Consider the following 114762-nt stretch of genomic DNA (forward strand, 5'->3'; position numbering starts at 1 on the left):
CAGCGCCTCGCGCCCGGAGAGTTTCCAGAAAAGCAGCCCCTCCACGGGCAGCCTGACCGATATTCTGTTCACCATAACGTTGCATCCGTAATTAAGTTTATCTCAGCGATAATAACTGCATCACTGATATGTTTTATTTTGCGCGATGAAATTTAATGCTCTGGATAATTTCCTGGTATTGTTTTTGATGATATTCACTGAATTCACCTGGACAGGTGCCTACATAGCTGACCATCTTTTTCCCGGAAACCGCATCATCCAGTAAAATTAACGTCTGGCGCTGATAAATAACGCGGTTATCATTTTTGAATTGATAAAAAAGTTCGACGGCGGGATAACCGTCCACTTCCAGCATTTGTGAAGATTCAAGATGAAAATCTGTGAGGGTTATTTCCAACTCACGTGCTTTTTTTGCGGCGACGGTATGAACTTTATCATCGGGTTGAGCACTGGATCGAGACACGACAAACGTAAATTCACTGTCACCGTTGTTGCTGTGTGTTAATAAATTCATGGCTCTGTCTTTTTTAATATGTCGGGCAATACAACCGTAACGATCGAAACAGGACGACATCACATTATTTGTAATGCGAGAGAGATGTGGGGGAGATAATTCTCCCCGCGTTTTGCCGGGCACAATATTACCCGGCGAAATAGTGTTGGTTAAGGTTGTGGATTAATTAACCAGGTACCCGGTTTAGCAATAGTAATGGTCTGACTGCGGCTCTGACCATTCCCCTGCAGGAGCACTTCGTAACGACCGGGTTGCAGTTTCAGTGAGGCAAAACCATTGGTCGCCGGAGAAACCGACTGCGCTTCACCATTAAGGCTCAGTTTTTCGCCCTCTTTCATGCGCACAAAAAGTTGCGCGACAGGCGTCTGGCTGACCACCGGCTCGGCGCTTTGCGCTGCGGTCTGCGCTGGCGGCGTCTGCACAGCAGGTGCTTCCCGCGCAGGCTGCTGTACCGGCTGTGCGGGTTGTTCTTCCGGCGTCACGCTGGCGGTCTGCGCCGCGTCTTCCGGCGCTGAACTGCCGCCAAACAACATTGCCCCGGCGATTATCCCGACAATCACACCTGCCGCCACCAGGCCTGGCAATTTGTAGCGTTGCCAGCCCGGTGCCGCCGGTTTTTCGTCTGCCTCTTCAACCGGTACCAGCATGGTGCCCGGCTGTTTAACGCTCATCACATCGCCAAGCCCGGCAACCGGCATCTCAATCAGCGCAGCGAATTCATCCACAGTCTGCGGACGATCTTCCATCTTCAACGCCAGCGCGCGATCCACCGCCTGCAACAGCGAAGGGGTGTACCCCGGCAGGTTGCGCTGTACCAGCGGCATATAGGTGTCCTGAATGCTGCGCACCACGCTGACCGGCGGCGGCGAGCCGATAATCAGCGTATGCAGCACCGCACCAAGGGCGTAAATATCAGTCCACGGCCCCTGCTCGCTTTCGTTGTCGTCGGTGTATTGTTCGATCGGCGCATAGCCCGGACGCAGCATGGTTTCCGTTTCGTCCGAAACAGAACCAATACTGCGACGCGCGGAGCCGAAATCGAGCAGCACCGGCAAACCGTTATCCTGGATCTGAATGTTATCCAGCGAGATATCGCGATGCAGATACCCTTCGTCATGGATGGTTTTGATGGCACCCAGCAGCATCGGCAGCATGCGGCGGATCCAGGCTTCGTTAATCAGCGTTGGGTTTTTCTCGCGCAGGCGGGAAAGCGTGGTGCCGCTGTAGAACACCGTGCCCATATAAGCGGTATCGTTCTGCACCCAAAAACGCAGCACGTGCAGCAGGTTCGGGTGGTTAAAACGTGCCAGCAGACGTGCTTCCTGGATAAAACTGTTCAGCCCGGCGGTAAAAGCTTTGCTAAAACGCTCGCTGCGCAGCACCAGCGTCATGTCGTCGTTGCGTACAGCCAGTGAAGAGGGCATAAACTCTTTAATCGCGATGGTACGTTCAAGCTGATGATCCCAGGCGCGATAGACGATGCCAAAACCACCGCCGCCAATCACTTCTTTAATTTCGAACTCGTTGAAGCGATATCCTGGCGGCAGTGCATTCGGTACACTCCGGTTGTTATCGTGATCCGTCATAGTGGAAAACTCTCTTGATAATGGCTTTACGCCGCAAACTGACAGTGAAACTCACCCTGCTCGAGCGTGACACGTAAGCGCTTATATTGCTCGTCCCGCGCACTGGCGTCGAGTAATAGCTGGCTCATCATTGGCAGCAGAGTGTTCGTAAGGATGGCGTCCACCATACGGCCGCCTGATTCAACTTCGGTACAGCGTGCCACAATCTGCCCGACCACGCTGTCATCGATTTCCGAGACAATACCGTGGTTCTCCTCCAGACGGCGCTGAATACGCTTAAGCTGCAAACGCACAATCTGCGCCAGCATCTCGTCGCTGAGCGGGAAATAAGGCACCACCAGCAATCGCCCAAGCAACGCGGGCGGGAAAACCTGCAGCAGCGGCGGACGCAGTGCATCACGCAGCGCGTCCGGTTCCGGCATCAGTTCCGGATCGGCGCACATGCCGGTAATCAACTCGGTGCCAACATTCGAGGTCAGAATGATGATGGTATTGCGAAAATCGATATGGCGGCCTTCGCCATCTTCCATCCAGCCTTTATCAAACACCTGGAAGAAGATTTCATGCACGTCCGGATGCGCTTTTTCGATCTCATCCAGCAGTACCACGCTGTAAGGGCGACGGCGCACGGCTTCGGTTAACACGCCGCCTTCGCCATAACCGACGTAGCCCGGAGGTGCGCCTTTCAGCGTCGAGACGGTATGCGCTTCCTGGAACTCGCTCATATTGATGGTGATAACGTTCTGCTCGCCGCCATACAGCGATTCCGCCAGCGCCAGCGCAGTTTCGGTTTTGCCTACGCCGGAAGGACCGCAGAGCATAAACACGCCGACCGGTTTGTTCGGATCGTCGAGGCGGGCGCGCGAGGTGCGCACGCGTTTGGCGATCAACTCCAGACCGTGGCGCTGGCCGATCACGCGTTCATTCAGCGTATCCGCCAGTTTCAGCACCGCATCGATTTCATTTTTCACCATCCGTCCCAGCGGAATGCCGGTCCAGTCGGAGACCACCGCGGCTACCACGTTGGCATCAACCGAAGTGAACAGCAGCGGCGTGTCGCCCTGCAATGTTTTAAGCGCCTGTTGCTGCTGCGCCAGCGAATCACGTAAAGCGGCCAGCTCTTCTTCCGCTGCGGTATGCAACTGTGCGCGCAGCGCGATGATGGCATCAACCAGCGCCTGCTCCTGCTGCCAACGCTGCGTCAGCTCATTGCGCAGTTGTTCCTGCTGTTGACGCGCGGCGGTTAATTTCTCTACCCGCCCGCTGTCGCCAGCCGCCATTTTCGCTTCGCGGTTGGCAATCTCAATCTCCACCTCCAGCGCAGCAATGCGGTGCAGGCAATCCTCCAGCTGCGGCGGCGGCGCGCTCTGGCTGACGGCGACGCGGGCGCAGGCCGTATCGAGCAGCGCCACGGCTTTATCCGGCAACTGACGCGCCGGAATGTAGCGGTGAGAGAGCTTCACGGCGGCGACAACCGCTTCATCAAGCAGCAACACGCGATGGTGTTTCTCCAGCGCGGAAACCGTGCTGCGCAGCATTAATACCGCTTTCTCTTCATCCGGCTCGGCAACCTGCACGGTCTGGAAGCGACGGGTTAATGCCGGATCTTTCTCAATGTATTTCTTATATTCCGCCCAGGTGGTCGCGCCGATGGTGCGCAACTGTCCGCGCGCCAGCGCCGGTTTCAGCAGGTTGGCGGCATCGCCAGTGCCCTGCTGGCCGCCAGCGCCAATCAGGGTGTGAATTTCGTCGATAAACAGAATGATCGGTGTCGGGCTGGATTGCACTTCGTTGATCAGCGCTTGCAGCCGCGCTTCGAACTCGCCTTTCATGCCCGCGCCCGCCTGCAACATGCCGATATCCAGTAGCCACAGTTGCACGTTCGCCAGCGGTTCCGGCACATCGCCTGCAGCAATGCGCAGCGCTAACCCTTCCACTACCGCCGTTTTTCCGACCCCGGCTTCGCCGGTTAACAGTGGGTTGTTCTGGCGGCGACGCATCAAAATATCGACCATCTGGCGGATCTCTTCGTCGCGGCCCACCACCGGATCGATTTTGCCGTCGCGCGCTCTGGCCGTCAGATCCTGTCCGTATTGCGCCAGCGTGCCCTGCTGTTGCGGCGCGGCGGCGGTATCGCCAACGGCGGTTGCCGTCTGCTGCGTCTCTTTACTGTTGGCGAAAATCGCCTCGAAGTTGTCGAGCAGCGCATCGGCACTCACCCGCTCAAACTGTGACGAAATACCTTTCAGCACGGTCGCCAGGCTCCAGGTTTTCAGGATCCCCGCCAGCAGATGGCCGCCGCGAATACGCGTGACGCCAAATTTCAGCGAACCGTAAACCCACGCCCGCTCAACGGCGGTATCGATATGTTCCGAGAGATCGGAGACTGAACTTGCACCGCGCGGCAGTTTATCGAGCGCGGCGACGATATCCCGCGTCAGCGCCTCTTCATTCAGCGAAAAGTGGCGGATCACCTGTTGCAGGTCGCCCTCTGACTGTTGCATCAGTTGGTGCAGCCAGTGAACCAGCTCGACGTAGGGGTTGCCACGCAGTTTGCAAAACGCAGTGGCGCTTTCCAGCGAGGTAAATAACAGCGTATCGAGTTTGCCGAACAGGACGGCGCGGCTAATTTCCGACATTGTAAATTCCGTTAGTTGTCACGTCAGATGAATAAGACGAAAGGTTATCCTTCCGGGCTGAATACCAAATCTCCGCGCGGCTGCGGCTGCGGCTGAGCGCCAAGCCAGGCGCTGTAACCAAGACGACCCGTGCCGCCAAGCGTGGCGCCAGCGACATCTTCATGGCGCAGGATCACGCGCAGCGCCCACTCATATTCGATGCCAAGATACTGGCGCACCCAGTCGCGCATCTCGGTCACGGCTTTTTCGCCGGGCAAGAAACGCCGGTAACTATCGGCGGACAGCGGGCCAATTTCGATGCGAAACTTATGGCTCACATCGCGCACGGCTTTACCCAAAAAGGCCGACTGCCCAAGGCGTGGCGCATGGCGACCGCCCTGCAAACGCGCACGTTCACGTTCGCTTAGTGGCATCCACTGCGGCACGTTTTCGACAATGGACACCGGCACATTGAAATAGCAGCGCAGGATCTTCTCCAGCCCTTCTGGATCGCGTCCATTGCGCGTCAGATGCCCGGCCAGCGCAAAACGCGCATGCGGGCTGAGGCTGCCTTTTTCCAGTTGCCCCGGTAGGCCCATGCCGATTAGCGAGGCGATGTACTGTTCAAAGCGTTTGTTGTCGCCCCGGTCGAGCGATACCGTCGGCTGCGCATCGGCCCATGCGCGATAAAACATTAGCGACAGCCGGTGGTGAAACAGATCGGCAAAGGCGCTGAGGCTATCGTCCTGGTGGTGATCGATGCGTTCGCGGGCATATTCCGTCAGATGGATCGGCAGCGGACCGTTCGGGCCGAACAGCCCGAAGCTGAGAATGGAGATATCGTACAGCGGCGAACCGTCGCGCTTACGCACGTCGGCAAGGGTCGACGGCGCAAAGCCCAGCGACGGTTTTTGCCCGATGCGCACCGATTCAAAACGCGGCAGCGGCGCGCGCCCGAGCGGGTAACGTTCCCCGCCACGGGCGTCAATACGCCGCAGCAGGCTGAACAGATCGTAGCGCCACGGCGTGGCCATCACGTTCTGCCAGAATGTCTCCGGCAGCGAACTGGCGCGGACAATCTGCGGCGCGCTGGTCAGGGCTTCGCTCATATCAGCGCCCTCTTGCCCATGCGCGGCGGCCAGTAGCCGATTTCACCGCGCTGCTGGCTTTTCAGGGTGAACTCGGTAAAGCTGTTCATACCCACCAGCCGGGCGAAAACGCGCTCCAGCACGCTGCCGAACAGCCACGGGCTGAAGCCGGAAAACGCCTGCTCATCGACCGTCAGCGTAATGCCAATACCGCGAGCAAAGACGATCGGCCCCGGCTCCGGCACACGACGATGCACCGGCTCCAGCACGCAGTGGCGCACGCCGTCGATCTGGCGCGCTACCGGCGCTTCCGCCAGTCGCGTGTACAGGCCCAGAAGCTGGCGCAACGCGGCCGCGCCTTCACCATCATCACCGTCCATCAGGCTGAGATAGTTCATCTGCAACTGGCTGATCAACCGCCAGGTACTTAGCCCCTCCGCCAGCGCCGGGCGCGGCGGCGTCGGGCCTTTACGCAGGTGCAGGGATTTCACCGGCAGCGAATCCGGCATCACGAACTGCCCCATATCCTGCTGCAACATCAGCGGTAAGTCGCGGCTGGTACACAGCACTTCAGCGGTGATATAGCGTAAATCTTCGCGCCACGGCGCATGCTGCTCATCGACCAGCGAGGCAAACACTTCGGAACCGATATAACCGGTACGGGTACCGTAGCGCTGCGCATGTTCCGATAACGCACGCTGCTCGCGGCGCACGGAGAAGTAAGCGCCGTAGTTGCCTTCATCCTGGCTCCAGCTACTCCAGAACGGGCGAAACGTCTGCTCATCGCGCTGACCATCGACGCTGGCGTGGATTTTGCGCACCGCGTAGATTTCGTAATCGAGCGGGCGAATGTTATCCACCACCAGGTGGTATTCGTGCTGGTTTTCGCTCAACTTTTGCCTTTCGGCCACTTTCGGGAACAGGTTAATCACCGGCGTGCAGTGCAGCGCAAGGTGGTTTTTATCCACTACCCGCTCCAGTTGCCCATCGGCTTTATCCAGCAGAATGATGATATCGAACGAGGTGGCATCGCCGCTTTGCGCCACCATCGAGCGCAGCCCCTGAAGGCTGATAAACAGGAAACGCTGCGGGAAGGCGAAATACTCCTGCAACAGACGGTAACCATCGAAGTTGCGCAGATCGTCCGGCAGCAACGACTGGCTGGCAGCAAAGCCTTCCTGCTGCAATGCGTCATCGGCCAGCACCTGCAACGGCGCACCGGCGCTGTTGGACTGGCAAACAATGCCCACCTGGTGGCCCATCAGCAGTTCCAGCAGTTTCAGCGCCTGCATATCCGGGCCGCTGAGGAACAGTTCCAGGCGATCGAAATCGAGATGGCCGAGGTTGACCGGGCCATCGCAGCTCACACGAATACGCAGCGCGCTTTGCGCCCCGCGCTGGCTCAGGCCAACTTTCGCCAGCGGCAGATCGGCAGGTACGCCGCCCAGTTCCACCTGGCTGATTTTCAGCGGTAACAGCGTGACATCATGCGCGGTGGTATAGCTACAGGTAACGCCATTCTTCTTCATCACCTGGCTGTCCATCATGGTACCGCGCGGCACCACAAAGCCATTGCTCAGATCCCCTTTCGCGCTGTCCGGCGTCAGCTCCGCAATCGCCATCGACGGCGTCGGCGCGAGATAGTTGGGTGCCACCATCTCCAGCAGACGCTGGGAGAAGCGGGGAAATTCGGCGTCCATTTTCAGTTGTACGCGGGAGGTCAGGAAGGCAAAGCCCTCCATCAGGCGTTCGACATACGGATCGGCAACGTCCATGCCGCGCATACCGAGGCGTCCGGCCACTTTCGGATAGCGCCCGGCAAACTCCTGGCCCATTTCGCGCAGCCAGGCCAGTTCGCGGTTGTAGTACTCCAGTAATTTGCTGTCCATGATTACCCCGCGTCTTTCAGCTCGAAATGCCCGTTTTCCAGATCCACATCCGTGCGGAACAGAAACTCCAGCGGATACGGCACACACCACAAACGCCCTTTGATCTCAATCGACAACACGTTGTGCAGATCCAGCGACTGGGTATCGGAAATGCAGCGAACCTGTAAGCCCTGCGGCAAAATGCGCGGTTCAAAATGCAAAATCGCGTTGGTCAGCTTGCGCTGGATATCCTGCCATTCGATGTCCGACATCCGCTTGCCCGCCAACGGCGACACGCCAAAATTGATGACCGAGCGGCGCACTTCGTCAAAGCCGCTCAGATCCTGCTGCGCTTCGTTGTTGATGGTGTTGAACAACCACTGCAGATCACGCAGTACGTGGCGTCGCAGCGTGGCATGGGAGACCAGATTACTGTTCAGCGGCTCCTGAACTTTGTCCGGCGCGTCATCGGTAAGGCGATCGAGCAGCGACGGCTGCATTTTGTCGCGTGCGCCGACGGTCTCTTTGCCGCGTCGCGAGCGCCAGCCGCTGCGCAGCAGATCGCTCTCTTCATCGTGGGCGGAATTACTCATCTGCAACGGCCGTATCGAAACTCAGCGTGACCAGATCGAGCAGCGAGAACTCGGCGCTGTCGTTGAGCCAGACTTTTTGCCCGTGGCCCAGGAAGTGCGGCGCATCGCCCGGTAACGCCTGCCACTCGGTAACGCGAGCGAGTTTAAAGCGGTCTTCAGCTTCGCTATCCAGCGGATAACGCGCCGGGATCTGGCACACCTGTTCGCTGCCATCCTGCAAACGCACCAGCGTATGGCGCCACACCAAGTCGGTGACGCTGGCCGGCGGCTGAAACTGCATAGAGGCAATCGCGCTGAACGGCAGCCAGAAATAGCGGCCATTGACGATCGCTTCGCAGACCGGACCAAAGCGACAATCACCGTCCATCAGCCAGTCGAAAGTGTGCGTTTCGCCATCCTGAGTTGTCAGCTGGCCGGGGTTCGCCTCGGCGTTCTCCAGTGCGGCTTCACGGTGCGCGGCAGGTTCGGTGGATTCCGGGTCCAGCGCGCTGACCATCGCTGCCAGCCACGGCCACTGCCGATCTGGCGTTACCGGACGGGCGCGACCAGCCATCACGTCGGCACGCTGGCGTTCACCGTTGATCGCCTGCTCCAGCAGCGTCACCGTCGGTTGCGCCTGCGGTTTCAGCGCCTGCCAGCTTTTCAGCTGCGCCAGCGCGCGCGGCCAGTTACCGTCAAGGCAGAGAAGCTGGGCAAAAGCCGCACGCAGATCGGCATCGCCTGGCTGGGTACGGATGCGGCTTTCCAGCCGGGCAAGGCTCTCCTGCAGGGATTCGCCTGCCAGTTGTTGCAACAAGGTGTTCATCGCCGCTCCTTAGTTCAGGGTCTTGTAAGTCCCGACCGCCGGATCGCGCAGCTGCGGGTGCAACGAATCGATCAGCAGAATATTAAGGTGCGTACCCGGTTCAAACCACGGCGTCCAGGCTTTGCGCACTTCATCAAGGCGCGCCTGCAAACGAGTGGCATCGCTGGCGACATCGCGGGAGATTTCCACCGCCACTGTGCCGTTCGCCTGCCAGCCGTTGAGGCTGTTGACGTAGGGCAGGATCATCCAGCTCTGCGCCAGGCTGCCTTCGCTGACGACCATACGCTCGTTGTTAACGGTGGTGATCAGCAGACGATCGGCGTCAACGCTGTCGCTCAGGCCGCTCACCGGGAAACCGTGGACAAAGGTCATGGTGATCTTTTTCTCGCTGCCGTTGCTGATCTGCGTCACTTCGCTGCGCCCGTTCAGCCAACCGCCCTTCTCACATTTGCCATCCTCTTTCGCCGGAATAAACAGCGCTGGCGCGCTGGCATCGCCCTGCCAGAAGGTGCGCAGATGGCAGCCGTCCTGCAGGGTAAATTCCTGCCACGGCGTACGGTTAGCGGCCGGGGAGAGATCTTCAGCACGCTCGGTTGGCGGCGTCAGGGCGGCGGATGTGGACGTTGAAGCGGCCGCGGTTGCGCCCGTTGAGGTGACGACCGGCGCCCACTCTTTCGCTTTATCGGCCGTCCCTTCAGCCAGAGTCGCGCCCTGCGGGTCAGTCAATTTCCAGTGCACCTGCGTCAGCGTACCGCACTGGTTTTCCAGCAGCGCGCCAAGGCGCGGTAAGAAGTTGTTCAGAACGGCAGGTTTTTTATCGCCGCTGGCAACAATACGCAGCGGCAACGTTTTGCTGCACCAGCTTTTCGGCGTGTTATCCGCAATGTTATCGATCCAGACATCCAGTTTTTGCGAAGGCGACTGCACGATGCGGTAGTTTTCTGCCTGTACGCTGCCACACACCGCCAGCAGAGCCAAACCCGGTAGCCAAAGTTTCATAAAAGTCCTTGTAAGCTGTATCAATCACGAAGAGGGAAAAACTGGGCGGCTTCAGAGAGCGTATGCAGTAGCGTCGTCTCCTGAGGTGTGCCCATCCACACCGCTACGGCGCTATAGTTGTCCTGCTGGGTTTGCGCCCCGACACTGTTTTTCAGCAGGATTTGATTCATCAGCGTCAGCCACTCATCCGGCGTATTCACCATATGCAGCGACTGTTGCATCTGCTCTTCACTGACACCGTGCCAGAAGCCATCGGTACAGAGCAAAAAGGCATCGCCATCTTCGATCGGCACCACATCGCTGTAGCTTGGCTCGCGTTCATCTTCGCCAAGACCCAGCGCGAAGTAGAGCAAGTTGCCGTTGATGCCTTCGGTCTGATGCCCGGCATCTTTCATCTGCTGCACCAGGCTGTGATCGGTGGTGACATGATAGAGCCAGCCGCGACGAAAGAGATACAGGCGGCTGTCGCCCGCGTGTGCCCAGTAGGCAAGCTGATAATCCCGGTCGATAAACAGGCTTACCATGGTCGTGCCCATACGGTGATAATCCTGCACCGCTTTCTGCTCTTCGCGGATAGCGCGGTTAGCATCGTTGACGTACTGACGAATGTACTGGGCATTCAGGTGCTCATCGCCATCAAACCGGCTGATGATGGTATTACGCGCCAGTGCGGCCGCTACGTCGCCACCGGGTAACCCGGCGATGCCGTCACACACCACAAAGCAGGCGGCACGCTCGCCGATGTTCTCCCCGGTCTGATCCTGATTACTGGCACGTTCGCCCTGTCGGGATATGGAGGCCGTGCTGATATTCATTCTTCCGATCCGCTTTGTGAGTCTTTGTACTGGTTAACCTCCATGTCATAAGCGTGGAGGAACGCTTCGCCAAACAGGGTATGGAAGTCATCGTCAATTTCACCCGCCGTTTGCGCGTAAGTACGCACAAAATAGTCCCACAGAGCGGCTTTACGGTTCGAGAGTACACCGAGACGCGCGGTGGCACCGTCGCGTTTAGCGTCATCTTCCAGTTGTTCCGGGTTAAAGGACTGCAACATCGCGGCGATAATCGCGCGGATCCCGGAAATCATACCTAACTGGTGCGCCTGTAAGTCGATCAGCGCATCGCGCACCGATTTTTTCGGCGGCATAAAGCCAGGCATCCGCGTACCAAACATCTGCATCAGCACGGTTTTGCCCGACGGCAACAGCTTGAACGGGTTGTTGGCGTCATCCAGCACCATCGTCATATCGGCTTTAACGCCGCGTTTCAGAATCGAGCGCGAGGACAACAGTGCAACGGTGCCCTGGGAAAACATGCTCAGCATCTGGCCGAGCTGACGCATGTTCTCTTTATCAAACTGCGGCACTGGCTGCATATCACCAAGCCCCATACCTTCCAGTAACGCGTCCAGCAGCTCGCCTTTCAGCACATCGCTGCTGTCGCCATTGCCAGCGGCTGGCGCGCTGCGCACTTCGTTGTTGCTCTGAAGCGGATCGATACGCAGACGCCCTTTCGGCGTTTGCGCCGCGCTGCGCTGTACCGCTTGCGGCGTCGGCAGCGTGATACCCGCATAATCCTGCGGCTCCGACACCGGTTCCGGCTCTTCATCGACGAACAGCGGCGTGCCGCTGAGATCTTCCGCGCGCAGTTCGGTGATGATCGGCTGCGGCTGTTGCGGCGGCGTCACGCTGTGCGGATCGGTGATGATTGGCTCGGCGGGTTTCGCCGGAACAATCTCATCCGCATGCGCCAGCGGCACTGCGCCGCTTAACAGCCCAAGCGGATCGTCGCTGCGTGCCGCCGACGTGCTGCTGCCGCCAAACAGCGCCAGCGGATCCAGTTCATCCGCTTCCGGCGCAGGTTTTTGCGCAGCCCGATCAACCGGGGGCACCAGTGCGGATGGCGTGACGTCGTTAAAGATGCTGTCATTTTTAAAGAGCTGTTCATCGTTAAACAGCTGATCGGAAGCGAGCGTTTTCGGCGTCACCAGCGGCTCGTTGTTATTCAACAGCGAGAGCGGATCTTCCGGGTTACGTTCCGGCTCTTTCGGCGCGGCAAAAGGGTTCAGATTTTGCGCTTCCGGCGTTTTCGCCCGGTTGCTGGAGATGCTGTCGGAGATGGAGAACTCCTGCATCAGGCTGTCCCAGATTTCCGTTGGCACTGACGCCGGGGCGTTTTCCGCTACGCTTTTCGGTGTCGGCGCGGGCGCAGGTTTGGCCACTTGCGGCTGAACGTGCTTCGGATACATCTCCTCCGCCATACGGCTTACCGGCTGCGTATCCTGAATCAGCTCGGTAACTTCGATACGGTATTCATCAATGCCCAGAATATCGCCATCCTGCAATTCGACCTGACGGCCACGTTCCAGGGGAATATCATTCAGCACTACGCGGGTCACATTGCCGCGATTGGTAATGCGACACTCGCCATTACCAGCGATATGAACAATCGCCTGTAAGCGAGAGATGGAGCGGTCGTTATCCGGCAGCACCAGGTTGTTATCAGTGCCGCGGCCGATAGTGCCGCCAGGCGGATAAAAGTCGCAGCGGCTTTGCGGCGGCTGATGACCGGGTTTACTGGTAATAATCGTGAATCGCATAGCATATTCCTGCTGGAGTTATGTGCACTCAAACGGCGCCGTTTTCCATAAAGCGGCTGCGTTTGAATACCTGAATATGATTTCAGTGGCCCCGGAGCAGCCCACCGGAGCAAAACTTCGCTCGTTTATTCTTGTTTTTGCACCGTAAGCTCACCTTGCGCGGAGCGGGTCAACATAAAACGGGTTGCATAACGCGTTGCGTTATTGCCATCACTCACTTTAAACACCACATCGTAAATACCAGCCTGCCAGTTGATGTCAGGCCAGACGGTGCAATGGCTGGCAGAAATAACGCGTGTTGGTTGCCAGTTCGCGGGTGATGTCATCGTCTGCCATTCGCTGCCATTCAGTTTATTAATGGTGGGCGCTGTGGCAACAAGCGCCGTGGAGGACAAGGGTGTCATACTGAAGCACGGCTGGTTATCTTTTATTTCCACCCCCGCAGAAGCATATTGCGGCGGATGGCTCTGACAACCGCTCAGCGTGATTAACACCAGGCTCGTCAACCCTATTTTATTCATAACCAGGCTTTCCTGCCCCGGTAACGCTTAAGAATTAACTCAAGCACGATAATATATTTCTGTTTACCATCAGGCTCAATAATGTCTTTTTGCGGATACAGGCACAGAGCCGCTGCTCTGTGCCTGCCGTAATGCGCGTCAAAAAGAGAGCAGCATTACGCTTCTTTGTTTTCCTTGATGTTCCAGCCAGCGCTGGTTTCAGCACCTTTACCGCCGGAAGAAGACTGCTCCCAGTACTGCTGTTTCACTTTCGCAGCCTGGAATGCATAGGTCACACCCACGGTGTCGCCGTTATCCGCACCGGTGTACTGAACAGACGTCACCAGCACATCTTCCAGCGTGATACGTGCGTATTCAACCTGCTGACCACCGGCTTTGCAGACGGAAAGCTCAACCTTGGTCAGGTGCTTACCGCTGGCGCAGTGTTTCAGGATAGCCGTCGTGGATTTATCAATGAGTGCATTTACGTGAAGGTCGTTGAAATTGACTTTACCGGCACCGCCGCCACCGCCAACACTCATATTCCCTGGCTGTGAAGCACCCCAGGAAAAAGATGTGATATCAGTCCAGCCGGTGTGGTTAGAGTCTTTAGATTCACCCGTAACTCCATCGACCTTCAGAAACATATCAATAGCCATAATATTTACTCTTCGTTAATGATAAATATTGCTTTCGAAAAAGCGCTTATATGGCAAACGGGTAAGCATGGGGCCGAATAAAACCGTCCATATTTTACCTCTGCCTCGTTGCTGTACAGCCGGGAGCCGTACAGTTTTTCACTTTCCCGCGTATTGCAGGAAATTGAAAACTCGTCACTGTTGTTGTCCGCATAGCACTAGACAATGCTGACAGCGCTACCTAAAATCCCCCTTTTGTCTTCTATTAACCTGGATGGTCATAAAATGAAAAAGGGTATTGCGCTATTATTGATCTGCCTTTTCGCGGTCGTCGGCATCTACACTTTTATTGATATTATTGAGTCAGTGTTTAATGTCGCCCGCTATGAAACTTTCACACTTGCTGCCACAGGAACCCTCTTCGGCAAGGCGGTATTTTTACTCGTCGTGATTGTTGCCTTTACCTTTTCTATTAAGTTTTACCGGAAAAATTAAATCTTCGATTTTATTTTTTCCGCGACGGCGTAAATCGCTATGGATGCGGCAATAATAGCAACTATTTTAATTCCCAAAACCAGATTTCCTGACAATACGGATAACAGTCCGAATTACAGAGAAAAGAGTTGCTGGTCAGCGGTTCCAGCATATCGATATGCCCCCCACCGTACCCCTCAATTTTATTAAAGAATACTACACCCCGGCGTTTTAACAGTGCTCGCCCGCCCTGGACTTTATCGGTGTAGATTTCCGCTTTACCAAAAACATCAGCCCGATTTAATTGGTCGGCCAGCAATTTGGCACCCATTTCAAATTTCTTGCCTTTATACGGGCCATTTTTTATTGTAAAACGCCCCGCAAATTCGATGTTACATTTCAGCAGAGCCAAACTCATTCTTACGGCACAGGTATTCTTATATTGCTCGCCTTGCCGTATTAAATCGTTATAGTCATAGCCAATTTCCGAAAATAAAACATCGGGAGCAACATATCCTGCGCGGGTATCATTTGATGAGTAATGCTGCTTTTTTAATTGCTCGTATAACGGTCTCATTTTTGGCTCCCTTTTTTGCAAGGCAGAAATTCCTTCATCGACTCAACAATAAAGTTGGCGGCAGGTTGTTTACGCTGTTCAGTACTCAGCTTTGCCAGACGCGAGAAAACGTGCTCATGGGCAGAACCCGGCAGTATCTTCTTATACCCACACCACGCTTTCCCTTCCGTTGCATCCAACACCCCGAGAAAATACATATCCGCTTTGATACGTTCTCGCTCGTTATCTTTATTGCTCCAGGCATTAAAAAAACGTTCGGCAGTCAAATTCACATCGTGCCCGGTTAACAGAGACGGATCGCGTGGAAATACAGAGGTATCATCTTCCGGTAATGATTGGGCCCGAGGGTATTGATAAGTTTGTGTTTCTGCTAAAACCAGGGTTGAGAAAACCAGCAGACTGCTAACAGCTATTCGATATAGATTCATCGCATATCCTTCTGTTATGAAATCCTTCATGCCGCAGGCACATCCTGCCTGCGGCACCTTCTGCTTACGCCTCTTTGGTTTTCAGTGACGGCAGTTTTGACACCAGACGCAGCGACACGGTCAGACCTTCCAGTTGGTAGTGCGGACGCAGGAAGAATTTCGCGGCGTAGTAGCCAGGGTTGTCCTCGATCTCCTGTACCTGCACTTCGGCCGCGGCCAGCGGTTTACGCGCTTTGGTTTCCTGCGAGGAGTTGGCCGGGTCGCCGTCGACGTAGTTCATCACCCAGTCGTTCAGCCAGCGCTCCATTTCGTCGCGCTCGCGGAAGGAGCCGATTTTGTCGCGCACAATGCACTTCAGGTAGTGCGCAAAACGGCAGCAGGCGAAGAGATACGGCAGACGGGAAGCCAGACGCGCGTTGGCGGTGGCATCGGCATCGTGGTACTCGGTCGGTTTTTGCAGCGACTGCGCGCCGATAAAGGCGGCAAAGTCAGAGTTTTTACGGTGGATCAGCGGCATAAAGCCGTTTTTCGCCAGTTCCGCTTCACGGCGATCGCTGATGGCAATCTCGGTCGGGCACTTCATGTCCACGCCGCCATCGTCGCTCGGGAAGGTGTGGCACGGCAGATTTTCCACCGCCCCGCCGGATTCAACGCCGCGAATCGAGGTGCACCAGCCGTACTCTTTAAAGGAGCGGTTGATGTTGGTCGCCATCGCGTAAGCGGCGTTTGCCCAGGTGTAGTTGTTGTGGTTCGCGCCGTCGGTCTCTTCTTCAAAATCGAAGCTATCCACCGGGTTCGTGCGAATGCCGTACGGCAGACGGGAGAGGAAGCGCGGCATTACGAGGCCTAAGTAACGAGCATCTTCCGATTCACGCAGTGAACGCCAGGCGGCGTATTCGGTGTTCTGGAAGATTTTCGTCAGATCGCGCGGGTTCGCCAGCTCCTGCCAGGACTCCATCTGCATCACGCTTGGTGCGGTGCCGGTGATAAACGGACAGTGCGCCGCCGCGCCGATACGCGCCATCTCGCCGAGCAGCTCAACATCCTGCGGGCTGTGGTCGAAGTAGTAATCGCCCACCAGGCAGCCAAACGGTTCGCCGCCGAACTGACCGTACTCTTCTTCGTAGATTTTTTTGAAGATCGGGCTCTGATCCCAGCCGACGCCTTTAAAACGCTTCAGGTTACGGCCCAGTTCCTGCTTGGAGATGCTCATAAAGCGAATTTTCAGCATCTCATCCGTTTCGGTGTTATTCACCAGATGGCTGAGGCCGCGCCAGGCACTCTCCAGTTTCTGAAACTCTTCGTGGTGGATAATCTGGTTAATCTGCTGCGACAGCTTCTCATCGATACCGGCAATCAGGTTCTGAATGGTGCGGTAGGTGTCGTTGGAGAAGGTTACGGTATTTTCCAGCGCCTGCTGCGCCAGCGTTTTCACCGCGCTTTCTACCGCCGAACGCGCCTGGTCGGTTTTCGGGCGGAACTCTTTGTTCAGCAGTGAGCTAAATTCATCCTGGCTGAAGGCCTGGGCGCCCTGCTGTTCATGTTGTTGCGAAGGATTGCTCATGGTTTACTCCTCTTTACCTTGCGCGTTCTCGTCGCTGTTCGGCAACTGGCTAAGGGATTTCAACAGCGTCGGATCCTGCAACACTTTGGCGATCAGCTCTTCCGCGCCGTTTTTTCCGTCCATATAAGTCAGCAGGTTGGAAAGCTGCGTGCGGGCTTCCAGCAGTTTGTTCAGCGGCTCGACTTTGCGGGCGATGGCATCCGGCAGGAAATCATCCATGCTGTCGAAGGTAAGATCGACGTTCAACCGGCCTTCGCCCGTCAGCGTGTTATCCACGTTGAAGGCGACGCGCGGTTTCAGCGCTTTCATACGCTCATCGAAGTTGTCGACATCGATCTCGAGGAATTTACGCTCCTCAATAGACGGTAAGTTCTCCACCGGTTTCCCGACCAGATCCGCCATAACGCCCATCACAAACGGAAGCTGGATTTTGCGCTCAGCGCCATAAACTTCCACGTCGTACTCAATCTGTACGCGCGGCGCGCGGTTGCGGGCGATAAATTTTTGACCACTGTTACTTATTGGCATGATGTTCTCCATCGAATATGCGCGGTGAAGGTTTGACGACTGGCGACGCGCCTGTCGTCATAACACGGTACGCGTCACTCCTGACGCCCAAAGATGTTTTGCAACTGGCTTACGCCGTCGGGCGCCAGATCGCGAATAATTTCCATAAAATCGAGTTCGATTAACCGCTGTACGCGATCGATCATCAGCGGTGCCGGGTGGCTCGGTTCATGCTGAGTAAAGTATTGCTTCACTTTCTCCAGCATCAACTGTGCGTCGGCGCGCGTCGTTACCTGCGCCGTGCGCCAGTCGGTATGCGCTGCGAGCGGTGCGGCAACCGGCTGTGGCGCAGGGGCTTTTTGCTCCTCCCCTGCGGACGGCGCAGGCGGCTCATCGCCACGGGAAGCGCGGCTCGCTCCGGCAATCATGCTGACCGTTTTCAGTAACTGTTCCATTTCCGGCACCCCGCTTTCGCCCAGTTGTTCCAGCAGCCATGTACGGATGGTTTGCAGGCGCCCTTCAATCTGCCCGATAGCTTCAATACCGGGTTGGCCGCCGCGTACCAGTTCATCTATCAAACGCACCCGACCGCCCGGGTAACCCGCGCATTCGGTTTTACTGCCATCCAGCAGCGCCTGTGCATCGCGCACATTCAGCTCATCTCCATTGCTGCGTAACAGTATCGACTGGCGCAGCGTGGTGGTGAGCGCGGATTTGTCGCTCAGCGCAGCCAGCGCATTAATACGGTAGAAGGGATCGAATTCACCGCCATCGGTAAGCGACGGCCAGAGATGATCCCAGTACAGCGCCAGCGCCTGGCCCAGCAGCAGTAAACCGTCGGCGTAACCTTCCAGCCCGCGGCGACGCGTCCATGCATGGGTTAGCGCCAGCATGACGCGAATATCTTTCGTGCGTTCCAGCAGCGAGGTGGCCAGTTTTTCCACGCGGTTCCAGTCGGCGGGTTCGGCAGGAATGATCGTGTTGCCGAACTGCTGCTCGGCTTTACCGAGGCTGGCCTGCTCCATCGCCTGGAAGTCGGCGTCATACTCCAGATTCTCGCCGCACGGTTGCTCCGGCGTGACCGGAGCCAGTAAAGAGTCAATCGTCATCCGCAACCTGCTTATTCAAACATCGGTGGGTAAAGACCGTGGCGACCGGGTCTAGCGCCCCCCGCCGGGTCAAACAGCAGCGTAAAGAGCTGCCCGGTAAAATTGCCGCTATGTACGTGTGTATAAAGCGGATAGCCGTCGCTGCGGTTGGTCCACCAGAAACTGATCTGGCGCAGCGGGTCGAAACATTCGGCGGCCTGATTCCAGCCAATGGTCGATTCGCCATCGCCTTCGTAACCGATCACATCAAGAATTTCCGAGCGCGATTCCGGCGCAACCAACTGCACGGGCGGAATCGACAGCAGCGCCTGGTCGAGCTGTTCCGGCGAGTAGCCATTGCGGATAGCGTGCAGCAGCGTGCGGCCCAGTTGCTGATACCAGTCGCCCGCCTGCGCCAGATGGCGCGGTGTCCACTCCAGCGGGTTGATCGCCATCAGCGCGCAAATCGGGTACTGGCGCCCGACGCTGTCGCGCCCCGGCAGCAGACAGCCCATCTGCACTTGCTGCCCGCCAAGCATAGGCGGGACAACAAAATTCCATACCGGCGCATTGCCGAACTGGCGATCGCTGGCACGCTGTTCCTCTTTTTGCCAGTTCATCAACCCCACCTGGAACCAGTGGGACCACTGCCGTTGCAGCGCATCGGGAAAGCGGCGCTGTAAAAAATCACCGGCACTCGGCAGTTTTCCGTACCAGCTGATTGCTGAAGTCATCGTCATTGGCGTTCCTTTGCAGTTCAAGGACATGCGAAACGGGGAAGCTGGAACGGGTTGCGGATGCTGTTCGGCGCAAACTCCAGCGTCACCTGATGCCCGTCAATGGTGAATGTCGCCTGGCGGCTAAGGCTGCTACTGCCGGGGCTGACGCGGGCTTTATCGAAAAAGCGATTCAGTGCCCACGCGCCGTTGGTGACCAGCGTCGCGGTTGTGCCGCTGGCCAGACCGAGCTGCATCCGTACCTGGTTGGTTCCGCCCGATCCCGGCCAGTTAACGATTTGTACCGCCTGCGGCCCGTGGCTGTAACGCAGAATTTGCCCGTCCACATCCAGCGTCATGGTCAGGATGCTGTTATCCATACGCACCGTGCGCACGGTTGTGCGAAACGACGGCGTGGTGCTGCCATTGGCAAAGAAAGCATCGCGGATAGACTGCGCCTGCTGGAACGGCACCAGCAAACCTTCGCTGCCCGGCAGCGTTTTGCCGTCGATACCTGGCATAAAGCGCCAGGTGGACTGCGTGGTGTCGACTTTATTGGTCAGGTTATCGCGAAAGAAGGTATCCATCAGACCGGTGCCCGGCGCGAACATGCGCGCCAGATCGTCCGGCGTCACTTCGCTGCTGGCTGAGCGCACCAGCGGATAACGCCCGGCGATGGCCTGACGGCAGAAGCTGCCCACTTCAACGCTGATACGCTTGCGAACATTTTCCAGATCCCGGCGCTGAGTATCGCTGCTGGCTCCCACGGCCATGTTGCTGAACATGGTTTGCAGGCCGCCGGGCAGACGTCCGGCGCTGGCCTGTAAACGGCTGATCGCTTCCCCCCCCGGCGGGGGCATCCCGCTGTTGGCAGCATCCTGAACGGCGGTCAGATAGCGGTACAGCTCATCAACCTGCTTGAGAAAATCATCAAAGACGATGGTTTTCCCGCCTTTTTCCAGCGGCTGCGCCAGTTCGATAATCGGCGCAAAGTGTTCGGTAACGCGCTGTTCCGGCGTCTGGCTGGCCGCAGCATTGGTGGTTTCTGCTGCGCCATCGTGGTTGCTGAACAGGGTTTCCAGCATCTGCGTACCACGGTTAGTGCTGCCGGCGCTTTTCGCTTTTTCAGCGTCTTCCGGCTCATCCCGCGTCAGTTTCAGTTGCTGGCTCAGGTTGAGCACCAGCCGACGCAGCGGTGAGTTGTTGCCGGAGAGCAAGCGCGCCGTATTGATGCGCTGATTCAGATCGGCACTGTTATTAAGCTGAATGTCGCTTAAAAAGCTGTCCCACAGAGCGATAAAGTCGCGGGCGTAGAGCTGGCGCACCGCGTTATCCGTCTGCTGTTTGTCTTCCGGCTGCGTGGTCGCGCCCAGTACCCAGTTATCATCTTCATGCAGGGAAGTGGTGACTGGTGCGATCTTTGCGTTGAAGGTATTCCAGTAGCCGTCCGGCGTGTACAGCCCCGGTAGACCTTCACTCACTGGTTTGCCGCTTTTGCGCGAAAAGACCAGCTCGCTTTGCGGTCCGCCCAGTGAAGCCAGTGAAACCGGCTTCAGGCTGTCATCATGTTCCAGCAGACGTTTCAGACGACCATAAACGCGCGTGGAGAGCGGCTGCTGGTTAATCATTGCCTGCTCGCGGCTGATTAACGCTTCATCTTTGGCGTACGGCGACGACTGAATTTGCGGCTCCAGCAACTGCGTCAGATGCCATTCAAGCTGGCGGATCTGCGCTTTGGTGACGTTCTGCGGCAGATTGCGCTCCAGATTGAGCATCACCCACGAGTGCAGGAATTTGCCGTCGTAATGTTTCGGCTGATAGAGCATCTGGTAGGCTTTCAGCGCTTCGTAGCTGTATTCCACATCGCTGCCGTTATCGTTGCGAAGCCAGGTGGTAATGCGCATCGCCACTTCCGGTAACAGCATCTGTTGCAGCGCTTTCTGGTACAGCGTCTGCGAGGCGTCAGCCACATCGTTACCGCGATACAATCCCATACGGCGGGTGATCGGCGGATTGTTGATGTCGAAGGCGTCACTCTGCGGCAGCGCGGCAAGCCCGTTCAGCAGCGGCAGCATGGCAAACAGATCGCCCTGCTGGCGGTTACGCAGCGCTTTGATCTCCTGATCCAGCGCCGGCACTTTGGCCTGCACTTCATCAAGATAATCTTTGTTATTGCCGTAGCTGGTCAGCCACAAGGCGCTGATAACAATCAGAAGCGCCAGCAATGCCGCATAACCGGACCAGATCACCGCCCGGCTGCGTAGCTCCCACCAGCGGTTTTGCCCGGCAATACCCGCTTCCTGGAAGATGACGTTTTGCAGCACATGCTTGATAAAGAAGCTCTGTCCTTTCCCGCCCGGTACCGGCTCATCTTTACTCACCGAATCCCAGTTATCTCCGGCTTTACCCTGCGGTAGCGAGAGCGCCCGGCTGAGTTCGCCCATCACGCGGTCGAAAGGCAGGCCTTCCTGCGTACCGCTGGCGAAGTAGATACCGCGCGGCGAGAATTCGGTTTCGAAGTTAGAGCGGGCAAACAGCGTGTTCAGGTAGTCAGACAGCAGCGGGCGAAGTGCGGCGAACTCCTGCGGAAACAGGAAACATTCCGCGCGTGCCTGCGCATCGCTTTCCCGCAACAGCGTATCCGGCAGCGCCGCATCCAGCCGCTGCTGTAACAGGGCAAATTCCTGCAGAAAACTGCCCTGCAAGTCAAAATCCGCCAGTCTGGCTTTTTCCCACGGGAAGGTGAAACCCCAGATCTGGTCGCGCTGCGCTTTATCAAAACCGGCAAAATAGGCGCGAAAACCTTTCAGCAAGTCGGCTTTGGTTACCAGTACATAAACCGGGAAACGAATGCCCAACTGCTCATGCAACTCGGTCAGCCGCTGGCGCAAATTGAGCGCCTGTTCGCGGGAGGCTTCTGCGGATTGCGTCAGCAGATCGGCGATGCTGATCGTCACAATCACGCCGTTAATCGGCTGGCGACGGCGGTATTTTTGCAGCAGACCGAGGAATTTCGCCCATTCGCTGGCATCCTGAACCTGCTCGCTCTCCTGCGTGGTGTAACGACCGGCGGTATCCAGCAGCACCGCTTCGTTGGTGAACCACCAGTCGCAGTTACGCGTTCCGCCAATGCCGCGCAGCGCGGTTTTACCAAAGCGATCCGCCAGCGGAAATTGCAGGCCGGAGTTCACCAGCGCAGTGGTTTTCCCTGAACCCGGCGCACCAATGATCACATACCACGGTAACTGATACAGATACTGAGTGCTGAAGCGCTGCGTCCACTGTCCGCGCTGGCCCGGCTGGTTAAAGTGGGCTTTTTTCAGTACCTGTGCGGCCTCTTCAAAGCGCTCATTAAGCACCTGTTCTTCACTGTTCAGGCGTTTGCGCTCGACCGGATCTTTGGCCTCTTCGCTTTTCAGGTTGTCCATCAACTTGCGGTTGAGCCAGGCATTATAGAGGCGCGGCACAATGTGGCTGTGCACCCAAATCAGGTACATCACCGCAATGGTGATCATGCGGTTTTGCTCTGACTCAAGCGGGCGGGAGTCGACGACGGAGAGCAGCGGGCCGATCATCCAGATCACGGCAGCCAGCCCCGTCACGCCAAGGAAACCCCACAAAATGCGGTTGGTCAGCAATGAAAGCAACATATTCATCCTTTAGTTTCCTTGCGGCAGTCCGTTCAGCTCGGCGGCCGTATTTTCCGGCGACACCAGCAAAGTAATCTCTACGCGGCGGTTGCGGGCGCGGTTTTCCGGCGTGTTATTCGGCGCGATCGGGTTCATCTCCCCTCGCCCTTCCGCTTTCACGCGTTCCGGCTGCGACAGATGTTTTTGCAGCAGCGACTGCACCGAGCGCGCACGCTCCAGAGAGAGCTCGTAGTTAGAGGCGAATCGCGCGCTGCGGATCGGCACGTTATCGCTAAAGCCGACCACCAGAATGCGGCCGCTGACGTTGTTCATCGCCTGGGCGACGCGGTCGATCACCGGTTCATAGCTGTCACGCGCCACCGTTGAACCGGAAGCAAACAGCCCGTCGCCTTTTAAGGTCACCACGCTGCGATCGGCTTCATCGCGCACCGCCACCAGCCCTTGCTGAATTTCCGGGCGCAGGAAGGCGCGCAGATTAAGCACTGGCGGCGCACTCACCGCTGGCTGGGCAATAGCCGCTTCCGGCAGCTGTGTCTGATAGATTTTCGCCAGCACCGGGCTAGTGTTATCGCCAAGCCGCCAGTTAAGCACGATATAGAACAGACAGGCGAGGAAGCCCGCCAGCCCGACGCAGGCCCATAATGGGATCACCGGACGCCAGAGCTTGCGCATCACCGGTTGATCTTCCGGGTGCGGCGAAAGCGGCGGCGGATAGTTACCACGCACGCCTCGGATCATCTGCCACAGGCGCTGTTTGATGGTTTCCAGTTGCGTACGGCCGTTGTCCATCACCCGGTAGCGGCCTTCAAAGCCAAGCAGCAGGCAGAAGTTGATCAGCTCCAGCAACGCGATGTGCTCGCGCGGGTTTTGCGACAGCCGCGCCAGCAGCTGGAAGAACTTCTCCCCGCCCCAGGTTTCGTTGTGGAATGTCACCAGCAGACCGCTGCCGGACCAGACGCCACGGCTACCCCACGGCGTTAGCGCTGCGGCTTCATCCAGCGCGGTACAGAGGCAGTAGCGCGCGCCCACGATCACCTCGTAGGCCAGCCCGGATTGCTGACAGCGCACTTCAAAACGGCGGATTTCATCAATTAAATGCTGACGCAAACCGCTTTGATCGTCATGAGAGACCGAATAGCGGATTTGCGGTATCGCATTAAGTAGCGGGTTTGCCGCTGCGACCAAAGGATTGTTACCACTGGCTCCTGCCAGAGCGGCATCACTGCCGGCGGCGTTTTGTTCCTGCATATTGTGCGCTCGCTCTCTTATTCAGTCGGGCTACGGATGGCCCAAAACTCCATATCAAGACCCGGGAATTCGCCCGCCAGATGCAGTGCGAAAGCCCCCGATTTCTCCATTTCGTTCCAGAGTTCGCCGCCTTTTTCCAGCTCGAAATAGTTGTAACCGGCATGCCACGGAATTTGCGGCGGCGCGACCGGCATGGCGCGCAGCATCATGCCAGGCAACTGGAGCTGTACCAGATCGCGGATTTTGGTGACCGGGGCGACTTTCATCTGCGCCGGGAAATGGGTTTGCAGGATTTCGCCCGGCACGCTGGCCTTGACCGCCAGCACAAAGCCGAACTCGCGCGCCATGCTGGTATTCGGCAGCGTGGCGACATTCAGGCCGTGAGTGCGTTCGGTGAGCGGAAGCTGGATAGCGTGCTCTTCCATCACCAGCGACAGCCCCTGGCGCAGCATCAATTGCAGTTTGCTGAAGCAGCCCGCGAGATCGTCATGGTCATAAACCGGCAGCGCCTCTTCCGGCGAACGCGTAGCGGTCCAGGTCGTCAGCTCCGTGGCGAACGGCAGCCAGCTTCGCCACAGCCCTTCCGGGTGGATCATCGGCAGTGTTTTCAAATGCGCCACCTCGCCAAGATGGTGATTGATCAGCGCCAGCAGCGTAAATTCCACCATTTCCGAGGTATTAAAACGCCCCGGCTGACGCAAACGCTGACCTATTTGCTGGCTACGCTGCACCAGCAAGCTTTGCAGATCTTTGAGCGCGCCATACAGCAGCGGATTATTGATAGCATTGAGTACCGGCGGGATATAACGCGTATCGAGGCGAACGTGATTATCGTTACGCTTCTCCAGCACGTGCACCACGCCGATGGACGTCCATTCGGCGCTCAGATCTTTTTCCAGCATCAGTTTTAGCCGCAAGCGACCAAACTGCACGGCAGCCGGTCCGACGGACATGGCGTTGTCATCATCCACTTCGCTTTCCCAGGTGACGTAACGCGCCAGCGAATCTTTCTCTTCGCTGAAAATGACTTCATCCCGTCCGCCGCGCCGCACCGGTAACGCCAGCACCACGCGCTCATTGTTGGTGTTGTCCGGGATAGCCAACGGCGCTGGCGCCTGGCGTGCATCGTGGAAAGAGAAAAAAGTGCCGTCCGGCAGTAAACCACTGGCAGAGCTCAGGGCGATACAGCCCTGACGCAACATCGCGTCATCCAGTTCAAGATCCAGGTAGCCCCAAAGGTACGGGCGTTGCAGTGTCCCCCACTCACGAATGTGATGTTGCAGGTAACTTTCCGCACGCTGAAAATGATGAGGACGCAGAAACATACCTTCGGTCCATATGACCTTTTCTGCTTTATTCATACTGTTTTCCTGTTTAGGCTGGCGCTATTTGGAAATGACGCGAATTCCGTTGATGTCGAGGAAAAGATTCGCTTCCAGTTCGTCCGCAGAGGATTTCCAGAATTCGTAGAAGTGGCTCTCACCCTGCACCGGAAGCGGCAGGGAGATACGCCATTTCTTGCCATCCAGAGCCTGATATTCCGCGATCACGCCTATGTAACGCGCCTCCGGCGCGCTTTTGCCACTCAGCGTTTTCGACAACTGGCCGGGCATCAGGAAAAATTCATCACTGTTGAGCAGGTTGGCACCCAGCACGCTGTCAGCGTTATTTTGCAGCGACCAGAAATCGGCAGACATAAACGTGGCGTCCGATTTCAACAGCAAAACCCTGACTTTAAGAGGAGCGGACTCATTGATTTGCGGATGAGCCCTGAACTGAAGGTTATAGCTGGTAGGTACGCTGTGTGAAGAAGATCCACAACCGCTGGCCAGGGTGGCCAGCACAAAGAAAAACACCAGACAGAACTGGCGCACAACAGCATTATTATTCATATCTGGCACTCGTCACGGCTGGATTAATCGATGATCCAGGTTCCTGAGTTAGCGTTTTTGCAGGCTTTGCCGCTGCCGTCTACCGTCACGCAGGTCTGTTTTTTCGGCGCGACTCTGCGACGACGGTCTTCACGCAGCGTTTTGTCGTACAGCTCGCTTTTCACTACGGCACGCATCGGCACATAACCAATCAGTTCTTCCTTTCCTTCATCGGCCAGCGCCATCCAGAAGTGCTCTACCTGTCCCAGAACAACATAGGTTTTACCGGCTTCAAGTTGGCGGATCACTTTGCCGCCGAAATCCGGTTTGCTCATAACGGAAGCCGGATAAAGTGCGCGATAGTTTTGGTTAATGGCAGTAAATTCGGTTGGAGCAAGCACTGCATAACGGTGAGTTAAGGTAACGCCATTCACTTCACTGGTAACAATGGTGTCGTCGCCTGGAGCCGGTTTCGGTGGCGCTTTACACCCACTAACGCCAAAGACAAAAAGAAGAGCCAAGACCATTCGCATGTTCATAGAGTTTTTTCCATTGCAAATATATTACTGTGTTGACCTGGAGCGTTTCGGAAAGTAGCAGTTAAATCGCTCTAAATAACTTCATCCTTTTCCAACAAAACGCCGTGATAATGAATAAAAGGCATAGCTACCGCACGAGCCTGCACAAAGCAAGGCCGCAATATTATTACTTTTCATTGACTATCATGACACGATTTTACAGATAGGATTATTCAATTCAATATGATCTCCGACCTGTTGAAATAGGATTATTTAATTTTTTTGCAAATTAGGACAATTCTCAAGAAAAAATTTCACTTGAGGAGAGAATTATTAAAGATAGCTGTCCATAGCGCCAGTTTATTAAAATGCAAATCCATAACCCACTGAAATTAAATAGATAATACCTATCATTCTTTTCTTAGCATATACTGAAAATAATGTGATAAGAGTAATCCTAAAAGCATAAATATACGAATAAATACTACAATATCTGGTAGTCTCAATTCCAGATTAAATGCAGGGTTTAAGAGCTTTCACGCCCTATTTCGGATTCTTTTGTCAGTATTGGCGAAATATATTGAGCAAAAAGCATCTATTTACCGGGCATATATAGTCACGTACAAAACTATTTCATAGCGGTACCGCAGATTGTTTCGCGCGAGAACATTCGTTGTATGAAATTATTTAGCGGTGCTTAACCGCCTCTGAATCCACATTAAATGAAACCTTTCAGCCATGTCGATTTGCCGCAATATTGTCTATTTTTTGCTCTCTGCATATTTGATCGCTAAAAATAACTCAGCCGTATTGATCAACCTTCGTCACACTTCTGCGGAAAAAAACCGCATTTTCGTCGTAATCAGACGGGGAAATAGTCTGGAATCGTACAAAATGCCAAACGGAGCACGCGATTTATCTGATATTCGACTAAGGTTTGGACAAGATTGATGTCAGCGGTGCCGTGATGCGCCAGCTCAAGGAGAATGATTGATGATAAAACCTGTTATGCGCCAGCCGCGCTCGCTGTTGCTAGCAATGCACGTCGTTTTAGGTGGAGCATTACTTGCTGTTGTTCCTCAGGCGCTGTCCGCAGACGCCCCGAATGCGCAGCAATCACCGGATATCCTGCTCGGCCCGCTGTTTAATGATGTGCAAAGCGCCAAACTCTTTCCCGATCAAAAAACCTTTGCAGATGCTGTACCCAAAGGCGATCCGCTGATGATCCTCGCGGATTATCGTATGCAGCGTAACCAGACCAGTTTCGATTTGCGCCACTTCGTTGATGTTAACTTTACCTTACCGAAAGAAGGCGAAGCCTATGTTCCGCCTGAAGGCCAAAGCCTGCGCGAGCATATCGACGGCCTGTGGCCCGTGCTGACACGCACAACCGATAGCGCCGGTAAATGGGATTCCCTGCTGCCGCTGCCAAAACCTTATGTTGTGCCTGGCGGTCGTTTCCGCGAAGTCTATTACTGGGACAGCTACTTTACGATGCTGGGCCTCGCTGAAAGCGGACACTGGGACAAGATCAACGATATGGTGACCAACTTCGCGCACGAAATTGATACCTGGGGACATATTCCCAACGGTAACCGCACCTACTATCTGAGCCGCTCCCAGCCGCCGTTTTTCGCCTTAATGGTCGAACTGCTGGCTACCCATGATGGCGATGAGGCGCTGAAAACCTGGCTGCCGCAGATGGAAAAAGAATATCGCTACTGGATGGAAGGCGTCGATAGCCTGCAACCGGGTCAGGCCAGCCAGCGCGTGGTAAAGCTGAATGACGGAACCGTGTTAAACCGTTACTGGGACGACCGCGATACGCCGCGTCCGGAATCGTGGCTTGATGATGTCACTACGGCGAAAAATAACCCTAACCGCCCCGCCACGGAGATCTATCGCGATTTGCGTTCCGCTGCCGCCTCGGGCTGGGATTTCAGCTCGCGCTGGATGGATAACCCGCAGCAGCTCGGTACCATTCGAACCACCAGCATTGTGCCCGTGGATCTGAACGCGTTGATGTTCAAAATGGAAAAAATGCTTGCCCGCGGCTATCAGGTTTCCGGTGATGCCGCAAAGGCCAGTCACTATGAAGCCCTTGCCACCGCTCGGCAGAAAGGTATTGAAGCCAATCTGTGGAATGAAAAAGAGGGCTGGTACGCCGATTACGATCTGAAAACCCATAAAGTCAGAAACCAGCTTACGGCAGCGGCGCTCTTCCCGCTGTTTGTCAACGCGGCGGCGAAGGATCGTGCGGATAAAGTCGCTGCCGCCACGCAAGCGCGACTGCTGAAACCCGGCGGCATCACCACAACTACCGTGAATAGCGGGCAACAATGGGATGCGCCTAACGGCTGGGCACCACTGCAATGGGTTGCCGCCGAGGGGCTGCAAAATTACCAGCAGCAGAAACTTTCGCAGGAAGTGAGCTGGCGCTTCCTGACCAATGTTCAGCACACCTACGACCGTGAGAAAAAACTGGTGGAAAAATATGATGTCAGCACCACCGGTACAGGCGGCGGCGGTGGAGAGTATCCTCTGCAGGACGGCTTTGGCTGGACTAACGGCGTCACGCTGAAAATGCTGGATCTGGTGTGCCCGAAAGAGAAACCCTGCGACAACGTGCCGCAAACGCAACCGGCATCCGCCTCACAACAACCTGCGCCTGCCGAACAAAAAGCCGCGCAGTAAACATGAAAAAGGCCGCAACAATTGCGGCCTTTTTACTGAAGCGTAAGTTTTAATCTCTGCGCAACAGCCTGAACACTGCCAGCACGACAATAGCGCCGACGACCGCGACAAGGAAGCTGTGCAGATTAAAGCCGGTAATATCGCCGCCAAAACCAAACGTTGTAGCCAGCCAGCCCCCAACCACCGCCCCCACAATCCCCAGAATACAAGTCAGAATAAATCCGCCGCCATCCCGTCCGGGCATGATTAATTTAGCAATAATGCCAGCAATCAAACCAAAAAGAATCCACGCGAGAATGCCCATTTTACTCTCTCCTTCTGCTTGTTTCGTTTACATGCACGCACCACAATGGCGGCGCGTTAGCTACAGTATAGTTGTCGGCGACAAAACTTTTTCATCTCACAGACTTAATCCCACTCTTCAGGGAAAATTTTTCGCAATATTTGTATTAAGTTCTGTCTGAAATTGCCGATAACCCAACGACGGTGTGTCAGTCATCAAGGAGCCATTCGGCGTGAGCAATTACAGTGAGCAGTTCCTGAAACAGAATCCTCTGGCCGTACTGGGTGTTTTGCGCGATCTGCAAAAAAACCAGGTGCCTGTCTGCATTACCTGGGGCAGCGGTCAGTTCATCAGTAAGATACTGGAAGTCAATCCGGAAGAGCTGGTGATGGATTTTGGTAGCCAGGAGTATGAGAACAACGCAGTGCAGCGTGCAGGGAAAGTGACCATTACCGCTGAAACACAAGGCGCCAAGGTTGAATTTACACTGCCCGGGCTCGCAGCCGGTGATTTCCAGGCGCTGCCGGCATTTATTACCTCGCTGCCGGATTCGCTGTGGTTTATTCAGCGCCGTGAATATTTCCGCATCAGCGCCCCGCTCCATCCGGCTTATTTTTGTAAAGCGTTGATGCCGGACAAAAGCGAGATCCGCTTTCGCCTGTTCGATCTCTCATTGGGAGGGATGGGCGCCCTGCTGGATGGCGAATTACCCGCAGCACTGCAACCGGGCATGCGCTTTTCGCAGGTGGAACTGGACATGGCGTCCTGGGGACAATTTTATTTTGACGCACAGCTGATTGCGGTCGGCGAGCGCAAAGTGGTGGACGGGAAAAACAGCACCATCGTTACGCCACGCCTGAGCTTCCGCTTTCTGAATGTCAGCCCCGGCGTTGAGCGCGAGCTCCAGCGCATTATCTTCGCCCTGGAGCGCGAGGCGCGCGAACGCGCCAACCGGGTGCGCTGATTACATCGCATCCATCGCTTTTTGAACTTTCCAGATATAGCGCGGCGCTTGCGGCGCGGGGTGTTTTTCCGCCACGTGTTTCAGAAAAGCGTCAGCGCTCAAATCATTGATCTCATCAATCGCTTCGTCGCGATCCGACGAGAACGTCCGCAGTAATGCCCCGGCGCCGTTAACGTAGGAGACCACCAGCGCGTACTGCATCACCTGCTGGTTGCGGATCCCCGCCAGCGGCCCGTGTTCGAGAATGCTTAAATAGGCCGCGCCCATGGAAATATTGCGTTCGGGATTTTTCAGTTCACTGCTGGAGGGTTGACCGCTCCATCCCATATAGCGGTAGACTTCACGTCCGGCGGTTGACGCTTTCAGTTGCATCAGCCCCACCGCATTGGATTTACTCACCAGGTTCGGGTTTCCCCCGGATTCCACGGCAATCATCGCCGTCAACAGCCGTGGGCTGACACCCCACGCCGCGCCCGCCTTTTCGGTGATCGGCATCCATTGCATCGCCCGTTTCACCGGCACTTCCGGATTCCAGTCCGGCTGGCGGTAATCTTGTCTTGAACTACATCCGGCCAAAAGTACCACTAAAAAAGCAAACCATCTTAATTTCACGCCAACAAATCCTTCTTCGAGGGGCTCATCACTACGGATGACAACGATACAGGTTAGCGGCATGATAACTGTTTCCCTATAGATGTCAGCAAGGAAATGCCATGTCCACCATCCATTTGATTGCCCCTTCCGGTTATTGCATTAATCAGCACGCGGCGGCACTTGCCGTCGAACGTCTGACGCAGCAGGGGCATCACATTGCCAATCCATCCGTCATCACCCGGCGCAGCGAGCGGTTTGCCGGCAGCGATGAAGAGCGTCTGGCCGATATCAACGCACTGGCAACCCTGGCGGGCAATAATACGATTGTGATGGCGGTGCGCGGCGGCTATGGCGCCAGCCGTTTGCTGGCTGATATCGACTGGCAGGGCATCGCAGCGCGTCAGCAACAACAACCGCTGCTGATATGCGGCCACAGTGATTTTACGGCTATCCAGCTTGGTCTGCTGGCAACCGGCAAGGTGGTTACCTTTAGCGGGCCGATGCTGGCGGGTAATTTCGGCGCAGACACGCTGGATGCCTTCACGCAGGAGCACTTCTGGCGCGCACTGACCAACCCGACCTTCAGCATCGAGTGGAACGGCGTTGGCCCACGATGCCATGTTGAAGGCACGCTGTGGGGCGGGAATCTGGCGATGCTAACTTCACTTATCGGCACGCCGTGGTTGCCGTCAATGCCGGGCGGCATTCTGGTGGTGGAAGATATTAATGAGCATCCTTACCGCGTTGAGCGAATGCTTTTGCAACTGCTGCACGCCGGAATTCTGGCGCAGCAGCAGGCGCTCATTCTCGGTAGTTTCTCCCACGCGCAACCTAACGATTATGATGCGGGCTACAATCTTACAAAGATGGTGGATTACCTGCGTTCACAGCTGACTATCCCGGTCATTAGCGGGCTGGCCTTCGGCCATGAGCCGCAAACGGTAACCCTGCCGTTAGGCGCGTTTGCTCAGCTGCAACATACTGATAAAACACGCCTGACGCTGACCGGTCATCCTGTGATCTCCGGGTAAAAAAAGTGCTTAATGTTCTTATTAAAACACTGTTTCTGCCGTTATTATGAAGTGAAGTTACCAACCCCGGGTTTCCGGCCCGGGGGATTCCCACTGGCGAGGATTAAGGAGAAGCACCACATTGGACGCTGAGGCGATAATTAGTCTGTTTATTCTGGGTTCTGTTCTTGTAACCTGTAGCATCTTATTGAGTTCTTTCTCTTCCCGCCTTGGTATTCCTATCCTGGTCATTTTTCTGGTCATCGGTATGTTAGCCGGCATTGACGGTATCGGCGGGATCCCGTTCGATAACTACCCGCTGGCTTATATGGTCAGTAACCTCGCGCTGGCGATCATTTTGCTGGATGGCGGCATGCGAACCCGCGCCAGTTCCTTTCGTGTTGCGCTCGGCCCTGCGCTTTCGCTCGCTACTGTTGGTGTGCTGGTCACCTCCAGCCTTACCGGTATGATGGCTGCGTGGTTGTTCAAGCTCAACCTGATGGAAGGGCTGCTGATTGGCGCGATTGTCGGCTCCACCGATGCGGCGGCGGTGTTCTCGCTGCTGGGGGGCAAAGGGCTGAACGAACGCGTTGGCTCCACGCTGGAGATCGAGTCGGGCAGTAACGATCCGATGGCTGTTTTCCTGACCATCACGCTGATTGAGATGATCCAGAAGCACAAAGCCGATCTCGATGTGATGTTCCTGGTGCATATCGTGCAGGAGTTTGGTCTCGGCATTCTGCTGGGCGGTGCGGGCGGCTACCTGCTGCAACAGATGATCAACCGTATCGCCCTGCCGCCAGGTCTCTACCCGCTACTGGCGCTCAGCGGTGGTATTCTGGTTTTTTCCCTGACGACGGCCCTGCACGGTAGCGGCATTCTGGCCGTTTATTTATGTGGTTTTGTGCTGGGCAACCGGCCGATCCGCAATCGTTACGGGATTCTGCAAAACTTCGATGGTCTGGCCTGGCTGGCGCAAATCGCTATGTTCCTTGTGCTGGGCCTGCTGGTCACGCCGTCCGATCTGCTGCCGATTGCCGTCTCTGCCCTGATCCTCTCCGCATGGATGATTTTTATCGCCCGTCCGCTGTCGGTGTTCGCCAGCCTGCTGCCGTTCCGCGGTTTCAATCTGCGTGAGCGCGTGTTTATCAGTTGGGTGGGGCTGCGCGGCGCCGTGCCGATTATTCTCGCTACCTTCCCGATGATGGCCGGGCTGGATAATGCGCGGCTGTTCTTTAACGTTGCCTTCTTCGTGGTGCTGATCTCGTTGCTGTTCCAGGGGACCTCGCTCACCTGGGCAGCGAAAAAAGCCAAGGTGGTGGTGCCGCCGGTCGGCTGGCCTGTTTCTCGCGTGGGGCTGGATATTCATCCGGATAATCCCTTCGAGCAGTTCGTCTACCAGCTCAGCGCCGATAAATGGTGCGTGGGCGCGGCGTTGCGTGATTTGCACATGCCGGAAGAGACGCGTATTGCGGCGCTGTTTCGCGGTAACAGTCTGTTGCATCCGACCGGCAGCACGCGGTTGCGGGAAGGCGATGTACTGTGTGTCATTGGGCGCGAGCGGGATCTCCCTGCGCTCGGCAAGCTGTTTAGCCAGTCGCCGCCGGTCGCGCTGGATCAGCGTTTCTTTGGCGATTTTATCCTCGAAGCCGATGCAAAATTCGCCGACGTGGCACTTATTTACGGCCTGGAGGAAGGGCTTGAGCACCGCGATAATCAGCAAACGCTGGGCGATATCGTACAGCAACTGTTGGGCGCAGCACCGGTGGTAGGCGACCAGGTTGAGTTTGCCGGAATGATCTGGACTGTGGCCGAAAAAGCCGACAACGCGGTGTTAAAAGTGGGCGTCAGAGTAGCAGAAGACGAGGCGGAATAACCGCCCCGCGGTAAGTTACACCGTCACAACAGGCACGCGCGGCGCCAGTGCGCACATCAGTTCGTACCCAACCGTGCCTGCCGCCGCAGCGACTTCATCGATTTTTATCTCCTTGCCCCACAGTTCAACCGGCGTACCGATACCGGCCTGCGGGCAAGGCGTTAAATCGACCGTAAGCATATCCATCGAAATCGCGCCGACCGTGCCGGTGCGAATTCCATCGACCAGTACCGGCGTGCCGGAAGGCGCAATGCGCGGATAACCATCGGCATAACCACAGGCCACCACACCGATACGCTGCTCCTCGCTCGCGCGATAGCGGCAACCATAACCGACCGTTTCGCCCGCTTTTAACGTTTGCACCGCGATAATTTCGCTGCTGAGCGTCATCACCGGCCGAATACCGCTGTTGGCGACATCCTGCCATTGACCGGAAGGCGATGCGCCATACAGCACAATACCCGGACGCACCCAGTCGAAATGCGCTTCAGGATGCCATAGCGTCGCCGCAGAGTTGGACAACGATCGCGGCGCATCCAGCCCTTCCGCCGCCTGCGCAATACGCGCCATCGGCCCGGCGATGCCGTCCGGGCGTTCAGCTTCGGCAAAGTGCGACATCAGGGTAATGCTGCTTACGTTGTTAATCGCCCGCAGTTGCTGCCACACGGTATGCACGCGATCCGGCATAAAGCCAAGGCGATTCATGCCGCTGTTAATCTTCAGATAGATATCCAGCGGCGCTTGCAGTTGCGCATTTTGTAACGCCTTAATCTGCCAGTTGCTGTGCAGGCTGGTGGTCAGCCGGTATTTATCGAATAGCGGTAATTCATCGGCGTGAAAAAAACCTTCCAGCATCAGAATCGGCCCTTTCCAGCCGCGTTCACGCAGCAAAATGGCCTCTTCGAGATTCAGCATCGCAAAACCATCCGTGCTGGCAAGCGAACGCCAGACACGATCGATACCGTGACCATATGCATTCGCCTTGACCACTGACCAGACCTTAGCTGTTGGCGCAGCCCGACGCACGACCTGTAAGTTATTGCCCAACGCCTGCAAGTCCAGCGAGGCCATAATCGGACGAGACATCATTTTTCCTTATATTTATCAATTATGAACGCCATGCAGATGCTGTGCGCGTGCCGGGGTAAAGCCGGGTAAATAGCGGGCAACGGAGAGATCGTCAGCCGCAATAGCAGGCGTTTTGCCGGACATTAAATCACTGAGCAACTGGCCGGAACCACAGGCCATCGTCCAGCCCAGCGTACCGTGACCAGTGTTGAGCCACAGATTTTTATACGGCGTACGGCCAACAACCGGCGTACCGTCCGGCGTCATCGGACGCAGGCCGGTCCAGAATGTCGCATCTTCAACGCGACCACCGCGCGGGAAGAGATCGCGTACCACCATTTCCAGCGTTTCGCGACGCGGTTGCAGCAGCTCGGTGTTGAAACCGACAATTTCCGCCATGCCGCCGACACGAATACGCTTATCAAAGCGCGTAATGGCGATTTTGTAGGTTTCATCGAGGATAGTGGAAACCGGCGCGCCGTCTTCCTGCGCGACAGGAATCGTCAGCGAGTAGCCTTTCAGCGGGTATACCGGAATATCAACGATGCCTTTCAGCAGTCCGGTTGACCAGGAGCCGAAGGCCATCACATACGCATCGGCTTTTACCACTTCTTCGCCGCACTTCACGCCATAGATGTTTTCGCCTTCATACAGCAGACGATCCACCGGAGTATTGAAACGAAAGACCACCCCGGCCTGCTCTGCCATGCTGGCAAGTTGCTGAGTAAAAAGCTGGCAGTCGCCGGTTTCATCATTTGGCAAACGCAGGCCGCCGGTTAATTTGTGCGCCACTTCCGCCAGCGCAGGCTCTACCTCAGCCAGACGTGCGGATTCCAGCAACTGGTAAGGAACGCCTGCATCCTGCAACACGGCAATGTCGCGGGTGGCATTTTCATACTGTGCAGCGGTGCGGAAGAGCTGCAAGGTACCGCCCTGCCGCCCTTCATACTGAATACCGGTTGTCTCACGTAGCAACTTCAGGCAGTCGCGGCTGTACTCTGCCAGCCGCACCATACGCCCTTTGTTCTCTGCATAGTGACGGGCGTCACAGTTACGCAGCATCTGCCACATCCATTTCAGCTGCGATGAGGTGCCGTCAAGGCTGATAGCAAGCGGTGCATGGCGCTGGAACATCCATTTGATGGCCTTCAGCGGCACACCCGGCGCGGCCCAGGGCGCGGCATAACCGGGGGAAATCTGCCCGGCATTACCGGCGCTGGTTTCCTGTGCCGGACCAGGCTGGCGATCAATGACCGTGACATCATGACCCGCCTGACGCAAATACCAGGCACTGGCGACGCCCACAACGCCGCTTCCCAATACAACAACTCGCATATCCCTCTCCTGTGAGTAAAGCACAATCGTCTAATTACAAATTGATAACCCAGATGAAAATATTATTCAACATATGGCTTTTTTATGGTGACATTCCTCACAGCCTCGCCGTATCACAAGGCCTGCGATTATTTAGCATCTCCTGCTGCGCGACATTTCGCCGCAGTATAAAATTTTGCAAAAGCAGCAATTAAGGCCGGTGACAGGATCAAAAATCGCGAACAAAAAAAGTGCCCTGACGTACAGAATTGATTGCGTGTTCTATGCTTGAAATGAGACGCTCCATACAGAGAGTGTTCTAACAATGAGGGCGCGCTAATGGCTACGATTGACTCAATGAATAAGGACTCTATTCGTCTGAGTGATGGACCCGACTGGACTTTTGATCTACTGGATGTCTATCTGGCCGAAATCGACCGGGTGGCAAAACTTTATCGCCTGGATACTTATCCGCATCAAATTGAAGTCATTACTTCAGAACAGATGATGGATGCCTACTCCAGCGTCGGTATGCCAATCAACTACCCTCACTGGTCGTTTGGTAAGAAATTCATTGAAACCGAACGGCTCTATAAACACGGGCAACAGGGGCTGGCTTACGAGATTGTCATTAACTCCAACCCGTGTATCGCTTATCTGATGGAAGAAAATACCATCACCATGCAAGCGCTGGTGATGGCGCATGCCTGCTATGGGCACAACTCTTTCTTTAAGAATAACTACCTGTTCCGTAGCTGGACCGACGCCAGTTCGATTGTCGATTACCTTATTTTCGCGCGGAAATACATTACCGACTGCGAAGAGCGGTACGGCGTCGATGAAGTCGAAAAGCTGCTCGATTCGTGCCATGCGTTGATGAACTACGGAGTGGATCGCTATAAACGTCCGCAAAAAATCTCGTTGCAGGAGGAGAAAGCCCGGCAGAAAAGCCGCGAGGAGTATCTGCAAAGCCAGGTGAATATGCTGTGGCGTACGCTGCCGAAACGCGAAGAGGAGCCAACCATCGCCGAAGCGCGCCGTTATCCGTCTGAGCCGCAGGAAAACCTGCTCTATTTTATGGAGAAGAACGCGCCGTTGCTGGAGTCATGGCAGCGTGAGATCCTGCGCATCGTGCGTAAAGTCAGCCAGTATTTCTACCCGCAAAAACAGACGCAGGTAATGAATGAAGGCTGGGCGACTTTCTGGCATTACACCATCCTTAATCATCTCTATGACGAAGGGAAAGTGACCGACCGCTTTATGCTGGAATTCCTGCACAGCCACACTAACGTTGTGTTCCAGCCCCCCTATAACAGCCCGTGGTACAGCGGGATTAACCCGTATGCACTTGGCTTTGCCATGTTCCAGGATATTAAGCGTATTTGCCAGTCGCCGACGGACGAAGACCGCTACTGGTTCCCGGATATTGCCGGTTCCGACTGGCTGGACACGCTGCATTTCGCCATGCGCGATTTTAAAGATGAAAGCTTCATTAGCCAGTTTATGTCGCCGAAAATCATGCGTGATTTCCGCTTCTTTACCGTGCTGGATGACGATCGCAATAACTACCTGGAGATCGCGGCAATCCATAATGAAGAGGGATACCGGGAAATTCGCTCGCGCCTGTCGTCGCAGTACAACCTCAGCAACCTGGAACCCAACATTCAGGTCTGGAATGTCGATCTGCGCGGCGATCGCTCATTAACGCTGCGTTATATTCCGCATAACCGCGCGCCGCTGGATAAAGGCCGCCGCGAAGTTCTGAAACACGTGCATCGCCTGTGGGGGTTTGATGTGCTGCTGGAGCAGCAAAATGAAGATGGCAGCGTGGAACTGCTGGAAAGATGCCCGCCCCGCCAGAGCAGCCTGTAACGAAAAAACCCTCTGTACGCAGAGGGTTTTTTTTGCTTAACGGACCTGCAATGCTAAATCGCCAGGCATCGTTTTTTGCATACGGTGCCAGATTTCACCGCTTTCATGGCCGTAACGACGCACCAGCTCATAGACTTTTTCGTACTGTGCCTGTTCACACACTTCGGCAAGCTGGTGATAAAAACCCAGCGCCAGGCTGCGGGCTTCCGGGCTGGAGAAGTAATGACGCCCGATGCGTGTGTACAGCCCTTTCATGCCGTTGAGGATCAGCCCATAGATCGGGTTGCCGGAGGCAAACGCCAGCCCACGGAAAACGTTGTAATCGAGATCGGCGAACGCATCGGCGTGATCTTCCACCTCGCGCGCTTTGGCCAATACCTGCAACGCTTGATCCGGATGCAGGCGGAATGCCGTACGAATAAAAATCGTTGAGATATTGGTACGCACCGACAGCAGATTATCGATCAGCTGAGGAACGCTTTCGTGATCCAGACGCGCCAGTGTTTCGAGAATATTCAGCCCCGATGTTTCCCAGAAATTATTCACTTTCGTGGGTTTGCCGTGCTGAATCGTCAACCAGCCATCACGTGCCAGACGCTGCAACACTTCGCGCAACGTGGTACGAGTGACGCCGATCAGTTCAGAGAGTTCGCGTTCAGCCGGAAGAATCGATCCTGGCGGAAAGCGACTATTCCAGATACTTTCGATAATGTATTCTTCCGCGAAACCCGCCGGGCTCTGCGCCTTAATGACCATAGACAAATTTCCATTACACAGCTAAGCAAAGGACACTCATCATACCAGACCCCGTCCGGGGCAGGTAGCGTACGGCAAGAAGAAAAAAAGGGATCGCATCTCCATTTTCGTGATTTTACAAGGCTTAACCCTGTTTTAAGCAGGCCTTTCATTTGAAACAAACCAGAATCTATCAATATTTTGTTTCGCGCAAAATAGCAGCAAGTTTATTCCCAATTTGACATTCCGCATGATAAACATTCGATTACGTATTATTTTGATGCCTGCTAGTGGCCTCTACAATGATTTCGTTTACACTGCGTTGTCTACGCATCTCCAGGGAAAAGATTATGTTGCGATATTTAAATGAGTGCTCGCGTGGGCGCGGTGCCTGGATTCTTATGGCACTCACTGCGTTTGCACTTGAAATGGTCGCGCTGTGGTTCCAGCATGTGATGCTGCTGAAACCCTGCGTGCTTTGTATTTATGAACGTTGTGCGCTATTTGGCGTGATGGGCGCAGGTATTGTGGGAGCCATTGCACCTAAAACGCCGCTCCGCTATGTCGCTCTGGTTATCTGGATTTACAGCGCTTTTCGCGGTATCCAGCTCGCCTGGGAGCATACGATGATTCAGTTGCACCCTTCGCCGTTTATGACCTGCGATTTCGCCGCGCGTTTTCCTGAGTGGCTACCTCTCAATAAATGGCTACCGCAAGTGTTTGTTGCTACAGGTGATTGTGCAGAACGTCAGTGGGAGTTTCTGACGCTGGACATGCCGCAATGGCTGCTGGGTATTTTTGTTGCTTATCTGATTGTCGCTCTGCTGGTGCTGATCGCCCAGCCGTTCAAACCGAAAAAACGCGATCTGTTCGGTCGCTAAAAAAACGCTCCTTCGGGAGCGTTTTTTTATGCCTCACCTACCGGGTGCAAAACCGTGGCAGTTATCAGCGTCAGTCGTTGAAAAAACAACGGCGAACTGTTTGCGATTTAGTATAAAAAAGAGCCGTGGAGGCGGGCAGTCAATGTATCCATTCTGCTTTCAGGCGCGGCAATGACTCACTGCATTACCAGCCTCAACAGCTAAAGATCGTCTGACGCTTCGCTTCAGATTTAATTGACTGCGTACGCCATTAATTTCACTGAAAATCTCAGGTGATATTTCGACGATATATAAAACGTGAAGGTGAAGAGCAATTAATTGCTGCTTAATAAATTAACGCTTTATTTTCGTGACAGAGGCTTCGGCAGATCAATCCGCCCATTCAGGTTTATTGAGGATATGGTCCTGCCAGTCCTGGACTTCCGACTCTTTCACTGCAATATGCCGTACCGAGATACGCTCCGCATGCATTGCCGCTTTCGAACCTGTACGCAGTGGGTGCCACAGCGGCAGCGATTTCCCTTCAGCCAGCAGGCGGTAAGCGCAACTCGGCGGCAGCCATTCGAAGGTGGGCAGATTTTCGCGCGTCAGCTTAATGCAGTCCGGTTCGTATTCGAAGCGCCGCTCGTAGTTGCGACACTGGCAGGTTTTGATATTCAACTGACGGCAGGCAACGTTGGTGAAGTAGATCTCGTCGGTGTCTTCATCCATCAGTTTATGCAGGCAGCACTGACCGCAGCCGTCGCACAGCGATTCCCACTCCGCGTCCGTCATTTGTTCGAGAGTTTTGCTTTGCCAGAAAGGAGTGTCGCTCATGATGAAATCCGCCATTGAAATCCAGGGTGCACCTTATAACCAGTCTGGCATGCGGATGCAAGTTTTGCCGCCGGATTAAGGCGGCAAATTGCCTTACAGAACGCGGGTCGACAGGGAAAAACCGTTGAAACTGACTTCCAGCTCGTCGCCGCTGTGCAGCGGACCAACGCCGTCCGGCGTACCGGTCAGGATCACATCTCCCGCTTTCAGCGTAAAGAAGCGGCTCATATAAGCGATCAGCGGTACGATTTTGTGGATCATATCCGCCGTGGTGCCCTGCTGGCGCACTTCACCGTTGATTTTCAGCCCGAGCGGCGTATTTTGCGGATCGCTGGTAAATTCCGCCGCCGGAATGAAACCGGAGATCGGGCAGGAGTTGTCAAAGCCTTTGGCTTTTTCCCACGGTTGCCCCGCTTTCTTCATTTTGCCTTGCAGATCGCGCAGCGTAAGATCGAGCGCAACGCCGTAGCCGGCAATCGCTTTTTTGACGTGCTCTTCCGTTGCCTGGCGCAATGTCGCGCCAATCAGCACGGCCAGCTCTACTTCGTGATGCACAGAGCCAAAATCCTGCGGCAGAGCCAGCGGCTGGCGAATATCGCACAGCGCGGTTTCTGGTTTGATAAACAGCACCGGCTCTTCAGGGGTGGCGCTCCCCATCTCCTGAATATGTTTCGCATAGTTGCTGCCAACGCAAACCACTTTACTCACCGGGTAATCCAGCAGTGCGCCCTGCCAGTTATGATGTTGATACATGTTTTTCCCCTAAGTAACACATTGAACATGAGCGAAAAATGACTATCCGCGCCGTCTGACAGTTTGTCAAATCTCAATATGTTACGGCTTTTGCCGCAAGGAAAATAAGCAGCGGCAGAAAATTCTGCCGCTGTGGGGGGAGATTATTGTTTGTCGTTATCAGCAAGATGCTGTTTGAGTAAATTTTCCGGCGGTGGCGGTAATTGCAAATAATAGCCCTGAGTGGTCAGCGCCTCTTTTACTTTTTCCAAATCGGCACCGGCCAGTTTTTTACGCCCGTCGAGGGGTAAAATCATTGCCAGCTGCGGTTGACCAAAACTTTGCATTAAAGTTTCCGGCACGCGGGAAAAATCGTCTCTTTTTTCGACATACAGATAAGTCTGATCGCGTCGGGTACTTCGGTAGATCACACAAAACATACTTTATACTCGGAATTAGCGGGTGGTTACTTGCCTGAATATAATAGTGACTATAACATGCCTGATAGTCTTCGGAATATTGCTCCGTATGCGAGCGATAATAGCAAAATGAGTAAGGTCAGGATGTCAAACACGCCCATCGAGCTAAAAGGCAGTAGTTTTACCTTATCAGTGGTTCACTTGCATGATGCAAAACCCGAGGTTATTCGTCAGGCGTTAGAAGACAAAATCGCTCAGGCTCCTGCTTTTCTACAACATGCCCCCGTGGTTGTTAATGTCTCTGCGCTGGAAGGCCCCGTTAACTGGCCCCAGTTACAAAAGACTATTGCCGCAACCGGGCTACGCGTTGTCGGCATCAGCGGTTGTAAAGATACCGAACTGAAAGCAGAAATCGAACGTGCCGGGCTTCCCTTACTGACAGAAGGCAAAGAGAAAGCGCCGCGTCAGGTCAGCGCCCCGGAACCCGTACCGGTTGTTACTCCGGTCACAAAAACACGCTTGATTGATATGCCCGTTCGTTCCGGTCAGCGCATTTATGCACCACACTGTGATCTGATTGTCACCAGCCACGTTAGCGCAGGCGCTGAGTTAATTGCCGACGGCAATATCCACGTCTACGGCATGATGCGCGGACGCGCACTGGCGGGTGCCAGCGGTGATAAAGACGCACAAATATTTTGCACACATCTCACGCCGGAGCTGGTCTCCATCGCGGGAGAATACTGGCTGAGCGATAAAATCCCGGCCGAATTTTATGGCAAAGCAGCGCGTTTGCAGTTAATTAACGACGCTTTGACAATTCAACCCTTAAATTAAGCCCTTTTAACAAGGAACTCCTATGGCACGCATTATTGTTGTTACTTCGGGTAAAGGGGGCGTTGGCAAGACCACCTCCAGCGCGGCCATCGCTACTGGTTTAGCCCAGAAGGGCAAAAAGACCGTGGTTATCGATTTCGATATTGGGCTGCGTAACCTTGACCTGATCATGGGTTGCGAGCGCCGCGTCGTGTACGATTTCGTGAACGTCATTCAGGGCGATGCCACGCTGAACCAGGCGCTGATTAAAGATAAGCGCACGGAAAATCTCTATATTCTCCCGGCGTCGCAGACTCGCGACAAAGACGCCCTCACCCGCGATGGGGTGGATAAGGTGCTCGAAGATCTGAAGAAAATGGACTTCGATTTTATCGTCTGCGACTCCCCGGCGGGCATCGAAACCGGTGCGCTGATGGCGCTCTATTTCGCCGATGAAGCAATTATTACTACCAACCCGGAAGTCTCGTCTGTACGCGACTCTGACCGTATCCTCGGCATTCTGGCTTCCAAGTCGCGCCGCGCGGAAAATGGTGAAGAGCCGATTAAAGAGCATCTGCTGCTGACCCGCTATAACCCCGGTCGTGTGAACCGTGGCGACATGCTGAGCATGGAAGATGTGCTGGAAATTCTGCGTATCAAACTGGTTGGCGTGATCCCGGAAGATCAATCCGTGCTGCGCGCGTCGAACCAGGGTGAGCCTGTGATTCTGGATACCAACGCTGACGCCGGTAAAGCATATGCCGATGCCGTCGACCGTCTGCTGGGAGAAGAACGCCCTTTCCGCTTCATCGAAGAAGAGAAGAAAGGTTTCCTCAAACGCCTGTTCGGAGGATAAGTTATGGCATTACTCGACTTTTTTCTCTCCAGAAAAAAGAATACCGCCAGCATTGCGAAAGAGCGGCTGCAAATTATTGTTGCGGAACGTCGTCGTAGTGACGCGGAACCCCATTATTTACCGCAGCTCAAGCGGGATATTCTGGAAGTGATCTGCAAGTACGTGCAAATCGATCCGGAAATGGTAACCGTGCAGCTGGAACAAAAAGGGGACGATATTTCCATTCTTGAACTTAACGTTACCCTGCCGGAAACGGAAGAAACGAAATAAAGCTCCCGTTTTCCGGGCATAAAAAAAGGCAGAAGAAATTCTGCCTTTTTGTTTATTTCAGCGAAACACTGTGATTATTTACAGTTATTAATTCGGGTATTCTGCTAATAATGTTTTCAGTTGATCGGCCATCAATTCTCCGCGCCAGCCGCTGATTAATTCCGGCAAAGTATTCTGCGGTTTTAACTTCCAGTGCCAGTTCAGTAACTGATTAATCTGCCGACGGGAAGCCATCAGCTCAACGCTGATATTGTGGCTTTCGCTGATGGTCTGCACCAGCGCTTTGATCGCTTTGAATGCTTTACGATAACCTGGCATATCCATCAGATTGAGCAGCGGCTCCGGCAATTCCTCTTCCGGCAGAGCCTGCGCCTGCGCGACCAGCGCCAGCAGCGTTTTCCCGTGGTAACGGATCTCACTGCCGGAAAGGCCGATACTGTCCAGTTCGCCCATGCTGGAAGGCATATAGCGCGCCACCGCCCACAGGTTCTCTTCGCGCACCACAAAATTAACCGCCAGATCGCGCTCACGGGCTTTACGCAGACGCCAGTCTGCCAGCAGGCGCAGGCAGGCCAGCTGGCGCGTACGCAACTGCCAGGCGTTGCCAATCTCGCGCCACGCCTCTTCCGGGGCCAGCACTTCCTGGCGGCGCTGCATCATCAGGCGACACTCATCCAGCGCCGCTTCCAGCCGCCCGGCCGCGCGGGTTTCCGCCATCAACTTGTCGGCTATCGGCAGCAGATACCAGACGTCAGCGGCAGCATAATCACACTGGCGCTCCGTCAGCGGCCGCGCCAGCCAGTCGGTGCGGGATTCGCTTTTATCAATCGTCAGGCCGGTAAACTCTTCCACCATCGCGGCAAATCCCCATGACAGCGGACGACCGCAAAATGCGGCGAGGATCTGGGTATCAATCATCGGCTGCGGATGTACGCCGAATGCGTTGAGGAACACTTCCAGATCTTCACTGCCGGCATGCAGGTATTTGATTACCTGGGTGTTGATCAGCAGATCGCGAAACGGCGCCCACTCGGTAATGGTCAGCGGATCGATCAGTGCCGTATGTTCGCCATCAAAAAGCTGGATCAGACCGAGTTGCGGATAGTAGGTACGGGTACGGACAAATTCGGTATCCAGGGCAATGGCCGGGAACGCGCTGGCGGCTTCACACAGCGTAGCCAGCCCGTCATTCGTCGTTATCATCTGGTAATTCAAATCATCATCTCTTTAGTTTGCGCCCATAAAAAACGCCGGCTTAACCGGCGTTCAGGCGACTAACGCATAGCTCAGGCTTTATTGTCCACTTTGGCGCGCGCTTCGTCACGCAATTCTCGCCGCAGGATCTTGCCAACGTTCGATTTTGGCAGTTCATTGCGAAATTCGACCAGCTTCGGCACTTTATATCCGGTGAGCTGGCGACGGCAGAAGGCGATTAGTGCATCTTCGCTCAGCGACGCATCTTTTTTCACCACGAAGATCTTCACCGCTTCGCCGCTGTTTTCGGACGGAACCCCTACGGCGGCCACTTCCAGTACCCCGGCATGCTGCATGACAACATCTTCGATTTCATTCGGATAGACGTTAAAGCCGGAGACGAGGATCATATCTTTCTTGCGATCGACAATGCGCAGGAATCCCTCTTCGTCCATCACCGCAATATCACCGGTATGCAGCCAGCCGTCGCGGATAATTTCATCCGTGGCATCCGGGCGCTGCCAGTAACCCAGCATCACCTGCGGCCCTTTTACGCACAGCTCACCAGGCTCGCCCGGCGGCACTTCGTTGTTGTTGTCATCTACCAGTTTGGCTTCAGTCGACGGCACCGGCAGGCCAATGCTGCCGCTGTGATAATCGATATCGTGCGGGTTGACGCTCACCAGCGGCGCGCATTCCGTCAGGCCGTAGCCTTCAAGCAGATACTGACCGGTCAGTTTCACCCAGCGATCGGCAACGGCCTGTTGCACCGGCATACCGCCGCCAGCGGAAAGATGCAGCGAGGAGAAATCCAGCGAGCGGAACTCTTCATTGTTCAGCAGCGCGTTAAATAATGTGTTCACACCGGTCATTGCAGTGAACGGATATTTGCTCAGCTCTTTGACCAGCCCCGGAATGTCGCGCGGGTTGGTGATCAGCAAGTTCTGCCCGCCGAGTTCAATAAACAGCAGGCAGTTCATGGTCAGCGCGAAAATGTGATACAGCGGTAGCGCTGTGACAACCAGCTCTTTGCCGCGGTGCAACAGCGGCCCGTAAGTTGCGTTAACCTGCTCCAGGTTCGCCAGCATGTTGCGATGAGTGAGCATCGCCCCTTTTGCGACACCGGTTGTACCACCGGTATATTGCAGAAACGCCAAATCCCCGGCGACAACTTCCGGCTTGACGTACTGCATGCGATAGCCGGTTTGCAGCGCGCGACGAAAAGAGATGGCATCCGGCAGGTGATACTTCGGTACCAGGCGTTTCACGTATTTGACGACAAAGTTCACCAGCGTGCCTTTCGCCGGAGAGAGTTGATCGCCCATGCGGGTCAGAATGACGTGACGTACCTGCGTCTTCTCAACGATCTTTTCCAGGGTATGCGCAAAGTTGGAGACAATCACAATCGCGGAAGAGCCGCTGTCATTCAGTTGATGCTCAAGTTCACGCGGGGTGTAAAGCGGATTCACGTTCACCACAATCATGCCCGCGCGCAAAATGCCGAACAACGCGACCGGATATTGCAGCAGGTTTGGCATCATCAACGCAACGCGATCGCCCTTTTTCAGCCCCAGTCCTTGCTGTAAATAAGCGGCAAATGCCCGGCTACGCTCTTCCAGCTTGCGGAAGGTCATCACCTCGCCCATGTTGATGAAGGCGGGTTGATCGGCGTAACGCGCGACGGAGTGTTCAAAAAGTTCTACCAGGGATTGATAACGGTCGGGGTTGATCTCCGCCGGAACATCGGCGGGGTAACGGTTAAGCCAAACCTTCTTCAATGAATCACCTCTGAAATGAGTATTTTTGGTCATCACAACCCCATTTAATAAACAAGCCGTTAACATAATATTAACTCAGCGTACCAGTTTATTAATTAAGCGAATTGAAGGTTGCGAAGCCCGTCACTAATTATTTTTGTTATACACAGCCACAGACAGAAACAGCGGCTTAGCCGCTGTCTCATTTATTCAATAAAACAAGAGATTACTCTGTCACGATGGTCTCTACACGGGCGGGTTCTGGCGGGTACCAGCCCCAGCCAGGATAACCTGTTCGCCATCCGTGTCGGCCAGGCGGCCCCCAAAACCACGGGTCTATCGGCTGAGGCGGCATCATCACTTGTTGGGTCAGATGCCAGCGTTTATAGCCGGTCGCCTGCATCACCATAAATTTGTAAGGGGCGTCACCGATTTTACCATCCGCAGTGCCGGTGATCGGTCCAACCACTGTGACCAGCTGATTACGGAAATCAACCGGATCGAGGAAGCCGTTAACTTCCGCATAAATTCGCCCGACCGACGGCTCGCCCAGTACCGGACGGGCGCCGCTGTCGAGCGGTACGGAGGCGATCTCCAGACGGGTTTTCCCCTGCTGATTCTGGATATCAACGACTTTGCCGCCGAAGCGGGCTTCCTGGCCGACGTACAGCGACGGCGCACTCATCACCCGGACTAAATCGTCCTGCGGCGTGGGACTGGTTCCTTTAATCGCGTCAGGCACAGAAACACAACCACTCAACACCGCCGTTGCCAATCCTGTCAGCAACCAGCGCATAACTCTTTTTTGACCCGCCATGATGCGACTCCTTCACTCAGTTGTTATTACTGAGATTCATTCCCGGCCAGGAAGTTTCTTCCATGCCACTTCGTTACGTAAATAAACCGGTTCAGCGTGCTCGACGGCAACGGTTTTCTTTGCTGCGAACAGTTGTTGCGCAAGCGGCAGCATATCTTCTGCAGTCGGGAGCAGAATTTCGCCGTCTGTCAGCGTCAGCGCATTACCGTTACCCATCTCCGGCCATGCCGGCCAGCCGGTACCGACCGTTGCCCATTGACCTTCAAGTTGCTGAAGACGAGCGCTCACTGCTTCCGGTTTGAGCACCGCTTCTGTCTCTTCACCGTGCCAGACGCCCTGCTCGTCACGCTGGTATTCCGCCCAGTAGACTTCCCCCATACGTGCATCAATCGCGGCAAGTACGCGAGTTGCGCCAGTTTTACGCCATGCGCCCTGCGCCATTGTTGCCAGCGTTGAAACGCCAATCATCGGCAGTTCGGCGCCCAGCGCAAGGCCCTGCGCAATACCAATACCAATGCGCACGCCAGTAAAACTCCCCGGCCCGCGGCCAAAAGCCAGCGCATCAAGTTGTGTCAATTTAAGATCGGCGTCACCCAGCACATCCCTGACCAGTGGCAGGATGCGTTGGGTATGTTCACGTGGGCAAAGTTCGAAATGAGCGAAGGTAGTACCATCGTTCCACAGGGCGACAGAACAGGCTTCTGTGGCGGTATCAATAGCCAGAATTCGCATGGGTATAGCGGTCCATGAAAAACAAAATGGCGCGCATCTTACCACAGTCCCCGGCAAATTACTGCGCCGGGCGCGCAGCAAGAAATTCAACGGCGCGGCGAATATCCCGTGTGCGAGGCGCGGGCGGCAGGCTGGCGAGGAACACCGCGCCATAGGGCCGCATCACCAGGCGGTTATCGCAAATCACCAGCACGCCGCGGTCGTCGATGTCGCGGATCAAACGCCCGACGCCCTGTTTCAGCGTAATGACCGCATCCGGGAGTTGCACCTCATCGAACGGATCGCCGCCGCGCAGACGGCAATCTTCCATGCGCGCTTTTAACAGCGGATCTTCCGGCGAAGTAAACGGCAGTTTATCGATGATCACCAGCGACAGCGTATCGCCGCGCACATCCACGCCTTCCCAGAAACTGCTGGTTGCCACCAGTAGCGCATTACCGGCGCTGACGAACTGTTGCAGCAGTTGGCCTTTACTGGTTTCGCCCTGCAACAGCACCGGCAGGCTCATCGTGGCGCGGAACTGCTCTGCCAGTTCGCGCATCATGGCATGCGAAGTACAGAGCATAAAACAGCGGCCATTGTTGGCTTCAATCATTGGGCGCAGCATAGCCGCCAGCTGCCGGGCTGAACCGGGCTGGTTGGTCTGCGGCAGATTGCGCGGCACGCACAGCAGCGCCTGATGCTGATAATCGAAAGGACTCGGCAGCAGCAGCGATTCCGCCTCGTCGATCCCGAGACGCGCCGTAAAGTGATGCAGATCGTCATTCACGGAAAGCGTCGCCGAAGTGAAAATCCAGCTCCCCTTTTTCTGCGCCATCACCTCTTTGAACTTATCCGCCACCGTCAGCGGCGTCAGCGCAAGGGTGAAGTTGCGCGAGGTGCATTCATACCAGTAGCTGTAACCAGGTTGATTAATCTCTTTCAGACGCTTGAGCCGCGCGCGGTAAGTGGTCGCCCGCTCAAAAGCGGCATCAAGTAGCGCCGAGCGGCCAAGGGAGAGTTTCGCCACGTCGTAGCACAATTCCAGCGCATCATCGAGCAGCAGCAGCGCGCGCTGGATATTGGCATCGGCCAGCAATTCACGCAGGTTACCGCGATAACCGGGTTCACCAAGTTGCAGACGGAAATCCTGCGTGCTTTGCGCCAGGCGGTCGGCGCATTTTTGCAGCTGCGCGGTATCTTTTAATTCGGTGCGATAAGCAATGGTGAAATCTTTCGCCAGATCCAGTAACTGGCGGCTGGAGAGCGACTGGCCAAAATACTGGCTGGCGATGTCCGGAAGCTGGTGCGCCTCGTCGAAAATCATCACGTCAGCCTCCGGGATAAGCTCACCGAAGCCGCTCTCTTTCACCACCATATCGGCGAGAAACAGATGATGGTTCACCACCACCACGTCAGCATCCATCGCCTTTTTCCGCGCTTTGACCACAAAGCAATCTTTGTACATCGGGCAATCGCTGCCCAGGCAGTTGTCGTTGGTGCTGGTGACCAGCGGCCAGGCCTGCGAATCCTCGGCTACGCTGACGCAGGTGCTGATATCGCCATCGGTAGTCTGGTTTGACCAAGAGCGCAGAAGAATCACATCACTCAGGGTTTGTACCGGCAGATCGCCGCCAGCCAGCGCCTGCTGTTCCAGTCGTTCAATACAGAGGTAGTTAGAGCGGCCTTTCAGCAGTGCAGTACGCCCGGTGAATTCCAGCGCGTTGGCTACCGTGGGCAGATCGCGGCTGTAGAGCTGATCCTGCAATGCTTTTGAACCGGTGGAGATAATCACTTTTTTACCGGCGCGTAAGGCGGGAGCGAGATAGGCGTAAGTTTTCCCGGTGCCGGTACCGGCTTCCACCACCAGCGGCTGAGTGTTGTCGATGGCCTGCATCACGGCGTGCGCCATCTGGCGCTGCGGTTCACGCGGTTTGAATCCCGGTATCGCTTTGGCCAGTTGGCCGTCTGTTGCAAAATCGTCCGTCACACTACCCCCTGGTTAAATCGACAGTGATTATGTCAGGGTGGGCGGATTTACGCCAGCCGGGTTTTTGTGGCACTCTTGCCCGCGACTGTATGGAAAATAAGAAGGTGTATTATGACAATTGTGCGTATTGACGCGGCGGAGCGCTGGTCTGATGTGGTGATCCACAACCAGACCCTTTATTACACCGGGGTGCCGGAAAACCTGGACGCCGATGCGTTTGAGCAGACAGCAAATACGCTGGCGCAAATCGATGCTGTGCTGGCAAAGCAAGGCAGTGACAAATCACGCATCCTCGATGCCACTATTTTTCTGCCCGATAGCAACGACTTCGCCGCGATGAATAAAGCGTGGGACGCGTGGGTTGTTGCGGGCCATGCGCCTGTGCGCTGCACCGTGCAGGCAAAGCTGATGAATCCGCACTATAAAGTGGAAATCAAAATCATCGCCGCGCTGTAATTACTCGTCCTCTTCGTCTTCAAAGCGCGCCACGATCCGTTCGCCCGTGTGGCTGGCGCGCAACTCTTCAGCAACCTGCGTAATCGCCTGGCCGCTGCTCATGCCGCCGGCCATTAACTCCTGGATACGCTCCACGGCTTTTTGCTGCTGCTCGTGGCTGAGGGAAGGTAAACCTGCAAACATCGTGAACTCCTGCTAAATTATGGGCGCTAATTATTTCATGCGTCCGCACAATTCACCAGCTGAAGACGCAGATGAGGATCAATGAAGACGTTATCCCCCGCCGTTATTACGTTACCGTGGCGCCGCGATGCAGCCGAATACTACTTTGCGCCACTTAGCCAGCAGCCCTGGGCGATATTGCTGCACTCTGGTCTCGCCGAGCACCCGCATAACCGTTTCGATATCCTGGTTGCCGATCCGCTAACCACGATCACGACCCGCGGCGAAATAACCTCGCTTAACGATAGGCGTGAAAGCCGAAGCGATCCATTGCAACTGCTGCAACAACAGCTGGATGCGCACAATCTGCATCCGGCACACAACCCGGATTTGCCCTTTCAGGGCGGCGCACTCGGTCTGTTTGGCTACGACTTAGGCCGCCGCTTCGAAAAACTGCCGCAACGGGCACAAGCGGATATTACCTTGCCTGATATGGCCGTTGGCATTTATGACTGGGCGCTGGTCGTTGACCACCGATTGCAGCGGGTTACGCTGCTGAGCCATGCCGATGTCGATGCCCGACTGGCCTGGCTGCAGGCACAACGCGCGCCGCAGCAGGACGATTTCCGGCTGACGTCACCGTGGCAGGCAAATATGAGCCGCGCCGAATACGGTGAAAAATTCCGCCAGGTGCAGGAGTGGCTGCACAGCGGCGACTGTTACCAGGTTAACCTCGCTCAGCGTTTTCAGGCACACTATGCGGGCGATGAGTGGCAGGCATTTACCCGCCTTAACCGCGAAAACCGCGCGCCATTCAGTGCGTTTTTACGCCTGCCGCAGGGTGCCATATTAAGCCTTTCTCCGGAACGTTTTATTCGTCTTGATGGCTCGCACATCGAGACGCGGCCGATCAAAGGTACGCTGCCAAGGCTGGCCGATCCGCAAGCGGATGCGCAGCAGGCGCAGAAACTCGCCGCCTCGCCGAAAGATCGCGCCGAGAATCTGATGATTGTCGATTTGATGCGTAATGATATTGGCCGCGTGGCGACGCCGGGTTCGGTACGCGTACCGGAACTGTTTGTCGTCGAACCCTTCCCCGCCGTCCATCACCTTGTCAGTACCGTCACGGCAGAACTGCCGGAGGGTCGCCACGCCAGCGATCTGCTGCGGGCCGCGTTCCCTGGCGGCTCGATTACCGGCGCACCCAAAGTTCGCGCCATGGAAATTATTGATACTCTGGAACCACAGCGACGCAATGCCTGGTGCGGCAGCATCGGTTATCTGAGCTTTTGCGGCAATATGGACACCAGCATTACCATCCGTACGTTAACCGCCTGTGACGGGCAAATATACTGCTCTGCGGGCGGTGGGATTGTCGCTGACAGCCAGGAAGAAGCGGAGTATCAGGAAACTTTTGATAAAGTTAATCGTATCCTGCGACAACTGGAGAAATGATTCGTGGAGCAAGCGGCTTTAACTCTGGATGATTTTTTGTCACGTTTTCAACTGTTACGCCCCCAGCTCAACCCGGCGGTGATGAATACACGCCAGGCCGCCGTGCTGGTACCTGTAGTGCGGCGCCTGCAGCCGGGTCTGCTACTGACGCAGCGCTCTCCACTGCTGCGTAAACATGCCGGTCAGGTTGCTTTTCCCGGTGGCGCGGTCGACAGTACCGATACATCGCTGATTGCCGCCGCGCTGCGGGAAGCGCAGGAAGAGGTGGCGATCCCTCCCGAGGCGGTGGAAGTCATCGGCGTTCTGCCGCCGGTCGATAGTGTCACCGGCTTTCAGGTCACGCCGGTGGTGGGCATTATTCCGCCGGATCTTCACTACCATGCCAGCGAAGATGAAGTGGCGGCGGTTTTCGAAATGCCGCTGGCCGAAGCGCTGCGGCTTGGGCGCTACCATCCGCTCGACATCCATCGCCACGGTAACGCGCATCGCGTGTGGCTCTCCTGGTATCAGCATTATTTTGTCTGGGGCATGACGGCCGGAATTATTCGTTCGCTGGCGCTGCAAATTGGCCGCAAGCCTTGACTATACTTTACACATAACATTTTTGTGACAGCGTGCGCGCTATTAGTAATATCAGGGTTAGCCATTAGTTTAATTCATGTGAATAGTTAAGCTGACGGCTGGCATCCCTCTTACACTATGCGCAGTTATTACATCGTTACTGGAACGCCGGTAACCCTGTCAGGAGCGTTAATGTGATTAGTATATTCGACATGTTTAAGGTGGGGATTGGCCCCTCATCTTCCCACACTGTTGGCCCAATGAAGGCCGGGAAGCAGTTCGTCGATGATCTGGTCGAAAAAGGATTGCTGGAAAGCGTTACCCGCGTTGCGGTGGACGTCTACGGCTCACTTTCCCTCACCGGGAAAGGTCACCATACCGATATCGCCATCATTATGGGTCTCGCAGGTAATGAGCCTGCCACCGTCGATATCGACGCTATCCCCACGTTTATCCGCGACGTAGAGACTCGCGGTCGTCTGCTGCTGGTGCAGGGCCGCCACGAAGTGGATTTCCCGCAGGATGACGGAATGCGTTTTCACAGTGATAACCTCTCGCTGCATGAAAACGGTATGCGCATCTCAGCGTGGAATGCCGATAACGTGGTGTACAGCAAAACCTACTATTCCATTGGCGGTGGTTTTATCGTCGATGAAGAGCATTTCGGTCAGGAGACGGTCAGCGCCGTCAATGTGCCCTGGCCCTTCAAATCCGCCACTCAGATGCTGGAGTATTGCAAAGAGACGGGCTTGTCCCTCTCCGGCATGGTGATGCAGAACGAACTGGCGCTGCACTCGAAAAAAGAGATCGAAGACTATTTCGGTAACGTCTGGGCAACCATGCGCGCCTGTATCGATCGCGGCATGAACACCGAAGGCGTACTGCCTGGGCCGCTGCGCGTACCGCGCCGGGCTTCCGCGCTGCGCCGTCTGCTGGTCGCCAGCGATAAACTCTCCCACGATCCGATGAACGTGGTCGACTGGGTGAACATGTTCGCGCTGGCGGTGAACGAAGAGAACGCTGCCGGGGGCCGCGTGGTGACTGCGCCAACAAATGGCGCCTGCGGTATCGTGCCCGCCGTGCTGGCCTATTACGATCACTTTATTGAATCCGTCAGCCCGGATATCTACATTCGTTACTTCCTGGCTGCCGGTGCCATCGGCACGCTCTATAAAATGAACGCCTCCATTTCCGGGGCGGAAGTCGGTTGCCAGGGCGAAGTTGGCGTAGCCTGTTCCATGGCAGCGGCGGGTCTGGCTGAACTACTTGGCGCAAGCCCGGAGCAGGTTTGCGTGGCGGCGGAAATCGGTATGGAGCATAACCTTGGTCTGACCTGCGATCCGGTAGCCGGGCAAGTACAGGTTCCCTGTATTGAGCGAAACGCGATTGCCTCGGTGAAAGCGATCAACGCCTCCAGGATGGCGATGCGCCGCACCAGCGCGCCGCGCGTCTCCCTCGATAAGGTGATAGAAACGATGTACGAGACCGGCAAGGATATGAACGCCAAATACCGTGAGACATCACGCGGCGGTCTGGCCATCAAAGTACAGTGTGATTAAATAAATCCGCGCCGTTCAACTGAGCGGCGTTTTTTTGCGCTATTGCGCCAGCGGAATGATATTTCTCCGATTTGTCGTCGCTGCGTTAATTCCCCACTACACTTTCAGTGTCCTGGCAAGGATTTCACGTCGGGGAGTTCACAGGCGACAATGGCATGCAAACGGCTCAACGGATCATTAAACGATATCGACGGCGGCGCGCTATTGTCTCCGTGTCGGTTGCTATTGTCGCGCTTATTTTTACCCTGGCTTTCCGTTTTATTTCGGAGCGGAATTTAAATCACCAACGTATAACCGCGTTTACCCAACATGCTGTAAATACGTTTGATCAATTATTGCTGCCGCTGGCGGCGGGCAGCCATACGTTGATTCCATTGGTTGGTCAACCCTGCGCCAGCGTGCATTTGCAATTACGTAAACAGGCGGCCAGCCTGCAAACCGTGCGTGCTGTTGCGTTAATCCAAGACGGTATTCTTTATTGTTCCAGTATTTTTGGCTACCGCGATGTGCCAATAAAACAGGTGCAACCGTTCCTTCCCACCCGGGAACCCCTGTTGATGCTCTCGACAGACCAGACATTGCTGAAGGGTCGCCCGGTATTGATTATGTGGTACCCCACCTCTGAAGACGGGCAGGATGGCGTCATTGAAGCGGTCAATATCGATCTGCTGAGTGATTTAGTTCTGGAACCGCAGGCGCCGCTGATCACGCACGCTGTGCTGAGCGTAAGCGGCAAACATCTGGTGCATGGCAAAGGCATCATGACCACCTTACCACCGCTGGGAGATGAAAGAGCGTACCAGCGCGTATCAACGCATTTCCCTTTCAGCGTCAGCGTGAGCGGTCCGGGCGCGGCGAAACTCGCATTATTGCATCTGCCGTCGCAACTGCCGCTGGCGCTGATGATGAGTCTGCTGACCGGCTTTATCGCCTGGTTTGCGACCGCCAGCCGCATGAGTTTTTCCCGCGAGATCAACCTGGGGATTGCCGGACGCGAATTTGAGCTGTTCTGTCAGCCGTTGCTGAAAGCGCGCACATTAGAGTGTGATGGCGTAGAGATCTTGCTGCGCTGGCATAACCCGCGCCAGGGTTGGATCTCGCCGGAAGTGTTTATTTCGATAGCGGAAGAACATAACCTGATCGCGCCGCTGACACGCTACGTACTGATAGAGATTCAACAGCAACTGCATTTTTTCCCCGACGATGTCCATTTCCATATTGGTATTAACGCGGCACCGAGCCATTTACGCAACGGCGAATTGCTGCGGGACTTAAATCAGCTCTGGTTTAATCACCATCCGATGCAGCAATTAATTATCGAACTAACGGAACGCGATGTTTTGTTCGAAATGGATTCCCGAATGGTGCAGGATCTTCGGCGCCGGGGGGTAAAAATTGCGATAGATGATTTTGGCACTGGCAACAGCTCGTTGGCCTGGCTGGAACAGTTGCATCCCGACGTGCTGAAAATTGATAAATCCTTCACCAAAACCATCGGTACCGATGCCATTAATTCGATGGTCACCGATATGATCATCGCGTTAGGGCAGAGACTGAATATTGAACTGGTGGCCGAAGGGGTTGAAACCCCGCTACAGGCGCAGCATCTGCGGCAGCGGGGGGTAAATACCTTGCAGGGTTTTCTCTACGCCGAGCCAATGCCCATCAAGGCATTCCCGGCGTGGCTGGCGGGGCACAGGGAGACCCCATCAACGCGGCAAAACGGTCATGCTTTGCCTTTCACGCCGGGCTGAGGATCACTCCTCTTCGTCGTGTTCTGGCTGCTCTTTAACAATGCGTACCAGATCCACACGATAGTCGTTGGCTTCGACGACGGTAATGTGTAACGGCGCGATTTCCAGCACTTCGCCCGCCGGTGGGATTTGCCCTTTGGCGGAGATAACCAGACCGGCCACTGTCGCAACATCCTCGTCGTCATTGACCAGGTTATCAATGCCGAGCGTATGCTGTAACGCATGCAAATCCGTGGTACCTTTCACCAACCAGCCGTCGCCATCAGCCACGATTTCCGGCGTTTCATCCGCATCAGGGAACTCACCGGCAATCGCTTCCAGCACGTCCAGCGGCGTGACCAGCCCCTGCACCATACCAAACTCGTTCGTTACAATCACAAAGCTGCCGCGCGCCCGGCGCAACACCGCCAGCAGTTTGATAGGATCCAACGTTTCCGGCACCACAATTGCCGGGCTGGCCGCAGCGATAGCGGCGACATCAGCCCCCTCTTCCAGCGCCACCAGCATCTCTTTCGCGCGAACAATACCGATGACTTCATCCAGCTCGCCACGACATACCGGGAACAGGCTGTGCGGTGACGAGAGCAGTTGCTGACGGATCTGATCAACACTCAGGTTGGCATCCACCCAACTGATATCACCACGCGGCGTCATGATACTGCGCAGCGAACGGGACGCCAGCGTCAACACGCCGTTTATCATATAACGTTCTTCTTCAGCAAATGCGCCTTCCGGCACCGGCACCGTGGCCTGGCTATCGGTTTCGATTTGCGGGCTTGCCTGGCGACGACCGCCCATCAGACGCAAAATGGCATCGGCTGTACGCGCACGCAGCGGTAAATTCGACTGATGGCGAATAAAGTTACGTCGGGCAACCTGGTTGAAAAACTCAATGATGATGGAGAAACCAATCGCGGCGTACAAATAGCCTTTCGGAATATGAAAACCAAAGCCTTCGGCCACCAGACTCAGGCCGATCATCAGCAAGAAGCTCAGACAGAGCACGACGACCGTCGGATGTTGGTTAACAAAACGCGTTAGCGGTTTCGATGCCAGCAGCATCACCGCCATCGCGATAATAACCGCCGCCATCATAACCGGCAAATGATTCACCATACCAACAGCGGTGATAACAGCATCCAGCGAGAAAACGGCATCAAGAATAACAATTTGCAGGACCACCACCCAGAAACTGGCATAGCCTTTTCCGTGCCCGCCATCATGTTCGCGGTTTTCCAGCCGTTCATGCAGCTCCGTTGTAGCTTTGAACAGCAGGAACACACCACCAAAAAGCATGATCAAATCGCGGCCGGAGAAGTTGAAACTGCCCACCGAGAAAAGCGGTTGGGTCAGGGTCACCATCCATGAGATCAGCGACAACAGGCCAAGGCGCATTACCAGCGCGAGCGACAAACCGAGCAGGCGTGCTTTATCACGCTGTTTGGGCGGTAGTTTGTCGGCAAGGATGGCAATAAACACCAGGTTATCAATACCCAGTACGATTTCCAGAACAACCAGCGTTAACAATCCCGCCCATATCGAGGGATCCATTAAGAATTCCATGACAGGCTCCTGCAACAAACGTGACTCAATGATGTGCGAGTATGCACAGGCATGATGGCATTGAACATATTAGGAAAGTGGCGGAAAACGCCGGAATGCGCGGCACTGAAAGGCCTTAAGGTGAACTGACGTCGGTGACGGTCCATACGGTGGGCTACGGCCCTTTACTCCTGACTAATTAAACGAACGGTAAACATAACAGAGAGCATTTATTGTTGGCAAAGATTTACCAGACTTTGCAAATTATGTGGATATTTTGCGCTCCGAAATTTCATCAACGCGAAACCTAAATTACGGATCTTCATCACATAAATTATTTTTTCACTATCTAAAATAATTCACGACGGAAATTAGTCTTTTGCTTTAACCCTTATATCTGAATCGATTCGGTTTACCGGGACAGATTCCACAATACACCTATTAACGGTGTGTTAACGACAAGAAGAAGGAGGTAGCAAGTGACCATTGCTATTGTTATAGGCACACATGGTTGGGCCGCGGAACAACTGCTGAAAACCGCCGAAATGCTGCTGGGCGAGCAGGATAACGTCGGTTGGATTGATTTCGTTCCCGGTGAAAATGCGGAAACGTTAATCGAAAAATACAACGCGCAACTGGAGAAACTGGAAACCAGCAAAGGCGTGCTATTTCTCGTCGATACATGGGGCGGTAGTCCGTTTAACGCTGCCAGCCGTATTGTCGTCGATAAAGAGCATTACGAAGTCATTGCCGGCGTAAACGTTCCGATGCTGGTGGAAACACTGATGGCCAGGGACGATAACCCGACCTTCGACGAACTGGTGGCGTTAGCCGTCGAAACAGGACGTGAGGGGGTGAAAGCCCTGAAAGCGCAACCTGTTGAAAAACCGACTCCTGCTTCTGCTCCTGCGGCGGCAAAAGCAGCAGCGCCTGCGAAGCCAATGGGTCCGAATGATTACATGGTTATCGGCCTTGCGCGCATCGATGACCGTCTGATCCACGGCCAGGTGGCAACTCGCTGGACCAAAGAGACCAACGTCACGCGCATTATCGTCGTCAGTGATGAAGTGGCAGCGGATACCGTACGTAAGACCCTGTTAACCCAGGTTGCCCCTCCCGGCGTAACTGCGCATGTCGTGGATGTCGCAAAAATGCTGCGCGTCTACAACAACCCAAAATATGCGGGTCAACGCGTCATGTTGTTATTCACTAACCCGACCGATGTGGAACGCGTTGTTGAAGGCGGTGTGAAAATCACCAGCGTCAATATTGGCGGTATGGCGTATCGCCAGGGCAAAACCCAGGTGAACAACGCTGTTTCGGTCGATGAGAAAGATATCGCAGCATTTAAAAAACTGAACGAACGCGGCATCGAACTGGAAGTCCGTAAAGTTTCAAACGATCCGAAACTGAAAATGATGGATTTGATCAGCAAAGTGGCGAACTAACCGCGGCGGCCTGATTAACTCAGTTTTCACACTTACGTCTGATTTAGCTATAGGAGAAGTACAATGGAGATTACCACTCTTCAGATTGTGCTGGTGTTCGTGGTTGCATGTATCGCCGGTATGGAGTCGATACTGGACGAATTCCAGTTCCACCGTCCGTTGGTGGCATGTACGCTGGTGGGTATCGTCCTGGGTGATATGAAAACGGGTATTATCATCGGTGGTACCCTGGAAATGATCGCGCTGGGCTGGATGAACATCGGTGCCGCGGTTGCCCCCGATGCCGCGCTGGCGTCCATCATTTCAACCATTCTGGTCATTGGCGGGCATCAGAGCATCGGGGCCGGTATCGCGCTGGCCATCCCGCTGGCCGCTGCGGGCCAGGTGTTGACCATTATCGTTCGTACCATCACCGTAGGCTTCCAGCATGCGGCGGATAAGGCGGCTGAAAGCGGCAACCTGACCGCGCTCTCGTGGATCCACGTCTCTTCCCTGTTCCTGCAAGCCATGCGTATCGCCATTCCGGCGGTAATTGTCGCCATCTCTGTCGGCACCAGTGAAGTACAAAGCATGCTGAACGCCATTCCTGAAGTAGTGACCAGCGGTCTGAATATCGCCGGCGGCATGATTGTGGTTGTAGGTTATGCAATGGTCATCAACATGATGCGTGCAGGCTACCTGATGCCGTTCTTCTACCTCGGCTTTGTAACCGCCGCCTTTACCAACTTCAACCTGGTAGCGCTGGGTGTTATCGGTGCGGTAATGGCGATTCTCTACATTCAGCTCAGCCCGAAATATAACCGCTCCGCAGGTGGCCCTGCTCCGGCGGCGGGTAATAACGATCTTGATAACGAACTGGATTAACAGGTGAACGACATGGTTGATATGACTAAAACTCCGACTGAGAAAAAACTCACCCAGAGTGACATTCGTGGTGTGTTCATTCGTTCTAACCTGTTCCAGGGTTCATGGAACTTCGAACGTATGCAGGCGCTGGGCTTCTGTTTCTCAATGGTACCGGCTATTAAACGCCTTTACCCTGAAAATAACGAAGCGCGCCGCCAGGCAATTAAGCGCCACCTCGAATTCTTCAACACCCATCCGTACGTGGCCGCGCCGGTACTCGGCGTTACGCTGGCAATGGAAGAGCAGCGTGCTAACGGCGCGGAGATCGACGATGGTGCGATCAACGGTATTAAAGTGGGTCTGATGGGGCCGCTGGCCGGTGTGGGCGACCCGATCTTCTGGGGAACCGTACGTCCGGTATTTGCGGCACTGGGCGCGGGTATTGCCATGAGCGGCAGCCTGCTCGGGCCATTGCTGTTTTTTGTCCTCTTTAATATTGTCCGCCTGGCGACACGCTATTACGGCGTGGCGTACGGTTACCGTAAAGGTATCGACATCGTTAAAGATATGGGTGGCGGCTTCCTGCAGAAACTGACCGAGGGGGCGTCAATCCTCGGCCTGTTTGTCATGGGCGCCCTGGTGAACAAGTGGACACACGTTAACATTCCAATGGTTGTATCGCAGATCACCGACCAGACCGGTAAAACGACGGTGACTACTGTACAGACCATTCTCGACCAGTTGATGCCGGGTCTGGTGCCTCTGCTGTTAACCTTCGCCTGTATGTGGCTGCTGCGTAAGAAAGTAAACCCGCTGTGGATTATCGTCGGGTTCTTTATCATCGGGATTGTAGGTTACGCGATTGGCCTGTTGGGCCTGTAACCGGGTATGTGTTAACCGGGGGCTTACCGCCCCCGGTTTTTATTTAAGGAGGAACAATGACCGTTACGGATAGCGTTCTGCTGGCGTTTGTCGCCGCCCTGTTTGCTTTCGCCATCTATGACGAATTCGTTATGCCACGTCGTCAGGGCACATCGTTGCTGACCGTTCCCCTGCTACGCAGAAGCCGCACTGATGGCGCTATTTTCGTCGGCTTGCTGGCGATCCTGATCTATAACAACACGATTAATGGCGGTTCCTCTTTAACATTGTGGTTATTATCTGTGCTGGCATTGCTCGGTATTTATCTTTTTTGGATCCGCTCACCGAAAATCATCTTTAAAGAGTGCGGCTTTTTCTTTGCCAATGCCTGGATCGAATATAACCGTATTAAAGAGATGAATTTATCGGAAGATGGTGTGTTGGTCATGCAATTAGAACAGCGACGCTTGCTTATCCGCGTGCGAAATATCGACGACCTTGAGAAAATCTATAAGGTTATCGTTAATACTCAATAAGTTAAGATATAGCAAAATCTATATTTACCCGCATAAAAAATAAGCTAATTTATAGCCATTGCTATATTCAGGTGAAAATTTACTTATATTTATTAACGTTATTTTCACCTATAAATCTAAATGCAAATCGTTATCAACTAGTTACCGGAATTATATTTTTCGGTTGTTGTTTTATATTCTCAAAATATGTTAAGGTTCGTCCGTCGTTGGGGAGTAGCCGATTTCCGCTTATCCGGAAATGTACGTGTCAACATACTCGTTGCAAAACGTGGCGCGTACGGACTGAGTCTTTTTCAGTCAGGCGAGACCATTGGCACATTAACTGCTGTTTACTGGGGGCAGTGATGTGTTTATGGAATTCCCGGTCAGGACGTCACGATGAATCTCTCCGCCACTCTTCTTCTCGCTTTTGGCATGTCCATGGATGCTTTTGCTGCTTCCATCGGCAAAGGCGCGACGCTGCATAAACCTAAATTCTCTGAAGCTCTGCGCACGGGTCTTATTTTCGGCGCCATTGAAACGCTGACGCCGCTCATCGGCTGGGGCCTCGGTATGCTGGCAACCCAGTTTGTGCTGGAGTGGAATCACTGGGTCGCGTTTGTGCTGCTGGTGTTTCTTGGCGGGCGCATGATTATTGAAGGCGTGCGCGGCGATGACGGTTGCGAAGTGGAAACGCCGCATCGTCATGGTTTCTGGCTGCTGGTCACGACAGCCATTGCCACCAGTCTGGACGCAATGGCTGTGGGCGTCGGTCTGGCTTTCCTGCAGGTTAATATTATCGCCACCGCGCTGGCGATTGGTTGTGCAACGCTGATTATGTCGACGCTCGGGATGATGGTTGGTCGTTTTATCGGCCCACTGCTGGGCAAACGGGCCGAAATTCTTGGCGGTATTGTGCTGATTGGCATTGGTACACAGATCCTGTGGAGCCACTTCGCCGGTTAATCTTCCCGCTGTAAGCAGTGAATACTGAAATCCGTCTGGCAGCGGAAGCATTCCGTTGCCGCTAATTTTTCCCATACTTCCGGCTTCGCCCGCCATGCAAATGGCGTCATCTGTAGCAAAGCCACCGCTTCCTGACCGGTAAGGCTCATCTCATAAGCCAGCGCGCGAGTTTCTACTACTTTAAACCCTTCCATTGCTCCCGCGTTTTCAGCATGTAGTTTTACTTCGTCGTAGATTAACCCTTTCAGTTCCAGCAAATGACGAGGCCCAGGAGCAGCAGTAATAACAACACCACCGGGCTTGATTACACGCACCAGTTCTTCCGCTTTACAGGGAGCATAGATGCGAACCAGAGCGTCTATGCTCTTATCTTCAAACGGCAGACGATGGCTGGAAGCCACACAAAACATAACCTGCGGATAGCGTTTTGCCGCCGCGCGGATCGCGGCCCTGGAGACATCCAGCCCAAACGTTTTTGCGCCGTGGTGTCTGGCTATCGCAGCAAAGGCCTGAGTGTAATACCCTTCCCCGCAGCCAATATCCAGTATCGCGTCGGCCTGCTCTGGCAATCTGGCCTGTAACAGAACGCCGATGGCATCCCGCAGCGGCTGATAGTGCCCCTCATCCAGGAATGCACGACGCGCCTGCATCATCTCTGCGCTATCGCCGGGATCGCGGGAACGTTTATGCTGTACCGGCAACAGATTCACATAACCTTCTTTCGCCAGATCGAACTGATGACGCTGCGGACAAACGAAGGCACTCTCGCGACGCTGTAAAGGCGAGTGACAGAGCGGGCAACTGAAAGGCATAAAAACTCCGGAGGGTATTTCTCAAAGGGCGAAAGTGTACCGCCATTTGTCGCACGAGGAAATTAAAAAGCCCCGCACAAGTGCGAGGCTTTATGGCTGACTTTAACGCGCGAAGCGCGTACAAGCTCAGAGGTGTCGAAATCAGATAGCAGTTACGTTAACTGCAGCCGGGCCTTTCTGACCGTCCTGAATTTCAAACTCAACGTTCTGGCCTTCAGCCAGAGTTTTGAAGCCGTTACCCTGGATTGCAGAGAAGTGTACGAATACATCTTTGCTGCCGTCTGCCGGAGTAATGAAACCAAAACCTTTAGACTCGTTGAACCACTTAACTTGACCTTTAATCTTTGCCATTTGCAAAATTCCTTAATGTATATACTTCGCCCGCAGGCATTGACTGAGAAAACTGAGACATTACTGCTTGAGGCACTAATATAAGGTTCGGCAGAGAAGCTGTATTCAACGAAACGTGTTTACTCAGGACTTCTTTACTGAAAATGCCACACATAAACAGAACTGTACCTCGATTGACCCAAAACGTGTTATCACACAATATGTAAATTATGGCAAGCCATTTTTAAACATGTCTGGATCCGCCGCACAAATTCTAAGGTTATCAAAGCTTCTTCTGCACTTTTATGCATTACGATGAACGCTATAGCAGTCACCAGGCCCTTATCCTCATGCATCGACAATAGCTGATTTTTCACCATTGCTCAACAGGTTCCATGAGCTCAAACAAGCCACAATATGTCTATGCATATAGCGTATATCATAAGAACTTTTTACGCATAGTTATGCTTTTTTTATCGTCCAGGACGATTCTTAAACTATTAAGACAACAGAGGAAACTATTTACCTGGTTTACTCTGGATAGTTGTTGTGCAAATAAGCTTTGCCCTGCACCAAAATAATGAATTTATGATGACATTGCCTCATAAAAAGGCAATAAAAACGTTTCGATAAAAATAAAACAATGTCATTTAAAAAACACAATACTTTTGGAACGAAGCGGGTGTATTAACCGAGGGATAAATACTGACCGATTTTCAGGATTCTAAAGTTATCATTATCCGTTGCCGCTTCGCTTAATGACAGCTGCAATTCCTTTACCGGTTGATCCAGGGATTCATCAGCCAGTTCAAACACGCCCCAATGGACTGGAAATGCCAGCGGACTGCCCAATTGTTGCCATAGCGCGACAGCACTTTGCGGATCCATATGGTTAATCGACATAAACCAGCGCGGCGCATAAGCGCCTACCGGTAATGCGACGACATCCAGCGCACCTAAACGCTGTGGAATAGTGAGCAACTCCGGAGTGTATCCCGTATCACCTGCAAACCAGAACCGCCCTTTTGCTGATTCAACCACCCAACCGCACCATAATGAACGGTTGCGGTCCCATAGTGTTCGCATGCTCCAATGTTGTGCAGGCACTGCCGTATAGACCATTCCCTGAAATGTCACACTTTGCCACCAGTCCAGTTCCGTTACGTGTTTTGCGCCCAGGCGGCGGATCAGCACTGCCAACCCAAGCGGGACGAAGAACTGCACGTCAGGGAAACGGCGCAAAAGCGCGCGCAGCGTCCACGTATCCAGATGATCATAATGATTATGGGAAATCAGGATCGCATCCAGTTGTGGAACATCTTCAATGGCAAGCGCAAGCGGTGTACGCCGCTGCGGGCCGGCAAAACGGACAGGAGAAGCACGGTGGGAGAAGACAGGATCGGTCAGAAGGTATTGCCCCTGAAGGCGTAACAAAATACTGGCATGACCCAGCCACCACAAACCGTCGCTGTCGCCAGTGATTTCCACTTTTTGCCACCACTGCTCGATAAAACGGGCATAGCCATCAGCGGGAGGACGGGGAAGCCCAGCGGCCTTGCGCTCATTGCGCCAGCGCTTAACGTCACCGGGTTGATGTTCGACAGGCGTCGTATTGATGAACCCATCAGGGGAGTGATGAGAAAGTGCAGGATTATACCAGGGGTTTTTCCAGACCATCTCATCCTCCTGCGTCGTTAGCGTTCAGCCACCAGACGGATGAAATCCTCATCCTCTTCTTTTTCCTGCTCTTTGGCAGGCGCAGTTTGCGGTTCTTTTTCGGGCTCGTTAGATTCACACAAACGGCGCAACAATGCATTTTGCCGTTTTTGCTGATCCAGCAGCGCTTCAAGCAGCTCAATCTGCTCATTTGTACGCGAGCTGGCGCGATTGATAAAGAACCAAAGAACCAGCCCGACCAGCAGAACCACCAAAGAAACAACAATAGACGCAATATTAAGCGCGCCCGAATTTATGACTTCGTTCATTTCACCACCTCATGTTGACGCGACATTTTACCACTGGCGTCAAGGAAGGAAATCATTCACTGAGAAATTACCATTACCAGGGGATGAATTTGTTGACGATGCAGATGCCGCTGAAAAATTGTACATCCTGATCGCACATCACGTTAAGCATTTGAGTCCAGAGCAGCAGGCAGCCTACCAGCACGACAATCAGGATCAGCCACTTATATTTTCTCACTCCACTCTCCAGTACATTGTCAGGTGTAACCAGGTTAGCATGGCAACATTAAACCGCGACTAACTGTATCTCTATTCGCGATTTTTCGGAATGCATGACTTGTTTCAGTCAGTGAATCAGGTAGCTTTAAGATATGATTTAGTGTGAAGCAAGGAGCTGATATGCGAACACTTATTCGCGCCGTTATCGTTGTTGCGCTGCTGTGGATTGGGCTTCTGCTGAGCGGTTATGGTGTGCTGATTAGCAGTCACGAAAATGCTGGTGGGCTGGGATTACAATGTAAATATGTAACAGCGCGTGGCACCAGTACCGCACAATATGTACATTCAGACAAGGGTTTTTTCGGGCTGGCAAATTGCCCTCTGATACGTAAAAGCGACACCGTTATCGACAACGGCTAGCATCGGGACAAAAAAACCGCCATGTCGGCGGTTTTTTTCTTTCGTTTGTCAGAACGGATACTGGTTATAACCCATCTGTTCTGAAATTTTGCGTGCAGCCTGATGAAGCATGGCCACATATTCATGCAGGCGCTCTTCAGAGAAACGCAGCGTCGGGAAAGAGATACTCAGACCGGCAATAACCACGCCAAAACGGTCGAAAACCGGTACGCCAATGCAGCGCAGGCCTTCTTCCTGTTCCTCATTATCTTCGCCGTAGCCTTGTTCACGCACAACATCCAGCATCGGCAGGAGATCTTCGGTGCTGGTAATCGTACGATCGGTGCTGCGCTTATATTCAACCCCTTCAAGGATCTGCTTAACCTCTTCACGATCGCGCCATGCCAGCAGCACTTTACCGATAGCGGTACTGTACAGCGGGTTGCGGCGACCAATGCGAGAGTACATGCGCAAGTTATACATCGAATCAATTTTATGGATGTAAACAATGCTGTCCTCATCAAGTGCGCCGAGGTGGATGGTCTCTTTCGTCAGACGAGAGAGCTCACGCATCTGGATATCCGCACTGCGGATCAGATCCACGTTTTGCAAAGCACGTGCGCCAAGCTCGAACAGCTTAAGCGTCAGGGAATATTTTTCAGATTCCCCTTCCTGCGCAACATAGCCTAATGATTTCATTGTTTGCAAAAAGCGATAGACGGTGCTTTTCGACATCATGACACGCTGCGACAGCTCGGTGATGCCGATTTCACGCTCTTCGCCGAGCGCCTGCAGAATGCCAAATACCTTCAATACTGAAGAGACAGAATCTGGCTGCTTGTCCAAATCTGCGATAGCCATTAATCACCTCATCGCGTGTGTTTTATAAAATTCAGAATCGGTTTTTATTATAAATTCGTCGCTCAGTCGCCGCAATGCACGTTTGTCAACTTCGTTACAATTCTGCGACATAAAGCCCGTTACAAATCTGCGACATAAAGCCGGAATGCAGATGATAGAATCATTATACAAATAACTGTGTGACATTAACCCTGAAATTTTTATGGATAAATTACCTCTGGACGGGCTCCCCGTTCCACTGCGCTACGGCGCAGTGTTGACCATTGTTATTGGTATTGCTATGGCAGTGCTTGATGGGGCTATTGCTAACGTCGCGTTGCCAACCATTGCACGCGATCTCAACGCTTCACCCGCAAGTTCTATCTGGATTGTTAACGCTTACCAGATTGCGATCGTGGTCTCCCTGCTCACACTCTCTTTTCTCGGCGACATGTTTGGTTACCGTCGGGTTTATCAGTGTGGCCTGGTACTGTTCACTCTCACTTCCCTGCTCTGCGCACTCTCTGACTCATTACTGACATTAACACTGGCGCGTGTGGCGCAAGGGTTTGGCGGTGCGGCGCTGATGAGCGTGAATACTGCGCTCATTCGTCTCATCTACCCGCACCGTAGCCTCGGGCGCGGTATGGGGATCAACTCTTTTGTGGTGGCGGTTTCATCGGCGGCGGGGCCGACAATCGCCGCCGCCATTCTCTCCGTGGCTTCCTGGCAGTGGTTATTCCTGATTAACGTACCGCTCGGCATTATTGCTTTACTGCTGGCAATTAAATTTTTACCACCGAATGCAGCTCGCACTTCAAAGCCCAAATTCGATCTGCCAAGCGCTGTAATGAATGCATTAACATTTGGCTTATTGATTACCGCGCTGAGCAGTTTTGCTCAGGGGCAATCAATCACACTCGTGGCGGCCGAGATTGTAGCATTGCTGATCATCGGCGGGTTCTTTGTACGCCGACAACTGCGGCTGCCAGTGCCACTTCTGCCAGTCGACTTACTGCGCATTCCACTTTTTTCGCTCTCTATCGGCACATCAGTCTGCTCGTTCTGTGCGCAGATGCTGGCGCTGGTATCCTTGCCCTTCTTTTTGCAAACCGTACTTGGGCGTAGTGAAGTAGAAACCGGCCTGTTGCTGACGCCATGGCCGCTGGCAACGATGGTTATGGCGCCGCTGGCCGGTTACCTGATTGAGCGCGTGCATGCCGGGTTACTGGGTGCTTTAGGGCTGGTGATGATGGCATGCGGGCTTTTCGCACTTGCGCTTCTCCCGGGATCACCGGCAGATATCGATATCATCTGGCGTATGGCGCTGTGTGGTGCCGGTTTTGGTTTGTTCCAGTCGCCAAACAACCACACAATTATCACCGCTGCGCCGCGTCAGCGCAGCGGTGGCGCTAGTGGGATGCTCGGTACGGCACGGTTGCTGGGACAAAGCTCCGGTGCCGCGCTGGTGGCATTAATGTTCAACATGTTTAACACCCACGGCACGCATGTTTCATTGTTGCTGGCAGGGACGCTGGCTACCGTAGCGGCCATCATCAGCGGACTGCGGATCTCACAGCCGAAAGCAGAGTAATCAATCATCATCTCCCCAGGGGTTTAGGGATGATAAAAAAGCGCGCCAGTTGGCGCGCTTTGTAGTTCCTGCCGCTGCGTTATTTCAGATACTCACCAGAACGCAGCGCTTCAATACGTTTGTCCAGCGGTGGGTGCGTCATGAACAGCTCGCTCAGCGATTTAGATTTACCGTTGATGCAAAACGCCATCATGCTGCTCGCCTCCTGCGGCTCATAACTGGTTTTCAGACGCTGCAACGCAGCAATCATTTTCTCGCGGCCAACCAGTTTTGCAGAACCGGCATCGGCATGGAACTCGCGATAGCGAGAGAACCACATGGTAATAATGCTGGCCAGAATACCGAACACCAGCTCCAGTACGGTTGCGACCACGAAGTAGATCATCGGATTGCCGTTGCTCTCTTCGCCATCATCACGATTGCCGCTGAGAAACCCGGCTGCGACCTGGGCGATAATACGCGAAATGAAGATCACGAAGGTGTTCACGATCCCCTGAATCAGTGTCATTGTCACCATATCACCGTTGGCAATATGGCTAATTTCGTGGGCAATCACCGCTTCAGCTTCGTCGCGGCTCATGTTCTGCAACAACCCGGTGCTGACTGCCACCAGTGAAGCATCACGGCGCGCGCCGGTCGCAAAGGCGTTAATATCCGGTGCGTGATAAATGGCGACCTGAGGCATGGCGATGCCCGCCTGGCGAGCCTGTTGCGCCACGGTATCCATCAACCAGCGTTCCATGTCGTTACGCGGCTGTTCGATCACTTCACCACCTACAGATTTCAGCGCCATCCATTTCGACATCAACAGAGAAATGAACGAGCCACCAAAACCAAACAGCAGCGCCATAATCATCAAGCCCTGAACGCTGCTCGACTGAATGCCCGTCAGGCTAAGCACCAGGCCGAACACCAACATCACGGCCAGGTTAGTCAACAGGAAGAGCGCGATTCGCATCATAATTTTCTTTTAACCTCAACTTAACAAAACGCACAATGCGGTTACCCACATCGTATGGGTACACGCGCCATTTTCAAGCATCAGGGTGTTGTAAGTCACCAGAAAGACACAACTTTACATTTTGTAGCATAATGCTTACGCCAGTAAGGATGTGTTAAAAAAACAGGCACAATTTCTTGTGCCTGTATGGAGATTACTTCGCGGGGGCTGGGTCTTCCGCTGGCCGATCTTTTTCCTCATGAGCCAGGTCAAGAGCAATATGTACCGTCTCGTCGAGGTACGGATCCGGCTCCTGGTAATCCTTCGGCAGATCATCCAGTTTTTTCAGCAACGGCTTACCTTCTCGCTTGAAGCGGTCATTGAGGCGCGAAAGACGAATTGCATCATCTTCGGCGTTCTCTTTCTCACGCTGCGCCAGATTGAGCGATACGATATTACGTTTATCTTTCAGGGCATTGAAACGCGCAATGTCCTTCATGATGTACTGGAACTCAGGATCTTTCGCAATACGCTCTTCATGTTCCTTCAGCAACGTCGGTCCGAACGGTTTCAAATCACCGGACTTCACAAAGGTGGCAGCATTGATGCTGTCCCACGGCAGTGCATTGTCTTCGAATTTTTCCCCGGTCTCCGTCACCTGCGTGCCGGTCGGCATAATAATATCCGGCGTCACGCCTTTGCGCTGTGTACTGCCACCGTTAACGCGATAGAATTTCTGGATGGTATATTGCACCGAACCCAGCGCCGGCCACTCAGGACGCAGCATCTGATCGTAAATACGGTTAAGCGAGCGGTACTGCTGAACGGTGCCTTTACCGAAAGTCGGTTCGCCAACAATCAACGCGCGACCATAATCCTGCATCGCCGCCGCAAAGATTTCCGATGCCGAGGCGCTAAAGCGGTCAACCAGCACCACCAGCGGGCCTTTATAATAGACCACGCCGTCCGTATCGCTGTCTTCGCGCACTTTGCCGTTATTATCACGCACCTGCACAATCGGGCCGGACGGAATAAACAGGCCGGAAAGCGACACCGCTTCCGTCAGCGCACCGCCGCCATTACTGCGCAAATCAATAACCACGCTGCTGACGTTCTGTTTTTCCAGTTTTTGCAGTTGCGCTTTAACATCATCAGTTAGCCCAACATAGAAGCCCGGAATATCCAGTACGCCCACTTTCTCTTTGCCGACCGTCTTCACGGACATTTTCACCGCCCGGTCTTCCAGACGAATGCGTTCGCGCGTCAACGTCACAATGCGCGTCTTCGTCCCCTTACCTGCTGGCAAGATTTCGAGGCGCACTTTGCTGCCTTTTGGCCCTTTAATCAGCGCCACCACATCGTCAAGACGCCAGCCAATGACATCGACCATGTTCTGCCCGGTCTGGCCGACACCAACAATGCGATCGCCAACGGTAATCGCTTTGCTTTTCGCCGCCGGACCACCCGCCACCATCGAGTTGATGACGGTGTAATCATCGTCGCCCTGCAACACTGCGCCAATACCTTCAAGCGAGAGGCTCATTTCAGTATTGAATTGCTCAGTATTACGCGGTGAGAGGTAATTGGTATGCGGATCGATCTCACGGGCGAATGAGGTCATTGCCAGCGAGAACACATCTTCGCTATTGGTCTGCGCCAGACGTCGAATCGCAAATTTATAGCGACGAGTCAGCGTCTCACGGATCTCTTTATCATCTTTCCCGGTGAGTTTCAGGCTCAGCTCATCATACTTAACTTTGCTGTCCCACAGCGCGTTCAGCTCCGCCTCATCTTTCGGCCACGGCGCTTTGCTGCGATCTAAGTTGAAGGTGTCGTTGCCGCTGAAATCCATCGGACGTTCCAGTACTTTCAACGCGTACTGATAACGTTCAAATCGACGCTTTTGCGCCAGATTGTACAGGTCGTAGAAGACGTCCAGTTTTCCGCTGCGCAGCTCATCGCCGAGCACGCCTTTCTTTTGCGAAAACTGCTCAACATCGCTGGCCAGCAGCACATTGTGGCTGTAGTCGAGCAGGTTGAGGTAACGGGTAAAGATCTTCGCGGAGAAAGCTTGATCCAAATCGAACTGGCGGTAGTGGGAACGGGTAAAACGTGAGGTAACCCGTTCACTCACCGTCGCGTGCTGAGTCTCTTCCTTCAAAATCGGAATTTGATCGGCACGGGTGATATCTTCCACAGCCAGTGCATGGCCTGTTACGAATAACAGACCCGCTAACGCTGTGCGCTTAAACAAAGTGTTCATGCCAGGCCAGGCCTCCGTTTCAGAACAATAAATGTTCTGCGCGTACGATCATCGACATACCCGAGCTAAGCTGTACGCGAACGCCATCTTTGGTGATTTCCAGCACCGTAGCATCCATCGCATTGTTCCCCGCTTTCACCTTCAGGTTCTGGCCCACGCTCAGTACAGATAAATCCGAAACAGGAGTATGGCGCTCTTCCTGCTGCTGCACCCGCGGCGTTTTCGCGACAGGTTTATCAGCGCGAGGTTTGCGCTCGGCACCCTCTTTACGACGCGGAGCCGGACGGGCTTTGCGTTCGCGACGCGGTGCGTCTTCCTGACCCGCAGCAGCGGCAGCTTCTCGTTTTTTAGCTTGCTGTTCAGCGCGTTGCGCCTGAACACGCGCTTTGGCTTCTTCAAGCTGCTTGCGAGCGTGCTCTACGTGTTGCTCATCCAGCACGCCGCAGGCGTTGCCGTCGAGATCGACGCGAGCCGCGCCGGCTTTGATACCGTACAGGTAACGCCAGCTTGAAGTATAAAGACGTAAAGCAGAACGAAGTTGGGTTTTGCTGAGATTCATCTCACCCTCAACGCGCTCAACCAGATCCTGAAAAATACCAATTTTCAGGGGACGTGCTTCACCTTCAGCACTGAAACAGTGAGGAAAGCGTTCGGCCAAAAAAGCGATAACTTCTTTACTGCTATTCAACTTAGGTTGATTTTCCATGAAATTTCCTGATTACAACGGACGTTGCCAACAAGCGCAGGCATGAACAGGCGTCATTATAATGACGCATTCAGTAAATGCTACGTTATCCGCTGATTATCCTGCGACGGTGGCAAAGATTTTTTGATAATCGGTCGCCGCGAGGACATTTTCCAGATGTGAAACCAGCTCGCTCAGCCCTTGTTCATCCTCAGCCGTGAAGCGAGAGAAGACGACGCTATCGATATCCAGTACGCCAATAATCTGATTATTCACCGTGACAGGCAGTACGATTTCGGCGTTGCTGGCGGCATCACAAGCAATGTGTCCGTCAAATTGATGAACATCTTCCACGCGCTGCACACGCGCTTGCGCCACAGCCGTTCCGCAAACACCCCGACCGACCGGGATACGAACGCAGGCGATTTTGCCCTGGAACGGCCCTAACACCAGCGTGTCGCCTTCCAGCAGGTAAAAACCGGCCCAGTTCACGCCTTCAAGACGTTCAAACAACAGCGCACTGGTATTCGCCAGCGTAGCTAAAAAACTGGTTTCACCTGCCATTAACGCCTGAAAATCGCGATTAAGATCCGCGTAAAATTCTGTTTTGTTCATTACCTGACCATTTTGCTGTCTAACTTTGAGAAACTGCTTAGCCTATTAAAATAAGCATTAAATGCGTTGATGCTCAAGATGTTCCATTCATGAGTTAAGATAGTTTTATTCAAACCTTTTCTGAAGCATGCAATGGCTCTCAAGATACAACGCATCACACCTGCCAAAAAAATTGCCGTTCATCAGGTCGGTGAAGCTCTGCCCCGCGCACATTATCAGCGCTGCCCGCAATGCGATACGCTTTTTGCGTTACCGGTTATGAAATCGCACCAAAGTGCATTTTGCCCCTGCTGTGATGCGAAAGTCCGCGACGGTCGCGACTGGTCATTAACCCGCCTCGGCGCCATGGCCATCACGATGATTTTACTGATGCCCTTCGCCTGGGGCGAACCGCTACTGCATCTCTACTTACTCGGTGTGCGTATCGATGCCAACCTGCTGCAGGGGATCTGGCAAATGACTATGCAGGGCTCGCCGCTCACCGCTGCCATGGTGCTTTTTTGCAGCGTTGGCGCGCCGCTGGTACTGGTGACAGCTATCGCCTATTTATGGCTTGGCAACATTCTGGGAATGAACCTGCGCCCGGTGCTATTAATGCTGGAGAAGCTCAAAGAGTGGGTCATGCTGGATATCTATCTGGTCGGCGTCGGTGTCGCCTCCATCAAAGTGCAGGATTACGCCTTCCTGCAGCCAGGGATTGGGCTGTTTGCTTTTGGCTCTCTGGTCGTTCTCAGCATCATGACGTTAATCCATCTCAATGTGGAGCAACTCTGGGAGCGGTTCTATCCTCAACGGCCCGCAAAACGGCCGGATCCGAAGCTGGAAGTGTGTCTGGGCTGCCATTTCACCGGTTTCCCTGATATTCGGGGGCGCTGCCCACGTTGCCACATTCCGCTTACCCATCGACGCAAGCAGAGCCTGCAAAAATGCTGGGCGTCGCTGATTGCCTCTCTTATTTTGCTGTTCCCGGCGAACCTGCTGCCGATTTCAATAATTTACGTGAATGGTTCTCGTCAGGAGGATACCATTCTCTCCGGCATTATTTCGCTCGCACACAGCAATGTCGCGGTGGCTGGCGTGGTATTTATCGCCAGTATTCTGGTGCCGTTTACCAAGGTGATTGTGCTGTTTACACTGCTTGTCAGCATCCATTTTAAATTTGAACAGGGGTTACGCACTCGCATTCTGTTACTGCGTTTCGTGACGTGGATTGGGCGCTGGTCGATGCTCGATCTGTTTGTCATTTCACTGATGATGTCACTGATTAATCGCGACCAGCTACTCGCTTTTACCATGGGACCAGCCGCGTTTTATTTCGGCGCGGCGGTAATTTTGACTATTCTTGCTGTGGAATGGCTGGACAGCCGCTTACTTTGGGATGCACATGAGTCAGGAAACCCCCGCTTCGCCGACTGAAGCGCGAATTAAAACGAAACGGCGTGTTTCGCCGTTCTGGCTGTTACCGGTTATCGCCCTGTTGATTGCAGGCTGGCTTATCTGGAGCAGCTACGAAGATCGCGGCAATACCATTACCATCGATTTTATGTCGGCTGACGGCATTGTCGCCGGGCGCACGCCGGTGCGCTATCAGGGCGTCGAGGTCGGGACTGTCCAGGACATTCGTCTCAGCGACGATCTGAAAAAAATCGAAGTGCGCGCCAGTATCAAATCGAATATGAAGGATGCGCTGCGCAACGAAACGCAGTTCTGGCTGGTCACGCCCAAAGCCTCGCTGGCGGGAATTTCCGGCCTTGATGCGCTGGTCGGGGGCAACTATATCGGCATGATGCCAGGCAAGGGCGATCCGCAGGATCACTTCACTGCGCTGGATACGCAGCCGAAATACCGGCTGAACAATGGCGAGTTGATGATCCACCTGCACGCGCCGGATCTCGGGGCGCTGAACAGCGGTTCGCTGGTCTATTTCCGCAAAATCCCGGTCGGCCGCGTTTACGACTATTCGATCAACACCAATAAACAGGGCGTCACCATCGACGTGCTGATCGAGCGTCGCTTCACCAATCTGGTGAAAAAAGGCAGCCGCTTCTGGAATGTCTCCGGCGTGAAAGCCGACGTCAGCCTGAGCGGCGCGAAAGTGCAGCTTGAAAGCCTGGCGGCGCTGGTCAACGGCGCGATCGCTTTTGACTCTCCGGATGAATCACAGCCAGCGGTTCAGGATGATGAGTACGGCTTATACGAAGATTTAGCGCACAGCCAGCGCGGCGTACTGGTGAAGCTCGACCTGCCAGGCGGCCAGGGGCTGAAGGCCGGATCGACACCGCTGATGTATCAGGGGCTGGAAGTGGGTCAGTTGACCAAAATCGACCTCAATCCGGGAGGGACGGTCAGCGGTGAAATGACCGTCGATCCGAGCGTGGTCAATTTGCTGCGCGACAATACCCGTATCGAAATGCGTAACCCCAAAATTTCGCTCAGCGATACCAATCTCAGCTCGCTGCTGACCGGCAGTACGCTGGAGCTGATACCAGGCGAAGGCCAGCCGCGCAATCAATTTGTCGTGTTGCCAGCGGATAAAAACCTGTTGCAGGAGCCGGGGGTGATTACCCTGACACTTACCGCGCCGGAAAGCTATGGCATCGATGCCGGGCAACCGCTGGTGCTGCATGGTGTCAAAATCGGCCAGGTGCTGGAGCGTAAACTGACGAATCAGGGCGTAACCTTTGCCATCGCTATCGATCCGCAATATGGCGACCTGGTCCATGGCGACAGTAAATTCGTGGTGAACAGCCGCATCGATGTCAAAGTCGGGCTGGATGGCGTTGAGTTTCTCGCTGCCAGCGCCAACGAATGGATAAACGGAGGCATCCGCATTTTGCCCGGCGTGAAAGGCGAAATGAAAAAGAGCTATCCGCTGTTTGCTAACCTCGATAAAGCGCTGGAAAACAGCCTCAGCGATCTGCCCACCACGACGTTGACACTGACAGCGGACACCCTGCCGGACGTACAGGCCGGTTCGGTCGTTCTCTATCGCAAGTTTGAAGTCGGTGAAGTGATTACCGTACGCCCGCGCGCCAATGCCTTTGATATCGATCTGCATATCAAACCGGAATATCGCGATTTGCTGACCAGCAACAGCGTCTTCTGGGCAGAGGGCGGTGCGAAAGTGCAGCTTAATGGCAGCGGGCTGACGGTTCAGGCTTCTCCCCTTTCCCGAGCCATCAAAGGTGCCATCAGCTTTGACAACCTGAGCGGCGCGAACCGGGAACTGAAAAAGGGCGAGAAGCGTCAGCTTTATGCCTCAGAAACCGCGGCTCGCGCTGTCGGCGGGCAAATCACGCTGCATGCATATGATGCCGGGAAACTCGCGGCGGGCATGCCGATCCGTTATCTGGGCATCGATATCGGCCAGGTCCAGGATCTGCGCCTGATCACCGATAAAAATGAAGTGCAGGCCAGCGCGGTACTCTATCCGGAATATGTACGCAACTTTGCGCGCAACGGTTCGCGTTTCTCGGTGATCACTCCACAAATATCGGCGGCGGGCGTCGAGCATCTGGATACGTTGTTGCAGCCTTATATCAACGTCGAACCGGGCCGGGGCGATATGCGCCGCGACTTTGAAATTTCAGAAGCGACGATCACCGACTCCCGCTATCTCGATGGGCTGAACATTATCGTTGAAGCGCCGGAAGTGGGCTCAATGAATATCGGCACGCCGGTGCTGTTCCGCGGAATCGAGGTAGGTACAGTGACCGGAATGACGCTGGGCACCTTGTCGGATCGCGTTATGGTGGCCATGCGCATCAGCAAAAACTATCAGCATCTGGTGCGTAACAACACGGTATTCTGGCTGGCTTCCGGTTATACGCTGGATTTCGGTCTGGTCGGCGGCGTCGTCAAAACCGGCACATTCAATCAGTTCATTCGCGGTGGTATTGCTTTCGCCACGCCGCCGGAAACGCCGCTGGCACCGAAAGCGCAGCCGGGTAAACACTTCCTGCTGCTGGAAAGCGAGCCAAAAGAGTGGCGCGAATGGGGCACTGCCCTTCCCCGCTAACCCTGCCTGCTCCGGCGTGTTTGCGCCGGAGCCTTTATGCTACACTGCGCGCCTGTTTTTCTCCTTGTGGTGCGCCCCGTGGCTCAAAACGCTGTCTACCTCCCTGAGGAATTCCTCGCGCAAATGCGCCTGGCAATGCCGGAACATCTCTCTTTCGATGAGTTTATCGCTGCCTGCCAGCGCCCGCTGCGCCGCAGTATTCGCGTTAACACGCTGAAAATCTCTGTCGCCGATTTTCTCACCCTTGTCGCCCCTTATGGCTGGCAACTGACGCCGGTACCGTGGTGCGAGGAAGGGTTCTGGATCGAGCGCGATGATGAAGAAGCGCTGCCGCTGGGCAGTACTGCTGAGCACCTGAGCGGGATGTTTTATATTCAGGAAGCGAGTTCAATGCTGCCGGTTGCCGCGTTGTTTGCCGATGGCGAAATGCCGCAGCGCGTGATGGACGTAGCCGCCGCACCGGGCTCCAAAACCACGCAGATCGCCGCGCGGATGAATAATTCCGGCACCATTCTTGCCAACGAATTTTCCGCCAGCCGCGTCAAAGTGTTGCACGCGAATATCAGCCGCAATGGCATCCGCAATGTAGCCCTGACACATTTTGATGGCCGCGTATTCGGCCCTGCGCTGCCCGAGATGTTCGACGCTATTCTGCTTGATGCGCCCTGCTCCGGCGAAGGTGTGGTGCGTAAAGATGCGGATGCGCTGAAAAACTGGTCCGTCGCCAGCAATCTGGAAATTGCGGCCACGCAGCGTGAACTGATTGATAGCGCTTTTCACGCGCTGCGTCCCGGTGGCACGCTGGTCTATTCCACCTGCACGCTCAACCGCGACGAAAATGAAGCCATCTGCCACTGGTTGCGGGAACAGTACCCGGATGCCGTCGAATTTCTGCCGCTGGATGGGCTGTTTGCCGATGCCGCTCGCGCTATAACAGCGGAAGGTTTCCTGCACGTATTCCCGCAAATTTACGACTGCGAAGGTTTTTTTGTCGCCCGTCTGCGTAAAACGGCGGCGGTCGAGCCTTTGCCTGCACCGACGTACAAAGTGGGCAATTTCCCCTTCACGCGGCTCAAAGCAAAAGAGGCGTCCCAGGTCGCAACGGCCGCTGCTGCCGTCGGCTTACGCTGGGACGACAGCCTGCACCTGTGGCAGCGCGATAAAGAGCTGTGGCTGTTTCCGACCGAAATCGAGCCGTTAATCGGCAAAGTCCGTTTCTCGCGCATTGGCCTGCGTCTGGCGGAAACGCACAACAAAGGGTATCGCTGGCAGCACGAAGCGGTGATTGCGCTGGCGGGACAGGATAACCCGCTGGCGTTTTCCCTGACGCTCGCCGAGGCGGAAGAGTGGTATCGCGGACGCGATATTTACCCGCAAACACTGCCCGCGCGTGACGATGTGATTGTCACTTTCCAGGGGCAACCGCTGGGTCTGGCGAAAAAAGTGGGATCGCGGCTGAAGAACAGTTATCCGCGTGAACTGGTGCGTGATGGCCGATTGTTTGCCAGTAATGCGTGATGCCGCACAAAAAAAGCGCACATTCTGACTGGCATCTTTCTCCATGTTGTACCAGGCTGAAATTTGGACGGCTACACTGGTCGTACCACATTTCAACGTTCAACGGAGAGCATTATGACGAAAACCAGCGTGCGCATTGGCGCATTCGAAATCGATGATGCCGAGTTGCAGGGAGAGAACCAGGGGGAGCGAACGTTACATATCCCCTGTAGTTCCGATCCAGATTTATGCATGCAACTTGATGCCTGGGACGCGGACACCAGCATTCCCGCGCTCCTTAACGGCGAACATTCGGTCCTTTATCGCGAGCATTACGATCAACAATCTGATACCTGGGTTATGCGCCTTGCCTGATCCAATGGAAACCCGTCCGTAAGACGGGTTATTTACCCGCCTGATTTCCCCTGCCTGAATTCATCCCCTACACTTATCGTTACGTTGTACGGAACTGAGGGATGGAATGTTCGCGCTGGTCTTATTCGTTTGCTACCTGGATGGTGGATGTGACGACATCGTAGTCGATGTGTTTAATACGGAGCAGCAGTGCCTTGTTGCCATGGACAATCAACGCATACGCTATGGCGGCTGTTTTCCCGTCGAAGAGTTTATTGATGGTTTCTGGCACCCGGCCAATGAATTCAGCGATTTTTAGTTACTGTAACTGCACCAGCGTTAATTCACCGCCGAAGACAGCTCCGGTGTCGATATAGTGCTGGTTTTGTCTGTCAATGCGCGCTTTCAGCGGCGTATGACCAAACCAGAAATGATCGGCGCCCGCAATACGCTGCCCTTTTCCTGCCAGCCACTGGTTGAGCCTGTCGCGGCGCCACAGCACCGATTCACCGTCCACGGCTTGTTCCCACTGGTACTCTTCAGCCGGGTAATCCGCATGCGCGATGACGTTCACCGCGCCGCCGCAGCGTATCTCCAGAATATAAGGCAATTCAGCGCAGGTGCGCAGCGCGGCCAACGCCTCTTGCTGTTCCGCCTCGCTGAGGGCACTAAACCAGCTACCACCATTGAGTTGCCACATCGCCATATCGCCAAAACGCAGGGCGTCAATCGCCATCTGCTCATGATTACCGCGCACGGTCTTAAACCAGCGTTTTTTGAGCAGCGCCAGGCAGCGCAGGCTATCCGGCCCGCGATCGATTAAATCCCCCACGCACACCAGCAGATCCTGGTACGGATCAAACTGGCGTGCGCGTAGCGCCTGCATTAAACGCTGGTGGCAACCGTGCAGATCGCCAACCAGCCAGATATGCCGCCAGCGCTCTCCATCAAGACGTTGATACATAATTTCCCTCCCTTTTTTGAGTATAGGAAAATCCTTGACAGATGGAGTAATAATTGCGCTCAGCCTGTTAATTAAATAAAGGTTAAATGAAAGCGAAATAAAACAAAGGCGCCTATTAATTTGTATTTTCCAGACCTCTAAAATATCAATATATTAATTAGAGGCCATTCACCGTGTCGAATATTAGTCAATCAACAGAACTTAAACAAAATAATAATTCACACATTATTGGTGATCTGGTGAGTGGTCGCCTCGTGCCTGGCCCCATCTGGAAAAAGCGCGAGTATCGCCTTAAGTTTCTGCTGCGTTCGCTGCTGTTCTGGTCTGCCACCAACCGCATGCTTAATGCCCTTTCCCGCCGCCCGGATTTCGACCGGCTGCTGGCGACCCAAATCACACTGCCGAGTAAATCGCACCGTCAGTATCTGACGCGCGGTTTACATGCCTCACAGCGTGCCGATGCCATTATCAACCACTACCACTGGCTTGATAACAACGTATCACCGCGACTGGCCGCGGCCCTCAGCGCGACAGAACCCACACAGATTATTGATTTTATGGGGAAAGATGATACGCATTTCACGGTGTATGCTTCTAACGCCAGCAAAGCGGAACGCGAAGGGGAAAGCACACTCTGGTTGTGCGATGGCGACAATACGTTACTGGCCAGCGCAACGTTCAGCGTGATCAGCGAAAAGGGGCAGCAAATTCTGGTCATTGGTGGTCTGCAAGGCCCGCGCAAAGAGGTCAGCCATGAGGTCATTAAACTGGCGACCCGCGCCTGCCACGGCATTTTCCCGAAAAAAATCGCCCTTGAAGTACTGAGCCAGCTCGCCACACTGACCGGTATTTCGGCAATCTATGGCGTAAGTGATAACGGGCATGTGTTCCGTGCGTTGCGTTATCGCCTGAGCAAAGGACGACATTTCCATGCCAGCTATGATGAATTTTGGGCGTCGATTGAAGGGGTAAAAGATAATACCTGGCGCTGGCGTTTGCCGCTAATTTTTTCACGTAAGTCGCTGGAAAGTATCGCCAGTAAAAAACGCGCAGAATATCGCCGTCGTTTTCAGTTACTGGATGATGTTGCAGAAAAAATGCATGCGTTGGTGCTGAAATAAATATAAACGGGCGGTGATTTACCCTGCCCGTTTATATTTTTTACAACAAAAACATCATTGCCGAATAATAATTCCGCAAGACGCGATCACCTGATTGTCTTATTTTCCATGGTGATAATTATCTTGCCTGACGGCCCACGCTCCAGATGTGCCAGCGCCGCTGGCAGCGCTTCCAGCGGATAAAGCTGGTCTATCACCGGAGCGAATCCCTGTTGGTCGACGGCAACGCAGAGATCTTCAAGCGCCCGTCGGTGTCCGGTGCCAATGCCATAAATATGCAGATCTTTAAACAGCAACGGTTCCAGCGGCGAAGAAACCTCGAAACCCGCCAACGCGCCAATCAGATAAATTTTTCCACCCACCGCCGCCATTGCGGCGGACTGACCCAGATGGCTGCCACCGACAAGCTCCAGCACGTGATCCACCCCACGATCGGCGGTTAATGCCAGAACCGTCGCCACAACATCCTGCTGGCGATCGATCACCTCATCCGCGCCCCACTGTTTCGCCTGTTCACATTTGCTGCTTCGGGTCACCAGCAAGGTGCGCGACCCTTTCATGCGGGCAAGCTGCAGTGCGGCGAGCGCCACGCCGCCAGTTCCTTCTATCAGCACCGTTTCTCCGGGCTGGATATTGCCGCGTTCGACCAGTGCGAACCAGGCCGTGAGCGTAGCGCAAGGTAAAGTGCTGGCTTGCACATGATCCAGAGAAACCGGTTTGCGTACCAGCCAGTTCTCTTTCATTACGACATACTCCGCCAGCACGCCCGGATAGAATCCGCCCAGCGTCCGGTAAGACATTTCACGCGCATTACCCGGCCGTGGCCCGTCCTGCCACTCCGGCGTAAAGACAGAAATCACCTTATCGCCTGGCACAAAGCGGGTCACATTCGCGCCGGTAGCCACCACACAACCTGAAAGATCGGAGCCAGGTGTAAAAGGAAAACGCAGGGGTAAACCGCGCCCATTTTCGATGACCATCAGGTCCCGATGATTGAGGGCAACTGCCATCACTTTTACCAGCACTTCATCCGCTGCGGGCTGTGGCCGGGCAACATGATTCAGCGCTAACGCGTCACGCCCTGTCTGGTTCATTTCCCAGCGTTTCATGGTCTGCATCGCTTCTTTTCCTCGGTTATTGATCTGTTTTGCATTCTGACAGCGCCGGGATTGCGAATTAATACCTTATAATCCGCATGAACTGGTGAATGAGGGGCAACAATGTGAAAGGAACCGAATACACGGAACTGGTCGCTTTTCTGGCGGTCGCCGAGGAGAAAAACTTCCGCCGCGCCGCGGGGAGACTGGGGTTATCCCCGTCAGCGGTGAGTCATACCATTCGCACGCTTGAAACCCGATTGCAGGTTCGCCTGTTCAATCGCACCACGCGCAGCGTTTCACCGACGCAAGCCGGGCTGGATTTTATTGCCCGACTCTCTGCGCCGATGCAGGCGCTGGAGAGCGCCGTTGAGTCCGTCAGCGAAATGGGTCCGGCGCTGCGGGGCAAGCTGCGCATCAACCTGTCACGTCTGGCCGCACAGCGCGCCATTCTGCCGAAGCTGCAACGCTTCATGTCGCTTTATCCCGGCATCCAGCTTGATTTGGTCATTGATGATCATCTTGAAGATGTGGTGGCCGCCGGGTTTGATGCCGGGATCCGCACCGGAGACCGCGTGCCAAAAGACATGATTGCAGCGCGCATGACAGACGATCTGCAAATGGTGATTGTCGCAGCGCCCTCCTGTTTCCGCGAGCAGCCTCTGCCCACGCGGCCTGAAGCCCTCATCCAGTATCGCTTGATTAATTATCGCTGGAGCGAGAATGGCGCGCAGTATCGCTGGAAACTGCAACGCGGTAATGAAAAAGTCGAGGTTGCCGTCGATGCGGCATTAACCGTCAATGATATCAATGTGCAACTGGCTGCCGCTGAATCGGGCGTCGGGCTGGCGTTATTGGAAAAACAGCAAGTCCACGCCGCCATCGAAGCGGGAACGCTGATTCACGTCCTGCCGCAGTGGCATAGACATGAAGAGGGATTCTTTCTTTACTATCCGCGCAACGCTTTTATGGCGCCAGCAATGCGCTTACTGATCGATTTTTTTCGCCTGCAGTCAGGCTCACGGCCGCGCGGCTGAACGGGGGCGGCAAAGCCCCCGCCAGCCTGCGGGTAAAATAAAGAGAGCAATTCTCTGTTTTCACCCGGCCCACTCCGCTTCCGGCATATGCCGGTTTTCAGCTAGCGGCCAGATGTTCCCTGATAGCCTGAATGGGCTAATGGCGGTTTTCCGTCCCGCCCGCGGTTTTATGCCAACTCAGCAGCAGGCTGAAGGCAGCGGGTAACACGGTCAGCGTGACCAGCGTGGCCACAATCAACCCGCCAATAATCGCGTAGGCCATCGGCCCCCAGAATACCTGATGCGAGATAGGGATCATCCCGAGGATCGCGGCACAGGCAGTCAACATAATGGGCCGCGCCCGGTGCTCCGTCGCCGCCACAATGGCTTCGTTTGCGGCCATCCCCTGCGCCAGATTGTTGTCCACTTCGCTAATCAAAATGACCGCGTTGCGAATAATCATCCCCGCCAGCGCAATCACCCCCAGCAATGCCACAAAGCCCATCGGCGTTCCCGTCGGCAACATTGCCAGGACAATTCCCGGCAGACCGAAAGGGGCCATCAGCAGCGCAAGCAGCATGCGGGAAAAACGCTGCAACTGAAGCATTAACAACGTCAGCATGACAATGAGCGTCACGGGTAGCACAGCGTACACCGAGCGGTTTCCTTTATCGGATTCAGCCGCCGTCCCGCCTTCTTCGATTCGGTATCCGGCAGGCAGTTGCGCGCGCAGTTTATCCACTGCTGGACGCAGGCCAGCCGACACGCTTTCAGCGCGCACGCCGGGCGCCAGATCGGTCTGAACCGTGATAAAGGGCAGTCGCTGGCGACGCCAGATAACCGGATCGTCCACGCCCCAGGCCAGCGTGGCGACTTCGCTCAGCGGAATTTTTGTGCCCTTTGCCGTCGGTAACATCAACGTCGATAGCGTGCCAAAATCCAGCCGTTCGCGATCGTTGCCGCGCAACACCACCCCGACCAGGCGATCGTTATCCCGTACCGTGGTCACCGTGCTGCCGGACCAGACGGTATTCAGCATTTGCGCGATGCTCTCTGATGAAACCCCTGCCGCCCGCGCTGCCGTCTGGTTGACCTGAAGCGAGATCGTTCTCTCTGGCTCGCCAGCGGTCAGGTTCACTTCGCGAGTCAGTGATGACGTGCCTATTTCTGCCGCCAGGCGATGCGCAAGCCGTTGCACCTGCGCATAATCCGGCCCGCTCACCCGGTATTTCACCGGCCAGCCCACGGGCGGCCCTAACTCCAGTGGCGAAACACGGGTTGTCAGATCGGCGAACTGGCTGGTCAGCAGCGTCGTCAGTTGCTGGCGCAGGCGATCCCTCGCCGCCAGATTTTTCGCCACCACCACCAGCTGTGCAGTGTTTTCATTATCCAGCAACACATCCATCGGCAGATAAAAACGGACCGCGCCGGAACCGACATACGTGGTGTAGTGATCGATATCCGTATTCCCCTTGAGCGCCCTTTCCAGGCGTTCCGCCTGCCGCTCTGTTTCAGGCTGAGAGGCATTCGCTGGCAGAGCCAGGCTGACCAGCAGCTCCGGGCGATCCGAGGCCGGGAAAAACTCGCCCTGCATCCAGCGCGTACCGATCGCCGCCAGCGCCAGTGCAGTAACGGCAATCGCCAGGGTCGATAAACGGTGGCGCAGCACGCACGCCAGCAAAGCCCGATATGCACGCGCCAGCCGTCCTGCGCCGCGTTGGTGCCCGTTGATGTGGGCTGGCAGCAACCATGCGCCCGTCAGGGGAGAAAAGAGTATGGCGACCACCCACGAGCAGAGTAAGGCCATCAACACCACGGCAAACAGCGAGAAGCAGTATTCTCCGGCGCTGCTGGCAGCAAAGCCAACGGGGATGAAACCGGCGATCATCACCAGCGTTCCGGTGAGCATAGGAAATGCCGTGGTTTTGAATGCATAGGTGGCGGCACTTTTGCGTGACTCGCCAGCTTCCAGCCGGGCTACCATGGTTTCGACAGTGATCATCGCGTCATCCACCAGCAGCCCCAGCGCAATGATCAGCGCGCCCAGAGAAATGCGCTGCAACCCAATGCCAGCCAGCATCATCCCGGCAAAGGTCATCGACAGTACCAGCGGTATCGCGGCGGCAACCACCAGCCCCGCCCGCATTCCCAGCGAAACAAAAGAGACGGCAAGCACAATCAGCACAGCCTCAACCAGCACCCGGACAAAACCGCTGACCGCGTCGCTCACCACCGCCGACTGATCTGCCACCTTAACCATCTCAATACCATGCGGCAACTGCGCCGCAACTTCAGCCATTCTTGCATTCAATGCCTGGCCGAAACGCAGCATATTACCGGTGGCAGCCATCGAAATGGCTAACCCGATCGCAGGCTGGCCGTTGACGCGAAATACCGGCGCAGGCGGCTCGGCAATCTGGCGGCTTACCGTGGCAATATCGGTCAGCGGAATATAGCGGTCGTTGATATGCAGGGTGACCGCCCGCAGGCTCTCCTCGCTGGTCAGCGCGCCGCTGACGCGCAGCGCGACATTATCTTTGCCGGTACGAAGTGTCCCGGCTGGTTCGACGGCATTTTGCGCGGCCAACGCATCGCTCACCTGCTGGATATCCAGCCCCATCCCCGCCAGTTGTCGGGGCGAAAAGGCGATCACTATCTGCTCCTGCTGTTCACCCAGCAGGGTCATTTTGCCCATGTCCGGCAGCGACATCAGGCCACGGCGGATCTCCTCTACGCGATCGCGCAGTTCACGCGCGCTATAGCCCTCCGTCGTGAAGCCATAAATTGTGCCAAAGGTGTCATCAAACTCATCATTCACCGCCGGGCCTTGCGCGCCCTGAGGCAGCGAAGGGGCAATGTCCTGCATCTTTTTGCGGATCTGATACCAGATGTCCGGCACCTGCCGCGGCGGCGTATCGTCGCGCAGATTGACATAGATAACGGCGCTGCCAGCCCGGGTTTCGCTTTCGATATAATCCAGCCACGGGATCTCCTGGAGTTTCTTCTCCAGCACATCGGTAACAAGCCGCGTGGTATCCGCAACCGTAGCGCCAGGCCACTGGGCAGAGACCACCGCCGTCTTGATGGTGAAGGCTGGATCTTCATTACGCGGCAGATTTTCGTAGCACAGCACGCCGGTCGCGATAATAAGCAGCATAAAAAAGCTTACCAGTTGCTGATGTGCCAGCGCCCAGGCAGAAAGATTAAAGCGTGGTTCAACAGGCTTCATGGCTGCGGCTCCCCGACAATTACCGGTTCACCGGCGCGCAGTTTGCTTACGCCTGCGGTGATGACTTTGTCGCCGACGCCCACGCCTGAAGCAATTACGGCGGATGTTGCAGAGTAACCGGCAAGCGCGACCGCGCGTAATTGCGCTTGTCCATGCCCGTCGATAATAAACACCGCCGGTTGATCGCCGATGCGGCTGAGTGCTGACGCCGGTACGGTATAGCCGCCAGGCATTGTTGACGGTATCTCAACGGTCGCGCTGGCTCCCAGCGCCATCGCCAAAGGCGGGGCCTCTAAAGTCACCCTGACCTGCCAGGTGCGGGTCTGCGGATCGGCCTGCGGGCTGATGTCGCGCAATTTTCCGCTGGCGCGGATAGCCGGGTTTGCCAGCAAAGCCACCGGAAACCGTAGTGTGTTTGACGATGATGCAGGCAAAAGCTGTGGATCGGCGATATCAAAAACTACATCTCGCGCATCGCTGGTCGCCAGCGTGAAGATCGTCTGCCCTGCGCTGACCACTTGCCCCGCCGAGGCGCTGACGCGAGTGATGATCCCATCGGCAGGCGCTGTCAGTTGGGTCCAGCGCAGATTCTCCTGCGCAGTATGCAATGCGGCGATACTGCTTTGCAGGCGGGATGCGGCCGCCTGCCAGTCGGCGCGAGCGCTATCGAGCTGAGTGCGGGCGATGGCCCCGGAAGGCATGAGCTTCTGCATCCGGCTCAGGTTAAGTGCCGCAACGCGTTCGGCGGCGCGGGCGCTTTCCACATCTGCGGTGGCACTGGTCAGTTGGTTTTTCCCGGTCTCACTTTCAATTGCAGCAAGTACCTGTCCGGCATGCACCCGTTCGCCAATATCGACCAGGCGGCTAACCATTCGCCCGTCGAGGCGGAAAGCCAGCGCCGTTTCATCATGGGCGCGGATCTCCCCGGTGCGCACTGTCACCGGATGCGCGGATGCCGCCCCGATAACCTGATAACGAACGGGTCTTGGCGGTGCGGGTTTTTCTGTCGGTTTATCTCCGCACCCCGTCAACAATGGCAGTACCGCCGCGAGAAGCAGCAGCAGAAGCAGAGAAAAGAGGGAAACCGTGCGTGCAACAGTAAAAAGATGATGCAGGCCCTGACGCAGATAATCACTAAACTGTTCTGACATAACGCCACTCCGAATCGGTAATGGCGCCATTAAATCCGGCTTGCGTCGAGATTCGTTCCAGTTTTCGTCAAGAATCCATCAAGAGCGTGTGAATTACCCCGTCGCGTCTGTAGGAAGCGAGATGCTGACTTTCAGGCCGCCTTTTTCCGGTAATGAAGCGTTGATGCTGCCGCCATGCGCGTGGCAGATGGCGCGAGCAATGGAGAGCCCAAGACCGCTGCCTCCGGAATGTCGCGCCCGCGACGTTTCTGCGCGGGTGAAGCGCTCAAATATAAGCGGCAGAAAATCCGCCGTCACGCCCGGCCCGTCATCCTCAAAATCAATCCGGTAGAGGTTATGCTGTTGCTGAAGAACGATGGATAAATGGCCGTCCCGCCGACCATAGCGCAGCGCATTTTCCATCAAGACAGTAAAAACCTGCCCCAAGCGGAACGCGTCGCCGATGAACATCGAAGGTGCGCTTGCGGTAACGGTAATCGTCAGACCGGCGCTATCCGCCAGCGGTTTCAGCCATGCTGCACGCTCATTTAACAGTTCCGCAAGAGACACCGGCTGGAGCGTAAGCGTAAGCTGCCCGGCATCAGCCAGTGATAACAGGTGGAGTTCATCCGTCAGCCGGCTGAGATACTGCAACTGCTTCATCACCATTCCCAGTTGCGCTTCGCTGGGTTCAAACACCCCATCCAACATACCCTGCAAACGACCAATGGCGGCCGTCAGCGGCGAGCGCAGTTCATGTGCCATCGCCACATGCGAAGCCCGAAGTTCACGATCATATCTCGCCAGTTGGCGCGTCATACTGTTGAAGTCGCTGGCGAATCGCACCATTTCCTCAGGCGCTTCTTTTACCAGCTCCGCCTGGCTACCAAACTGACCGTGCGAGACTTCGTCGGCCGCATCCCGCAGACGGCTGAATTGCAGCGCCAGCGGCCGCACATAGCGAAGCCCCATAATGACAATAAAGGGGATCATCACCAGCACCAGCACTGCGACCATTATCCAGTCCGCAGAGGCAATTGAGGGCGTGGAATAGCTCAGCCCCCACCATGTGTCGACAATATCGTGGAAGCGCGACGGATTGAGTTGCGGGTTCTCTTTCAGGGCAAGAAACTCGTCGCGCACCGGGGCGGGCATATGGTGCAGCACCCAGAAATTCTGCACGGCGTAACGCAACCACATACATAACGCGATGATGATGACAGAGCCGATCGCCAGCGCGAGGATACGTCCGCAAATCCAGCGCCAGAGCGACTGATAAACCGATTTTTTCATGGCTGCCGGAACCTGTAGCCGACCCCGCGCACATTGGCTAAAACGCCCGTTACGCCCGCACTTTCAAGTTTTTTGCGTAAATTATAAACGTGGGTATCGACGACCCTTTCCAGCGCCTCGCTTTCCGGCAGGCACTGCTCAAGCAGGAACTGGCGTGAGAAAGGTCGCGTCGGATGGCGCAGCAAAGTGGTTAAAATCGAAAACTCGGCTGGCGTCAGTTCGAGAAAACACTCGCTGTTATCCGGCTGGATGACCGCCGCCGTAATGGCGGTAGTGTTCACTTCCAGATGATGCCAGCGCAGGATCTCTTCTCGCGTTTCTGTGCGGCCAGCGCGTCGCAGCACCGCCTGAACGCGTGCCACTACTTCGCCGGGATGGTAGGGCTTCACGACGTAATCATCCGCACCGTAACGTAATGCTCCGATACGATCGGGCGCATCTCCCATCGCCGTGACCATAATCACCGGCACATCGCTTTTGCGACGCAGAGCCGCCAGCACTTCTGTACCATTCATTCCCGGCAACATCACATCCAGCAGGATAAGATCGGGCTTCCAGCGTTGCGCCAGCTCAAGCCCGCTAAGGCCATCGACGGTCAACGATACATCGTAATTTTCACGACGCAGGTAGGCTTCCAGCACGTTTGCCGCATCGACATCGTCTTCGATCACAAGAATTTTCCGGGACAGCATTTGCTCACCTTGACCGTTTCTTAACACTTTCCTGACCGTTTATTGATATGAGCCGGATATATTCCGCGCTCAGAAGATGGTAAAACCCTGCCGCAACAGCATGTTCCCCAATAAGCGAGATGTGATGATGATATCGATAAAAACCGCCTTGTACAGGAGCAGCCCATTACTGGCCGCCTTCGCATTTTCAGCCCATGCTGATGACGATACTGCCGCGCAAAATGCGTTCACCCTGGGCATCGGTGGGCAATATGCCCCTCGCTACAGTGGCTCAGACAAACAACGCCTGCAAATGGTTCCGGTGATACAGGCACGCTGGAATGCGCTCTTTTTTGATTCGCAAAAGGGGCTGGGTTACGACTTACAGGCCGATAACGGTCTCTATTTCGAACATACGCTCGGTTATGGTCTGGGTCGTGCTGATAGCAACTCCGGCTGGCGCGATGGCGCAAACAATTTAAAAGGGATGGGTAACATTGATGCCACCCTCAATACGGCCATGGCTGTCGGCTGGAGCATTACCCCGTGGCTTAACATTGAAGGCAAAGCCACCCTTCCCCTGACCGACGGCCAGGGCGTGCAATACCAGACATCGCTGGCGTTAATCCCGCTGCAAACCACCAGCGATACGTTGGCTTTTCAGTCTGCCGCGCTGTTTGGCGATAGCCGATATATGAACACTTTTTATGGCGTCAGCAGAGAGCAAAGTCTGCGTAGTGGATACGCTCGCTATGCGGCGGCGGCGGGGTTCTATGGGGTGAACAGTGACCTGACGTGGAATCATCAATTTGATGAACACTGGGGAGCAATGATCAGTGTCGGTTATAGTTGGTTAAGCGACCATGCCGCAGACAGCCCGCTGGTGCAGCGCCGTAATGAAGGTACTGGCGTGTTGGCCATTCTTTATACCTTCTAGAGGGTTCAGAAAGGCAAACCTGCCCGCTTTGCTCTGATGCCGCAGTCATTATGGACATAAGCCGCTCTCCGGCTTTTCTGCAACCTCCGGAGAGCGGGTTCCCCGCACTAGTCGCTTTGCACAACCCAATGAAGTTTATTGACCTGGAAACCCAGACGCTGCGCAACCGCGAGATAATGTTGCTTCACGGCATCCGGAATGGTCGGCGTGCGTGAGAGGATCCACAGGTAATCGCGGTTTGGCCCACTCACCAGCGCGTAGTGATAGTCGTCATCGAGAGCAATAACGTTATAGCCGCCATAGAACGGGCCAAAGAACGAGACCTTCAGCGCGGCGGTCGTCGGCGACCCGGTAAACAAGGCTTTGCCTTCACTCTCACGCCACTTTTGCTTTTGCGGATCGTAACCCCGGTTCAGCACGCTGATTGCCCCGTCGCGACGCTGGCCATAGGTCGCGGTAACCTGCTCCAGGCCGCGTTCAAAGCGGTTTTCCAGCCGTGCGATTTCATACCATTTGCCAAGATAGCGGCTGGCATCAAAGCCGGTGACGGGCTGTACGCCTTTCGGCGGAGTGGGCGACTTGCAAGCCACCAGCGTCAGTGCAACCGCTACGCCGGTCAAAACAGGCCAGAATTTCATGTGCGCTCCTTTTCTCTGCAGCATCAAGTGTGCGTGGATACCGGGCTTCTGTTTTATCTATTCTCGCTGATAAATCGCTTAAGAAAGCGACCTATAACCAATTGAAATAAAATAGTAATCAAAATAATTTTTGTCAAAATTTGGACAAAATCTATCGATTGTATAGATTTTAACTATACTCCGGGACGCTGTTGTCCATCGTAAAGATACGCATATGCAATCCGTCGTTGAACGGTTGGTGGTTTACTATGGGCAGGAGATTGAAAAATTGCGTATACCCGCGCCTTACTGACTGAAAAATATCGGTATTCCCCCCTTTTTCATGAGTTGTAAATTCGCAAAATCGGGACAAATGTTACGTTGAAAGATTTTCGATAAACTGGGCAAAAAGGAATTTATTCTGGTATAAAGTTGAAAAGTCCGAACATGAGAATTCTGACCAGCATGGGTCGTTTTCGGGCTTGGTGCTGTAACTGCCTGTAAAAAGGGCAGATAAAAAAAGACCGAATACGATTCCTGTATTCGGTCCAGGGAAATGGCTCTTGGGAGAGAGCCGTGCGCTAAAAGTTGGCATTAATGCAGGCTAAGTCGCCTGGCACTTTAAGAATAGATGACGGCGTCAGCTTTTCCAGTCCGCGACAAAAGTGGTCAGAAAAATTAGCTAATCGTCACGCTAAAAAATGCAAAAACCGCAAGACTTGCTCAGACAGGCTTGCGGTTTTTTATTAAATATCAGGCTCCTAATGTAGCCAGTTAACAAAGTTTCTCAGCCCGGGCGATAAACGGTTCAAGGCTCATCTTTTCGCCGGGTTTTGCGGGATCATTAACCTGAATAATGCTGATCGGCTGCCCACTGGCTTTACCGCTGGCGACCTGCTTTTCCGCCACATCATTCAGTGGGTATTGCACCAGCGTGCTGGGATTGATGGCATAAAGCGCGTGTCCGGGACGGCAGGTCAGCATGATCTCTTCGCGATCAAATGCCCATTTGTCTTTGCCAATTTCAAAGCGGCTGACGGTGATCACCTGCGGTGCAGCCAGTGCCACACCTGAACATGTCAGCATTAACAATCCTAATAAGTTCTTTTTCATTCTTTCCGCCAGGTTCAGTCAAAAAGGTTCCCATGTCGCAAAAAGGCTCACTGCGGCAAGCACCAGCGCGCCCAACCCCAGTTCGGCCCAGGTCAGGACGATAAATCGCTGCCGCGCGGCATCATTATGCCGATTCAGACGCGGCACCAGAACATACCGATTCACAAGGGCAATTACCACCATCAGCGCCACAAGCGCACATTTCAGCAACAGCATCCGCCCCCAGTCATTTTGCCAGGGGCGCGCTACGCCTTCGATCAACAGTGTATTAACCACACCGGTGGCCAGCACGCCCGCGACCGCAAAATGGCCATAGCGGGAAAAACGCAGCATGGCCGAGATGGCCGCCGGGCGTGACTGCCCATGGGCCAGGCGCATGCAAAACAGTACCGGCAGCAATCCGCCGATCCACATCGCTGCGCAAAGCAGATGCAGCGCATGATTGCCACGCTGAAGAACACCCATCGCCCCTTCGCGCATTGCAGCGTGTCCGACTCCCGCCGCCAGCAGAAACTGGATCGCCAGCAGCACGAAGATGCGCCGCTGTTGTTGAGGCTGAAGGAACAGGCTTATCAGCGTCAGGAGGGAAAAAATAATTTGCCATGCCCAGATTGTGCCAAAACCGGTCGCCGCTACCGCCAGCCAGGTCGAGGGTTGCCAGACATCTCCCCATCCCTCCCCCATTAGCCCCCCCTGGAAAGCAAACATCAGGATCGCGCTAAGGGCGCTCAGCCATAAACATCCACGCAGAAGAGGAAGAAAGTGGCGGGTCATCAGATGCTCCAGGCTGCGCGGAGCCAGCCACGCGCTGAACAGCGCGCAGCCAAACGAAAGCATCAGGGCAGCGAAATGCACAAATCGCAACCCAACAAAAGCGGTCTCCAGCATTTGTTACTTCACAGAAAAGTGATACTGGCCGCTGGTTTTGTGCCCATCAACGGAAACCACATGCCAGTTAACGGTATAATCGCCCGGCGTCAACGGTTGCTCCAGCGGAACGATCATCTGCTTTTTGTCATTCTCATTGCGCTTTACTGTGCCGGTCCTGATAATTTGTTGCTGCGCACCGGTTACCGAGATGCCGCTGAATTTCGGTTCGATACCTTCCGAGAAATTCAGCGTTAGCGCCTGCGGCGCAGCGGTTACTGCCGCATCGGCGGCCGGATATTGCCCCTTGAGATGCGCATGTGCCAGCACTGCAGGTGCCGTAAAAAGGCTGGCGATGAGCACCGCTGTTCGCCAGTGTGCGTAAGAAGAGATGGACATAGAGTTCATTCCTTTTTGTTATACATTTAGGGGAAAGAATAACCCTGTACAATATTCGCGTCGAGTATCATTGCCGGTGTACTTGTCTTTCTGCGACAGGCTTAGTAACTTTTGCCGCGTGAACCCAGGAGAAAATCATGATTACCAATCTTGCGCAGCTTGAACAGGATGAGATGGACAAGGTCAATGTCGATCTTGCTGCCGCGGGCGTTGCCTTTAAAGAACGCTACAACATGCCGGTGATTGCGGAAGCCGTGGAGCGTGAACAACCGGAGCACCTGCGTAACTGGTTTCGCGAGCGTTTAATCGCTCATCGTCTGGCTTCCGTTTCGCTTTCACGTCTGCCTTATGAGCCTAAAGCTAAATAACGGAGCCGGTTATGTTACGTGTTATCGATACCGAAACCTGCGACCTGCAAGGCGGGGTGGTGGAAATTGCCTCCGTTGACGTGGTTGACGGAAAGATAGTCAATCCGATGAGCCATCTGGTCCGGCCCGATCGCCCTATCAGCCCGCAGGCGATGGCCATCCATCACATAACAGAATCGATGGTGGCTAATCAGCCGTGGATTGAAGAGATTGTGCCGCACTACTATGGCAGTAACTGGTACGTGGCGCATAACGCCAGTTTTGACCGCCGCGTGCTGCCAGAAATGCCGGGCGAATGGATCTGCACCATGAAGCTGGCGCGCCGTCTCTGGCCGGGAATCAAATACAGCAACATGGCGCTGTATAAATCCCGCAAACTGAGCGTACAGACGCCGCCGGGGCTGCATCATCACCGGGCGTTATACGACTGCTATATCACCGCCGCGTTGTTGATCGACATTATGCAGGTTTCCGGCTGGACGCCGGATCAGATGGCGACTGTGACCGGCCGCCCGGCGCTGGTCGCCACCTTCACATTTGGCAAATACCGCGGCAAAGCGGTGTCTGAGATTGCCGACCGCGATCCGGGTTACCTGCGCTGGCTGTTCAATAACCTGGAGCGCATGAGCCCGGAACTGCGACTGACGTTAAAGCACTATCTCGGCGACGATTAATGTACCTCGTGTCCGGGTAAGGTGCCCTGCGTCAGGGCAATCAGAAAAGCATACTCCAGCGCCACGCCTTCATAGGATTTAAAACGCCCGGATTTTCCTCCGTGCCCGGAATCCATATCGGTACAGAGCAGCAGCAAATTATTGTCCGTTTTATACTCACGCAGTTTTGCCACCCACTTCGCCGGTTCCCAGTACTGCACCTGCGAATCATGCAGCCCGGTCGTTACCAGCATGTGCGGGTAACCGTGAGCCTCGACGTTGTCATAAGGGCTGTAGCCTTTGATGTAGTGATAGTACGTTTCATCCTGCGGATTCCCCCACTCTTCAAACTCACCGGTGGTCAGCGGAATAGATTCATCCAGCATGGTGGTCACAACATCAACAAAGGGCACCTGGGCAATAACGCCATGAAATAGCGCGGGACGCTGATTGATGACTGCGCCGATCAGCATACCGCCAGCGCTTCCCCCCATGCCGTAGCAGAAGAGCGGCGAACCATATCCCTGCGCCAGCAGCGAATCGGTGACATCAATAAAATCATTGAAGGTATTTTTCTTGTTGAGGAATTTTCCCTCTTCATACCACGATTGCCCCAGCTCACCGCCGCCGCGTACGTGCGCGATGGCAAACACAAAGCCACGATCGAGCAGGCTCAGGCGGCTGCTGCTAAAATCTGCATCCATACTGGCGCCATAGGATCCATACCCGTAGACCAGCAGCGGATTTTCACCTTTGCGGAATAAGGTGTGGTTGTAGACCAGCGAGACCGGTACTTCGACGCCATCTCTGGCGTGGATCCACAGGTGTTCACTGCGATAGTGGCTGGCATCGAAACCAGCGACTTCAACCTGCTTCAGCACACGCCGCTCGCCGGTATCCATATCCAGTTCAAAAAGCGTATCCGGCGTGGTCATCGACGAGTAGCCGTAGCGTAAACGCGAGGTTTCCGGTTCCGGGTTATATGCCAGCCAGGTGACATAGGCCGGATCGTCAAACGCAATGCCCACCACTTCCCGCGTCTTACGGTTGATCTGCCGCAGGCTGGTTAAACCGCGCTGCCGTTCCTCAACCACCAGCCAGTCGCTGAAGAGCGTAAACCCTTCCAGCATCACCTGTTCGCGCGCCGGGATCAGCACTTCCCAGCGCCTTTCATCGCGCACTTTGGTGCGATACAGGCCAAAGTTTTTGCCTTCGCGGTTAGAACGCAGGTAAAAAGTGTGCTGGAAATGGTCAAGGTTGTACTCATGCTCTTTGCGTCTTGGCAAAAAACAGAGCGGCTGCGCATCAGGTAGCTCTGCGTCGAGAAGCAGCACTTCGCTGGTGGTAGCGCTGGTAAGGTGGATTGTGATGTAGTGCTGCGAGGTCGTTTTGCCCAAACCGACATAGAAGGTCTCATCCTGCTCTTCGTACACCAGTTCATCCTGCTGCGCCGGTTCTCCGACGGTGTGGCGCCACACCTGATAAGGTAACAGCGTGGTTGCATGCTTGCGCACGTAGTAGAGCGTTTCGGAGTCATTAACCCAGACAAAATCCGGTGAGACGTTATCCAGCACTTCCGGGTACCAGTTGCCGGTTTCAAGGTTACGAAAACGCAAACCATACTGGCGGCGCGATAAAAAGTCTTCGGCTATCGCCATGATGGCATTGTCTGGCGAAACTTCCAGGCCGCCGAGCGTATAGAATTCGCTGTGTGATGCGCGCTGGTTGGCATCCAGCAGCACCGTCCACTCATCCCACTCGGCGCTCAGTACCGACTGACGCTGGTAGATTGCATACTCATTACCCGGTTCGTAAATGTGCCGATAGCGATAACCATTTCTGACATAGGGCGCGGAAACTTCACGTTGCGGTATGCGTGAAATGATCTCCTGCAGCACCTCATCCTGTAACGCCTGTTGTGACGCCATCATTTTGCGGCCGTAATCATTTTCCTGACGCAGATAGTCAAGCACCTCTGGCTGCGAGCGGGTATCGTCTCGCAGCCAGTAATAGTTATCAACGCGCGTATCGCCATGCGTGGTGATTGCGTGTGGGATCAGTTTTGCTTTCGGCGGCATAGTATTGTTCTTTTTTGTTTAACACACTTGTAAGGTTGGCAAAACCCGCGCGTGATGCAAGCGAAACCACACTGTAATCAGAATCAAGCGGTAAGTTTTTGCTGCTTTATATCCTCTTCTATCTCCTCACGAACTGCCTGCGGGATCTGTAACGCATCTCCCAATGCATTCAGATAGCTGCGTTCCATAAAGTGATCGATATCGATAACGGCACAGCTGAGATACCAGAGTTCCAGCGCCTCTTCTTCATTCTGTACGTCCTGCGCCAGGCGTGCGGGATCCAGCGGTTGTTCAATTGCCTGCGCAACCAACTGCCGCCCCTGCTCTTCCACCCCGGCTTCACGAAGTTGCTGCTCGATAGCGGCTCGTTCTTTGTCGTCGATATGACCATCGCTTTTCGCCGCAAAAACCAGGGCCAGGATCAGCCGCTCCGTGCGCACATCCAGCGGAGATTGCTGCTGACCGTATTGCGGCTCACCCTGATGCGCGTTACGGATACGGTCTTTGTATTTATTCCACAGCACCGTACCGGCGACCGCGCCGCCGCCAACCAGCAGTGCGCTGGTACCGTATTTAGCAAGAAACTTACGTGAGGATTTACTGGCAACGAGCAGGCCGGCAAGGCCACCCAGAGCGCCCGGCGCCAGCAGGTTATGTAACCTCTGCTCGCCTGAAGATGAGGGATCCGCATTATCTTTCGAACCCAGCAACGACTGTATTTGATTCAACCAGCTCATAATGCCCTCGCTTATCTATGTGTGGTTGCCCAGAGTAAGCGAGGGGGATGTCAGGAAGTGTCTGTAGCGGCAAAAGATGAGAAAATTATTGCGTTACGGCTGTGGCTGGTACTCTGCCGTACCCGCTTTGCAATCGACGGCCACGCGGTAGTGAATATCCATATTTTTACTGCGAACCGTGAGCGGTACCGTCCATTTATCACGCTTGCCGACGATCTCTTTCGGATTCACCCAGGCGACCGGATCGGCCTGCCCCAGTTTTTTCTGATCGTCAGCCCAGCGCACAATGCGATTTTGCAGATAGTCACGCTTAACGCTGGCCGCGATCCCATCAGCATCAAGACCTTCACAAGAAGGGAACTTTACCGATTTATCCGTTGTAGCGTGCGCCATGGTACTGCCTGCCAGCAAAAGCAGACCTGTAAAAACTCCTGCTATTTTCATGCTTATCTCCTGGTACTTACTTGTCCAGTCAAAAGCATGGTACAAATTGCTGGCAGCGCAAGATCAGGCGACTTTCGCGCGCTTCTGCGCGCTTTTAATATCCACTGCGTCTGTCGGTTCAGCATCATCAGAAGCAGCCGCTGCAGCAGGTTCTTCCGCTTCAGCGCCTGGCAATTTGCCGGATTTCAGAATACCGCTCAGCGCATCTTTCTGTTCGGCAAGCCACAGCGCCATTTGATCGCGCATCTCATCTTCCAGCGCTACCGGGCCGGTACCTAACCAGTCGCCCAGCACTTCCGCCAGATCGAGCATTTTATCGTAAGCATCAGCTTCCTTTTTGCTGGCAAAAGACATTTTTTCCTCACCTTCACGAATGACTACGTATTTAACTTCTACCGCCATGATGCAGCCTCATTCAACTGTGTATTTATACAGTATAGTAGCGCGATGAAAAAAGCATCGCAAGGGATAAAAGACAGACGCAAACGTTTTCGTTTATACTGCGCCCAGTTTTTTTCCCCAACGGTAAGATGCTATGACTCTTTTAGGTACTGCGCTGCGCCCTGCAGCTACTCGCGTGATGTTACTCGGCTCTGGCGAACTGGGTAAGGAAGTGGCCATTGAATGTCAACGACTGGGCATTGAAGTGATCGCGGTTGATCGCTACGCTGATGCGCCCGCCATGCATGTGGCGCACCGTTCACATGTGATCAATATGCTTGATGGTGATGCGCTGAAGGCGCTGGTCGCGCAAGAAAAACCGCATTTTATCGTGCCAGAAATCGAAGCTATCGCCACCGACACGCTACTGGAACTGGAAGCGCAAGGCCAGCATGTGGTGCCCTGCGCCCGTGCCACAAAGTTGACCATGAACCGTGAAGGCATTCGTCGCCTGGCGGCGGAAGAGTTGCAGTTACCGACATCCAGCTACCGCTTTGCCGACAGTGAAGCGGCTTTTCGCGATGCCGTCGCTGAGATAGGTTTGCCCTGTATCGTAAAACCGGTGATGAGCTCCTCCGGTAAAGGCCAGAGCTTTATTAAAAGCGCAGAGCAACTGACGAAAGCCTGGGAATACGCCCAACAGGGCGGCCGTGCGGGTGCCGGGCGGGTGATTGTCGAAGGCGTGGTCAACTTTGATTTTGAAATCACGCTTCTGACCATCAGCGCCGCTGATGGCGTCCATTTTTGCGCGCCGGTCGGCCACCACCAGGAAGAGGGTGATTATCGCGAATCCTGGCAGCCGCAGCAGATGTCGCCGCTGGCGCTGGAACGCGCGCAGGCGATTGCCAGCAAAGTCGTACTGGCGCTGGGCGGCTATGGGCTGTTTGGCGTTGAGCTGTTCGTTTGCGGCGATGAAGTGATTTTCAGCGAGGTCTCTCCTCGCCCGCATGATACCGGGATGGTGACGCTGATTTCACAGGATCTCTCGGAGTTCGCGCTGCATGTCCGTGCTTTCCTCGGTTTACCGATTGGCGACATCCGCCAGTACGGCCCGGCTGCTTCGGCAGTGATCCTGCCGCGCCTGCGCAGCCAGAATGTGACCTTCGATAACGTGCAAAATGCGCTCGCCGCCGGTGTGCAACTGCGTCTTTTTGGAAAACCTGAAATCGACGGCTCCCGCCGCATGGGCGTTGCGCTGGCTGTGGCAGAAAATGTCGAAATGGCCGTAGAGCGCGCAGTTGCCGCCGCCGCGGCAGTTCAGGTTAAAGGCTAAAAAAAGCCCGGAGGCGCTCATCGCTTTCCGGGCTTTTCTGCACAAGGCGGGTAAACCCCCGCCCGCGAGATTACTGTTTCGCGCCTTCTACCGCTTCGCGCGCCAGTTTGGTGATGCGATCGTAATCACCCGCTTCCAGCGCATCTGCCGGCACCAGCCAGGAACCGCCGATGCACAGTACGCTTTTCAGCGCCAGGTAATCACGGTAGTTAGCCGGGGAGATCCCGCCAGTCGGGCAGAAACGAACCTGAGAGAACGGACCCGCAATCGCCTGCAACGCTTTAGTGCCGCCGTTTGCTTCCGCCGGGAAGAATTTGAACTCTTTCAGACCGTAGTCCATGCCCAGCATCAACTCAGAAACGGTGCTGATGCCCGGGATCAGCGGGATAGTACCTTCGGTCGCGGCTTTCAGCAGCGGCTCGGTCAGACCCGGGCTGATAGCGAACTGCGCGCCAGCAGCGGTGACTTCCGCCAGCTGCTGCGGGTTCAGTACCGTACCGGCACCGATAATTGCGTCGGGCACTTCTTTTGCGATAGCGCGGATAGCATCAATTGCACAAGCCGTACGCAGGGTGACTTCCAGTACGCGAACGCCACCAGCAACCAGCGCTTTTGCCATCGGCACAGCGTGTTCCAGTTTGTTCACTACAATCACCGGCACTACCGGACCTGTTTTCAGAATTGCTTCTGCACTCGTTTTCCAGTTTTTCATCAGAGTTTTTCTCTCGCCAGAACTAAATCTTATCGTCTTAAAAAGTGATACAGGTTGCGCCCTGCTCCGCACCGGAGAGTTTCTCCCGCAGCGCGCCGAACAATTCGCGGCCTGTGCCCACGCGCATCGCGCTCAGGTCAGGAATATGCGGCTGACGTGCGGCAAGTTCGTTGTCATCAACCAGCAGCGTTAACTCGCCTGTCTGCCCGTTTACCCGGATAATATCGCCATCACGCACTTTCGCCAGCAATCCGCCATCGTATGCTTCTGGTGTAACGTGGATCGCCGACGGCACTTTACCTGATGCGCCTGACAGCCGTCCATCGGTAACTAATGCAATTTTGAAACGGCGGTCCAATAATACACCAAGTGGCGGCATGAGTTTATGTAATTCTGGCATGCCGTTCGCTTTTGGCCCTTGGTGACGAACAACCACCACGCAATCACGGTCCAGAAGGCCTGCTTCGAAGGCCGGTAAAACATCATGCTGGCTTTCAAAAATCACCGCTGGCGCTTCAATAACCTGATTTTCAACCGGTACTGCCGAGGTTTTCATCACTGCGCGCCCCAGATTGCCGCTCAGCACTTTGGTGCCGCCATGTTTCGAGAATGGCTGTTCGATGGTCGCAATGACGTCGGCATCCAGCGATGCAGCCGCGCCGTCACGCCAGTCCAGTTCGCCATTATTGAGCCACGGCTCCTGGGTGTAGCGCGTCAGGCCAAAGCCCGCCACGGTGTGAACATCTTCATGCAACAGACCGCCTTTCAGCAGTTCACGCATCAGCACCGGCACACCGCCGGCCGCCTGGAAGTGGTTAATGTCGGCCGGGCCATTCGGGTAGAGACGCGCCAGCAGCGGAACCACATCAGAAAGATCGGAGAAGTCATCCCAGTTGATGATGATCCCTGCTGCGCGCGCCATCGCCACCAGATGCATAGTGTGGTTGGTGGAGCCGCCTGTCGCCAGCAGCGAGACGATACCGTTCACCACAACTTTTTCATCAATCATTTTACCGAGCGGCATCCACTCGTTGCCATTGCCGGTCAGGCGGGTCACCTGACGGGCTGCCGCTTCAGTCAGTACACGGCGCAGAGGTGCATCCGGATGGACGAACGATGAGCCAGGCAGTTGCATACCCATAAACTCGATCACCATCTGGTTAGTGTTTGCGGTGCCGTAAAACGTACAGGTGCCTGGCGCATGATATGACGCGGCTTCTGATTCGAGCAGCGCCATACGATCGACTTTGCCTTCTGCATAAAGCTGGCGAATGCGTACTTTCTCTTTATTCGCCAGACCGCTCGCCATCGGACCAGACGGGATAAACACCGCCGGTAAATGACCAAATGACAGCGCCGCCATGGCCAGCCCCGGGACGATTTTGTCGCACACGCCAAGGTACAGCGCGCCATCAAACATATTGTGAGAAAGCCCTACCGCTGCCGACATCGCAATCACTTCGCGGCTCAGCAGGGAAAGTTCCATACCGTCCTGCCCCTGGGTTACGCCGTCGCACATTGCCGGAACGCCCCCCGCTACCTGACCTACCGCGTTCACCGAATGCAACGCTTTACGGATAATCTCCGGATAGACTTCGTAGGGCTGGTGAGCAGAAAGCATGTCGTTGTAGGAGGTGATAATGGCAATATTGTTGCGCAACATGCTTTTGAGGGAGGCTTTGTCGTCAGGCTGGCAGGCTGCAAATCCGTGTGCCAGGTTACCGCAGGCCAGTGTGGAACGGCGCACGGTGTTCGTTTTCGCCTGTTCGATGCGTGCGAGATAGGCTGAGCGGGTTTCGCGCGAACGTTCAATAATGCGATTTGTTACGCGTAACATTGTTGAGTTCATAAAGGCTCCTGAAATTTATCTGTCCGGGGGACCGCGTCAACAATGCCATAAGCCATAGTTATCAGACTGTAAACACCAAAACGCCGCGCCCCAAAGGCAAAATCGCTTCAGCCAGTGTAATAAAAAAAGCCCCGCTGGTGAATCCAGTCGGGGCCTGAAAGGTGAAAAATTATTCTGATATCTGTGCTAGATCATGTTACCGGTAAAATGAAATAACATTTGCCGCCAGAGAATCACTCAAACTCGTTCCACGAACGGCCGTCGCGGGTGATCATTGCCACCGAGGCAACCGGTCCCCAGGTACCTGCCTGATACGGTTTCGGCGCATCGTTGTCGGCTGCCCACGCTTCGGTGATGGAATCGACCCATTTCCAGGCTTCTTCTACTTCGTCACGACGCACGAACAGGGCCTGAATACCACGCATGGTTTCCAGCAGAAGGCGCTCGTAAGCATCAGCAAGATGCGTTTGATTAAAGGTTTCGGAGTAGCTGAGGTCGAGTTTGGTAATTTGCAGGTTGTGCTTATGATCCAGACCAGGAACCTTGTTAAGTACCTGAATATCCACACCTTCGTCCGGCTGCAAGCGAATGGTCAGTTTGTTCTGCGGCAGATCCTGCCAGGACTCTTTAAACAGGTTCAGCTCAGGCGTTTTAAAGTAGACTACAACTTCTGAACATTTGGTCGGCAGACGTTTACCGGTGCGCAGATAGAACGGCACGCCAGCCCAGCGCCAGTTATCGATATCGACACGAATAGCGACGAATGTTTCGGTATTACTGGATTTGTTCGCCCCCTCTTCTTCCAGGTAACCCGGCACTTTTTTGCCTTGCGCAAACCCGGCTGTGTACTGACCACGCACGGTTTTTTCGCGCACGTTGGTGCGATCGATACGGCGCAACGATTTCAGCACTTTCACTTTTTCATCACGAATACTGTCCGCAGTCAGATCGGACGGCGGCGACATGGCAATCATGCAGAGGATCTGCAACAGGTGGTTCTGGATCATGTCGCGCATCTGCCCGGCCTGGTCAAAATAGCCCCAGCGGCCTTCGATACCGACCTCTTCCGCCACGGTGATTTCCACGTGATCGATGGTACGGTTGTCCCAGTTGTTAACAAACAGGGAGTTGGCAAAGCGCAGCGCCAGCAGGTTAAGTACCGTCTCTTTACCCAGATAATGGTCGATGCGATATACCTGGCACTCTTCGAAGAACTCGCCCACCTGGTCGTTAATTTCCCGTGATGTCGCAAGCGATGTCCCCAGCGGCTTTTCCATCACGACACGCGCCGGTTTCGCATTCAGTTTTGCTTCACCCAGCCCCTTACAGATGGCGCCAAAGGTGCTCGGCGGCATGGCAAAGTAGTTGATAGTGGTGCGATTCTTCTGGTCCAGCATCGCACCGAGACGTTTGAATGCGGAGGTTTCGTTAACATCCAGATTGCAAAAATCCAGACGGCCACTCAGCTTATCCCACAGACTTTCGTCAATTTTTTCCTTCATAAAGGTTTCAAGCGCTTCACGAACAACCTTGGTATAGGCTTCCTTATCCCACTCGGCGCGACCGACCCCCAGGATACGTGTATCCGGATGGATCTGCCCCGCTTTTTCCAGTTGGTACAGTGAAGGCAGCAACTTCCGGCGTGCGAGGTCACCTTTCGCGCCGAAAATGACCAGGTCACACGCCTGGGCTGTTTGTACTACCGCCATGTCAATCTCCTCAGTTGGCTGTCCTGGAGCGTTAGCCAGGCCTTAGTTGTAATTTTATTACAGTACACTGTACTGCGTTTACGTAATTCCCGAAACTGTTACGCATTGTCAGGACGTGCGTTATTTTGTTGTGACAAAAAATCTGTTTTTTCGCCCTGAAAAAGCCGGTTATTTGCCCTGGAAACAGACGATAAAATCTGACTCTGATCATGTAATGAAAAAAAACAACATCATTTCTCATCATCACTTACCTTTCTGCTTCCCGCGGGGGTAATATCTGTTTAAAACGCATCACGATTCCATCTATCAGTGTAATCGTTTCACCATGAGCGCTTTATCACCCATGAATATGCTGGAAAAAATCCAGTCACGGCTGGAACACCTTAGCAAATCCGAACGGAAGGTCGCGGAAGTCATCCTCGCCGCTCCGGACCAGGCCATCCACTCCAGCATCGCTGCGCTGGCACAGGAAGCAGATGTCAGTGAACCGACGGTGAACCGTTTTTGCCGCAGCCTTGATACTCGTGGTTTCCCGGACTTCAAGTTGCATCTCGCGCAAAGTCTCGCCAACGGCACGCCCTATGTTAATCGAAATGTTGACGAAGATGACAGCGTAGAAGCCTATACCGGAAAAATCTTTGAGTCGGCAATGGCCAGCCTCGATCACGTCCGCCAGTCGCTGGATATGGCCGCCGTCAATCGCGCCGTCGATCTGTTGACCCAGGCGAAAAAAATCTCATTTTTCGGTCTCGGCTCGTCTGCCGCCGTTGCGCACGACGCCATGAACAAATTTTTCCGCTTCAACGTACCGGTGATTTACTCCGACGACATCGTGCTGCAACGCATGAGTTGTATGAATTGTAGCGATGATGACGTAGTTGTGCTGATTTCCCATACCGGAAGAACAAAAAACCTCGTTGAACTTGCGCAACTGGCGCGTGAAAACGACGCCATGGTCATTGCCCTGACGTCAGCGGATACGCCGCTTGCGCGCGAGGCTACGCTTGCTATCACGCTTGATGTACCGGAAGATACTGACATTTATATGCCCATGGTTTCCCGACTTGCGCAACTGACCGTCATTGACGTGCTGGCCACCGGTTTTACCTTGCGCCGAGGCGCAAAATTCAGGGATAACTTGAAGCGAGTCAAAGAAGCCCTGAAAGAATCGCGCTTTGATAAGGAGCTACTTATCAAAAGTGATAACCACTAATAGTTAATAACAAAGCAGTAACCTCTTACGCTGTTCGGTCAGGCGCATTGCCCTTCACAGCGGGGCGCTAAATGGCCGAATTCATGTTCACGCAACACCAAGTTGTTTCAGTCAACGGAGTATTACATGTCCAGAAGGCTTCGCAGGACCAAAATCGTAACCACTTTAGGCCCGGCCACTGACCGCGATAACAACCTTGAGAAGGTTATCGCTGCTGGCGCTAACGTGGTGCGTATGAACTTCTCACACGGAACACCTGAAGATCATAAATTACGTGCGGATAAGGTGCGTGAAATTGCGGCAAAACTGGGACGTCATGTTGCTATCCTTGGCGATTTGCAGGGCCCCAAAATTCGCGTTTCCACCTTCAAGGAAGGCAAAGTTTTCCTGAACGTTGGCGATAAATTCCTGCTTGACGCTAACCTGGGTAAAGGCGAAGGCGACAAAGAAAAAGTCGGCATCGACTATAAAGGCCTGCCAGCCGATGTGGTGACGGGTGATATCCTGCTGCTCGACGATGGTCGCGTGCAACTGAAAGTGCTCGAAGTTCAGGGCATGAAAGTGTTCACTGAGGTGACTGTCGGCGGGCCGCTCTCCAACAACAAAGGCATCAACAAACTGGGCGGCGGTCTCTCCGCTGAAGCCCTGACAGAGAAAGACAAAGCGGATATCGTTACTGCGGCGCTGATCGGCGTTGATTATCTGGCTGTCTCTTTCCCGCGCTGCGGCGAAGACCTGAACTACGCCCGCCGCCTGGCACGCGATGCAGGTTGCGACGCGAAGATCGTAGCGAAAGTCGAGCGTGCGGAAGCCGTTTGCGATCAGGACGCGATGGACGATGTGATCCTTGCTTCTGATGTCGTGATGGTGGCCCGTGGCGATCTCGGCGTTGAAATCGGCGATCCGGAACTGGTCGGTATTCAGAAAGCGTTGATCCGCCGTGCCCGTCAGCTGAACCGTGCGGTGATCACCGCCACGCAGATGATGGAGTCGATGATCACCAACCCGATGCCAACCCGCGCGGAAGTGATGGACGTCGCTAACGCCGTGCTCGACGGTACCGATGCCGTGATGCTCTCTGCGGAAACCGCCGCCGGTCAGTATCCATCTGAAACCGTAGCGGCAATGGCGCGCGTTTGTCTGGGTGCGGAAAAGATCCCAAGTATCAACGTTTCTAAACACCGCCTGGATATTCAGTTCGACAACGTAGAAGAAGCGATCGCGATGTCGGCGATGTACGCGGCCAATCACCTGAAAGGTGTAACCGCTATCATCTCCATGACTGAATCCGGCCGCACCGCCCTGATGACCTCACGTATCAGTTCCGGCCTGCCGATTTTCGCCCTCTCCCGCCATGAGCGCACCCTTAACCTGACAGCGCTCTATCGTGGCGTAACGCCGGTCTATTTCGACAGCGTTAACGAAGGTGTTGCCGCCGCTAACGATGCCGTTAATCTGCTGCGTGACAAAGGCTACCTGCTTTCCGGCGATCTGGTGATCGTGACTCAGGGTGATGTGATGAGCACCGTGGGCACCACCAATACCACGCGTATTCTGACCGTCGAATAACCGGCAACCAGAAAAGCAAAAGGCCTCTCGCTGGAGAGGCCTTTTTTTATTTCTTCGGGAACAGTTCTTTGCGCTTATAAGGCTCTGTTTCACCAGGTTTGCGCGTTTTCAGCAGCTTCAGGATCCAGGTGTACTGCTCCGGACGAGGCGTGACAAACACTTCCACCTCTTCATTCATACGCCTGGCGATCGTGTTGTCGTCCGCTGTCAGCAGATCATCCATCGGCGGCCGCACCTGGATAATCAGACGATGCGTTCTGGCGTCATAGACCGGGAACAACGGTACAACACGTGCACGGCAGACTTTCATCAGGCGGCCAATGGCCGGAAGCGTTGCTTTGTAGGTGGCAAAGAAATCGACAAACTCGCTGTGCTCCGCGCCGTGATCCTGGTCCGGCAGATAGTAACCCCAGTAGCCCTGACGCACCGACTGGATAAAAGGCTTAATGCCATCGTTGCGCGCATGCAAACGCCCGCCAAAGCGGCGACGCACGGTATTCCAGACATAATCAAAGACCTTGTTACCTTGATTATGGAACATGGCCGCCATCTGCTGCCCCTGCGAAGCCATCAGCATCGCCGGAATATCCACGCCCCAGCCGTGCGGCACGAGGAAAATCACTTTCTCGTTGTTACGCTGCAATTCATCGATAATATCTTTGCCCTGCCAGTCGACGCGCGGCAACACCTTTTCCGGCCCACGAATCGCCAGCTCCGCCATCATGACCATTGCCTGTGGCGCAGTAGCGAACATCTCATCAATGATGGCTTCCCTTTCGGCTTCGCTTTTTTCAGGAAAGCAATAGAGCAAATTGATCTGTGCGCGACGACGCGCGCTTTTGCCAAATTTTCCGGCCAGACGACCAAGATTCCCCAGCAGGGGATCGCGTACCGACGGAGGAACCAGCGCTACGCCGGCAAATGCCAGTACGCCCAGCCACGCGCCCCAGTTGCGTGGGTGACGGAATTCACTTTCGAACTCCGGAATATATTCACTGTTATTTTTTTTCGTTTCCATGCATCGTCCGCAGGCCAGAAATCAAGTCACTCAGGATAAGGAGATAGTGTAGCGAGGCGTTATCTTTCACACAAAAGAAAAAGCCGGCGCGCAGCAGGCACCGGCTTCGAACGCATATTTGTTAAGTGAATCAGTCAAAACGCAATTGCGGAATAACCTCTTTCACCTGCGACAGATAATCCGTACGATCCGAACCTGTCAGCCCTTCGGTGCGCGGCAGTTTTGCCGTTAACGGGTTGACAGCCTGTTGGTTGATCCACATTTCATAATGCAAATGCGGCCCGGTGGAACGGCCAGTGTTACCCGACAAGGCGATGCGATCGCCGCGCTTCACTTTCTGACCCGGTTTTACCAGCAGCTTACGCAGATGCATATAACGGGTTGTGTAAGTACGACCGTGGCGGATAGCAATGTAGTTCCCCGCCGCGCCACTGCGTTTCGCCACCACAACTTCACCATCGCCGACAGCAAGCACCGGCGTGCCCTGCGGCAGCGCAAAATCGACGCCTTTGTGCGGCGCAACGCGTCCGGTAACCGGATTCAGACGGCGCGGATCAAAGTTTGACGAGACGCGGAATTGTTTCGCAGTCGGGAAGCGCATAAAACCTTTTGCCAGCCCGCTACCATTGCGATCGTAAAATTTACCGTCTTCGGCACGAATGGCGTAGTAATCTTTGCCGTCAGAACGCAGTCGAACGCCGACTAACTGGCTCTGTTCCTGCTTACCTTCCAGCATTTCGCGGGACATCAGCACGGAAAACTCATCGCCTTTTTTCAGCTTACGGAAATCCATCTGCCACTGCATTGCTTTGATCACCGCGCTAACTTCAGCACTGGTTAAACCGGCTTCACGGGCGCTGGCGACGAAGCTGGCGCCAACCGTGCCTTTCATCACCGAATTCACCCAGTCGCCCTGCTGCATCTCGCTGCTCATTTTGAAACCGCCATCGACGCGGTCATACGTGCGGGTTTCGCGACGGGACATCTCCCACGTCAGGCGTTGCAGATCGCCATCGGCGGTGAGCGTCCATGAAAGTTGTTGACCAATCTTCAGGTTACGCAGTTCCTTGTCGGCGGCGGCTAGCTGGCTGATATCTCCCATATCAATGCCGTACTGATTGAGGATACTGCTGAGCGTATCGCCGGTAGAAACCACATATTCGTGAACGCCAACTTCATTGGCGGTTTTATCATCCAGTTCATCTTGCGGGATATCATCCACATCATCAGAAGTGGTTTGATCGATAGGTTCGCTGGCTTCTGGCAGCAACGAGCGGATTTCATTTTTCGGCAGCTCAATCGCTTTCACGATCGGGGCTGTGGCTTCGGGATGATAAACGTAAGGCCGCCAGACGGCGACCGTGAGTGTAAGAACTGTAAGCGACCCCAGCATGACACGGTGGGGTCGGGGCAGACTGTTAAATGCCAGAGCGACAGAGCGGGCTATCTGTTGCACGTATTCACTTCCTCGTTATTCTCCTTTCAGGCAGCTCGCATACTGATGAGTCAGTTGGGCAAGGAACTGCGGGTAGCTCTCTTTGCCTAACTTGATACTGATTCCAAGTGGATCCAACGTTCCCATTCGAACGGATGTCCCTCTGGCAACAGCTTCAACGACCGCTGGCCTGAACTGTGGCTCAGCAAAAACGCACATGGCTTTTTGCTCAACCAACTGTGTTCTGATTTCATGTAAACGCTGCGCACCAGGCTGAATTTCGGGATTGACGGTAAAGTGCCCCAATGGGGTCAGCCCGTAGTGTCTTTCAAAGTAGCCGTAGGCGTCATGAAAAACGAAATACCCCTTCCCTTTCAGCGGTGCCAGCTCGTTACCAGCTTGCTTATCCGCCTGAGTTAATGATGCCTCAAAGGCCTGCAAGTTGGCGTCAAGCCTGGCTCGACTTTGCGGCATAACTTCCACTAATTTATCGTGGATTGCAACCGCCGACAGCCGCGCAATCTCTGGGGAAAGCCACAGATGCATGTTGTAATCGCCGTGATGGTGATGTTCGTCACTTTTTTCGCCGTCGTGGTGGTCATCACCATGCTCATGCTCATCTTCATCGCCCCCTTTCATCAGCAGCGGTTTTACACCGGCAAGCCCGGCCATTGTCACCCGTTTCTGCTCAGGGATTTGTTGTACGGAACGCGCCATAAAGGCTTCCATTTCCGGGCCGACCCAAAAAACTAAGTCCGCGTTTTGTAAGCGTTTTACATCTGAAGGACGCAGTGAATAATCATGCTCGGATGCGCCATCTGGCAGCAGCACTTCGGTAGTCGTCACCCCGTCGGCGATGGCAGAAGCGATAAACCCTAATGGTTTGAGGGAAGCCACCACAGCAGCATTAGCGGTTTGTGCTGTACCGGCGAGAAGAGCAGCAGATAGCGCTGCGCAAAGAAGCGTATTTTTATGTAACATAATGCGACTGTTCATCGTAATGAGTATGTGGGGTGTGATATTATAACATCCGACAACTTGTGCAACCTGTTAAATGCTATGACGAATCTTGTAACGCTCGAAAATGTCACCGTTGCTTTTGGCCAACGGCGCGTCCTGTCTGATATTTCGCTCAACTTACGCGCAGGAAAAATTTTAACATTGCTCGGCCCCAATGGCGCGGGTAAATCCACACTGGTGCGCGCAGTGCTGGGCCTGGTAGCACCGGATGCAGGGATGATCAAGCGTGAAAAGAACCTGCGTATCGGCTATGTGCCGCAAAAATTGCATCTTGACGCCACCTTGCCGCTGACAGTAGGCCGCTTTATGCGTTTACGCCCCGGCACCCGCAAAGACGACATTATTCCGGCGCTGAAACGCGTACAGGCCGCACATCTGGTTGATGCTCCGATGCAAAAACTTTCCGGAGGCGAAACGCAGCGTGTTTTGCTGGCGCGCGCCCTGCTTAACAGCCCGCAGCTTTTGGTGCTGGATGAACCCACCCAGGGTGTCGACGTTAATGGCCAGGTCGCGCTCTACAACCTGATAGATCAACTGCGTAAAGAGCTCAACTGTGCAGTTCTGATGGTTTCCCACGATCTGCATCTGGTAATGGCGAAAACAGATGAAGTCCTGTGCCTTAATCACCATATTTGCTGTTCTGGTACACCAGAAGTGGTTTCCATGCATCCGGAATTTATCTCTATGTTTGGGCATCGCGGTGCGGAACAGCTTGGCATTTATCGCCATAACCATAACCACCGCCACGATCTGCAGGGCCGCATTGTTCTGCGCCAGGGTAATGGACACTCATGATTGAATTATTACTGCCCGGCTGGCTGGCCGGGGTTATGCTCGCCTGCGCTGCCGGGCCGCTGGGCTCATTTGTCGTCTGGCGACGGATGTCCTATTTTGGCGATACTCTGGCGCACGCTTCTTTACTTGGCGTTGCATTTGGTCTCCTGCTGGATGTGAATCCATTCTACGCTGTTATTGCCGTGACGTTGCTGCTGGCTGCGGGTCTGGTGTGGCTGGAGAAACGTCCACAACTGGCGATCGATACTCTGCTCGGCATTATGGCGCACAGTGCGCTCTCTCTCGGTCTGGTCGTGGTCAGCCTGATGTCAAACATTCGCGTCGATTTGATGGCTTATCTGTTTGGCGATCTGCTGGCGGTGACGCCGGACGATCTGATGATCATTGCTCTTGGCGTGGTGCTGGTACTGGCGATCCTGCTCTGGCAGTGGCGCAACTTACTGTCGATGACCATCAGCCCGGAGCTGGCATTTGTTGACGGTGTGAAACTGCAACGCGTCAAGCTGTTGCTGATGCTGGTTACCGCCCTGACTATTGGCGTCGCCATGAAATTTGTTGGCGCGCTGATCATCACTTCGCTGTTGATTATTCCGGCCGCGACAGCACGTCGATTCGCGCGAACGCCAGAGCAAATGGCGGCGGTTGCCGTCGGCGTCGGGATGATTGCGGTGACCGGCGGTCTGACCTTCTCCGCCTTCTACGATACGCCAGCAGGCCCGTCAGTCGTGCTGTGTGCGGCGCTGCTGTTTGTCTTCAGCATGACAAAGAAACCCGTTAGCTAACTATATCGGGCACAGCCGGATGAGACCATCCGCAACCGCCACTGACATAAAGGCCGGAAGCAGACGCTTACCGGCCTTTTTGTTTATGGCATTTCCGGGGGCGTGATGCCGAAGTGGTTCCAGGCCCGCACCGTCGCCATGCGTCCGCGCGGAGTCCTCTGTAAAAAACCTTGCTGAATCAAATACGGTTCCAGCACATCCTCAATGGTTTCCCGCTCCTCGCCGATTGCCGCCGCGAGGTTATCCAGCCCGACGGGACCACCGAAGAATTTATCAATCACTGCCAGCAGAAGTTTACGATCCATATAGTCGAACCCTTCCGCATCAACATTCAGCATATCCAGCGCTTTCGCCGCGATTTCAGCCGTGATGTCGCCATCATGTTTCACTTCGGCAAAATCGCGCACGCGCCGCAGCAGGCGGTTGGCGATACGCGGCGTACCGCGAGAACGACGCGCCACTTCCAGCGCGCCCTCTTCGCTCATCTCCAGCCCCATATAGCGGGCACTGCGACCGACAATATGTTGCAAATCGGCCACCTGGTAAAACTCCAGTCGCTGCACAATGCCAAAACGGTCACGCAGTGGCGAAGTCAGCGACCCCGCTCGCGTTGTCGCGCCAATCAGCGTAAATGGTGGAAGATCGATCTTGATGGAACGCGCCGCCGGACCTTCACCGATCATAATATCGAGCTGGTAATCTTCCATCGCCGGATAGAGCACTTCTTCCACCACCGGCGAAAGACGGTGAATTTCATCGATGAACAGTACGTCGTGCGGTTCGAGGTTGGTGAGCATCGCCGCCAAATCTCCCGCCTTTTCCAGCACCGGGCCGGAAGTGGTGCGTAAATTAACGCCCAATTCGTTGGCGACAATATTCGCCAGCGTGGTTTTTCCAAGGCCGGGAGGACCAAAAATCAGCAGATGATCGAGCGCGTCGCCGCGCAGTTTTGCCGCCTGGATAAAAATCTCCATCTGCGAACGAACCTGCGGCTGGCCGATATACTCATTGAGCATTTTCGGGCGAATAGCGCGATCCACAACCTCTTCCACATCAGTACTGGCAGGGGCCACCAGACGGTCTGCTTCAATCATCCTCTACCTCACAACGCCGCGCGCAGCGCTTCACGGATCAGGGTTTCACTGTTGGCATCCGGGCGGGCAATCTTACTGACCATCCGGCTGGCTTCCTGAGGTTTATATCCCAGCGACACCAGCGCAGCAACCGCTTCCTGCTCTGCGTCATCTGTCGCCGGGCTGGCCGGAGAGGTGAGAACCAGATCGGCCGCCGGGGTGAAGAGATCGCCATGCAGACCTTTAAAGCGGTCTTTCATTTCAACAATCAGGCGTTCGGCGGTCTTTTTACCGATACCTGGCAGTTTGATCAGCGCAGCCGGATCCTCTCGTTCAACGGCGCTAACAAATTGCTGTGCCGACATACCGGACAAAATCGCCAGCGCCAGTTTCGGCCCGACGCCATTCGTTTTAATCAGCTCACGAAACAGCGTGCGTTCCTGCTTATTGTTAAAACCGTACAGTAGCTGCGCATCTTCACGCACAACAAACTGGGTGAAAACCGTCGCCTCTTTACCGGCATCCGGCAATTCATAAAAACAGGTCATCGGCATGTGCACTTCATAACCCACGCCTCCCACTTCCAGCAGAACCAACGGGGGTTGTTTTTCTACAATAATGCCTCTGAGTCTGCCTATCACGTGACGCTCCTGCGCTATGGGCTAAGGTGTAATGCTGTATCATAAAAAAAGGCTGGATAGATATCCAGCCGAATATAGAAAGAAAAGCGCGAGGGCGGTTCAGGAATTGGCGTAATACGCCTCATCGCTCAGATCGGCTAACAGCGTACGCTGCGTTGGCTGCCAGCCCAGCACCTGGCGGGTCTGCTCGCTTGATGCTGACATCTCCCCGGCCGCAAAATTAGCGAACCAGCCGAAATGTGCGGCTTCACGCGGTTCAGCTGGTAAACCAAGCATTTTGCCGATGGCAATGGCGATATCGCGCATGGCAATCGCCTCCTCCGCGACCGCGTGGTAAACCGGCTGTGTCACGCCGCATTCCAGCGCCAGCCGGTAGACTTTCGCTGCATCAATGCGGTGTACCGCCGCCCAGTGATTGTTCACCTCTGCAGGCCAGGCGGCAACGCCGGTTTGTTTTGCCAGTGCAATCAGAATGGGTACAAAGCCGTGATCGCCGACGCCATGCACGGTGGGTGCCAGGCGAATACTTGCCGTGCGTACGCCTTTTTCAGCCAGCGCCTGTGCCGCCTGTTCGGAACGACGAAGATAGTCCGGCCCTTCGGCTGGCTTGTCTGATTCCGTTGCCGGGCGTCCCTGCACCAGCCTTGCCAGCCCTGACGTCACCAATAGTGGACGATCGGAGCCAAGTAATGCCTCTCCCAGTACTTCAATTGCGCGTTGATCCTGCGCGCAATTCTGTGCAAAGCGCGAGAAGTCATGATTAAACGCGGTATGGATCACGGCATCGGCTTTTGCCGCCGCCGCAAAAAGAACATCGTGATCATCCAGCGTCCCGTGAACCACCTGCCCGCCGACGGCAAGCAGTGCCTGCGCCTTGTCTGCATTTCGCGCCAGACCACTTACCTGGTGCCCGGCGGCCAGTAACTCTGCCGCCACTGTTGCGCCGACCCATCCGGTCGCGCCAGTCAGAAAAACATGCATGCGTGTGCCTCCTGATGTTGACTCGCGCCGTTATCCTTATAAATATCCGTGATAGAGAAAAGTAGTGACTTTATCGTGGTATAAGGACTAACAGGATGCAGAGCGTTACTCAGCCAAAAGATCTGGGCAGTTACCTGAAATCCCGCCGCGCGCAGTTGGATCCCAACGCGCTGGGATTTCACACCGCACGCCGACGCACGCCGGGGCTGCGGAGGGAAGAAGTCGCGCATCTGGCCTGCATTAGCGCCACCTGGTATACCTGGCTTGAACAAGGACGCGGCGGCACACCCTCGGCAGAAGTGCTGGACAGAATTTGCCAGGCGCTGCGCCTTTCCGAACGGGAACGGGAGCATGTTTTTCATCTGGCTCTCGGGCGCGCACCGGGCATACATTACGCAGCAACCGGTACAGTGACCGAACGGCTGCAAAAGGTGCTGGACTGTATGCCCATCAGCCCGGCGGTGATCCGCAACGCCACCTGGGATGTGCTGGCATGGAACAAAGCCGCCACCGTGGTTCTATCCGATTACCCCACATTACCCGCACAGGAGCGCAATATTCTGCGCCGCATTTTCCTTAATCCGCAGGCTCGCGCAGCCCAAAGCGACTGGTACGCGTTAGCGCGCTATCTGGTGGCGGCGTTCCGTGCCGATGCGACCCGTGCTGGTGCGTCGGCGGAGATCCGCCCTCTGGTAGAAGAGCTGAGTTCGGCCTCTCCTGAATTCGCCGAGCTATGGCAAAGCA

At 54.7% G+C, this 114762-nt stretch carries 109 protein-coding genes, 1 pseudogene and 1 riboswitch (1 of these 111 only partly in view); of the genes and pseudogenes, 38 read left to right on the plus strand and 72 right to left on the minus strand.

Annotated elements, in window-relative coordinates:
- Positions 1-133: 133 nt before the first annotated feature.
- The 12 genes from DK872_RS20830 to DK872_RS20885 all read right to left on the minus strand — a co-directional run bounded on the left by DK872_RS20830 (position 134) and on the right by DK872_RS20885 (position 13829).
- Entirely contained in the window at positions 134-514 is a 381-nt protein-coding gene (locus DK872_RS20830) for a DcrB-related protein (protein WP_035887397.1), read from the minus strand.
- A gap of 149 nt (positions 515-663) precedes the next feature.
- Positions 664-2100, minus strand: coding sequence for a serine/threonine-protein kinase (locus DK872_RS20835; RefSeq protein WP_007371691.1), 1437 nt, complete (start codon positions 2098-2100; stop codon positions 664-666).
- A 26-nt stretch (positions 2101-2126) separates the two neighbouring features.
- A complete protein-coding gene (tssH, locus tag DK872_RS20840) occupies positions 2127-4739 on the minus strand; it encodes a type VI secretion system ATPase TssH (RefSeq protein ID WP_161518785.1) in 2613 nt (870 codons plus the stop codon).
- Positions 4740-4783: 44 nt separating this feature from the next.
- The gene (tssG, locus tag DK872_RS20845) at positions 4784-5827 is read right to left on the minus strand and encodes a type VI secretion system baseplate subunit TssG (RefSeq protein WP_161518786.1); all 1044 of its coding nucleotides are present in this window, start codon (positions 5825-5827) and stop codon (positions 4784-4786) included.
- Positions 5824-7695, minus strand: coding sequence for a type VI secretion system baseplate subunit TssF (tssF, locus tag DK872_RS20850; RefSeq protein ID WP_007371688.1), 1872 nt, complete (start codon positions 7693-7695; stop codon positions 5824-5826). The genes tssG and tssF overlap by 4 nt, the downstream gene beginning before the upstream one ends.
- Before the next feature lie 2 nt (positions 7696-7697).
- On the minus strand, positions 7698-8267 hold the full coding sequence (tssE, locus tag DK872_RS20855; RefSeq protein ID WP_007371687.1) for a type VI secretion system baseplate subunit TssE: 570 nt from the start codon (positions 8265-8267) through the stop codon (positions 7698-7700).
- Entirely contained in the window at positions 8260-9072 is an 813-nt protein-coding gene (locus tag DK872_RS20860; protein WP_161518787.1) for a type VI secretion system accessory protein TagJ, read from the minus strand. Before DK872_RS20860 ends, tssE begins: the two co-directional genes overlap by 8 nt.
- Positions 9073-9081: 9 nt before the next feature.
- Positions 9082-10071, minus strand: a complete 990-nt coding sequence (locus DK872_RS20865) for a hypothetical protein (protein ID WP_007371685.1) — start codon at positions 10069-10071, stop codon at positions 9082-9084.
- 20 nt (positions 10072-10091) lie between these two features.
- A complete protein-coding gene (locus tag DK872_RS20870) occupies positions 10092-10886 on the minus strand; it encodes a PP2C family serine/threonine-protein phosphatase (protein WP_007371684.1) in 795 nt (264 codons plus the stop codon).
- A complete protein-coding gene (gene tagH, locus DK872_RS20875; protein WP_161518788.1) occupies positions 10883-12670 on the minus strand; it encodes a type VI secretion system-associated FHA domain protein TagH in 1788 nt (595 codons plus the stop codon). The genes DK872_RS20870 and tagH overlap by 4 nt, the downstream gene beginning before the upstream one ends.
- Positions 12671-12795: 125 nt before the next feature.
- The gene (locus DK872_RS20880) at positions 12796-13191 is read right to left on the minus strand and encodes a putative T6SS immunity periplasmic lipoprotein (RefSeq protein ID WP_007371681.1); all 396 of its coding nucleotides are present in this window, start codon (positions 13189-13191) and stop codon (positions 12796-12798) included.
- 155 nt (positions 13192-13346) lie between these two features.
- Complete coding sequence (locus tag DK872_RS20885) at positions 13347-13829, minus strand: type VI secretion system tube protein Hcp (RefSeq protein WP_017457017.1); 483 nt, start codon at positions 13827-13829, stop codon at positions 13347-13349.
- Between the two features lie 264 nt (positions 13830-14093).
- Here DK872_RS20885 and DK872_RS20890 point away from each other — a divergent pair, with 264 nt between their 5' ends.
- Positions 14094-14303: a hypothetical protein gene (locus DK872_RS20890; RefSeq protein ID WP_035887412.1), complete on the plus strand. Its 210-nt coding sequence runs from the start codon at positions 14094-14096 to the stop codon at positions 14301-14303.
- A gap of 61 nt (positions 14304-14364) precedes the next feature.
- Here DK872_RS20890 and DK872_RS20895 read toward each other — a convergent pair whose 3' ends face one another.
- The 11 genes from DK872_RS20895 to DK872_RS20945 form a co-directional block, all read right to left on the minus strand.
- Positions 14365-14859, minus strand: coding sequence for a T6SS effector amidase Tae4 family protein (locus DK872_RS20895; RefSeq protein WP_107146652.1), 495 nt, complete (start codon positions 14857-14859; stop codon positions 14365-14367).
- A complete protein-coding gene (locus DK872_RS20900; protein WP_233218382.1) occupies positions 14856-15317 on the minus strand; it encodes a Rap1a/Tai family immunity protein in 462 nt (153 codons plus the stop codon). The genes DK872_RS20895 and DK872_RS20900 overlap by 4 nt, the downstream gene beginning before the upstream one ends.
- A gap of 34 nt (positions 15318-15351) precedes the next feature.
- Positions 15352-16851: a type VI secretion system contractile sheath large subunit gene (tssC, locus tag DK872_RS20905; protein WP_007371676.1), complete on the minus strand. Its 1500-nt coding sequence runs from the start codon at positions 16849-16851 to the stop codon at positions 15352-15354.
- Between the two features lie 3 nt (positions 16852-16854).
- Entirely contained in the window at positions 16855-17379 is a 525-nt protein-coding gene (tssB, locus tag DK872_RS20910; RefSeq protein WP_007371675.1) for a type VI secretion system contractile sheath small subunit, read from the minus strand.
- A gap of 74 nt (positions 17380-17453) precedes the next feature.
- Positions 17454-18467, minus strand: coding sequence for a type VI secretion system protein TssA (tssA, locus tag DK872_RS20915; protein ID WP_007371674.1), 1014 nt, complete (start codon positions 18465-18467; stop codon positions 17454-17456).
- 11 nt (positions 18468-18478) lie between these two features.
- Positions 18479-19186, minus strand: coding sequence for a type VI secretion system-associated protein TagF (gene tagF, locus DK872_RS20920; RefSeq protein ID WP_007371673.1), 708 nt, complete (start codon positions 19184-19186; stop codon positions 18479-18481).
- A 17-nt stretch (positions 19187-19203) separates the two neighbouring features.
- Positions 19204-22818 carry a type VI secretion system membrane subunit TssM gene (gene tssM, locus DK872_RS20925; protein WP_161518789.1) on the minus strand — a complete coding sequence of 1205 codons (3615 nt, stop codon included), beginning with the start codon at positions 22816-22818 and terminating at the stop codon, positions 19204-19206.
- 3 nt (positions 22819-22821) lie between these two features.
- The gene (locus tag DK872_RS20930) at positions 22822-24060 is read right to left on the minus strand and encodes a DotU family type VI secretion system protein (RefSeq protein WP_035887419.1); all 1239 of its coding nucleotides are present in this window, start codon (positions 24058-24060) and stop codon (positions 22822-22824) included.
- Between the two features lie 17 nt (positions 24061-24077).
- Complete coding sequence (tssK, locus tag DK872_RS20935) at positions 24078-25421, minus strand: type VI secretion system baseplate subunit TssK (RefSeq protein ID WP_161518790.1); 1344 nt, start codon at positions 25419-25421, stop codon at positions 24078-24080.
- A gap of 24 nt (positions 25422-25445) precedes the next feature.
- On the minus strand, positions 25446-25952 hold the full coding sequence (tssJ, locus tag DK872_RS20940) for a type VI secretion system lipoprotein TssJ (protein ID WP_007371669.1): 507 nt from the start codon (positions 25950-25952) through the stop codon (positions 25446-25448).
- Positions 25953-25975: 23 nt separating this feature from the next.
- A complete protein-coding gene (locus DK872_RS20945) occupies positions 25976-26470 on the minus strand; it encodes a hypothetical protein (RefSeq protein WP_007371668.1) in 495 nt (164 codons plus the stop codon).
- A gap of 972 nt (positions 26471-27442) precedes the next feature.
- Between DK872_RS20945 and DK872_RS20950 the strand changes: the two genes are divergently transcribed.
- Positions 27443-29143, plus strand: coding sequence for an alpha,alpha-trehalase (locus DK872_RS20950; protein ID WP_007371667.1), 1701 nt, complete (start codon positions 27443-27445; stop codon positions 29141-29143).
- 49 nt (positions 29144-29192) lie between these two features.
- Here DK872_RS20950 and DK872_RS20955 read toward each other — a convergent pair whose 3' ends face one another.
- A complete protein-coding gene (locus DK872_RS20955; protein ID WP_007371666.1) occupies positions 29193-29447 on the minus strand; it encodes a GlsB/YeaQ/YmgE family stress response membrane protein in 255 nt (84 codons plus the stop codon).
- Between the two features lie 211 nt (positions 29448-29658).
- Between DK872_RS20955 and DK872_RS20960 the strand changes: the two genes are divergently transcribed.
- On the plus strand, positions 29659-30390 hold the full coding sequence (locus tag DK872_RS20960; RefSeq protein ID WP_007371665.1) for a flagellar brake protein: 732 nt from the start codon (positions 29659-29661) through the stop codon (positions 30388-30390).
- Here the strand turns inward: DK872_RS20960 and emtA are convergent, their stop codons facing one another.
- Complete coding sequence (emtA, locus tag DK872_RS20965) at positions 30391-31002, minus strand: membrane-bound lytic murein transglycosylase EmtA (RefSeq protein ID WP_007371664.1); 612 nt, start codon at positions 31000-31002, stop codon at positions 30391-30393. It abuts the gene before it with no gap.
- Between the two features lie 101 nt (positions 31003-31103).
- Between emtA and ldcA the strand changes: the two genes are divergently transcribed.
- Both ldcA and DK872_RS20975 read left to right on the plus strand, forming a co-directional pair.
- Positions 31104-32015 (plus strand): muramoyltetrapeptide carboxypeptidase, encoded by a 912-nt coding sequence (gene ldcA, locus DK872_RS20970; RefSeq protein WP_007371663.1) that lies wholly within the window; start codon positions 31104-31106, stop codon positions 32013-32015.
- A 121-nt stretch (positions 32016-32136) separates the two neighbouring features.
- Positions 32137-33870 carry a potassium/proton antiporter gene (locus tag DK872_RS20975; protein WP_007371662.1) on the plus strand — a complete coding sequence of 578 codons (1734 nt, stop codon included), beginning with the start codon at positions 32137-32139 and terminating at the stop codon, positions 33868-33870.
- Positions 33871-33885: 15 nt separating this feature from the next.
- Here DK872_RS20975 and dadX read toward each other — a convergent pair whose 3' ends face one another.
- Positions 33886-34956, minus strand: coding sequence for a catabolic alanine racemase DadX (gene dadX / locus DK872_RS20980; RefSeq protein ID WP_007371661.1), 1071 nt, complete (start codon positions 34954-34956; stop codon positions 33886-33888).
- Between the two features lie 18 nt (positions 34957-34974).
- The gene (locus DK872_RS20985) at positions 34975-36273 is read right to left on the minus strand and encodes a D-amino acid dehydrogenase (protein ID WP_007371660.1); all 1299 of its coding nucleotides are present in this window, start codon (positions 36271-36273) and stop codon (positions 34975-34977) included.
- A 318-nt stretch (positions 36274-36591) separates the two neighbouring features.
- On the opposite strand from DK872_RS20985, the gene DK872_RS20990 reads away from it, so the two are divergent.
- The gene (locus DK872_RS20990) at positions 36592-38124 is read left to right on the plus strand and encodes a SpoVR family protein (RefSeq protein WP_035887431.1); all 1533 of its coding nucleotides are present in this window, start codon (positions 36592-36594) and stop codon (positions 38122-38124) included.
- A gap of 36 nt (positions 38125-38160) precedes the next feature.
- Here DK872_RS20990 and fadR read toward each other — a convergent pair whose 3' ends face one another.
- Positions 38161-38880: a fatty acid metabolism transcriptional regulator FadR gene (gene fadR / locus DK872_RS20995; RefSeq protein WP_007371658.1), complete on the minus strand. Its 720-nt coding sequence runs from the start codon at positions 38878-38880 to the stop codon at positions 38161-38163.
- Positions 38881-39209: 329 nt separating this feature from the next.
- On the opposite strand from fadR, the gene dsbB reads away from it, so the two are divergent.
- The gene (gene dsbB / locus DK872_RS21000) at positions 39210-39740 is read left to right on the plus strand and encodes a disulfide bond formation protein DsbB (protein WP_035887433.1); all 531 of its coding nucleotides are present in this window, start codon (positions 39210-39212) and stop codon (positions 39738-39740) included.
- A gap of 369 nt (positions 39741-40109) precedes the next feature.
- Here the strand turns inward: dsbB and DK872_RS21005 are convergent, their stop codons facing one another.
- The 3 genes from DK872_RS21005 to DK872_RS21015 all read right to left on the minus strand — a co-directional run bounded on the left by DK872_RS21005 (position 40110) and on the right by DK872_RS21015 (position 41728).
- A complete protein-coding gene (locus DK872_RS21005; protein ID WP_007371656.1) occupies positions 40110-40556 on the minus strand; it encodes a YcgN family cysteine cluster protein in 447 nt (148 codons plus the stop codon).
- A gap of 93 nt (positions 40557-40649) precedes the next feature.
- The gene (locus tag DK872_RS21010) at positions 40650-41309 is read right to left on the minus strand and encodes a fumarylacetoacetate hydrolase family protein (protein WP_007371655.1); all 660 of its coding nucleotides are present in this window, start codon (positions 41307-41309) and stop codon (positions 40650-40652) included.
- 143 nt (positions 41310-41452) lie between these two features.
- Positions 41453-41728 carry a YcgL domain-containing protein gene (locus DK872_RS21015; RefSeq protein WP_035887435.1) on the minus strand — a complete coding sequence of 92 codons (276 nt, stop codon included), beginning with the start codon at positions 41726-41728 and terminating at the stop codon, positions 41453-41455.
- A 123-nt stretch (positions 41729-41851) separates the two neighbouring features.
- Here DK872_RS21015 and minC point away from each other — a divergent pair, with 123 nt between their 5' ends.
- The 3 genes from minC to minE are packed head-to-tail and all read left to right on the plus strand — an operon-like array spanning position 41852 to position 43649.
- The gene (minC, locus tag DK872_RS21020; protein ID WP_007371653.1) at positions 41852-42544 is read left to right on the plus strand and encodes a septum site-determining protein MinC; all 693 of its coding nucleotides are present in this window, start codon (positions 41852-41854) and stop codon (positions 42542-42544) included.
- 22 nt (positions 42545-42566) lie between these two features.
- Positions 42567-43379: a septum site-determining protein MinD gene (gene minD / locus DK872_RS21025; RefSeq protein ID WP_007371652.1), complete on the plus strand. Its 813-nt coding sequence runs from the start codon at positions 42567-42569 to the stop codon at positions 43377-43379.
- Between the two features lie 3 nt (positions 43380-43382).
- Positions 43383-43649, plus strand: coding sequence for a cell division topological specificity factor MinE (minE, locus tag DK872_RS21030; RefSeq protein ID WP_007371651.1), 267 nt, complete (start codon positions 43383-43385; stop codon positions 43647-43649).
- A gap of 87 nt (positions 43650-43736) precedes the next feature.
- Here the strand turns inward: minE and rnd are convergent, their stop codons facing one another.
- The 5 genes from rnd to DK872_RS21055 form a co-directional block, all read right to left on the minus strand.
- Entirely contained in the window at positions 43737-44852 is a 1116-nt protein-coding gene (rnd, locus tag DK872_RS21035; RefSeq protein WP_007371650.1) for a ribonuclease D, read from the minus strand.
- 83 nt (positions 44853-44935) lie between these two features.
- Complete coding sequence (gene fadD, locus DK872_RS21040; protein ID WP_139201254.1) at positions 44936-46621, minus strand: long-chain-fatty-acid--CoA ligase FadD; 1686 nt, start codon at positions 46619-46621, stop codon at positions 44936-44938.
- Between the two features lie 205 nt (positions 46622-46826).
- Positions 46827-47417, minus strand: a complete 591-nt coding sequence (locus DK872_RS21045; RefSeq protein WP_007371648.1) for a Slp family lipoprotein — start codon at positions 47415-47417, stop codon at positions 46827-46829.
- Between the two features lie 36 nt (positions 47418-47453).
- The gene (gene tsaB / locus DK872_RS21050; RefSeq protein WP_007371647.1) at positions 47454-48149 is read right to left on the minus strand and encodes a tRNA (adenosine(37)-N6)-threonylcarbamoyltransferase complex dimerization subunit type 1 TsaB; all 696 of its coding nucleotides are present in this window, start codon (positions 48147-48149) and stop codon (positions 47454-47456) included.
- 58 nt (positions 48150-48207) lie between these two features.
- Positions 48208-50118 carry an ATP-dependent DNA helicase gene (locus DK872_RS21055; protein ID WP_035887442.1) on the minus strand — a complete coding sequence of 637 codons (1911 nt, stop codon included), beginning with the start codon at positions 50116-50118 and terminating at the stop codon, positions 48208-48210.
- 111 nt (positions 50119-50229) lie between these two features.
- Between DK872_RS21055 and DK872_RS21060 the strand changes: the two genes are divergently transcribed.
- Entirely contained in the window at positions 50230-50574 is a 345-nt protein-coding gene (locus DK872_RS21060) for a RidA family protein (protein WP_007371645.1), read from the plus strand.
- Here the strand turns inward: DK872_RS21060 and DK872_RS21065 are convergent, their stop codons facing one another.
- The gene (locus tag DK872_RS21065) at positions 50575-50757 is read right to left on the minus strand and encodes a YoaH family protein (RefSeq protein WP_035887444.1); all 183 of its coding nucleotides are present in this window, start codon (positions 50755-50757) and stop codon (positions 50575-50577) included.
- 81 nt (positions 50758-50838) lie between these two features.
- On the opposite strand from DK872_RS21065, the gene pabB reads away from it, so the two are divergent.
- The 4 genes from pabB to DK872_RS21085 all read left to right on the plus strand — a co-directional run bounded on the left by pabB (position 50839) and on the right by DK872_RS21085 (position 56065).
- Complete coding sequence (gene pabB / locus DK872_RS21070; protein WP_035887446.1) at positions 50839-52191, plus strand: aminodeoxychorismate synthase component 1; 1353 nt, start codon at positions 50839-50841, stop codon at positions 52189-52191.
- A gap of 3 nt (positions 52192-52194) precedes the next feature.
- A complete protein-coding gene (locus DK872_RS21075) occupies positions 52195-52773 on the plus strand; it encodes a CoA pyrophosphatase (protein WP_007371642.1) in 579 nt (192 codons plus the stop codon).
- A gap of 173 nt (positions 52774-52946) precedes the next feature.
- Complete coding sequence (sdaA, locus tag DK872_RS21080; protein ID WP_161518791.1) at positions 52947-54311, plus strand: L-serine ammonia-lyase; 1365 nt, start codon at positions 52947-52949, stop codon at positions 54309-54311.
- Between the two features lie 155 nt (positions 54312-54466).
- A complete protein-coding gene (locus DK872_RS21085) occupies positions 54467-56065 on the plus strand; it encodes an EAL domain-containing protein (RefSeq protein WP_161518792.1) in 1599 nt (532 codons plus the stop codon).
- Positions 56066-56068: 3 nt separating this feature from the next.
- Here DK872_RS21085 and yoaE read toward each other — a convergent pair whose 3' ends face one another.
- Positions 56069-57628 (minus strand): CNNM family cation transport protein YoaE, encoded by a 1560-nt coding sequence (gene yoaE, locus DK872_RS21090; RefSeq protein ID WP_035887453.1) that lies wholly within the window; start codon positions 57626-57628, stop codon positions 56069-56071.
- A gap of 458 nt (positions 57629-58086) precedes the next feature.
- Between yoaE and manX the strand changes: the two genes are divergently transcribed.
- From manX to mntP, 5 genes are all read left to right on the plus strand, one after another.
- Positions 58087-59055, plus strand: coding sequence for a PTS mannose transporter subunit IIAB (gene manX, locus DK872_RS21095; protein ID WP_007371638.1), 969 nt, complete (start codon positions 58087-58089; stop codon positions 59053-59055).
- 63 nt (positions 59056-59118) lie between these two features.
- A complete protein-coding gene (locus DK872_RS21100) occupies positions 59119-59919 on the plus strand; it encodes a PTS mannose/fructose/sorbose transporter subunit IIC (protein ID WP_007371637.1) in 801 nt (266 codons plus the stop codon).
- Positions 59920-59931: 12 nt separating this feature from the next.
- Positions 59932-60783, plus strand: coding sequence for a PTS mannose transporter subunit IID (locus tag DK872_RS21105; RefSeq protein ID WP_007371636.1), 852 nt, complete (start codon positions 59932-59934; stop codon positions 60781-60783).
- Between the two features lie 56 nt (positions 60784-60839).
- Positions 60840-61298: a DUF986 family protein gene (locus DK872_RS21110; RefSeq protein WP_161518793.1), complete on the plus strand. Its 459-nt coding sequence runs from the start codon at positions 60840-60842 to the stop codon at positions 61296-61298.
- 196 nt (positions 61299-61494) lie between these two features.
- Positions 61495-61597, plus strand: a riboswitch (yybP-ykoY riboswitch).
- A gap of 79 nt (positions 61598-61676) precedes the next feature.
- Entirely contained in the window at positions 61677-62243 is a 567-nt protein-coding gene (gene mntP, locus DK872_RS21115; RefSeq protein WP_007371634.1) for a manganese efflux pump MntP, read from the plus strand.
- Here mntP and rlmA read toward each other — a convergent pair.
- From rlmA to mgrB, 6 genes and pseudogenes are all read right to left on the minus strand, one after another.
- Positions 62240-63055 carry a 23S rRNA (guanine(745)-N(1))-methyltransferase gene (gene rlmA / locus DK872_RS21120; RefSeq protein WP_007371633.1) on the minus strand — a complete coding sequence of 272 codons (816 nt, stop codon included), beginning with the start codon at positions 63053-63055 and terminating at the stop codon, positions 62240-62242. The genes mntP and rlmA overlap by 4 nt on opposite strands.
- Positions 63056-63196: 141 nt before the next feature.
- Positions 63197-63406 (minus strand): transcription antiterminator/RNA stability regulator CspE, encoded by a 210-nt coding sequence (cspE, locus tag DK872_RS21125; RefSeq protein ID WP_001062678.1) that lies wholly within the window; start codon positions 63404-63406, stop codon positions 63197-63199.
- A gap of 12 nt (positions 63407-63418) precedes the next feature.
- A pseudogene (locus DK872_RS21130) lies at positions 63419-63560 on the minus strand (DUF2627 domain-containing protein).
- Positions 63561-64072: 512 nt separating this feature from the next.
- Positions 64073-65062, minus strand: a complete 990-nt coding sequence (locus DK872_RS21135) for an MBL fold metallo-hydrolase (protein WP_071920960.1) — start codon at positions 65060-65062, stop codon at positions 64073-64075.
- A 17-nt stretch (positions 65063-65079) separates the two neighbouring features.
- Positions 65080-65370 carry a YebO family protein gene (locus tag DK872_RS21140; protein ID WP_035887465.1) on the minus strand — a complete coding sequence of 97 codons (291 nt, stop codon included), beginning with the start codon at positions 65368-65370 and terminating at the stop codon, positions 65080-65082.
- Positions 65371-65443: 73 nt separating this feature from the next.
- On the minus strand, positions 65444-65587 hold the full coding sequence (gene mgrB, locus DK872_RS21145; protein ID WP_007371630.1) for a PhoP/PhoQ regulator MgrB: 144 nt from the start codon (positions 65585-65587) through the stop codon (positions 65444-65446).
- Positions 65588-65748: 161 nt separating this feature from the next.
- On the opposite strand from mgrB, the gene DK872_RS21150 reads away from it, so the two are divergent.
- Positions 65749-65988: a YobH family protein gene (locus tag DK872_RS21150; RefSeq protein ID WP_071920961.1), complete on the plus strand. Its 240-nt coding sequence runs from the start codon at positions 65749-65751 to the stop codon at positions 65986-65988.
- 48 nt (positions 65989-66036) lie between these two features.
- On the opposite strand, the gene kdgR is transcribed toward DK872_RS21150, so the two are convergent.
- Positions 66037-66828, minus strand: a complete 792-nt coding sequence (gene kdgR, locus DK872_RS21155) for a DNA-binding transcriptional regulator KdgR (protein ID WP_007371628.1) — start codon at positions 66826-66828, stop codon at positions 66037-66039.
- Between the two features lie 202 nt (positions 66829-67030).
- Here kdgR and DK872_RS21160 point away from each other — a divergent pair, with 202 nt between their 5' ends.
- Entirely contained in the window at positions 67031-68401 is a 1371-nt protein-coding gene (locus DK872_RS21160; RefSeq protein WP_071920962.1) for an MFS transporter, read from the plus strand.
- Positions 68402-68480: 79 nt separating this feature from the next.
- Here the strand turns inward: DK872_RS21160 and htpX are convergent, their stop codons facing one another.
- The 4 genes from htpX to DK872_RS21180 all read right to left on the minus strand — a co-directional run bounded on the left by htpX (position 68481) and on the right by DK872_RS21180 (position 72904).
- Positions 68481-69362 carry a protease HtpX gene (htpX, locus tag DK872_RS21165; protein WP_007371626.1) on the minus strand — a complete coding sequence of 294 codons (882 nt, stop codon included), beginning with the start codon at positions 69360-69362 and terminating at the stop codon, positions 68481-68483.
- Between the two features lie 193 nt (positions 69363-69555).
- Entirely contained in the window at positions 69556-71604 is a 2049-nt protein-coding gene (gene prc, locus DK872_RS21170; RefSeq protein ID WP_007371625.1) for a carboxy terminal-processing peptidase, read from the minus strand.
- Between the two features lie 19 nt (positions 71605-71623).
- Positions 71624-72310 carry an RNA chaperone ProQ gene (proQ, locus tag DK872_RS21175; RefSeq protein ID WP_007371624.1) on the minus strand — a complete coding sequence of 229 codons (687 nt, stop codon included), beginning with the start codon at positions 72308-72310 and terminating at the stop codon, positions 71624-71626.
- A 96-nt stretch (positions 72311-72406) separates the two neighbouring features.
- Positions 72407-72904, minus strand: a complete 498-nt coding sequence (locus tag DK872_RS21180; RefSeq protein WP_007371623.1) for a GAF domain-containing protein — start codon at positions 72902-72904, stop codon at positions 72407-72409.
- A gap of 132 nt (positions 72905-73036) precedes the next feature.
- Here DK872_RS21180 and yebS point away from each other — a divergent pair, with 132 nt between their 5' ends.
- The 5 genes from yebS to DK872_RS21205 all read left to right on the plus strand — a co-directional run bounded on the left by yebS (position 73037) and on the right by DK872_RS21205 (position 79092).
- On the plus strand, positions 73037-74320 hold the full coding sequence (yebS, locus tag DK872_RS21185) for a membrane integrity lipid transport subunit YebS (RefSeq protein ID WP_007371622.1): 1284 nt from the start codon (positions 73037-73039) through the stop codon (positions 74318-74320).
- A complete protein-coding gene (locus tag DK872_RS21190) occupies positions 74289-76922 on the plus strand; it encodes a PqiB family protein (protein ID WP_072440795.1) in 2634 nt (877 codons plus the stop codon). Before yebS ends, DK872_RS21190 begins: the two co-directional genes overlap by 32 nt.
- Positions 76923-76958: 36 nt before the next feature.
- A complete protein-coding gene (rsmF, locus tag DK872_RS21195) occupies positions 76959-78440 on the plus strand; it encodes a 16S rRNA (cytosine(1407)-C(5))-methyltransferase RsmF (protein WP_161518794.1) in 1482 nt (493 codons plus the stop codon).
- Between the two features lie 114 nt (positions 78441-78554).
- On the plus strand, positions 78555-78794 hold the full coding sequence (locus tag DK872_RS21200) for a YebV family protein (RefSeq protein ID WP_007371619.1): 240 nt from the start codon (positions 78555-78557) through the stop codon (positions 78792-78794).
- Between the two features lie 106 nt (positions 78795-78900).
- Positions 78901-79092 (plus strand): YebW family protein, encoded by a 192-nt coding sequence (locus tag DK872_RS21205; RefSeq protein ID WP_007371618.1) that lies wholly within the window; start codon positions 78901-78903, stop codon positions 79090-79092.
- Here DK872_RS21205 and pphA read toward each other — a convergent pair whose 3' ends face one another.
- The gene (gene pphA / locus DK872_RS21210; RefSeq protein WP_007371617.1) at positions 79093-79737 is read right to left on the minus strand and encodes a protein-serine/threonine phosphatase; all 645 of its coding nucleotides are present in this window, start codon (positions 79735-79737) and stop codon (positions 79093-79095) included.
- 173 nt (positions 79738-79910) lie between these two features.
- On the opposite strand from pphA, the gene DK872_RS21215 reads away from it, so the two are divergent.
- On the plus strand, positions 79911-80858 hold the full coding sequence (locus DK872_RS21215) for a VirK/YbjX family protein (protein WP_007371616.1): 948 nt from the start codon (positions 79911-79913) through the stop codon (positions 80856-80858).
- An 86-nt stretch (positions 80859-80944) separates the two neighbouring features.
- Here the strand turns inward: DK872_RS21215 and DK872_RS21220 are convergent, their stop codons facing one another.
- Complete coding sequence (locus DK872_RS21220; protein WP_202626123.1) at positions 80945-81976, minus strand: NAD(P)-dependent alcohol dehydrogenase; 1032 nt, start codon at positions 81974-81976, stop codon at positions 80945-80947.
- Between the two features lie 104 nt (positions 81977-82080).
- On the opposite strand from DK872_RS21220, the gene DK872_RS21225 reads away from it, so the two are divergent.
- Positions 82081-82992 (plus strand): LysR family transcriptional regulator, encoded by a 912-nt coding sequence (locus DK872_RS21225; protein ID WP_161518795.1) that lies wholly within the window; start codon positions 82081-82083, stop codon positions 82990-82992.
- Between the two features lie 136 nt (positions 82993-83128).
- Here the strand turns inward: DK872_RS21225 and DK872_RS21230 are convergent, their stop codons facing one another.
- The 4 genes from DK872_RS21230 to DK872_RS21245 all read right to left on the minus strand — a co-directional run bounded on the left by DK872_RS21230 (position 83129) and on the right by DK872_RS21245 (position 89315).
- Positions 83129-86200 carry an efflux RND transporter permease subunit gene (locus DK872_RS21230; protein WP_161518796.1) on the minus strand — a complete coding sequence of 1024 codons (3072 nt, stop codon included), beginning with the start codon at positions 86198-86200 and terminating at the stop codon, positions 83129-83131.
- Positions 86197-87351, minus strand: coding sequence for an efflux RND transporter periplasmic adaptor subunit (locus tag DK872_RS21235; RefSeq protein WP_161518797.1), 1155 nt, complete (start codon positions 87349-87351; stop codon positions 86197-86199). Before DK872_RS21235 ends, DK872_RS21230 begins: the two co-directional genes overlap by 4 nt.
- 93 nt (positions 87352-87444) lie before the next feature.
- On the minus strand, positions 87445-88623 hold the full coding sequence (locus tag DK872_RS21240; RefSeq protein WP_071920968.1) for a cell wall metabolism sensor histidine kinase WalK: 1179 nt from the start codon (positions 88621-88623) through the stop codon (positions 87445-87447).
- Positions 88620-89315: a response regulator gene (locus DK872_RS21245; protein WP_071920969.1), complete on the minus strand. Its 696-nt coding sequence runs from the start codon at positions 89313-89315 to the stop codon at positions 88620-88622. Before DK872_RS21245 ends, DK872_RS21240 begins: the two co-directional genes overlap by 4 nt.
- Before the next feature lie 127 nt (positions 89316-89442).
- Between DK872_RS21245 and DK872_RS21250 the strand changes: the two genes are divergently transcribed.
- On the plus strand, positions 89443-90231 hold the full coding sequence (locus tag DK872_RS21250; RefSeq protein WP_071921860.1) for a MipA/OmpV family protein: 789 nt from the start codon (positions 89443-89445) through the stop codon (positions 90229-90231).
- A 107-nt stretch (positions 90232-90338) separates the two neighbouring features.
- On the opposite strand, the gene DK872_RS21255 is transcribed toward DK872_RS21250, so the two are convergent.
- The 4 genes from DK872_RS21255 to yobA all read right to left on the minus strand — a co-directional run bounded on the left by DK872_RS21255 (position 90339) and on the right by yobA (position 93227).
- Positions 90339-90869 (minus strand): lipocalin family protein, encoded by a 531-nt coding sequence (locus DK872_RS21255; RefSeq protein ID WP_007371608.1) that lies wholly within the window; start codon positions 90867-90869, stop codon positions 90339-90341.
- A 753-nt stretch (positions 90870-91622) separates the two neighbouring features.
- Positions 91623-91961, minus strand: a complete 339-nt coding sequence (locus DK872_RS21260; RefSeq protein ID WP_035887479.1) for a YebY family protein — start codon at positions 91959-91961, stop codon at positions 91623-91625.
- A gap of 18 nt (positions 91962-91979) precedes the next feature.
- Positions 91980-92849, minus strand: a complete 870-nt coding sequence (gene copD / locus DK872_RS21265) for a copper homeostasis membrane protein CopD (RefSeq protein ID WP_107146633.1) — start codon at positions 92847-92849, stop codon at positions 91980-91982.
- 3 nt (positions 92850-92852) lie between these two features.
- Positions 92853-93227, minus strand: a complete 375-nt coding sequence (gene yobA / locus DK872_RS21270; protein WP_007371604.1) for a CopC domain-containing protein YobA — start codon at positions 93225-93227, stop codon at positions 92853-92855.
- Between the two features lie 137 nt (positions 93228-93364).
- Here yobA and DK872_RS21275 point away from each other — a divergent pair, with 137 nt between their 5' ends.
- The gene (locus tag DK872_RS21275) at positions 93365-93595 is read left to right on the plus strand and encodes a DNA polymerase III subunit theta (RefSeq protein WP_007371603.1); all 231 of its coding nucleotides are present in this window, start codon (positions 93365-93367) and stop codon (positions 93593-93595) included.
- An 11-nt stretch (positions 93596-93606) separates the two neighbouring features.
- Entirely contained in the window at positions 93607-94269 is a 663-nt protein-coding gene (gene exoX / locus DK872_RS21280) for an exodeoxyribonuclease X (protein ID WP_071920971.1), read from the plus strand.
- Here the strand turns inward: exoX and ptrB are convergent.
- The 4 genes from ptrB to DK872_RS21300 form a co-directional block, all read right to left on the minus strand.
- The gene (gene ptrB, locus DK872_RS21285; protein ID WP_161518798.1) at positions 94266-96326 is read right to left on the minus strand and encodes an oligopeptidase B; all 2061 of its coding nucleotides are present in this window, start codon (positions 96324-96326) and stop codon (positions 94266-94268) included. The two genes, exoX and ptrB, sit on opposite strands and share 4 nt — an antisense overlap.
- 83 nt (positions 96327-96409) lie before the next feature.
- Complete coding sequence (locus DK872_RS21290; protein ID WP_370520923.1) at positions 96410-97066, minus strand: tellurite resistance TerB family protein; 657 nt, start codon at positions 97064-97066, stop codon at positions 96410-96412.
- A gap of 90 nt (positions 97067-97156) precedes the next feature.
- The gene (gene yebF / locus DK872_RS21295; RefSeq protein ID WP_161518800.1) at positions 97157-97507 is read right to left on the minus strand and encodes a protein YebF; all 351 of its coding nucleotides are present in this window, start codon (positions 97505-97507) and stop codon (positions 97157-97159) included.
- A 63-nt stretch (positions 97508-97570) separates the two neighbouring features.
- On the minus strand, positions 97571-97909 hold the full coding sequence (locus DK872_RS21300; RefSeq protein WP_074777650.1) for a YebG family protein: 339 nt from the start codon (positions 97907-97909) through the stop codon (positions 97571-97573).
- A gap of 133 nt (positions 97910-98042) precedes the next feature.
- Here DK872_RS21300 and purT point away from each other — a divergent pair, with 133 nt between their 5' ends.
- Positions 98043-99221 (plus strand): formate-dependent phosphoribosylglycinamide formyltransferase, encoded by a 1179-nt coding sequence (gene purT / locus DK872_RS21305; RefSeq protein ID WP_161518801.1) that lies wholly within the window; start codon positions 98043-98045, stop codon positions 99219-99221.
- A 70-nt stretch (positions 99222-99291) separates the two neighbouring features.
- Here the strand turns inward: purT and kdgA are convergent, their stop codons facing one another.
- The 3 genes from kdgA to zwf form a co-directional block, all read right to left on the minus strand.
- On the minus strand, positions 99292-99933 hold the full coding sequence (gene kdgA / locus DK872_RS21310) for a bifunctional 4-hydroxy-2-oxoglutarate aldolase/2-dehydro-3-deoxy-phosphogluconate aldolase (protein ID WP_007371596.1): 642 nt from the start codon (positions 99931-99933) through the stop codon (positions 99292-99294).
- 37 nt (positions 99934-99970) lie between these two features.
- On the minus strand, positions 99971-101782 hold the full coding sequence (gene edd / locus DK872_RS21315; RefSeq protein WP_007371595.1) for a phosphogluconate dehydratase: 1812 nt from the start codon (positions 101780-101782) through the stop codon (positions 99971-99973).
- Between the two features lie 233 nt (positions 101783-102015).
- Positions 102016-103491 (minus strand): glucose-6-phosphate dehydrogenase, encoded by a 1476-nt coding sequence (gene zwf, locus DK872_RS21320; RefSeq protein ID WP_007371594.1) that lies wholly within the window; start codon positions 103489-103491, stop codon positions 102016-102018.
- Positions 103492-103834: 343 nt separating this feature from the next.
- Between zwf and DK872_RS21325 the strand changes: the two genes are divergently transcribed.
- Both DK872_RS21325 and pyk read left to right on the plus strand, forming a co-directional pair.
- Positions 103835-104704 carry a MurR/RpiR family transcriptional regulator gene (locus DK872_RS21325; protein WP_161518842.1) on the plus strand — a complete coding sequence of 290 codons (870 nt, stop codon included), beginning with the start codon at positions 103835-103837 and terminating at the stop codon, positions 104702-104704.
- 126 nt (positions 104705-104830) lie between these two features.
- Positions 104831-106273, plus strand: coding sequence for a pyruvate kinase (gene pyk, locus DK872_RS21330; protein WP_007371591.1), 1443 nt, complete (start codon positions 104831-104833; stop codon positions 106271-106273).
- A gap of 46 nt (positions 106274-106319) precedes the next feature.
- Here pyk and lpxM read toward each other — a convergent pair whose 3' ends face one another.
- The 3 genes from lpxM to znuA form a co-directional block, all read right to left on the minus strand.
- A complete protein-coding gene (gene lpxM, locus DK872_RS21335; protein WP_071920974.1) occupies positions 106320-107291 on the minus strand; it encodes a lauroyl-Kdo(2)-lipid IV(A) myristoyltransferase in 972 nt (323 codons plus the stop codon).
- 130 nt (positions 107292-107421) lie between these two features.
- A complete protein-coding gene (gene mepM / locus DK872_RS21340) occupies positions 107422-108747 on the minus strand; it encodes a murein DD-endopeptidase MepM (protein ID WP_071531997.1) in 1326 nt (441 codons plus the stop codon).
- Between the two features lie 15 nt (positions 108748-108762).
- The gene (gene znuA / locus DK872_RS21345; RefSeq protein ID WP_107146628.1) at positions 108763-109707 is read right to left on the minus strand and encodes a zinc ABC transporter substrate-binding protein ZnuA; all 945 of its coding nucleotides are present in this window, start codon (positions 109705-109707) and stop codon (positions 108763-108765) included.
- A gap of 78 nt (positions 109708-109785) precedes the next feature.
- Between znuA and znuC the strand changes: the two genes are divergently transcribed.
- Positions 109786-110541 (plus strand): zinc ABC transporter ATP-binding protein ZnuC, encoded by a 756-nt coding sequence (gene znuC, locus DK872_RS21350; RefSeq protein ID WP_035887496.1) that lies wholly within the window; start codon positions 109786-109788, stop codon positions 110539-110541.
- Entirely contained in the window at positions 110538-111323 is a 786-nt protein-coding gene (gene znuB / locus DK872_RS21355) for a zinc ABC transporter permease subunit ZnuB (RefSeq protein ID WP_107146626.1), read from the plus strand. The genes znuC and znuB overlap by 4 nt, the downstream gene beginning before the upstream one ends.
- A gap of 83 nt (positions 111324-111406) precedes the next feature.
- On the opposite strand, the gene ruvB is transcribed toward znuB, so the two are convergent.
- The 3 genes from ruvB to DK872_RS21370 form a co-directional block, all read right to left on the minus strand.
- Positions 111407-112417: a Holliday junction branch migration DNA helicase RuvB gene (gene ruvB / locus DK872_RS21360; RefSeq protein ID WP_007371585.1), complete on the minus strand. Its 1011-nt coding sequence runs from the start codon at positions 112415-112417 to the stop codon at positions 111407-111409.
- An 8-nt stretch (positions 112418-112425) separates the two neighbouring features.
- A complete protein-coding gene (ruvA, locus tag DK872_RS21365; protein ID WP_035887502.1) occupies positions 112426-113037 on the minus strand; it encodes a Holliday junction branch migration protein RuvA in 612 nt (203 codons plus the stop codon).
- Between the two features lie 99 nt (positions 113038-113136).
- Positions 113137-114018 carry an SDR family oxidoreductase gene (locus DK872_RS21370; RefSeq protein WP_149288676.1) on the minus strand — a complete coding sequence of 294 codons (882 nt, stop codon included), beginning with the start codon at positions 114016-114018 and terminating at the stop codon, positions 113137-113139.
- A gap of 95 nt (positions 114019-114113) precedes the next feature.
- On the opposite strand from DK872_RS21370, the gene DK872_RS21375 reads away from it, so the two are divergent.
- Positions 114114-114762, plus strand: the 5' portion of a protein-coding gene (locus DK872_RS21375; protein WP_007371582.1) for a helix-turn-helix transcriptional regulator. The gene runs 170 nt beyond the window's last position; 649 of the gene's 819 nt are visible here — the first part of the coding sequence; its start codon is at positions 114114-114116; its stop codon lies off the right edge, out of view.

Origin of the sequence: Kosakonia sp. MH5 (assembly GCF_009935945.1) — a bacterium.
Classification (GTDB): Bacteria; Pseudomonadota; Gammaproteobacteria; order Enterobacterales; family Enterobacteriaceae; genus Kosakonia; species Kosakonia radicincitans.

What these genes read in the sequence shown, in the direction of transcription:
- DK872_RS21100 (WP_007371637.1), top strand. Translation starts at nt 59,119, where the DNA reads ATGGAGATTACCACTCTTCAGATTGTGCTGGTGTTCGTGGTTGCATGT.
- DK872_RS21255 (WP_007371608.1), bottom strand. Translation starts at nt 90,869, where the DNA reads ATGAAATTCTGGCCTGTTTTGACCGGCGTAGCGGTTGCACTGACGCTG.
- dsbB (WP_035887433.1), top strand. Translation starts at nt 39,210, where the DNA reads ATGTTGCGATATTTAAATGAGTGCTCGCGTGGGCGCGGTGCCTGGATT.
- DK872_RS20830 (WP_035887397.1), bottom strand. Translation starts at nt 514, where the DNA reads ATGAATTTATTAACACACAGCAACAACGGTGACAGTGAATTTACGTTT.
- DK872_RS21180 (WP_007371623.1), bottom strand. Translation starts at nt 72,904, where the DNA reads ATGAACAAAACAGAATTTTACGCGGATCTTAATCGCGATTTTCAGGCG.
- DK872_RS21065 (WP_035887444.1), bottom strand. Translation starts at nt 50,757, where the DNA reads ATGTTTGCAGGTTTACCTTCCCTCAGCCACGAGCAGCAGCAAAAAGCC.
- tssJ (WP_007371669.1), bottom strand. Translation starts at nt 25,952, where the DNA reads ATGAATAATAATGCTGTTGTGCGCCAGTTCTGTCTGGTGTTTTTCTTT.
- DK872_RS21135 (WP_071920960.1), bottom strand. Translation starts at nt 65,062, where the DNA reads ATGGTCTGGAAAAACCCCTGGTATAATCCTGCACTTTCTCATCACTCC.
- minD (WP_007371652.1), top strand. Translation starts at nt 42,567, where the DNA reads ATGGCACGCATTATTGTTGTTACTTCGGGTAAAGGGGGCGTTGGCAAG.
- pabB (WP_035887446.1), top strand. Translation starts at nt 50,839, where the DNA reads ATGAAGACGTTATCCCCCGCCGTTATTACGTTACCGTGGCGCCGCGAT.
- proQ (WP_007371624.1), bottom strand. Translation starts at nt 72,310, where the DNA reads ATGGAAAATCAACCTAAGTTGAATAGCAGTAAAGAAGTTATCGCTTTT.
- tssE (WP_007371687.1), bottom strand. Translation starts at nt 8,267, where the DNA reads ATGAGTAATTCCGCCCACGATGAAGAGAGCGATCTGCTGCGCAGCGGC.
- DK872_RS20990 (WP_035887431.1), top strand. Translation starts at nt 36,592, where the DNA reads ATGGCTACGATTGACTCAATGAATAAGGACTCTATTCGTCTGAGTGAT.
- tssK (WP_161518790.1), bottom strand. Translation starts at nt 25,421, where the DNA reads ATGAATAAAGCAGAAAAGGTCATATGGACCGAAGGTATGTTTCTGCGT.
- tssA (WP_007371674.1), bottom strand. Translation starts at nt 18,467, where the DNA reads ATGACGATTGACTCTTTACTGGCTCCGGTCACGCCGGAGCAACCGTGC.
- DK872_RS20900 (WP_233218382.1), bottom strand. Translation starts at nt 15,317, where the DNA reads ATGAAGGATTTCATAACAGAAGGATATGCGATGAATCTATATCGAATA.
- DK872_RS21260 (WP_035887479.1), bottom strand. Translation starts at nt 91,961, where the DNA reads ATGAAAAAGAACTTATTAGGATTGTTAATGCTGACATGTTCAGGTGTG.
- DK872_RS21240 (WP_071920968.1), bottom strand. Translation starts at nt 88,623, where the DNA reads ATGAAAAAATCGGTTTATCAGTCGCTCTGGCGCTGGATTTGCGGACGT.
- ptrB (WP_161518798.1), bottom strand. Translation starts at nt 96,326, where the DNA reads ATGCCGCCGAAAGCAAAACTGATCCCACACGCAATCACCACGCATGGC.
- DK872_RS21370 (WP_149288676.1), bottom strand. Translation starts at nt 114,018, where the DNA reads ATGCATGTTTTTCTGACTGGCGCGACCGGATGGGTCGGCGCAACAGTG.
- kdgA (WP_007371596.1), bottom strand. Translation starts at nt 99,933, where the DNA reads ATGAAAAACTGGAAAACGAGTGCAGAAGCAATTCTGAAAACAGGTCCG.
- znuC (WP_035887496.1), top strand. Translation starts at nt 109,786, where the DNA reads ATGACGAATCTTGTAACGCTCGAAAATGTCACCGTTGCTTTTGGCCAA.
- copD (WP_107146633.1), bottom strand. Translation starts at nt 92,849, where the DNA reads ATGCTGGAGACCGCTTTTGTTGGGTTGCGATTTGTGCATTTCGCTGCC.
- ruvB (WP_007371585.1), bottom strand. Translation starts at nt 112,417, where the DNA reads ATGATTGAAGCAGACCGTCTGGTGGCCCCTGCCAGTACTGATGTGGAA.
- mntP (WP_007371634.1), top strand. Translation starts at nt 61,677, where the DNA reads ATGAATCTCTCCGCCACTCTTCTTCTCGCTTTTGGCATGTCCATGGAT.
- tsaB (WP_007371647.1), bottom strand. Translation starts at nt 48,149, where the DNA reads ATGCGAATTCTGGCTATTGATACCGCCACAGAAGCCTGTTCTGTCGCC.
- DK872_RS21325 (WP_161518842.1), top strand. Translation starts at nt 103,835, where the DNA reads ATGAATATGCTGGAAAAAATCCAGTCACGGCTGGAACACCTTAGCAAA.
- DK872_RS21245 (WP_071920969.1), bottom strand. Translation starts at nt 89,315, where the DNA reads ATGCTGTCCCGGAAAATTCTTGTGATCGAAGACGATGTCGATGCGGCA.
- rlmA (WP_007371633.1), bottom strand. Translation starts at nt 63,055, where the DNA reads ATGCCTTTCAGTTGCCCGCTCTGTCACTCGCCTTTACAGCGTCGCGAG.
- pphA (WP_007371617.1), bottom strand. Translation starts at nt 79,737, where the DNA reads ATGTATCAACGTCTTGATGGAGAGCGCTGGCGGCATATCTGGCTGGTT.
- rnd (WP_007371650.1), bottom strand. Translation starts at nt 44,852, where the DNA reads ATGATAACGACGAATGACGGGCTGGCTACGCTGTGTGAAGCCGCCAGC.
- znuB (WP_107146626.1), top strand. Translation starts at nt 110,538, where the DNA reads ATGATTGAATTATTACTGCCCGGCTGGCTGGCCGGGGTTATGCTCGCC.
- minC (WP_007371653.1), top strand. Translation starts at nt 41,852, where the DNA reads ATGTCAAACACGCCCATCGAGCTAAAAGGCAGTAGTTTTACCTTATCA.
- edd (WP_007371595.1), bottom strand. Translation starts at nt 101,782, where the DNA reads ATGAACTCAACAATGTTACGCGTAACAAATCGCATTATTGAACGTTCG.
- DK872_RS21160 (WP_071920962.1), top strand. Translation starts at nt 67,031, where the DNA reads ATGGATAAATTACCTCTGGACGGGCTCCCCGTTCCACTGCGCTACGGC.
- DK872_RS20835 (WP_007371691.1), bottom strand. Translation starts at nt 2,100, where the DNA reads ATGACGGATCACGATAACAACCGGAGTGTACCGAATGCACTGCCGCCA.
- htpX (WP_007371626.1), bottom strand. Translation starts at nt 69,362, where the DNA reads ATGATGCGAATCGCGCTCTTCCTGTTGACTAACCTGGCCGTGATGTTG.
- tagH (WP_161518788.1), bottom strand. Translation starts at nt 12,670, where the DNA reads ATGCGATTCACGATTATTACCAGTAAACCCGGTCATCAGCCGCCGCAA.
- DK872_RS21200 (WP_007371619.1), top strand. Translation starts at nt 78,555, where the DNA reads ATGACGAAAACCAGCGTGCGCATTGGCGCATTCGAAATCGATGATGCC.
- DK872_RS20890 (WP_035887412.1), top strand. Translation starts at nt 14,094, where the DNA reads ATGAAAAAGGGTATTGCGCTATTATTGATCTGCCTTTTCGCGGTCGTC.
- minE (WP_007371651.1), top strand. Translation starts at nt 43,383, where the DNA reads ATGGCATTACTCGACTTTTTTCTCTCCAGAAAAAAGAATACCGCCAGC.
- lpxM (WP_071920974.1), bottom strand. Translation starts at nt 107,291, where the DNA reads ATGGAAACGAAAAAAAATAACAGTGAATATATTCCGGAGTTCGAAAGT.
- ldcA (WP_007371663.1), top strand. Translation starts at nt 31,104, where the DNA reads ATGTCCACCATCCATTTGATTGCCCCTTCCGGTTATTGCATTAATCAG.
- DK872_RS20865 (WP_007371685.1), bottom strand. Translation starts at nt 10,071, where the DNA reads ATGAAACTTTGGCTACCGGGTTTGGCTCTGCTGGCGGTGTGTGGCAGC.
- DK872_RS21045 (WP_007371648.1), bottom strand. Translation starts at nt 47,417, where the DNA reads ATGGCGGGTCAAAAAAGAGTTATGCGCTGGTTGCTGACAGGATTGGCA.
- znuA (WP_107146628.1), bottom strand. Translation starts at nt 109,707, where the DNA reads ATGTTACATAAAAATACGCTTCTTTGCGCAGCGCTATCTGCTGCTCTT.
- fadR (WP_007371658.1), bottom strand. Translation starts at nt 38,880, where the DNA reads ATGGTCATTAAGGCGCAGAGCCCGGCGGGTTTCGCGGAAGAATACATT.
- purT (WP_161518801.1), top strand. Translation starts at nt 98,043, where the DNA reads ATGACTCTTTTAGGTACTGCGCTGCGCCCTGCAGCTACTCGCGTGATG.
- tssB (WP_007371675.1), bottom strand. Translation starts at nt 17,379, where the DNA reads ATGCCAATAAGTAACAGTGGTCAAAAATTTATCGCCCGCAACCGCGCG.
- DK872_RS21105 (WP_007371636.1), top strand. Translation starts at nt 59,932, where the DNA reads ATGGTTGATATGACTAAAACTCCGACTGAGAAAAAACTCACCCAGAGT.
- kdgR (WP_007371628.1), bottom strand. Translation starts at nt 66,828, where the DNA reads ATGGCTATCGCAGATTTGGACAAGCAGCCAGATTCTGTCTCTTCAGTA.
- rsmF (WP_161518794.1), top strand. Translation starts at nt 76,959, where the DNA reads ATGCTACACTGCGCGCCTGTTTTTCTCCTTGTGGTGCGCCCCGTGGCT.
- DK872_RS20885 (WP_017457017.1), bottom strand. Translation starts at nt 13,829, where the DNA reads ATGGCTATTGATATGTTTCTGAAGGTCGATGGAGTTACGGGTGAATCT.
- DK872_RS20985 (WP_007371660.1), bottom strand. Translation starts at nt 36,273, where the DNA reads ATGCGAGTTGTTGTATTGGGAAGCGGCGTTGTGGGCGTCGCCAGTGCC.
- tssM (WP_161518789.1), bottom strand. Translation starts at nt 22,818, where the DNA reads ATGAATATGTTGCTTTCATTGCTGACCAACCGCATTTTGTGGGGTTTC.
- DK872_RS21110 (WP_161518793.1), top strand. Translation starts at nt 60,840, where the DNA reads ATGACCGTTACGGATAGCGTTCTGCTGGCGTTTGTCGCCGCCCTGTTT.
- DK872_RS20955 (WP_007371666.1), bottom strand. Translation starts at nt 29,447, where the DNA reads ATGGGCATTCTCGCGTGGATTCTTTTTGGTTTGATTGCTGGCATTATT.
- tssF (WP_007371688.1), bottom strand. Translation starts at nt 7,695, where the DNA reads ATGGACAGCAAATTACTGGAGTACTACAACCGCGAACTGGCCTGGCTG.
- yebS (WP_007371622.1), top strand. Translation starts at nt 73,037, where the DNA reads ATGGCTCTCAAGATACAACGCATCACACCTGCCAAAAAAATTGCCGTT.
- DK872_RS21250 (WP_071921860.1), top strand. Translation starts at nt 89,443, where the DNA reads ATGATATCGATAAAAACCGCCTTGTACAGGAGCAGCCCATTACTGGCC.
- DK872_RS21085 (WP_161518792.1), top strand. Translation starts at nt 54,467, where the DNA reads ATGCAAACGGCTCAACGGATCATTAAACGATATCGACGGCGGCGCGCT.
- DK872_RS21220 (WP_202626123.1), bottom strand. Translation starts at nt 81,976, where the DNA reads ATGCAGACCATGAAACGCTGGGAAATGAACCAGACAGGGCGTGACGCG.
- tssG (WP_161518786.1), bottom strand. Translation starts at nt 5,827, where the DNA reads ATGAGCGAAGCCCTGACCAGCGCGCCGCAGATTGTCCGCGCCAGTTCG.
- DK872_RS21015 (WP_035887435.1), bottom strand. Translation starts at nt 41,728, where the DNA reads ATGTTTTGTGTGATCTACCGAAGTACCCGACGCGATCAGACTTATCTG.
- DK872_RS21205 (WP_007371618.1), top strand. Translation starts at nt 78,901, where the DNA reads ATGTTCGCGCTGGTCTTATTCGTTTGCTACCTGGATGGTGGATGTGAC.
- DK872_RS21005 (WP_007371656.1), bottom strand. Translation starts at nt 40,556, where the DNA reads ATGAGCGACACTCCTTTCTGGCAAAGCAAAACTCTCGAACAAATGACG.
- DK872_RS20870 (WP_007371684.1), bottom strand. Translation starts at nt 10,886, where the DNA reads ATGAATATCAGCACGGCCTCCATATCCCGACAGGGCGAACGTGCCAGT.
- DK872_RS21300 (WP_074777650.1), bottom strand. Translation starts at nt 97,909, where the DNA reads ATGGCGGTAGAAGTTAAATACGTAGTCATTCGTGAAGGTGAGGAAAAA.
- DK872_RS20860 (WP_161518787.1), bottom strand. Translation starts at nt 9,072, where the DNA reads ATGAACACCTTGTTGCAACAACTGGCAGGCGAATCCCTGCAGGAGAGC.
- DK872_RS21060 (WP_007371645.1), top strand. Translation starts at nt 50,230, where the DNA reads ATGACAATTGTGCGTATTGACGCGGCGGAGCGCTGGTCTGATGTGGTG.
- tssC (WP_007371676.1), bottom strand. Translation starts at nt 16,851, where the DNA reads ATGAGCAATCCTTCGCAACAACATGAACAGCAGGGCGCCCAGGCCTTC.
- tagF (WP_007371673.1), bottom strand. Translation starts at nt 19,186, where the DNA reads ATGACGATGACTTCAGCAATCAGCTGGTACGGAAAACTGCCGAGTGCC.
- prc (WP_007371625.1), bottom strand. Translation starts at nt 71,604, where the DNA reads ATGAACACTTTGTTTAAGCGCACAGCGTTAGCGGGTCTGTTATTCGTA.
- yoaE (WP_035887453.1), bottom strand. Translation starts at nt 57,628, where the DNA reads ATGGAATTCTTAATGGATCCCTCGATATGGGCGGGATTGTTAACGCTG.
- DK872_RS21275 (WP_007371603.1), top strand. Translation starts at nt 93,365, where the DNA reads ATGATTACCAATCTTGCGCAGCTTGAACAGGATGAGATGGACAAGGTC.
- DK872_RS21150 (WP_071920961.1), top strand. Translation starts at nt 65,749, where the DNA reads ATGCGAACACTTATTCGCGCCGTTATCGTTGTTGCGCTGCTGTGGATT.
- DK872_RS20950 (WP_007371667.1), top strand. Translation starts at nt 27,443, where the DNA reads ATGATAAAACCTGTTATGCGCCAGCCGCGCTCGCTGTTGCTAGCAATG.
- DK872_RS20880 (WP_007371681.1), bottom strand. Translation starts at nt 13,191, where the DNA reads ATGAATAAAATAGGGTTGACGAGCCTGGTGTTAATCACGCTGAGCGGT.
- cspE (WP_001062678.1), bottom strand. Translation starts at nt 63,406, where the DNA reads ATGGCAAAGATTAAAGGTCAAGTTAAGTGGTTCAACGAGTCTAAAGGT.
- dadX (WP_007371661.1), bottom strand. Translation starts at nt 34,956, where the DNA reads ATGTCTCGTCCGATTATGGCCTCGCTGGACTTGCAGGCGTTGGGCAAT.
- yobA (WP_007371604.1), bottom strand. Translation starts at nt 93,227, where the DNA reads ATGTCCATCTCTTCTTACGCACACTGGCGAACAGCGGTGCTCATCGCC.
- DK872_RS21190 (WP_072440795.1), top strand. Translation starts at nt 74,289, where the DNA reads ATGAGTCAGGAAACCCCCGCTTCGCCGACTGAAGCGCGAATTAAAACG.
- DK872_RS21230 (WP_161518796.1), bottom strand. Translation starts at nt 86,200, where the DNA reads ATGAAGCCTGTTGAACCACGCTTTAATCTTTCTGCCTGGGCGCTGGCA.
- DK872_RS21235 (WP_161518797.1), bottom strand. Translation starts at nt 87,351, where the DNA reads ATGTCAGAACAGTTTAGTGATTATCTGCGTCAGGGCCTGCATCATCTT.
- DK872_RS20945 (WP_007371668.1), bottom strand. Translation starts at nt 26,470, where the DNA reads ATGAACATGCGAATGGTCTTGGCTCTTCTTTTTGTCTTTGGCGTTAGT.
- DK872_RS20895 (WP_107146652.1), bottom strand. Translation starts at nt 14,859, where the DNA reads ATGAGACCGTTATACGAGCAATTAAAAAAGCAGCATTACTCATCAAAT.
- DK872_RS20930 (WP_035887419.1), bottom strand. Translation starts at nt 24,060, where the DNA reads ATGCAGGAACAAAACGCCGCCGGCAGTGATGCCGCTCTGGCAGGAGCC.
- DK872_RS21010 (WP_007371655.1), bottom strand. Translation starts at nt 41,309, where the DNA reads ATGTATCAACATCATAACTGGCAGGGCGCACTGCTGGATTACCCGGTG.
- yebF (WP_161518800.1), bottom strand. Translation starts at nt 97,507, where the DNA reads ATGAAAATAGCAGGAGTTTTTACAGGTCTGCTTTTGCTGGCAGGCAGT.
- exoX (WP_071920971.1), top strand. Translation starts at nt 93,607, where the DNA reads ATGTTACGTGTTATCGATACCGAAACCTGCGACCTGCAAGGCGGGGTG.
- tssH (WP_161518785.1), bottom strand. Translation starts at nt 4,739, where the DNA reads ATGTCGGAAATTAGCCGCGCCGTCCTGTTCGGCAAACTCGATACGCTG.
- pyk (WP_007371591.1), top strand. Translation starts at nt 104,831, where the DNA reads ATGTCCAGAAGGCTTCGCAGGACCAAAATCGTAACCACTTTAGGCCCG.
- DK872_RS21140 (WP_035887465.1), bottom strand. Translation starts at nt 65,370, where the DNA reads ATGAACGAAGTCATAAATTCGGGCGCGCTTAATATTGCGTCTATTGTT.
- zwf (WP_007371594.1), bottom strand. Translation starts at nt 103,491, where the DNA reads ATGGCGGTAGTACAAACAGCCCAGGCGTGTGACCTGGTCATTTTCGGC.